Below are 113897 nucleotides of genomic sequence, written 5' to 3' on the forward strand. Positions count from 1 at the left end.
CATTGATCTCGGCGCGGCGATGGGTGGCGTCGACCCAGCCGCGCTCGGCGAACGCCGCCCGCAGATCCCGCCACGGCAACGGGATGGAGGAGTGCTTCTTCCGGCCGATCCCGATGTAGGGCAGCGGATTCTTGGGCACCGGCGCGTAGTAGTCGTTGGAGCCGAACACGAACGCCCCGGGCCGGCCGAGCAGCGGGCCGAGCGCCTGGACGACCGACGGCACCGCCCGCTCGCTCGACAGGTTGTCGCCGGTGTTGATCACCAGATCCGGCTCGAGCGCGGCCAGCGAGGTGAGGAACTGCTGCTTGCGCCTCTGGCCCGGCATCATGTGAAGGTCCGAGATGTGCAGGATCGTCAGCGGCTCGGACCCGGGGGCCAGCAGGGGCAGGGACTGGCGGCGCAGAGCGAAATTGTTGCGCTCCCAGCCGCTCGCGTAGGCGGTCCCGGCGACGACGGCCCCGGCGACCAGGGCCGCCGCACGGGTGGCCGACTGAGTGGAACTGCGGGTCTTGCGAGTGGGGCGCTGCATCCGTCCAGACTACCGGCGAAACGCGGGCCTATCTCGGCGGCGAGATGGTGATCGGGGCCAATCCGGGCACCTCGAGCACCACGGGCTCGTCGCCGATCGGGGCGTTCGGTCCACTGGCTCCCTGACCGCCGGAAGCGCCGCCGCCCGCTCCGCCGCCGGAGCCGTCGGATACCCGCAACGTGACCTGGGATCCCGGGATGCCGGTGCCGCCGTCGACGCCCACGACCGTCCCGTAGGGGCGCCCGGCGCCGGAGACGAACTGGGTGTTGACGATGAAGCCGGCGTTGGTGAGCAGTGATGTCGCGGCGGACTGGCTCATCCCCTCGACGTCCGGCATGCCGGATCGGCTGGTGCCCCGCTGGTAGGCGGGATCCGGGGACGGCAGGGACACCGGTCCGTAGATGTCCGAGATCGGGGAGAACGCCGAGTACCAGGTCTGCGCGGGCTCATTTCCGCCGAACAGGTTGCCGTACGAGCACTGCCGGAGCGGGCTGGTGCACAGCTCGGTGGTGGTGGTGCCGTCGTTGAAGGCGTAGACGGCCGCCGCGTAGTTGTTGGTGAAGCCGAGGAACGCCGACGAGCGGTTGGCCTCGGTGGTCCCCGTCTTGCCGGACATCGGCAGGTTCCACCCGGCGCTCCCGGCCGCCCCGGCCGCCGTGCCCGCGCCCACCGCGTCCTTGGACATCGCGACGGCGAGGGTGTTCGCGAGGCCCTCGTCGACAACCTGCTCGCAGCCCGGCTCGTTCAGTTCGACGCGCTTGCCGGTGCGATCGGTGATCGACTCGATGGGGCTCGGGGGGCACCAGACGCCGCCGGAGGAGATGGTGGCACCGACGTTGGACAACTCGAGCGCGTTCACGGCCGACGGGCCCAGGGTGAAGGAGCCGAGGTTGTTCTTCTTGATGAACCCGCTGATCGAGTCGCCGTCGGCCGCGGTGCCCTTGCGCTCGTAGGAGCGCATGCCCAGGCGCGTGGCCATGTCCACGGTGGGGGCCACCCCGACGTCCTTGATGAGGTTGACGAACGTGGTGTTGGGCGACTGGGCGAGGGCGTCGGTCACGGACAGGGAGCCCGGGTACGAGCCCGCGTTCTCCACGCAGTACTGCCCGGGGGGACAGCCGCGGGCGCCGCCCGCACCGAGCCCGGACACCTGGACGCGGTTCGGCACGGACAGGGTCGTGTCGGCACCCATCCCCTTCTCCAGGGCCGCCGCGACCGTGAAGATCTTGAACACCGAGCCGGCACCGTCACCGACCAGGGAGAACGGCTGCGGTTGGACGGTCTGGCTGTCGCCCAACTCGAGCCCGTACTGGCGGCTCGAGGCGATCGCGACGACCTTGTGGGACTCCTTGCCCGGGCGCACGACGCTCATCACCTCGGCCACGCCTTCGGTGGCGGGGTTGCCGTAGGTGTCGAGCGCGCGCTGGACGTTGGCCTGGACGGTCTCGTCGAGGGTCGTGCGGATGGTGTAGCCGCCCTCCTCGACCATCGACCGGCTCAGGCCGTTCTCGTCGAGGTACTGGAGCACGTAATCGCAGAAGAACCCGCGATCACCCGCGGTGATGCAGCCGCGGGGATGGGAGTTGGGCCGCTCGAGAACGCCGAGGGGCTCGTTGACGAACTGCGCGCCCTCGGACGGGGTGATGGCGCCGGTGTCGACCATCGTCCTGATGACGGTGTCGCGGCGCTGCTTGGTGTCCTCGGGGTTGGCGTACGGGTTGAACTGGCTGGTCGACTGCACCATTCCGGCGAGCATCGCCGCCTGGGGGACCGTGAGGTCGGCGGCGTCGACACCGAAGTACGTCTGCGCGGCGGTCTGGATGCCGAACGAGCCGTTGCCGAACGAGATGAGGTTGAGGTACTTGGTGAGGATGTCGTCCTTGCTCATCTCGCCGTCGAGGGTGAGCGCCATACGGATCTCTTTGATCTTGCGCGCGGGGGTCGTCTCCACCGCGGCCCGGCGCTCCGCGTCGTTCTCCGCGGAGACCAGGAACTGGTAGTTCTTCACCAACTGCTGGTCGATCGTCGACGCGCCCTGCTCGACCTCGCCGGACGTGGCGTTGGTCAGCGCGGCGCGGACCGTGCCGCGCCAGTCCACCCCGTTGTGGTCGGCGAATCGCCGGTCCTCGATCGCGATGATCGCGAGTTTCATGTTCTGCGAGATCTCTTCGCTGGGGACGAGTACCCGCTGCTGGTCGTAGAGCCAGGCGATGGGCTCGCCGTTCGCGTCGGTGACCGTGGAGATGGACGGCAGGTCACCCTTGATCAGGTCGGCCGACGTTCCGGCTAAGGAATCGGCCATCTTGTTGGACGCGAGTCCGGCCGCTCCGGCCAGCGGGAACAGCGCCCCGGCAGCCACCACCCCGGCAGCGACGCAGGTCGCGACCAGCTTCCCCAGCGAACTCATACCTGACACGTGCACAGAGTACGTGACCACCCCCGCTACACCACCCTCTGCGGCCCGACCTGGACACGACTCTTTACTTCTGTTGTGTGACTGCGGTAACAATATGAGGGAACGCGAGGCGTTTCGAAATGAATGAGACCTTCATCACAGGTCTCAGCCCATGCGAGGCCTTCGCGGACACGGTGAGTACGCCGCGCCGGGTGTATTCAGAAGGCCGGAACAGCGTGCGACTGGCGCCCGTTGTTCCTTGCAGACAGGGGTTCTTCGATGACGGCTACCCTTCCCGGGACTTCCCGCTCCTCCGACGTCGGGGTCCGCCCCGGTTCAAGCAATCCTCTCGGCTCCGAGGAGACCATTATCGGGGAGGGCCGCCAGGAATGGGTGGCCCAGGCCCGCTGCAAGGACATCGATCCGGATGAACTCTTCGTCCGCGGAGCCGCCCAGCGTAAGGCGGCCTCCATCTGCCGTCACTGCCCGGTGCTGCTCCAGTGCCGTGCCGACGCGCTGGACAACCGGGTCGAGTTCGGCGTCTGGGGCGGCATGACCGAGCGTCAGCGCCGCGCACTGCTCAAGCAGCACCCCGAGGTCCGGTCCTGGGCGGACTTCTTCGCCCAGCAGATCGAGCGACACTCCGCCGTCTACTGACCCCTCGCGCCGGGAGGTTCGTCGACGGACTTCCCGGCCGCTCGGCGGTCACGCCGGGCAGAGGCGGGCGGCCAGCCCTACCCGCAGAGCTGATCGCCCACCGCGCGCAGCGCCTCGATGTTGGAGATGTCGAACGGCAGCGAGGGCACGCCCACGATCCGCACGTCGGGGTGGGTGTCGGTGAACGACTCCAACAGGCGTAGTTCCTGCCGGGCGGTCCGGGCGCGGTCGGCGTGGATACGCAGCACGGCTTCGGCCTCGGGATTCTCGCCGACGAGTCGGTCAGCGGCGGCCCCGGCCTGCTCGGCGCTGATGTCGGTCAGCCGCGGGTGCGTCCGGTTGATCACCACCCCCGACAGCGGCATGTTCTCCTCGGACAGTCGTTCGGCGAAGAACGCCGCCTCGCGCAGCGCCGGCCGCTCGGCCGAGGAGACCACCAGGAACTCGGTGCCCTTGCGCCGCAGGATCTCCTGCGTGCGTGCGGCGCGTGCGGTGAACCCGCCGAAGGTCGTGTCGAGCGCCACCACCACCTCGGACGCGTCCTTGAGCATCGATGAGCCGACCACCGCGGACACCCCACGCATGGCCGTGCTCATCGCGCCGGTCACCAGCCGCCCCACGCCGCGGCCGGGCGCGGACAGCAACCGCATGAGCCGACTGTCGAGGAACGAGCCGAGCCGGCTCGGGGCGTCGAGGAAGTCGAGTGCGTTGCGGGAGGGAGGAGTGTCGACGACGACGAGATCCCACGTCGAATCCTCGAGCAGTTGCCCGAGCTTCTCCATGGCCATGTATTCCTGCGTGCCCGCGAACGAGGTGACCATCGTCTGGTAGAAGCGGTTGTCGAGGATCGACCGGGCCTTCTCGGGCGTGGTGTTGGCGGTGACCAGTTCGTCGAACGTGCGACGCATGTCGAGCATCATCGCGTGCAACGACCCGCCCGCCTCGCCCTGCTCCGCGGTGAGTTCCACGGGGGAGGGCTCGTTGGAGAGCTCGTCGATCCCGAGGGCCTGGGCGAGCCGGCGGGCAGGGTCGATGGTCAGCACCACGGTGTCGCGGCCGAGCTCGGCGGCCCGCAACGCGACGGCCGCGGCGGTGGTGGTCTTACCCACGCCGCCGGCCCCGGTGCAGACCACCACGCGGGTCTGGAGGTCGGTGAGCAGTGCGGTGATGTCGAGATGACTGGCCATGTCAGCGGACTCCCTGGTCGACGAGGGCGGAGGCGAGGTCGTAGAGATCGGTGACCTCGACCCCGTGCGGGAGGGCGGGCAGGACGAGGGTGGGGCATCCGGCCGACGTCAGCGTTTCGCCGGCCCGCAGCTGACCGCGTGCGACGCGCGCGTGTTCGATGGCCTCCACCAGGAGCCCCTGAAGCCCTTCGTCGTCGACCTCGACACCGGTGGCCTCGAGGCCGGTGAGCACGGCCGCGGCGTCGATCTCCTCCTCGGCGACGCGCTCGAGCGCGGCGTCGTCCAGATGCCGGGACTCGGCGCGGTTGATGACCACCTGTCCCATCCGCAGGCCGTGGCCCTTGAGCTCGGTGATCGCCTCGAGGGTCTCCTGCACCGGCAGGGACTCGAGCAGCGTCACCAGGTGGACGACGGTGCGCTCGGAGTGGACCAGCTCGGCCACCGCCTCCGCCTGGCGACGGATGGGACCGCCGCCGCCGGCGAGGTCGGCCATCGCGGTGGTCACGTCGAGGAACTTGCCGATCCGGCCCGTGGGCGGGGCGTCCACCACCACGGCGTCGTAGACGACCTCCTTCTTGGCGCGCTCGCGCGTGACGACCTCGTAGATCTTGCCGGTGAGCAGCACGTCCTTGAGCCCGGGCGCGATGGTGGTGGCGAACTCGATCGCGCCGACCGACTTCATGACCCTGCCCACCACTCCCAGGCGGTAGAACGTGTCGAGATAGTCGAGCATCGCGGCCTCGATGTCGATCGCCAGTCCGTACACCTTGCCGCCGCCGTCGACCCGCGCGACCAGTTCCTCGCGGTAGGGCAGCGGGGACCGGTCGAAGATCCGGGCGATGCCCTGACGTTCCTCGACCTCCACCAGCAGGACCTTCTTGCCGGTCGAGGCCAGCGCGAGCGCGAGGGAGGCGGCGACCGTGGTCTTGCCGGTGCCACCCTTTCCGGACACGTAGTGCAGATCGGCGCGCTTCGAGTCGTCGGACCAGCCGGTCGACAACTCGTCGGCGATGGTCGGCCGCGGTGGCGCCTGGGGGCCCGAACTCTCAGTGGACGGCATGTGCTCCAGACTAAGCCCAGTGACCATCCCGCGCGGGTCGCTCCCGACTTCCCTAGAGTGGGGGCATGAGCGAAGCCACCAGTGCCCCCCGGTTCGAGTACGTGACGGTTCCCCTGCTGACGCACGCCACCAAGCAGATCCTCGATCAGTGGGGAGGCGACGGCTGGGAGCTGGTCTCCGTGCTGCCCGGCCCCACGGGCGAACAGCATGTCGCCTACATGAAGCGTCAGCTCTGATGCCCGAGACCGAGTCCGCCGGTTACTGGACCCGCAAGCTGGAGCAGATGGGGCTGGAGCTGCCGACGGTCGTGCCGCCGGTCGCCAACTACGTCCCCGCCACGCGGGTCGGCAACTTCGTCTACACCTCCGGCCAGCTGCCGATGGTCGACGGCGCGCTCGCCGCGACCGGCAAGGTCGATGCCGCGGTGTCGCCCGAGCAGGCCACGGACCTGGCTCGCACCTGCGCGCTCAACGCGCTCGCCGCGGTCGACGGTCTCGTCGGCATCGACTGCGTGGTGCGGATCGTCAAGGTCGTTGGATTTGTCGCCTCCGCGCCGGGCTTCAACGGCCAGCCGGCCGTGCTCAACGGCGCCTCGGACGTGCTGGGCGAGATCTTCGGCGACTCGGGCGTCCACGCCCGTTCGGCCGTCGGCGTCTCGGAGCTCCCGCTCGACGCGCCGGTCGAGGTCGAGCTCATCATCGAGGTCGAGGGATAGATCAGATGTCTGCAGGACTGGCCCCCATCAGTTTTCCGGCGTACGAGACGCTGCGCCCCGTCACGGAGCTGTCCGGGGTCATCCTCTGCGACAACCCCTCCGAGATGACGTTCGAGGGGACCAACACGGTCGTCCTGCGGGCGCCCGGATCGCCGACCTGTGTGGTGGTGGACCCGGGGCCCGACGACCGCGCGCACGCCGAGCGGATCGCGGCGATCGTGGGGGAGATCGAGCTCGTCGTCGTCACCCATCGCCACGGCGACCACACCGACGGCATCGACCACCTTCGCGCGTTCACCGACGCCCCCGTGCGGGCCGTGCAGGAGCGCTTCTGCCGCGATGCGGCACCGTTGGTGCCGGGTGGTGGGGACGACGACGAGGTGATTCACGCCGCCGGCCTGGACATCATCGTGCTGGCGACCCCGGGCCACACCGCGGACTCGGTGAGTCTCGAAGTCCGGGCCGCAGGTACCGGGTTCACCGCGCCGGCCGACTGCGTGGTCCTCGGCGACACGATCCTGGGCCGGGATTCGACGGTGCTCGACTCGACCGACGGCGACCTCGGCGACTACCTGGGCAGCATGGACCTGCTGGCCGGGCGGGCCGCCGGGGTGACCGGAATCCCCGGGCACGGACCGGACGTCGAGGACACCGGCCGCGCCGCCCAGGTGCTCGGGCAGCACAGGCGGGATCGGCTCGAGCAGATCATCGCCGCCCGCGCCGAGCTGGGCCGCGATGCCGACGCCACCGCGATCACGCAGCACATCTACCGCGACGTGACGCCCTTCCTGCTCAAGGTGGCCGAGCAGTCGACCAAGGTGGCGCTGCGCTACCTCGACCGCCTCGACTCCGACGCCGGCGCCTGACCCCCGCGCCACCCCGCCGAGTGGTCGCATCGCTTCACGTTTTCCCTGGACGCGGCGCGGCGTGAGCGAGATCTGCGCCATTCGACGGCGAGCTGTTGATAGCGCGACTGAAGTGCGCGAGTGGCCGTCCGACTCAACGAGAAGAGCGTTCCGCGCACCTGCCTCTCGGGCGATGTGTGCGGAACCCTCTTCTCGACGGGTCGACGGGTTGGTGGCGGCGCGGAGGCCGGGGCCCGTGGGCTGCGGCGGCCAAGGCCCCGGCGGGCGGGGTGCGGGTCAGCGGGCGCGGCGGGCCAGACGCTCGGTGTCCGAGATGATGACGCTCTTGCCCTCGAGCCGCAGCCAGCCGCGGTGTGCGAACTCGGCCAGGGCCTTGTTCACGGTCTCGCGCGAGGCGCCGACCAGCTGGGCGATCTCCTCCTGCGTGAGGTCGTGCGTCACGCGGATGTTGCCGCCCTCCTGCGTGCCGAACCGCTGGGCGAGCTGCAGCAGCGCCTTGGCCACGCGGCCGGGGACGTCGGTGAAGATCAGGTCCGCCAGGTTGTTGTTCGTGCGGCGCAGACGACGTGCGAGCACCCGCAGCAGCTGGTCGGAGATCTCGGGCCGCTCGGCGATCCAGCGCTTGAGCGCGGACCGGTCCATGGCCTGCACGGTCACGTCGGTGACACACACGGCCGACGAGGTGCGCGGGCCCGGGTCGAAGATGGAGAGCTCGCCGAACATGTCGGACGGGCCCAGGATGGACAGCAGGTTCTCGCGGCCGTCCGGCGCCTTGCGGGAGAGTTTCACCTTGCCGGAGGTGACGATGTACAGGCTGTCGCCCTGCTCGCCCTCGCGGATGATCACGTCACCCTTCGAGTATTCCTCGCGCGTCAGGTCGTCACGTAGGGCGGACACCGCTGCGGGTTCGACACCTTGGAAAATACCTGCCCGGGTGAGGACGTCGTCGGCAGACTGGTCCGTGCGGCGATCAATCGTCACAGTCTGTGACCCTCCGTTCGGGCGCGGACATGCTGATCCGCGCCATGGCGTGCGTGTGGCGAAAGCCACTGTAGTCGTTCATACCCCGCTGGTGTGACCAACGCGCGGTCGAACTGCGGCAGTCAGGCCTCGATCTGTTCGGGTTCGGCGAGGATCGCTGACTCGAACCTGTCCATGAGGAGCGCGAAGCCGGCCAGGAGGACCGGAACCAGAACGACGAGGATTCCCTGCATGGGTCTGATTATCCACCCCCGGCCCCACCTCCGCTGCCCGGGTGCGCCGAATCATCAGCACTTCGGCCGTCCGGCCTGACGGGGAGGTCTCATCACAGCGGCGCGCGGCTCGGTGGACGAACTCGTCGGAGCGGCTGCTCGCCGGGGACCTGACTAGCCGTAATGTGGACTCATGCCCGACCCCGCTCCCGCTTCCCCGAAGCGTCGCAGGCGAGGGGTTGCCGCGAGGGGGGTGGAAACCGACCTCGGGCGCACCCGCCGCGCCAGACGCATGCTCCGCACACTCGAGACCGCGTTCCCGCACGTGTACTGCGAGCTCGATTTCACGGACCCGCTCGAGCTGAGCGTGGCCACCATCCTGTCGGCCCAGTGCACTGACAAGAGGGTCAACGAGGTCACCCCGGCGCTGTTCAAGCGCTACCGGACCGCCGCCGACTACGCGGGCTCGGACCGGGAGGAGCTCGAGTCACTCATCCGCCCCACGGGCTTCTACCGGAACAAGGCGCGGAGCATCCAGGGCCTCGGCGCGGCCCTGGTGGAGAAGTACGACGGCGAGGTGCCGCAGCGGCTCGAGGACCTGGTCACCCTCCCGGGTTTCGGCCGGAAGACCGCCAACGTGGTGCTCGGCAACGCCTTCGGCGTCCCGGGGATCACCGTCGACACGCACTTCATGCGACTGGTGGCCCGGTGGAAGTGGACGGAGGCGACCGACCCGGTGCGCATCGAGCGGGAGGTGGCCACGCTGCTGCTCCGTCCGACCTGGACTGATGCCAGTCACCGGATCATCTTCCACGGCCGCCGCGTGTGCCACGCCCGTACCGCCGCGTGCGGGGCGTGCGTCCTGGCCGACGACTGCCCGTCCGCGGGCGAGGCCGGCCCGCTCGATCCGGTGGCCGCAGCCCGCCTCGTGGCCGGGCCCGAACGAGACCACCTTCTGGAGTTGGTCGGACTGGGAGATCAGGTATGACCGCCTCGATTCGGTGGACGATCGTCGCGTTCGTGGTGCTGGTCGGCGTCGTCGTCGCCCTTCTCACCACCCTGGGTGGCTCCGAGGACGACACCACCGACCGGGCCGGGAACGACACCCCCGCACTGTCTCCCCAGGCCGCGCCGCCCGTCGGCGGGCCCTCGCCGGATGAGCCCGTCACGGTCGTGGACCCCGAGGCCCGCGCCGCCGTCGACCTCCCCGAGTGCCGCGACAGCGCTGCCGCGGCCACCACGGAGGGCCCCGTCGCGGGCCTCATGGTGCGCTGCATGGACGACGGTTCCACCACCACGCTGGGCAAGATCCAGGCCGGCACGCCGATGGTGGTCAACATGTGGGCCTACTGGTGCGAGCCGTGCCGCCGCGAGCTGCCCGCCATCCAGGAGGCCGCCGACACGCTCGGCGACCGGGTGCGGGTGGTCGTCTCCCACACCGACCCGTCCGAGACCAAGGGCTTCGACACGCTGGGCGCGCTCGGGATCGATCGGATGATCTCCGTCTCCGACCAGGAGGAGGAGCTGCCCGGGATCCTCGGTGCGCCGCCCGTGCTCCCGCTGACCGTCTTCGTGCGCGCCGACGGCACCGTGGCGCACGTGCTCATCCAGCCGATGTACAGCGAGCAGGACGTGCTGGACGCCGTCTCCGAGCACCTCGGGGTGACGGTGTGACCACCGATCCCCGGGCCGGGTCCGCGCCTGCCGAGAACATCGGCTCCACGCCCCGTATCGACGCTCCCGCTGTGTGGACGCCCCGCACCACCGACGGCCCCGTGCCCCGGCCCGGGGACATCACCGGCGTCCCGCACCCCGGGTGGATGGACCCGCTGCTGTCGGCGTGCACCGACGGCAGCTTCGACGGGCTGCTTCCCAAGCGGCGCCCGCCCCAGGACCGCGGCCCCAACGAGGTCGGGCGACCGCACCGCGACGCGGCCGTGCTCGTGCTGTTCTCCGGTTCGCCGGACGCGACCGGCCCCCGCCCGCCCGCGGATGCCCGCGTCCTGCTCACACACCGCGCGCCCACGCTGCGCAGTCACTCCGGGCAGGTGTCGTTCCCCGGAGGGGGCGTCGACGACACCGACAGCGGGCCCGTCGAGGCGGCCCTGCGCGAGTCCTGGGAGGAGACCGGCCTCGACCCGGACGGCGTGGACGTGCTCGCGGTGCTGCCGGAGCTCTACATTCCGGTCTCCAACTACTCGGTCGCGCCCGTGATCGGCTACTGGCGGGAGCCGATGGAGGTCGACGTGGTGGACCCGGGGGAGACGTCGCGGGTGATGACCGTGCCCGTCGACGAGCTGCTCGACCCCGCCAACCGGTTCCTCCTGCGGCACACCACCGGCTGGACCGGCCCGGCGTTCGGACACGACGACCTGGTGGTGTGGGGCTTCACCGCCGGCATCCTCGCCGCCATGTTCCACTCGGCCGGCTGGGATCTGGACTGGGACACCAGCGACATCCGCGACCTCGAGAAGACCCTCGAGGCGTCCGGAAACGGGGAGCGGCACCGCATGTCGGCCGAGGAGGCCCGCCGCGAGCACGCCGATCCGTTGGCCGACCGCACCGTCGCCGGAGTGCCCGGCGTGCGCTCGGGGCATGACGACGACGCGGTCGCCGGCGCCACGGACACCGGTGCGGCTGCTGACGCCGATCCCTCTGGTACCGACGGCTCCGCCCCCGGCACCTCTGACTCCGAGGCCCCCGGCCCCGGCGGCTCCGCCGCGGGGGCTTCCCCCGGCGAGGAGCCGCTGGACCTGCCCGCCGACAACCCGCGCCGGGGGTACCGGTGACGGGGTCCCAGTGGCTCGATCTGGCCCTGTTCGCGCTCGCCGCGGCGGCGGCCATCTCGGGCTGGATCAACGGCGCCGCGGCCTCGGGTTTCGCGCTGCTGGGCGTGGGCATCGGCGCCACGTCCGGACTGCTGGTCGCGCCCCATCTCGTCCGTGAGATCGACTCGCCACTCGGCAGGCTGTCGGCCGGGCTGGCGGTCATCGCGGCGATGGTGATCATCGGCCAGATCGCCGGCGTCACCATCGGGCGCGCGGCCAGGAGATACCTCTCGGGCACCGGGGCCAGACTCATCGACTCGACGGTGGGCGCGGTGTTCCAGGCCGCCGCGATGCTGCTGGTGGCGTGGCTCGTCGCCGTGCCCGTCGCCGCGCAGGAGGGCACCTCGCTGGGCAAGGCCGTCCGAGGGTCGTCGGTGCTGGCGAAGGTCGACGACATCGCGCCCGAGCAGTTGCAGCGGATCCCGGCGGAGTTCACCTCGGTTCTCGGCACCACCGGCCTGCCGGACATCCTCGGGCCGTTCGGGACGACCCCGTTGCAGGAGGTGGAGCCGCCGGACCCGGTGCTCTCGTCCTCCGAGGTCGTCAACCGGGTCGAGCCGTCGGTGCTGAAGATCCTCGGGCGCGCCGAATCGTGCAGCCGCGCGCTGGAGGGCTCGGGCTTCGTGGCGGCGCCGGGCCTGGTCATGACCAACGCGCACGTCGTGGCGGGCACGGACCGGGTGACCGTGCAGTCTGATGGGCGCGACCTGCCCGCCGAGGTCGTGGTCTTCGACCCCGGCGTGGACGTGGCCGTGCTGAGGGTTCCCGAGCTGTCGGCGCCGGTGCTGCCGTTCGCCGCGGAGCGCGCCCGGACCGGGGACAACGCGATCGTGCTGGGCTATCCCGGAAACGGTCCGTACCGCCCCGACGCCGCGCGTATCCGCGAGCGCGTGACCCTGCGCGGGCCGGACATCTACCGCCAGCAGACCGTCGAGCGCGAGGTGTACATCCTGCGGGGCACCGTGCGCGAGGGCAACTCCGGCGGCCCGCTGGTCACGCCGGAGGGCGAGGTCGCGGGCGTGGTGTTCGGCGCGGCGATGGATGCCGACGACACCGGCTACGCGCTCACCGTCGAGCAGGTGTTGCCGCAGCTCATGGAGGCGCTGGAGGCCCCGGGTCCCGTGCCGACCGGCTCCTGCGTGGGCGCGGCCTGACGGTTGGCGTGGCGGTTGGCCTGACGGTTGGCCCGGCGCGCACGCCAGGCCCCCGATGGCACCCAGTGGTGCCCTGTGGTGCGCAGCCGCCGGTGACGTCCAACATCCAGTTGCACCCAGCACCCAGTGGCTCTAAGCGGCAGTTGCACGACATCCCTTCGCGGTTGCAAGACTTCTGGTGCGGTTCGACGGGGGTTTTTCGCACGTTCTGTCAGGCAATCGCGAAGGGATGTCGTGCAACTGCGGGGATCGGGCGGTTGTGGGTTGGACGGTCGTGGATTGGGCGGCTGTGGGTTGGTGCGGGCGCCCGTGGAGCCGGCCGGCCGGACGGTCAGGGGTCGGTGACGCTGCGGGCGAAGTCCACGATCAGGCGCGACGTCTCCGCGGGGGCCTCCATCGCCGGGTAGTGGCCGGCGCCGGGCACCTCGGCGGACCGGAAATCGCGGGCCCACGGCCCCGACGCCCGGACGGTCTCCGGCAGGACGAACCTGTCCTCCGCGCCGCTGATCCCCAACACCGGCTGGTCGAGCACGCCCGCGACGGTGTGGCGGAAATCGCGGCCGTCGGGACGGAACTGGCTTCGCACCATCCAGCGCCGGCTCTCCAGCGACAGGTGGGCCACCTTGGGGATGAGCATCGCGCGCCGCAGCAGGTCCGCGGACTCGCGGAAGTCCTCGGTCTCGGGCCAGTCGGGCCCCGAGCGGCTGCGCAGCATCTCCTCGACGGCGGCCGCCCCGTCACGCGTCAGCCGCCGCTCGGGCAACCGCGGCGCCTGGTCGGACAGCAGGCGGGGCACGAGTGCGCGCCGTTGCCCGTGATCGCGTAGCGCCGCGGTGCGCATGGCCAGTGGGTGGGGAGATCCGACGACGACGAGGCCCCTCACCGCGCGTGGCCGTCGATAGGCGGCGGTCCACGCCACGAATCCACCCTCGCCCTGGCCGACGATGACTGCGGAGGAATGGCCGAGCGCACGCACGAGGTTCGTGATGTCGGACGCCAGGGTCCAGGCGTCGTAGCCGCGGGGCGGTTTGTCGGAGTCGCCGTGGCCCCGGAGATCTACGGCGACGGCGTGAAAACCGGCCTCGGCCAGGGCGAGCAGGGGCGAACGCATGGTCCACCAGATACCGCTGAGCCCGTGGATCAGTAGTGCCAGGGGCGGGAGCTCGCCCGGCGGGGTGTTCTCCGGGAACGCCTCGGCGAGGTGCAGGCGGATGCCGTTGGCCGAGACATCACGATGCCGCCACGACCCGTCGATCCTGACGATCGACGGGTCGGGCGGCCTGTGCGCGGGGGGTTTCAGAGTCGTGCCGGATTCAGCGTGTCAGCTACTACTGAGTTCAGCGACGCGCGGACGGCTCGGGCGTCTCGGTGACCCGCACGGTGCCGGGCTTGGGGTCGCCGCCGGTGGGCATCGCCAGCTTGAGGTCGTTGACCGAGTCGATCGTGCGCTGCGGCTTACGGATCTTCTTGATCTTGAGGTAGCCGAGGAACGCGAAGAGGCCGGCCAGGAGCAGCAGGACCACGAACACGATGAGGAAGCCCATCCAGTCCCAGGTCTTGGTGCCGAACCACATCGAGATGAGCTTGGCCCACATGAACACGAACGGGAAGAACGAGGTGAGCAGAAGCACCAGCGCGGCCACGAAGAAGCCGGAGCCGGTCGCGGCCTTCTTGACCTGCTCGGTGACCTCCGTCTTGGCGAGCTCGATCTCGGCGCGCATCAGCGTGGACACGTGCGTCGAAGCGTTCTTGACCAAGGTGCCGATGCTGGCGTCGCCACGGCCGATCGAGTCGGCGTCGTGCAGGGGGATCGAGGCCTCGGTCGGCTTGTGGGTTCCCTGGGCGTGGCTCACGGTTGTTCCTCCATTGTCCGGCGACGGATACACCGTCTTCTCAGTCGGCCGGTGTACCGCCGTCCATCGTGCCACGACATGTGGCTGCCTTCACGCGCTACCCGTCAGCCGCGCGTGCCCTTCGTCCGGATCTGCTCCATGATCGTGGGATCAGAGAGAGTGGACGTGTCGCCGCCGTCGCGTCCCTCGGCCATGTCCTTGAGCAGACGACGCATGATCTTGCCCGACCGGGTCTTGGGCAGCTCGGGCACGATCGTGATGTCCCGGGGCTTGGCGATCGGGGAGATCTCGGTGGAGACCCGGGCGCGCAGCTCGTCGATCAGTGCGCGGTGCTGGTCGTGGTTGTCCACGGCGCTCTCGCGCAGGATCACGTACGCGACGATCGCCTGGCCGGTGGTCTCGTCGTCGGCGCCGACGACAGCGGCCTCGGCGACGGAGTCGTGGCCGACGAGAGCCGACTCGACCTCGGAGGTCGAGATCCGGTGGCCGGAGATGTTCATGACGTCGTCGACACGACCCAGGACCCACAGCGCGCCGTCGGCATCCCACTTGGCGCCGTCACCGGCGAAGTAGTAACCCTCCTCGGCGAAGCGGGACCAGTAGGTGTCGCGGTACCGCTCCATGTCGCCCCAGATGCCGCGCAGCATGGCCGGCCACGGCTCGGTGATCACGAGGAACCCCTGCTCCTCGGCCGGCACCTCCTGGGCGTCACCGTTGACGACGGAGACGTCGATCCCGGGCAGTGCCCGCATAGCGGAGCCCGGCTTGGTCTCGGTGACGCCCGGCAGCGGGGAGATCATGATGGCGCCGGTCTCGGTCTGCCACCAGGTGTCCACGATCGGGACGGCGTTGCCGCCGATGTGCTCGCGGTACCAACGCCACGCCTCCGGGTTGATGGGCTCGCCCACCGAGCCGAGGAGGCGGATCGAGCTCAGGTCGTGCGACTGGGGGATCTCTCGACCCCACTTCATGAACGTCCGGATGAGGGTCGGTGCCGAGTAGTAGATAGTCACGCCGTACTTCTCGATGATCTCGAAGTGCCGGTGCTCGTTCGGGGAGTTGGGCGTGCCCTCGTAGACGATGCAGGTCGCGCCGTTGGAGAGCGGGCCGTAGACGCCGTAGGTGTGGCCGGTGACCCAGCCGACGTCGGCGGTGCACCAGTAGACGTCCTTGCCCGGCTTGTGGTCGAACACCACGTCATGGGTGTACGAGGCCTGGGTGAGGTAGCCGCCCGTGGTGTGCACGATGCCCTTGGGCTTGCCGGTGGTGCCGGAGGTGTACAGCAGGAACAGCGGGTGCTCGGAGTCGAAGGCCTCCGGCGTGTGCTCTGTGGACTGGCCGGGGACGACCTCGTCCCACCACACGTCCCGCTCGTCCTGCCAGTCCACGTCGATGCCGGTGCGGCGGACCACGAGAACCTTCTGCACGGACTCGGCCGGGCCGTCGACGCTGGGCAGTGAGTCGCCCAGGGCCTCGTCCACGCCCGCCTTCAGCGGGGCGGGCTTGCCTCGGCGGAACTGCCCGTCCGCGGTGATGACCACCTTCGCCGACGCGTCATCGACACGCGAGCGCAGAGCCGCGGACGAGAATCCAGCGAACACCACTGAGTGGGTCAGGCCGAGACGAGCGCAGGCGAGCATCGCCACGTAGGTCTCCGGCAGTAGCGGCATGTAGATCGCGACGCGGTCGCCGGCCACCAGACCGAGAGAGCTGAGGTAGTTGGAGGCGCGGCTCACCTCGTCCTTGAGTTCGGCGTAGGTGATGTCTCGGGAGTCCTCGGTGGGCTCGCCCACCCAGTGGATGGCGACGCGGTCGCCGTTGCCGGCCTCCACGTGGCGGTCCACACAGTTGTAGGAGGCGTTCAGGGTGCCGTCGACGAACCACTTGGCCACCGGGGCGTCGGTCCAGTCAAGGACCTCGTTCCACTCGGAAGCCCAGTCCAGTCGACGCGCCTGCTCGTCCCAGAATGCCAGACGATCGGCGGACGCGCGCTCGTACTCGTCGGCGCCGACGTTGGCCTGCGCAGCGAACGCGGGATCAGGCGCGAAGGTCTCATTGGGGTCGTGATCGGTCATCAGAGGCTCTCTCTCGGGGACGGATTTCACGGCGGCCGGAGTCGACACGGCGGTAACGACCGGACCGATGGCTGTGAGCGTAGTCACATCTACGCCAGCACGTTCGGTAACCCACCCGACGGGGGGAAGGGAAGGGGGAGCCCCGCCCCCTGCGTTCAGTCGCGCTCTGCGGAGCCGTCCTTCTCGCTGTTCTGCGAGGTAGGCGCGGAATCGGAGGCTGCGGATCCGGGGCGGGGGCCCGTCGCGCGGTCCGGGGAACCGGGGGTCTTCACGGGGGAGGGGGAGGCCGGCGGCGTTGTCGTCGTCCCCTTCTCTTCTCGCGCGGTGGCGGGCCCGTCTTTCTCGGCGGTCTTCGCGTCGGGCCGGGCGGCGGCGTTGCTGGCGTCACCACGCTCGGAGACACCGTTGCGACGGCCGGCGGGCCCGGGGGTCGTCGTCTTGCCGGCGGGCCTGGGGGCGGCGGCCGCGCTCGCGGGCGACTTCGACTCCGGCTTCGGCTTCTCGGCGCCGGACTTCGGCTCGGGGACGTCGGCCTTGCCCGCGCCGGCCCCGGCTTCGGCCTTGGCCGCGCTGACCTTGGCGTCGGTCTTGCCAGCGTCGGCCCCGGCTTCGGCCTTGGCCGCGCTGTTGGCGTCGACAGTGGCATCGGTCTTGGCGTCGGTCCTGCCTCCAGCGTCGGCACCGGCCTTGACTCCGGGCTTGCCGCCGGGCTTCGGCTCGGACTCGCGACGGCCCCCGCGCGGCGCCTCGATGCCGTAGTACTCGAGGAGCTTGAGCTCCTGCTCGGGGGTGAGAGCGTCCTCCGTGTTGTCAGGGCGCGGTGAATCCCGGATGACGCTGCGGGTGTGATCGAGGTGCAGTTCGTCGTCGAGGAGGCGGGCGCCGTGGAGCGGTACGATCGCGTCGGCGGAGAAGATGCCGGTGGAGACGGTCGCGAAGGTGATCTTCCCGCTGGCATCGTCCACATAGACCTGGCGCACTGCGCCTACCTTGGTCCCGGTGGAATCGAAGGCGGTCGCGTCGAGCAGGGCGTCGAGCTGTTCCTTGAGGTTCACGGGGCCTCCGTGGGTCGGGGGATGGGCGCCGGGGTCCCGGCGGGGCCGGCGTCGTAGCCGTGATTACACCAGCTCGACAGCGGTTGAGGCAGCTGATAATCGGCTGTGTCGTGCGATTGGCCTGCGCGATACCCCCATGTCGCGGGTGGTGGCGGGTCGGTAACCTCGATGCCGTGAACACCTCTGCCGACGATCCGCTCGCCCCGCTGGTGGCGTTGCCCGGCGTGGCCGAGGCCGCAGACGCCGCCCGCTCGGCACTGGCCACGGTGCACCGCCACCCCGCGAACCGACGCGGGTGGCCCACCACCGCCGCCGAGTCCGTGCTGCGCGGGGCCCGCGCCTCGGCGGGCGTCGAGGGAGCCTCCGTGCGGTTGGATGCCGACTCCGAAACTGACGAGGTGCTGGCCGGCGCCCTGCGCGTCGCCGGCGAGCTCACCGGGGAGTCTCTGGACCGGGCGGTGGGGGTGTGGACGCGGTCACCGCTGCAGGAGCTCGCGCACCTCCATCTTCTCGCCGCGTCCGGGACCGGGGTGGTCCCCGAGAGCCTCGGACGCCCGCGTTCGGACGCCGGGGTCGCCGAGCGGCTGCAGGGGCTGGCCGAGCTCGTCACCGGAGGGACCCGCGTGCCCGCCCCGGTCCTGGCCGCCGTCGTGTTCGGTGAGCTGTCGGGGCTGCGGCCGTTCGGGTCCGCCGACGGGATCGTGGCCCGCGCCGCATTCCGGCTGGTCGTGGTGTCGACGGGCCTGGACCCGCACTGCCTCGGCGTTCCCGAGGTGACCTTCTACCGGGACCCGCAGGCCCACCGCCAGGCGCTGGAGGGATTCGTCGGCGGCACCGAGGACGGCGTCGCGAACTGGATCCTCCACTGTTGTAGTGCCCTGGAGAACGGAGCCCGCGAGGCCACCTCGATCGCCGACGCCGCAGGCGCCTGACACGCGAATGGCGGGCCGGCCCGGAGGCCAGCCCGCCAACTCACTGCGGTTCCATCGAGAGATCCGGGTACCAAGCGTCCTGTGGTCCGCCGTGTGGCCGGTCCGGGACAACCGTCGGTGACGACTGGCGCGGACCCACGGCCGGGGTTGCCTCTCGGGCGTCATCCGTCGCGTGGGTTCCGGAATATCGATGACGGTAGATCGAGCGGGGGGCCGTGACTTCTCTTCCGTCGCGGTCCTGGCGTTCTCACCACCGTGCCTTGAGCATGCCGGTCCGGCCGGGCCCGTAGCGATGGTAGGAACCCACAACAATCCGGCGGGCTCGTAGGCCGTTCCGGCCATCGCCACGAGGCGGTTCGGCGGCGGACGATGGCGGTTTGGTGCTTTGGCGAAATGCGGGCGTCGGGTCAGTTCCGGGTGGCGCGGGCGAAGGCCACCGCCGCCGCTCCCACCGCCACCGCGATCGCTCCGGCGCCGATGATCGGGCCGGTCGCGCGCTCAAGGGTGGGCAGCAGCGGGGTGGGGTTGGAGAACGTCAGGATCGGCCAGCCGCGCTCCAGCGCCTCGCGCCGCAGCACGCGGTCGGGATTGATCGCCGTCGGGTGGCCGACCTCCTCCAGCATCGGCAGGTCGGTGGAGGAGTCCGAGTAGGCGTAGCAGGCGTCGAGGTCGTACCCGTAGCGCTCGGCGAAGGCGCGGATCGCCACCGCCTTGCCCGGCCCCTGGCAGTAGAACTCGATCTCGCCGCCGTACCGGCCGTTCTCATCGCGGGACATCCGCGTGCCCGCGTAGTGGTCCGCGCCGAGCATCCGGGCTATCGGGGCGATGAGTTCCTCGCCGGAGGCCGACACGATCACCAGGTCATGCCCCAGCGCGCGGTGCTCGGCGAGCAATTCCTGGGCCTCGGCGTAGACGGTCGGCGAGACGGTGTCGGTGAGCCCTTCGGTGACGATCCGCTCGACGGTCGCCGGTTCCCAGCCCTTGGTGGCGGTAGCCATCGCCTGGCGCACCTTCTTCATCTGTTCGTCGTCCGCATCCGACAGGCTGAACGCCAGCTGCGTGTACGCCAGGTCGATCACGGACCGCCGCGACAGCATCCCCTCGTCGAGAAACGACTTGTTGAAGGCGAACACCGACGACGTGGCGATGATCGTCTTGTCGAGGTCGAAGAAGGCGGCGACCCTGCGGCGACGATGCGGTGGCCTGGGGCCGGGACGGCGGGGGGCGGACACGGTCCAACCATACTGACCTTGCGCCCCGTTCGGCTGTAAGTGATAATGGTCACGCCCATGAAACATGGGCATCCCCCCAAGGTGCTCAGTTCCCTCCCCCCGAGAACTGAGACTTTGAGAAACCGCGACATCCCCCTGTCGCGGTTTCTCGCATTTCGGCCATCAGTCCCCATCGGCCCCCGTTGACCCTGTCGGCCACGGCTGGTCCGTGCGGGGCCGCCAGCGCCGATGTGGGCGTCGGCCCGGGCCGCCTGCCCGCGGCATTCCACAGGCACGTCCCCCTCCACAGGCGGCGGCGAAATGGCCGGTCGGGCGGGGTCCACGGCCGTGGTCGTGGGACACGCTGAGCCCCGTGAACACGACTGCGAGTACCACCCGCCGCGCCGCCGACGTCGGCCGTCCCGGATGGAACGCCGACGGCGGGCACCCTCAGGACGCCGGTGCTGCGAGGGCCCGCCGGGTCGGGGTGGCCGTGGACGACCCGGACCTGGACGCCGACGTCCGGGCGATCCTGGCGGCTCTCGCCGTGGACGCCGCACCCGGCGAGGACCCGTCCGTGGATCTGGTGGTGACCGATCGTGGCGGAGGCGGCGACCGGGCCGCCGGAGCCGACCCGGCCGGGCCGGGGGAGGGTGGGGTGCGCCGCGTGCGGGTCGCACCGGACCGAGCCGGGGTCGACGACGACGAGACCGGCCACGAGGTGATCCGGCTCCCGTCCGGGACCGGCGATCTGGTCGCGCTCCTCATGACGCCGGTAACGGGCCGGGCTGGGAGTCGGTTGGTCGTACTCGGCGCGGTCGGAGGCTGTGGGACCAGCACCGTGGCGGCAGCGCTCGCGATCCGGGCATCGCCGAGGCGGCGCACGCTGCTGGTCGAGACGGACCCGTGCGGCACCGGGCTCGACCTGCTGCTGGGCGTCGAGGACGAGCCAGGCCTGCGCCTGCAGGACGTGCGGGCGGACCTCGGCGGCCCCGACCCGGAAGCCCTGTGGGCCGCCGTCCCCAAAGCGCGACCCGGGCTCGGCTTGCTCGCGCGATCCCGCCCGGCCGACGCGATGGCCGTCACAGCTCTTGCCCCCGATGGCGGAGCCGGGGCGATGCGCTCCCACCGGGACGCCGGTGGGCTGGTCGTGAGCGATGCGGGCGGGCTGGGCGATGGCACGCCTGTGGGGGTTGGTGACGATGTCGTCGTCGTCACCAGGGCCGATCTCCCGGGCGCGGTGGCGGCCGGCAGGGCGGTGCGCAGGGCGTCCGACGCTGTCGTGGTCGTGCGCACCGGCCGCGGCGACCCGCTGCACGCGGCGGACGTGGCGGGCTTCGCGGGCGCGGCGCGGTGGCATGTGCTGCCGGAGATCCGCGGGGTTAGACGGGCGGCGGGGTCGGGCGGGCTGATCGCCGCGCTGGACCGGGGCCGGGCCGGCGGGGTCCGGCGACTCGGGGCACTCGCGGACACGCTACTCGACGAGGTGGGCCCGGATGCGCACCGATGACGTCGAGGCCGCGGGGGTGCCGGTCGATCTCGTGGACCGGGTGCGGGCGCGGCTGGCGGGACGGGGGGTGGAGCCTGAGCCGGACGAGGTGGTGCGTGCCGTCCGCGCCGAATCCGGGGTGTTGCACGGGCACCTCGACCTGCTGCGGACCGCGCGACTTGTGCGCGAACACCTCGCCGGTGCGGGACCGCTCGAGGCGCTGCTGGCGCAGCCGGGCGTCACGGACGTGGTGGTCGACGGGCCCGGCCCCGCGCTGGTGGACCGCGGACGGGGGCTCGAGGAGACCGACGTGGTGGTCCCGACGGAGGCGGAGCTGCGGGCGCTCGCGGTGCGGTTGGCCGGGCGGGCGGGGCAGCGGCTCGACGACGCCCGGCCCTGGGCCGACGGGGTGGTGCGCTCGCGGGACGGGATCGCGTGGCGTCTACACGCGGTGCTGCCGCCGGTGGCCGTCGACGGCACCTGTCTTTCTTTACGGGTGTCGCGACCGGCGGAGGCGACGTTCGACCGGCTCGTGTCGTCCGGGACCGTGCCCGCCGAGGCGGACGCGCTGCTGCGAGGGCTCGTCGCCGCGCGCGTCGGTTACCTGGTGGTGGGCGGCACCGGCTCGGGGAAGACGACGATGCTGGCCGCCCTGCTCGGGCTGGTCCCGGCGGGCGAGCGTCTGCTGTGCGTGGAGGACTCCCCGGAGCTGCGGCCCGCGCACCCACATGTGGTGAGGCTGGTCGTCCGGCACGGCAATGTCGAGGGCGCGGGCGAGGTGGCGATGTCGGACCTGGTCCGGCAGGCGCTGCGGATGCGCCCCGACCGGATCGCGGTGGGGGAGGTGCGCGGCGGCGAGGTAGCGGACCTGCTGGCCGCGCTCAACACCGGGCACGACGGCAGTGCGGGCACCGTCCACGCCAACTCGCCCACTGAGCTGCCGGCGCGCCTCGAGGCGCTGGGGGCGCTCGGCGGGCTGGACCGCGCCGCGTTGTCCGCCCAGGTCGCGGCATCGTTGCGGGTCGTGGTGGGGATGCGGCGGCGGCCCGACGGGCGGCGGGGTGTCGACTCGATCGGGGTGGTGCGTCGCGAGTCGCACGGAATCGTGGTGGACCCGGCCTGGCGCGCCGACGGCGGCGACGTCCCGGGCCGCGAGGTGCTCGCCGCCCTGCTCGGGGAGCACGGCCGGTGATCGGCGGCGCGCTCCTGCTGGCGGCGGCGTTGCTCGTCTGGCCGGCCGGCGCGGCGACGATGCGACTGCGAGGGATTGCTGCTGATCCGGACCCGGTGGCGGCGCCGGACGCGCCGGAGCTGTGGCGCGTTGTCGAGCGCCTGCCGGTGGCGGTGGTGGTCCCCGCCGCGGTGGCGATCGTGCCCCTGCTCATCGGTGGGCCACTGCACGCGTGCGCTGCTGCGATCCTCGCGGCCACGGGAGTCGACCTCCGGCGGCGGGCCGGGCAGCGACGAGGAGAGCTCGCCGCGTTCGCGGGCTGGGAGCGGGCCCTGGACGAGGCGTCCTCCGCGCTGCGGGCGGGAGCCGCACCGGGGACCGCGCTGCGCCGGGCCGCAGAGGCCGCTGTCTCTGCGCATGTGGAGGTCGCAGCTGTGCTCACCGCGGCGTCCGCGCACGCCGATCTGGGCGGGGAGGTGTCGGCGGCGTTCCGGGTCGGGGGAGCCGACGGTGCCGGTGGTTCGAAAGAAGTGAACCCCGCGCCCGCCGGCTGTGACCAGCGGTCGATAGCCGAGCGGATCGCGGCGGAGCTGGCCGGGGCCTGGCTGCTGGCGACCCGCCACGGGGTCGTGCTGGCGGACGTCGTGGACGGTCTGCGGGCTGATGTCGCATCACGGCGAGAGAGGGCTCTCAGGGTCGACGCCACGCTCGCCGGCCCCCGGGCCACCGCGGTCATCCTCACCTGCCTGCCGCTGTTCGGGGTATTACTCGGTTCCGGGTTCGGCGCCGACCCACTCGGCGTGCTGGTTGACGGACTGCTCGGCGGGGCCCTCTGCCTGGCCGGCGCGATGTTCCTGTCCGCGGGCCTGCTGTGGACCGACCGGATCGCGGGAGGTGCGGCCCGATGACGCTCGCGCTCCTGCTGCTCGCCACAGCGGTGTGCGTGGCGCCATGGTGCGGGGCAGCCGTCGGCAGACTCGACAGGCTGCGCCCGCCGGACGGACGCCCTGGAGCGCCCTCGGTGGATCACCGAGCCGGTGATCGGCCCGGCCGAAGGGAGGAAGCGCCGGGGGACGACCCGGGCTCTGTCCTGCCGCACGCCCTGCTGAGGCTGCGGGCCGCCCGGTTCCTGCGCGGGCGCGCCGGCCCCGACCCGGACGTGCTCGCCCAGGTCGTGGACCTCCTCCGCGCCGCCCTGACCGCCGGGCTCCCCGCTCCCGACGCGCTGGCCGCCGTGGCCGACGCCGTCGGCGATACCCGGCCGAACGTGGCGGCGCCGCTGCGCACCGCTGGCGCCCGGTTGCGGCTCGGCGCCACTCCGGAGGAGGCCTGGCTCGACGTGCCGGGCGTCGAGCACCTCTCTCCGCTCCAGTCCGTACTGGTCCGCGCCACCGACGGAGGCGGATCGGTGAAAGCCGCCCTGGAGCACACCGCCGTCCGCATGCGAGCCGAGGCCGACGCCGCCGCCACGGCCCGGGCCGAGCGCGCCTCCGTTCTGGTGGCCGGCCCGCTCGGACTGTGCTTCCTGCCCGCCTTCGTCTGCCTGGGAGTCCTGCCCGTCGTGGTGGGACTGGCGGACGGGATGTTGCCGGGGATCGGGTTATGACCCCGACCCGGCCCCACGGATTCCGGGGCGGAGACGCCGCCCCGGTCACGAAAGAAGGAGAACGCTGATGACCATCAACTGCACCACCGGAATCGCTGACCGGCCCGCCACCGGGGCCGCCTCGCCCGTCGAACCCCCGGCCGAAGCCCAACCCGCGGCTATGGGCGAGCCGACAGATGCGTCGCTCGACCCCGGGCCCGACACCGAGCCCGATCCCGAGCCCGCCCCTCAGAATCCCGTGATCACCGGCTCGCGACTGGCCCGGGCCCGCGTGATGCTCCGACGACGGTTCGCCGGCGCCACCTGCGCCGAGGCGGGCATGAGCACGGTGGAGTACGCGGTGGGGACGATCGCCGCCGCGGCGTTCGGCGCGGTGCTCTACACGGTGGTCAGCGGCGACTCGATCCCCGACGCTCTCGGCGGGATCATCGAGCAGGCTCTCAACACCTCGGTGTGACCGTGTCGCGTCGGCTCCGCGTGGCGGCCGGGAGTTCTGCGGCGCCGAGTGGTCGAAGATCCGGCTCCTTCGCCGAACCTTCCTGGGGAAACGTGAGCGGGTCTGACCCCGCGATGCGCCGCGCGGGTGCGGACTCCGGGTCGGTGACGGTCGAGGCGGCACTGGGTATCGCGTCTCTGATCACGGTGCTGGCGGTCGCCGCCGCGGGGGCCGGCGCGGCGGCGACCCAGCTCCGGGTGGTCGATGCCGCCCGCGAGGCCGCGCGGGTCGCCGCGACCTCCGGCACGGGGCCGGGCCGGTCGGCCGGTCGGGCCGCCGCTCCGGAGGCCGACGTCACCGTGGAAGCCGGCGGCACCCACGTCACCGCCGTTGTGGTGGCACCGGCGCGGGGACTGCCGGGTGTGGAACTCCGCGCCCGGGCGGTCGCGCGCGTCGAGCCCGGAGCGACGGGGTGACGGCCCGCCTGCGTCCGGGACCGCGCCCGTCGGGATGGGGGAGGGCCGACGACGACACGGGCGCCATGACCGTCGCCACCGCGTTCGCCGTGGCGGCGATCCTGGCTCTGGCCGTGGCGGTGCTGCTGATCGGGCGGGCTGCGGTGGCCGCGCATTCCGCCCGGTCGGCCGCGGACCTGGCCGCGCTCGCCGCAGCACATGCCCTTCGAGAGGGCGAGGACGCGTGTGGGGTGGCCTCCGGAATTGCTGTCGCCAACGGGGCGGGACTGGCGGTGTGCACGATCGACGGTGATGACGTGGTAACGCGCGTGGAAGTGCCGGTCGACCTCGGGCTGTTGGGAACACGGACGGCGTCGGCGGTGGCCCGCGCCGGGCCGGTCTGATTCCCGGCTGATTCACCGACGTCGCGGGTTGCCGGCAGGCCCGGGGGGGTCTCAGCTTTCGGAAGACGCCGGAGGGAAGGAGATGCGAGCGGCGAGCATCCGCTCGCGGAGGAGGTCGTAGACCGGACGCGAGCCGAGCAACTGTGGAACGATCACCGCGGTCACGCTGGCGGCGAGCAGCGGAACCGCGACCGCGGTCGAGGCACACATCTCCATCACCAGGATCGCGCCGGTCAACGGCGCACGCACGACAGAGGTGAACATCGTGGCCATGCCGACGAGCATGAGAGCCGGCGCGAGTTCGGTTCCCACCCCGGGGGAGATCAGGTCGACGATGTGTCCTGCGACCAGTCCGAACAGCGCACCGAGTGCGAGCATCGGCGCGAACAATCCGCCCGGAGTACCGGCGGCATAGGAGAGCGGGCCGGCGATGAAGCGAACCACCACGATCACGGCAACGCCGACAAAGGTCAACTGCTGGCCGGTCAACAGTGCCTGGGTCAGGTCGTCGCCACCGCCGACGAGGGTGGCGTCGACAGTCAGGGCCACACCGATCAGTGCTCCGATCACACCGATCTTGAGCAGCGGCGGAATGCGGTGCAGGTCGTCGAACCAGGCCAGGAGCACGAGGATGAGACGGTTGTATAGCACTCCGAAGAGTGCGACGACCACGCCGAAGATCGCGAAGATCGGAAGCTTCGAGAAGGCGGGCTCCGCGATCGCCGGTACGTGGAAGTCCGCGCGGTCGCCGAGGATAAGTCGGCTGGTCATCACCGCGACCGCCACCGACGCCATGGTCCACACAACGTATCGAACTCTGATCTTGTGGGTGATCTCCTCCAGACAGAACAGGGTCCCGGCGATCGGGGCGTTGAACGCGACGGCGAGTCCGGCGCCCGCCAGCGCCGACTGCATGGTCTGGATCTCGTCGACGGTGGCCCGGGCGGTCCTTCCGCACCACGCGCCGATAGTGGCGCCCATGTGCACGGTCGGACCTTCTCTGCCGAGCACCATGCCACCGAGCCCTATGGAGAGGAGCCCGCCGACAAAGCGCGCGGGCAGGACACTGAGCGGCGCGGCCTCGGCCTCGCCCCTCTGGACGGCCTCGACATGCTGGATGCCACTGCCCGCAGCGAGCGGGACTTTCGTGGCGATGAGTCCGGCCACCACCGCAGCGGCCGCCGACATCGCTACCGGGATGAGCCATCCGGCCCCGCCGAGGTCGTGCGACCAGGTCACGACGTCTAATCGGAACTGGTTGGCCTGAACGAGTAGCCAACGGAAAGAACCACCAGCAGCCCCTGCGAGGACACCCGCGAGCACGGCGAGCAGGGTCATCCATACAAGGATGCGGGTGCTGTTCTCGCGGGTCTCGTCTCCACGGGCGTCCCCGCTGCCGGTGCCAATATGGGTCGGGGACACAGCTTGACCATAGGCCTGGCGACGGGAGTCCGCGGCGAGACGCGCAGTTGACCTTCAGCGAACTCCGGTCGTCTTTCCTGGTGGGTCGCCGCAGATCGTTGCGCTGCCGTGCCACTAGCGTTGTGCGCGGACGGGATTCGGCCGCACGGATCGGTAGATGAGCCCGCCACCACCGTTGTCGTCGTCGCACAATCCGGCACCACCGACTACGCGGCGCCGACCTCAGTCAACTGCCCCACCACCTCCGCCAGGAGCGCGATCGCACCCGGCTTGGAGAGCGGATCGTTGCCGTTGCCGCACTTAGGGGACTGGATGCACGACGGGCACCCCGACTCGCATTCACAGGACCGGATGGCCTCCAGCGTCGCCCGCAGCCACGCCTCGGCGCGCCGGAACCCGCGCGCGGCGAAGCCGGCCCCGCCCGCGTAGCCGTCATAGACGAAGACCGTTGGCAGGCCGGTGTCCGGGTGCAGGGCCGTCGACACCCCGCCGATATCCCAGCGGTCACAGGTCGCGACCAGTGGCAGCAGCCCGATCGCCGCGTGCTCGGCGGCGTGCAGCGCGCCCGGCCAGTCCGCTTCCTCCAGCCCCGCGACCCGGAGCAGCTGTGGGGTGACGGTGTAGACCACCGCGCGCGTGGCCAGCGTCGTCTCGGGCAGGTCGAGAGGGGTCACGTCGAGGATCTCCCCACCACGCAACCGTCGCTGGTAACCGGTCACGCGGGTGGTCACCTCCACGTCGGCGAAGGATAGGGTCACCGGCCCGGCCGGAACCGACTCGAGCGTGGAGATCAGGTCGATGGTCACCTGCTCCCGCGCCGACGTGGTCCACTCCGGCTCCTCGGGACGGCACAGGGCCAGCCCGTCGTCGAGATCCAGTTCGTCCACCACGAACGACTCGCCCTGGTGCAGGTACAGCGCCCCCGGGTGGACCTGAGAGCGGGCCCGGACCGAGTCGATGGTGCCGAGCATCCGCCCGTCCAGGGTGTCCACGATCATGACCTCCGCCCCGCCGGTCCCGCGGATATCGACCTCGGCATGCGGAGCGTGGTCGTCGGCGGAGGGATACCACCCCGCCGGCCGGCGTCTGACCAGGTTGTCGTCGGCGAGCGCCTCCAGTACCTCCGTCGCGCCCCACGCGGCGGCCTCGGCGTGCGACATCGGTCGCTCACTCACCGCGCACCGCAACTGGCCCGCCAACAGCACCGGGTTACGCGGATCGGTGACCGTCGCCTCCACGGGGCGCCCGAGCAGCGCCTCGGGATGGTGCACGAGGTAGGTGTCGAGCGGGTCGTCGCGCGCCACGAGCAGCACCAGCGCGCCCTGGCCACGGCGTCCCGCACGGCCGGCCTGCTGCCAGAACGAGGCGATCGTGCCGGGGAATCCGGCACTGACCACGGCGTCGAGCCCGGAGATGTCCACGCCCAGCTCGAGCGCCGACGTCGACGCCACCCCCACCAGCGCGCCCTCCGCCAGGTCTCGTTCGAGCCGGCGGCGGTCGTCGGCCAGGTACCCGGCGCGATAGGCGGCGATCCGCCCGGCGAGCTCGCGTCCGCGCGCGCCGTGGTCCGTGGCGAGCTTCTCGCGGGCACGCAGGGCGGTGGACTCGGCGCCCGCCCGGGAGCGCACGAACGTCAGTGTCCGCGCGCCCTCCGCGACGAGTGAGGCCATGAGCGTCGACGACTCCACCGGCGCCGGCCGCCGCACCGGGGCGCCGTTCTCCCCGGTGAGCCCCTCCATCAGGGGTGGTTCCCACAGTGCGACGGTGCGGCCGCCCTGCGGCGAGGCGTCGTCGGTGACCTCGACGCAGTCGCGGCCGGTGAGGGTGCTCGCCGCGGCCGCGGCGTCGGAGGTGGTGGCCGAGGCCAGGACGAAGGTGGGATCGGCGCCCAGGGCACGGGCGAGGCGGTCGAGCCGGCGCAGGACGAGGGCCACGTTGGAGCCGAACACGCCGCGGTAGGAGTGACATTCGTCGACGACGACGAAGCGCAGCCCCCGCAGGATGCGCGTCCACTGGCGGGCGCGGCCGAGCACCGAGAGATGCAGCATGTCCGGGTTGGTGACGATCCACCGCGAGTTCTCGCGGATCCACGGCCGGGCATCGGTCGGGGTGTCGCCGTCGTAGGAGGCGGGGGCGACGTGGGCGAGGTCGGGGACCGCGTCGACCAGCGAGATCACGGACGACAGCTGGTCCTGGCCCAGCGCCTTGGTGGGGGACAGGTACAGCACGCACGCGTTGCGGTCCGCCGCCAGTGCGCTGAGCGCGGGCAGTTGGTAGCCCAGCGACTTGCCGGACGCCGTGCCGGTGGCCACCACCACGTCGCGGCCGGCGTGGGCGTGGTCGGCGGTGGCGACCTGGTGGGCCCACGGGCGGTCCACTCCGCGGCCGGTCAACTCGTCGACCAGCCCCGGGTGCGCCCACCGCGGCCAGTCGGCGTGGCGGGCCTCGCGGGCGGGCAGGTCCACGGCGTGGGTGAGCGGGGACGAGTCGGCGGGCAGCTGGTCGAGCAGATGCCCCAGGAGTTCACGTCCGTACGTCGTCACCCCTCGACCGTAGAGGGAAGCGGGGGCGCGTCGGGCGGTGGCGTGGGCGTGAACCGGCGACGAACTTCCCTTATCCACGAGCGACCTGCAGAGATCGGTTCTCCCGCGGACGCTCTCGTGATCTACTGGACGCGGCCGTCTCATCCACCTCGGATTCCGGGGTGGGGGCGCCGGCCCGACGCGCGTGGCCATCCCGCGAGTCGCATCTGGCAGTACGGAAAAGGAATGCAGTAAACATGGCACAGGGCACCGTCAAGTGGTTCAACGCGGAGAAGGGCTACGGGTTCATCGCCCCCGAGGACGGTTCCGCCGACCTCTTCGTCCACTACTCCTCCATCGAAGGCAGCGGCTTCAAGTCGCTCGAGGAGAACCAGCAGGTCGAGTTCGAGGTCGGTGAGGGCCAGAAGGGTCCTCAGGCGCAGGCGGTCCGCGCGCTCTGACCATCCCGGTCGATCTGGTCGAGGCCCCCACCGCATCCGCGGTGGGGGCCTCGCATCGTGTCGGAGGGCGGCCGTAGGCTCAGGCGCGTGACGCAGCTGTCGTTCTTCGCCGCGGACTCCCACGTCCCGGAGCCCGCGGATCTGGAGGGTGCGCTGGCCGCCCGGGGCCAGTCGACGCTCACCGACGCCCTGGCACAGGTGTCGGTGGCTCTCGACGCGCCGTGGCGGGCGGATGCGCTGATGTCGCTGCTCGCCGAGGCCGGCCTCAATCCTGTGCGCGCGGAGGCGGACCGGGACGGGCGGTGCACGGTCTCCACGGGGCGATCGGCGGCGCTGGTCCCGGTCGTGCGGCGGTGGCGGCGGGGCGCGGTCTCGGCGGTCCCGGCGGGGTGGACCCCTTCAGCGGGTGCGCTGCGCGTGTGGTTTCTGACCGCGGGACGGATCACCCCGGGTGGTGTCATCGAGCTGGGGATCGACGCCGGCCCGGAACAGCACGCCCCGCGGCGGGCCGCCCTGGGGGAGTCGCTGGACCGCGTCGGTATCCGGTCGACCTACATCGGTTCGAAGGGCGGTGGGCCGATGCTCAGGCTGGGGACCGCGCGGGCTCGTGCGCGGCTGGCCCAGAACCTCGGGGCGGCGCCTGCCGAGGTCCCCGAGGGGTGCTGGCCCGGGTAGCGTCTGTTCGTATGTGCATGCTCGTCGTGGCGCGTCGGGTGCATCCCCGATATCCCCTCATCGTCGTGGCCAACCGCGACGAGGTACTCGACCGGCCCACCGAGCCGCTGCACGAGTGGACCGCCGAGCGCGAGGGGACCGCAGGCATCGTGGCCGGGCGGGATGTCACGGCCGGCGGGACCTGGCTGTCTCTGGCCCCCGGCGGGCATTTCTCGGCGGTGACCAACTTCCGCGAGCCGGGCACGCCGCCGCCGTCCGATGCCTCACGCGGCGAACTCCCCGTTGACGCTCTCGCCGGGCCGGTGCCGACGACCGACTATGTGCGCCACATCGCCCCGGACCTCGACCGGTACGCGGGGGTCAACCTGTTGGCCGGGGATCCCGACGAGCTGTGGTGGGCGTCCAACCGGTCCCGTCGCGGACCCGAGCGGCTGGGGGAGCAGGTGCACGGCCTGTCCAACGCCGCGCTGGACACGCCGTGGCCGAAGGTCACCGGGGCGGCAATCGACGTGCAGCGCTACGTCGACGACGACGCCGTCTCCCACCCCGACTGGTCCACCCCGCTCCTCGACCTGCTCGCCGACCGCCGCAGAGCCCCGCTCCACCGTCTTCCGCGAACCGGCGTGCCCCTGACCCAGGAGTGGCGACTTTCCTCGCGGTTCGTCCGCGTGGGTAGGTGGTACGGCACCCGGTCGACCACCGCGATCCGGATCGACGAGCACGGCACCACCGATGTGGTCGAGCGCACTTGGGACGCCCGCGGGCGGATCGCAGGGACGGCGACGGCCCGGGTCTGAGACGCGGGGCCGCCCGCCCCGTCCCGTCCCGCCCCGCGCCTCGCCGCCTCGTGCCTCGGCGGGTTGCAAGACACCGCCCCACAGTTGCAAGACCTCCGGTGCGCAATACACGGCCAGGTTCGCACGAGATGCCTTGCAACTGGAGGGCGTTGTCTTGCAGCCGGGGAGGGCCGCCCGGCCGGGGTTCAGGTCAGGCGACGGTCCAGGTGTTGGGGCCGTCCAGGAGTGCCTGGAGGTCGCCGGGGGCGGTCTCCTTGGCGGTGGCGACCTGGGCGCGGGCCTGGTCGTCGTAGGTCGGGCGGTGGATCTGGCGGATGATCCCCATGACCGTGTACTGCAGATCCTGGCTGGACAGGTTGGCCAGTGCGTGCGCATAGGCGGGGTCGTCGGTGTGGGCGTCGTGGACGATGATGTCCGCCTCGTCCACGTCCGCGGTGGCCGCAACCTTCAGCGAGAATCCGTTGCGCACGACGCAGTGCTGTCCCTCGTCGCCGAAGACGATCTTCTCGCCGTGACGCACAGGGATGAGGTGGTCGGCAGCGTTCTCCTTGCGGAGGATGTCGAAGGAGCCGTCATTGAAGATCGGGCAGTCCTGCATGATCTCCACAAAGCTGGTGCCGCGGTGCACGGCGGCGGCTTCGAGGACCTCGGTCAGCCCCTTACGGTCCGAGTCGAGCGCGCGGGCCACGAAGGAGCCCTCGGCCCCCAGAGCCAGCGACAGGGTGTTGAACGGGTGGTCCAACGAGCCCATGGGGCTGGATTTGGTGACCTTGCCCGTCTCGGAGGTCGGCGAGTACTGGCCCTTGGTCAACCCGTAGATCCGGTTGTTGAACAGCAGGATGTTGAGGTTGACGTTGCGACGCAGCGTGTGGATGAGGTGGTTGCCGCCGATCGACATGGCGTCGCCGTCCCCGGTGACGACCCACACCGACTGATCCTCGCGCGTGGTGGCCAGGCCGGTGGCAATCGCCGGGGCGCGGCCGTGGATCGAGTGCATGCCGTACGTCTCGAGGTAGTACGGGAAGCGGCTCGAGCAGCCGATGCCGGAGATGAAGGTGATGTTCTCCCGCTTGAGGCCCAGCTTGGGCAGCAGGGAACGGATGGTGGCCAGGATGACGTAGTCACCACAACCGGGGCACCAGCGCACCTCCTGGTCAGAGGTGTAGTCCTTGGGCTTCTGCGGAGCATCCGTCTTGGGAACATGCGCCAGCGCGTCCAGCGGCAAATTGGTGCCGACGAGTCCGGAATCGGTACTTGTCATGGGTATCCTCTCCTCGCTCGTGATGTCAGCGGCGGTTGGCGGTGGTGGTGCCGGTGGCGGTAGTCCCCAGGCGGCGGTTACTGGCGGCGGGCTTACCGGTGGTGGTGGCCACGCCGTTGAGCGCCAGGCGGTACTTGTCGTGCTCGGCGTGCGTGAGACGGCCGGCGAACTCGGCCTCGATGGCCTCCTGCAGCTCCTCGGCGGAGAATGCCATGCCCTGCACCTTGGTGATGGGCTGGATCTCTGCCGGGAAGCGGGCCTTGAGCAGCATGGACAGCTGGCCGAGGTTCATCTCCGGAACCAGGACGCGGCGGTACTGGCCCAGGACCTCGCCGATGTTGGCGGGCAGCGGGTTGAGGTGTCGCACATGGGTGCGGGCGACGCGATGTCCGTTGGCGCGGGCGCGGCGCACAGCCTCGCCGATGGGGCCGTAGGACGAGCCCCAGCCGATGACCAGCACGTCCGCCTCGCCCGAGGGGTCGTCGACCTCGAGGTCAGGAACCTCGATCAGCGCGATCTTCAGTGCGCGGATACGGGTCATCAGGGCGTGATTGTCGCCGGTGTAGGAGATATTGCCGGTGCCGTTGGCCTTCTCCAGGCCGCCGACGCGGTGTTCCAATCCCGGGGTGCCGGGGATGGCCCAGTCGCGAGCCAGAGTCTCCGGGTCACGGGCGTAGGGCAGGTACTCAATAGCATCCTCGCCCTCGGGCACGCTGGCCAGGTTCTTGTCGATCCTGGGCAGGGCCTCCACCTCGGGCAGCAGCCACGGCTCGGAGCCGTTGGCGATCGCGCCATCCGAGAGCAGGATGACCGGCGTGCGGTAGGTGACAGCGATTCGGGCGGCCTCGCGGGCGGCGTCAAAGCAGTCGGCGGGCGACTGCGGCGCCACCACGGCGACCGGCGATTCGCCGTTACGGCCGAACAGGGCCTGTAGCAGGTCGGACTGCTCGGTCTTGGTGGGCAGACCCGTCGACGGGCCGCCGCGCTGGACGTCGATGATCACCAGCGGCAGCTCGGTCATCACCGCCAGGCCGATGGCCTCGGACTTGAGGGCCAGGCCGGGGCCGGAGGTCGAGGTGACCCCCAGGGCGCCGCCGTAGGAGGCACCGAGAGCGGCGGCGACGCCGGCGATCTCGTCCTCGGCCTGGAAAGTGGTCACGTCGAACTGCTTGAGCTTGCTCAGCTCATGCAGGATGTCCGAGGCCGGGGTGATGGGGTAGGTACCCAGGAAAACCGGCATCTCGGCGGAAACACCTGCAGTGACAAGGCCGTACGCCAGAGCGGTGTTGCCCGTGACCTGGCGGTAGCGGCCCGACGGCAGCTTGGCGGGCTGGATCTCGTACTCCGAGGCGAAGGCCTCGGTGGTCTCGCCGTAGTTCCAGCCGGCGCGCAACGCGAGGATGTTGGCCTCGAGGATGGTCGGCTTCTTGCCGAACTTGTCCTGCAGGAACGTCTCGATGGACTCAACCGTGCGGCCGTACATCCACATGAGCAGACCCAGCGCGAACATGTTCTTGCAGCGCTCGGCGTCCTTCTTGCCGATGTCGACCGATTCGACGGCGCCGATGGTGATCGTGCCCATCGCGACCTCATGGACCTGGTAGGCCTCGAACGCGGGCGATCCGAGCGGATTGGACTCGTAGCCGACCTTGGTGAGGTTGCGCTTGGTGAACTCGTCCGAGTTGACGATGAGGATCCCGCCCGACGGCAGGTCGGCGATGTTCGCCTTGAGCGCGGCCGGGTTCATGGCCACCAGGACGTCGGGACGGTCACCGGCGGTGAGGATGTCGTAGTCCGCGATCTGGATCTGGAAGCTGGAGACACCATGGATCGTGCCCTGCGGGGCACGGATCTCGGCCGGGTAATTCGGCTGGGTCGCCAGGTCATTGCCGAAGGCTGCTGCTTCGGAGGTGAATTGGTCACCAGCGAGCTGCATGCCGTCACCAGAGTCACCCGCGATACGGATGACCACCTTGTCCAGCCTGGTCTTGGACACATTGCCCACCGCTGCTGACCTCCGTTGAGTCGTGATGATCGGGCTGAACGGGTGTGTCCGTTCAACCACCGACGGTACGCCGGTTCCGGCGTGCCTTCCGGCCACGTCAGATTCCGCAGAACTGTAACAGGTTACAGTTCGCATCCGTGGCTGCTCCTCACAAGTGTAGACCGGTCTGTCTATGTGAAGCCATTCCGCGGGCTGGTCCGATGAATTCGCCGTCGCGGCGCAGCGACGATGAAAGACTTATCACTATGTCCCCAGTTCGTGAGAGAGCGTCAGCCGGCCTCGTTGTCGCCGTCGCCACCACCTCTATCGCCACTGTCCTCCTGCCACTTGCGGTTCCCGCCGCGGGGGCGACCCCGACCGCGGCGGTCGCCCCCGTGGCTGCAACCGCGGCGACCGGCGTCGACACCCTCACCTGGGCTGCGTGCCCGGCCAGTTCGCCGGAGGACGAGTTCTACGGGATGCCCCGCGCCGACGTCCTCTGCGCCACAGTCCCGATCCCCCTCGATCACTCTGACCCCGGCGGCCGCAAGGTCGACGTGGAAATCCGCCGGATCACCGCCGCCGGGGACCGGACCGGAACCGTCTTCGGGAACCCCGGCGGGCCGGGCGCCGATGCGCGGACGCTCTGGTACTCCGCTATAGACGCGGCCCAGGACTCGCCGATGGACACCATCCGGCGGGACCACGATCTGGTGGTGGTGCAGCCACGCGGGCTCGAGGGGGCCGGCTCGCTCGAGTGTGCGCCCGACCGGGCGGGGGAGCTCAGCGCGGTCGCGGCGGCAAAGGCGTGCATGGACGCCGACTCCGAGCTCGTCTCGTCGATCACCACAGAGAATCTCGTCCGGGACCACGAGTACGTGCGTCAGGCCATGGGTCTGGGTCGCATCACTTACTTCGGATACTCGTACGGCACCGCGATCGGGATGATGTACCAGACGCTGTTCCCGGAGAGTATCGAGCGGATGCTTCTCGACTCCTCGGTCGGCCCCACCGAGACGTGGTGGTACGACTTCCACCGCCACCAGGCCGAGAACCGCCACCAGGCTCGCGACTACGTTCTCGGGTGGATCGCACAGAACGATGCCACGTACGACCTCGGCGATACTCCGCTGAAGGTCTACCGCCGTATCCACGAGCTGGATCTGACGGAGGGACGGGCGGCCGCACGGTTCCTGCCCCCGCCGGCACGGCCCGGGGACGAGATCGTGGGGTCGCTGTCCGGCGGATCGGCGGGAGCCTCGGCTGAACCCTTCACTGCCGGATCGGCCGATGCGTTGACCACCGGGTCGGCCCGGCTCGACAATGCGGCGGCGGCGTCCTCCGGGGCGTACAACCGGGACGTGGAAGGGGCGAAGGGATACTTCACCGTGCTGGACGCGAACAGTAGGAACCCGTCGGTGTGGTCCGATATCGCGTGGATCATCTCGGCCAAGATCCACGGCACAGTGACCGACCCGCCGACCCCGGACGAGTTGGAGGAGCAGGTCGCCGAGGGCCTTCCGGTCCCGGTGATGACCTCTGACACCCAGACCTACTTGACGATCCTCAACTGCAACGAGACCGCGCCTCCGTCGGGGACCCCGCTGGCAGGGGTGTTGCTGGGGAGCAGCGACTCCGTGGGCAGTACGCGAGAGGACTCGTGGGCGCTGGAGGAGCAGACCCCGTACTGCCTGTACCCGCCGTCGACCGTGCCGCCCCGTATCGTCGCCAACGAGATGGCCGCGCCGCCACTGATACTGCAGTCTGACCACGATCCCAACACCCCCGGCATGTTCGGACCGTCCACCGCTGCGGCCACCGGAGGCACGCTGGTCCGGATCAGGGGTACGGTGCACTGTCACTTCGATACCGGAAACCTCCGGGTCGATGCAGTGGTCTTGGACTATCTGCACACCGGGGAGGTCCCGGAGGGGCTCTACCTGGACACACCGGTGCCGGCGCCGGAGCCGGCACCGTGGGTCTGAACCCCGACGGGTGTGAGGCCGCGGGAGCGGCGATGGTGGGTCGGACCGTAACGACGACGACGCCAACCGCGGCGTCGCCGTCGCCGTCGCGGAGAGTTCGAGATGAGGCCCATATATAAGGCACCTGGGCAAGGGTCCGGCTCACATCGGCGGACCGGGACGAAACCCGCCGAACGGGGGCAGGCGCTCCCGACGGGCAGGTTCGGGTTTCTCGCCGGGCGTCGATAGCCTGGTATGAATTTCTATAAGAAGGCCCCGGCGCGCGTACCGTGACCGGGACCGGCGGTCGGTGGCGCGCGTCGTCGATGAATCAGCGCAGGTTGGGAGCAGTTCAGTGGCGAGCAAGCAGGCAACATCGGGCGGCAAGCGGAGCCTGGTGATCGTCGAGTCCGCCACCAAGGCCCGGAAGATCCAGCCGTACCTGGGGTCCGACTACGTGGTCGAGGCCTCCGTCGGTCACATCCGCGACCTGCCCAAGGGCGCCGCGGACATTCCCGCCAAGTACAAGAAGGAGCCGTGGGCGCGGCTGGGCGTGAACCCGGACCACGACTTCGAGCCCATCTACGTGGTCAGCGCCGACAAGAAGAAGAAGGTTGCCGAGCTCAAGAAGGAGCTCGCCGGGGTCGACCAGCTGCTGCTCGCGACAGACCCCGACCGTGAGGGCGAGGCGATCGCCTGGCACCTGCTCGAGGTCCTCAAGCCCAAGGTCCCGGTCAAGCGGATGGTCTTCCACGAGATCACCAAGCCCGCGATCCTCGCCGCCGCCGAGAACACCCGCGAGCTCGACACCGACCTGGTCGACGCCCAGGAGACCCGCCGCATCCTCGACCGCCTCTACGGCTACGAGGTCTCGCCGGTGCTGTGGAAGAAGGTCATGCCGCGTCTGTCCGCCGGCCGCGTGCAGTCGGTGGCGACCCGCGTGATCGTCGAGCGCGAGCGGGAACGCATGGCGTTCATCGCCGCCGACTACTGGGACATCACCGCCACGCTCGCCACGCAGGGATCGGGCGGTGGAGACGCCGGCGAGCCGCGCAGCTTCACCGCCCGCCTCTCCGCCGTCGACGGAGCTCGGGTGGCGCAGGGCCGCGACTTCGGCCAGGACGGCCGGCTCAAGGCGACCGGCGCGGCCAAGGACTCGGTCGTGCTCGGCGAGAAGGCCGCGCGGGCGTTGGCCGGGGCGCTCGAGGGTGCCGACTTCGTCGTCGACTCCGTGGAGTCCAAGCCCTACACACGACGCCCCTACGCGCCGTTCATGACCTCCACGCTGCAGCAGGAGGCGGGCCGCAAGCTCCGCTACACCTCCGAGCGGACGATGCGCATCGCGCAGCGGCTGTACGAGAACGGCTACATCACCTACATGCGAACCGACTCCACCACCCTGTCCGAGGGCGGCATCGCCGCCGCTCGCGCGCAGGCGACGGAGCTCTACGGGAGCGAGTACGTCTCCCCCACACCGCGCCAGTACACGCGCAAGGTCAAGAACTCGCAGGAGGCGCACGAGGCCATCCGCCCCGCTGGCGAGTCGTTCGCCACGCCCGGTCAGCTGCACAGCGTCCTCGACGCCGAGGAGTACCGCCTCTACGAGCTGATCTGGCAGCGCACCGTCGCCTCCCAGATGGCCGACGCGCGCGGCACGACCGTCAGCATCCGGATCACCGGGCGGGCCGGCACCAACGATTCCGGCTACAGCGACGCCACCTTCGCCGCGTCGGGCCGCACCATCACGTTCCCCGGTTTCCTCAAGGCCTACGTCGAGTCCACCGACGAGACCGCTTCGGACAAGCAGATGGCCGACGACGCCGAGCGGCGCCTGCCCCGCCTCGACGAGGGGCAGCACCTCACCGGCTCCGAGCTGGTCGCCGACGGCCACACCACCAGCCCGCCGTCGCGCTACAACGAGGCCAGCCTCGTCAAGGCGATGGAGGAGATGGGCATCGGACGCCCGTCGACCTACGCCAGCATCATCCGCACCATCCAGGACCGCGGCTACGTGTACTCGCGCGGTAACGCGCTCGTGCCCAGCTGGGTCGCGTTCGCGGTGGTCGGCCTGCTCGAGCAGAACTTCGGTCGGCTCGTGGACTACGACTTCACCTCGCTGATGGAGGACGAGCTGGACGCGATCGCCGAGGGTCGTGAGAACCGCGACGACTGGCTGCGGCGCTTCTACTTCGGCGTCGGCGAGGGCTCCGGCGCGGGTGCGGGCGGCGGCGACGACGCGAACTACGCGGTGGGCCTCAAGAACCTGGTCGACGTGAACCTCGAGGCCATCGACGCCCGCAGCATCAACTCGATCCGCGTCTTCGACGACTCGGAGGGGCGGCCCGTCCACGTGCGGGTCGGCCGCTACGGTCCGTACCTCGAGCGCATGGTCGCCGGCGAGGGCGGCGCCGAGGAGTCACAACGCGCGAACCTGCCCGAGGGAATGAGCCCCGACGAGCTCACCCTCGAGGTGGCAGAGAAACTCTTCGCCACCCCGCAGGACGGTCGTCCGCTGGGCGTCGACCCGGCGACCGGGCACGAGATCGTGGTCAAGGACGGGCGCTACGGCCCGTACGTGACCGAGAAGCTCCCCGAGGCCACCGATGCGGAGAAGGCCGAGTGGGCCAAGAAGGTGCTCGCCGAGGCCGATGCCGAGAAGAAGCGGATCGACGCCGAGCGCGAGGCCGCCATCGCCGCCGCGAAGAACGACGACGAGATCGCCGAGATCAAGAAAGCGGCCACCAAGTCCAAGTCCGCGGTCACCCGCAAGGCCAAGAAGGACGCGGAGAGCCCGACCGGGCCCAAGCCGCGCACTGGCTCGCTCATGCAGTCCATGGAGCCGGCAACGGTCACGCTGGAGGACGCGCTCAAGTTGCTGTCACTGCCGCGCGTCGTGGGCGTGGACCCGGACAGCGGCGAAGAGATCACGGCGCAGCTCGGCCGCTACGGCCCCTACCTGAAGAAGGGCACCGACTCGCGCACGCTCGAGTCGGAGGAGGCCGTTTTCTCGGTGACGCTCGAGGAGGCCCTGAAGATCTATTCCGAGCCCAAGCGTCGTGGTCGCCAGGCCGCGCCCAAGGCACTGCGTGAGATGGGGGTCGACGAGGTCTCCGGGAAGCAGATGCTGGTCAAGGACGGCCGCTTCGGACCGTATGTGACCGACGGCGAGTCCAACGCCTCCCTGCGCAAGGGTGACACCGTGGAGACGCTCACCGACGCGCGGGCCTCCGAGCTGCTGTCCGAGCGGCGGGCCAAGGCCCCGGCCAAGAAGACCCCCGCGAAGAAGGCCCCGGCCAAGAAGAAGGCCGCGGCGAAGTAGGCCCCGGCGATGTAGGCGTCGGCGATGTAGGCCTCGGCGAAGTAGCGGCCGCGCGCCGCTGGCCCCGGGCTCCCGCGTCCTGGGCCGTTGGCCCTCGACACCTCGGCCTGCGCCAGGTCGTGGGCCCCTGCGCCGGTTGCCGGACATCGCCCCGCAGTTGCCGGACATCCGGTGCGTTCGGGGGGCGATTTTTCGCACATTCTGTCCGGCAACTCGTCTGTCATGTCCGGCAACCGCTGCCCGGCAACCGCCGGGCCGGCAGGGCGTTGCCGTCGGGCCGGCACGGTCAACCGGGGCGGCCCTCGGGCGGGCAAGGCTGGTCAGTCTGTGGCGTTGTCCGCAGGCGCCGGGCGCAATGCGACGTTCCCCGCCTGCCAGCGGTCGGCGAGAGTCGGGCGAAGGGGCCGTGCGAGCTGGGTCATGACCCCGCGTCCGCGCAGCTCCACGCTGCTGCCGAGCACCCAGCGGGCCACCTCGGGTGCGTCGGCGTGGCGGATCGCCGCGGCCGAGGCCAAGACGTGGCCCTGCTCCATCTTGGCCAGGGTGGTCAGGCGGGCGGCTTCGTTGACCGGGTCGCCGATCACCGTGTACTCGAACCGCTTGGCGTGGCCGATGTGGCCGGCGATGACAGTGCCGTACGACACCCCGATGCCGGCGGTCAGTGGGGCCAGCTCGGAGAGGCGGGACTGGAGCGCGCGGGCCGCCCGGAGGGCGCGTCCGGCCTCGTTGTCGACCTCGATCGGAGCCCCGAACACCGCGAGCAGGGCATCGCCCTGGAACTTGTTGATGTACCCGTCGTTGGCGTCGACGGCCTCGACGGCGATCCGGAAGAACTCGTTGAGCACGGCCACGACCTCGGCGGGCTCGTGGGCGGCGGCGAACTCGGTGGACCCCGTGAGATCGACGAACAGGACCGCGACCTCCCTTTCTTGTCCGCCCAGCTCCGTGCCCCGCTCGAGCGCGTTGCGGGCCACGTCCTCGCCGACGTAGCGGCCGAACAGGTCCTGGATGGCCTCGCGCTCCTGCAGGCCGGTGACCATCTCGTTGAAGCCCTGGGCCAGGCGGCCGACCTCGGAGCTGTCGTAGATCGTCAGACGGGTCTCCAGATCGCCCTTCTTCACGCGCTGGACGCCGTCCTGCATCTCGCGGACGGGGTCCGCGATGGAGTCGGAGACCAGCCCCATCCCGATGGCACCGGCGATCACGGCGACGCTGGCCAGGACCGCCAAGGCCACCAGGATGTGGTTGGGATCCCTGCCGAACAGGCCGAACCAGTGGCCGATGAGGATGAGGATCACACCGGCGATAGGGATCACCGTGGTCAGCGCCCAGCCGAGGAAGATGCGCCGGCGCACGCCGGGGACGTGCTTGCTCGCCGGGACGCCCCGGGCCAGCGCCCGGACGGTGATCGGCCGCATGATCCGCTCGGCCTGAAGGTAGGAGATCAGGCACGTGGTGGAGCCGCCGAGGAGGCTGGTCACCGCGACGATCAGGGCCAGACGGGGGGAGTGGCCGACATTGACGGCGACGAAAAGCAGCGTGCCGATGACCCACATCGCGCCCGAGATGAGCGCCTGATGGAACGGCAGACGCAGGGTCCGGGAGCGGATCTCATCGCCGAAGTCCTGGCCCGAGCGGTCGGCTCGCAGCACGGGGAGCAGCAGCAGCGTGGAGGCGATCACCCCACCGATGAACGCCAGCACCAGATAGCCGATGAACAGGTACTGGTTGAGGAATCGGAACTCCTCCAGGTCCAGGAAACGATCCATGGGGATGACGAAGCGCAGGAACGCGAACACGAAGACCGCGCCGATGATGTTGGCCTGCACCATCGTCAGCGCGTAGACGGGCCAGGGAGTGGCCCACAGCCACCTGAACAACCTGACCCAGCGCTCCATTGCACCCAGAGTAGTTCGCGCCGGTCATCCCGGGAACGTAGGTGTGTCGGAGGACGGCGATAAGGTGGGGCCATGTCCGGGGTGTTCGATCGTCTGGCCGGTCAGGCCGAGGCCGTGGCGGAACTAACCGCAGCGGCCACCGCCGCACGTCTGCGTGTCCCCGGCCAGGGGTGGGACGAGTCGGATGCGCGCATGGTCCACGCGTGGTTGTTCACCGGCCCGCCCGGCAGCGGCCGGAGCGTGGCGGCGATGGCCTTCGCGGCGGCGCTGCAATGCGAGCACCCGGAGATCGTCGGCTGTGGCGAGTGCCGGGCTTGCCACACCGTCCTGGCCGGGACGCACGCGGACGTGCACCTGCTGGCCCCGCAGGGTGTCAACATCTTGCTCAAGGACGTCAAGGAGACCATCCACCGGGCCGCGAGCCGTCCCGGGACCGGTCGGTGGCAGATCGTGGTGGTCGAGGAGGCGGACCGGCTCACCGAGCAGTCGGGAAACGCCCTGCTCAAGGTGGTCGAGGAGCCGCCGAATCGCACGGTGTTCCTGCTGTGCTCGCCCACCACGGACCCGATGGACATCATGGTGACCCTGCGGTCGCGGTCGCGGAACGTCGCGCTGCGGCAACCGGATGCCGAGGCGGTGGAGCGTGCGCTGCTCGCCGACGGCTCGATCGACCCGGAACGGGCAAGGTGGGCGGCCTCGGTCTCGTCGGGACATGTCGGTCGCGCCCGGTGGCTGGCGACGGATGAGGCGACCCGCGAACGCCGTGAGGTCGTGCTGCAGCTGCCGATGGTCATGCACAACCCCGGACGCGCGTTCCCGCTCGCGGACCAGCTGGTCAAGACCGCCGAGCAGGAGGCGATCGCGCGGAACACCGAGTCGGACGAGCGGGAGGTCGAGGAGTTGCGCACCGCGCTCGGCGCCGGCGGCACGGGCAAGGGCACGGCGTCCGCGGGGCGCGGTGCGTCAGGGGCGGTCAAGGAACTCGAGCGCGCGCAGAAATCGCGCCGGACGCGCTCCACCCGGGATTCGCTGGATCTCGCGCTGGTCGACCTGGCGGGGTTCTATCGGGACGCATTGACGGCCGCCATCGGGGCGCGCGATGTCGCGCCGGTCCACGCGGACAAAGCGGACGAGGCGGCCCGCCTCGGTGGCCACTATCCGGCGGCGTCGATCCTCAAGGCGATCGAGGCTGTCCAGGACTGCCGGGCGGCGATCGAGGTCAACGTCAAGCCCAAGTTCGCGGTCTCGGCCATGGTCGGCGCCATCCGTGCGGCCCTGACCTGATCGCGGCCTCGCGCGGTCGCCTGGGGTGCTGGCGGGCAGCGTGCGTTGTGGCTGGCCCGGCATCGGGCGGTGCCCTCGTTTTTTCGGTCACGGGCCCCGTCGGATATAGTTGCCTCGCCCCACAAGGGCTCGCCGCGTTAGCTCAGTCGGTAGAGCATTTCACTCGTAATGAAAAGGTCGTCGGTTCGATTCCGACACGCGGCTCCACACCACACCCGATCCCTCGGCCCGCCGGCCGGGGGATCGGTGCTTTCTCCGGGATGATGGCCGTTCCTTCCCGCCCGGGAGCGACCGCCATCGCATGACGACAAGCGCCCGCGAACCACTCGGGCCGGTCGTCCCGGATGGCGCGTTCCGGACCCGCCCTCGGGCGCAGCGGCTCTGACGCCGGAGCGGAGGCGCACGCGATGTCCTGTCGTCGGCGATCTCGGTACGCTCGGTCAGTAGTACCGAGAAAGGTCGCTCCCGTGGAATTCCTCCTCATCGCCGCCGTGATCGCGGTGGCCGTCGCCGTGATCTCCCGCAGTCAGAACAAGGGGCAGACCCAGCTGCAGGCGCATCACAACCGCCACCTGGAGGACTACCGCGCGGAGGCGACCCGGTGGGTCGAGCGGCTCGGTGGCCAGGTGTTCAACATCGACGGCATCGACGACGCCTCCAAGCAGGCCATGGCGGACGCCTCCGAGCGCTATACGGCCGCCGTCACCGAGCTCGAGCGGGCCACAACTCCGGTCCAGGCGCAGCTGGCCAAGGACACCGCGCTGGAGGGGCTGTACTACGTGCGCGCCGCCCGCGAGGCGATGGGCATGGATCCCGGCCCCGAGCTGCCCGCCACCCCCGGCCAGGACCGCGCCGGAAAGGTGACCGAGGACCGCACGGTCGAGGTCGACGGTCGGACCATGAGCGCGGCCACCGGGCCGAGCGACCAGACCCCGCACTACTACCCGGGCGGCGTCGTGGCGGGCCGGCCCGTCCCGGCCGGCTGGTACTCGGAGCCCTGGTGGGCGTCCGCGCTGGTCAGCGGCATGTGGATGATGAGCTCGATGATGATGTTCAACATGATGTTCGCCGGCATGTCGGGCGTCGGATACTCCGGTGAGGAATTCGCCTCCGGCATCGGCGAGGGCGGCGCCGACGTCGGTGACATGGGTGGCGACATGGGCGGCGACGGCGGCGGGTTCTTCGACGGCGGCCTGTTCGGTGGCGACGGCGGTGATGCCGGCGGCGACGCCGGGGGAGACGGCGGCGGGTTCTTTGACGGCGGCCTGTTCGGCGGTGACGGTGGTGGCGACGGCGGCGGGTTCTTCGACGGCGGCCTGTTCGGCGGCGACGGCGGAGGCCTGTTCGACTTCTGATCCCGCGCGGGTCCGGCTCAACAGCCGGAGAGGACCCGGTCCATCGCATCGCGCTCCGCCTGCGTGACCCACAGCCCGTAGCGCTCCTTGACCAACACCTGACGCGAGACGTACGAGCACCAGAACTCGCGCCGCGGCGGCAGCCAGGTCGCCGTGTCGCCGTCCCCCTTCTGCTGGTTGGCCCGACCGGACACCGCCAACAGGTTGAGCGGGTCGTTGGCGAGATCGCGCCGTTGCTCCACGGTGAGCTGCTGCGCCCCCTTCTGCCAGCTGTCCGACAGCGCCACGACGTGATCGATCTGCACCAGCGACGACGTGTCCTGCCCGCGCTGGAACTCGATCCGTTCCCCGGTGTACGGCCCGTTCAGGACGCCGGTGAGCACCACGCAGTCCCGCGTCCCGGGCCGGAACGTGTGCTCCTGCAAGTCTCGCTTGAGGATGTCGTTGCGCGTGTCGCAGCCGTTGCGCCCGAACTCCACGCCCACATCGTCTGACCAGGCCTGACCGAAAAGATCACGGTCGTACCCCGTCTTGGGCGCGCGCCCCTTGACCTCGAGCTGCCCCAGCGCCGCACGGGCCGGCGGGACGAGCGGATCGCCGCCGGGCGCGGGCGCCTCCGGCACCGCTGGGCCCCCGGGCTCACCGGGGGCCGGCTCAGGAGCGGGCGCAGGCGCGGGGTCGGAATCCGGTGACCCCTCCGGCGGAGCGGGCACCGACGTGATGGCCTGCGATGAATCGTCTCCTCCGGTCGCGCTCGGGAAGTCCGTCCCCTCCTCGGCCTCGGCGCACCAGCCGACGCCCGCCAGCACGGCCACGCCGAGGACGACAGCGATGACCGGGCGAGAGGACCGTGAACTCATGCGGGGCACCATAGCCATGCCCTCCGACATCCCCGCCCGCGGCCTGCCGGGGCTGCGCTCGCGCGCGGCAGCGTGGTGCGGCGCGGGTGCGTCTCGGAGACCGTGTCGGAGGGTGCGGCTACCCTGACCCGCGATGTCGCCCACCATCGAGAACCCGCCGCCCCGCCAGTCCTCGCGCGCCGCCGTGTCCCCGCGCGCGTTGGTCGGTCTGTGCGCGGCGATCGTGGTGGTGGCCGCGGTGGTGCGCCTCTGGGTGGCGGCCGCGGGCTGGTTCTACTGGGACGATCTGATTCTGCACAGCCTGGCCGCCGGCTATTCGTGGCCGACCCCGGAGTTCCTGCTCACCGACCATGACGGGCACCTCATGCCCGGTGGGATGGCGCTGGTCTGGATCGCCGCCCACTTCGCGCCGCTGGATTTCCGGCTCCCGCTCGCGCAGATCGTCGTGCTCCAACTGCTCGCCGGCGCCGCGTATGCCCGCATGCTCTGGGTGCTGCTCCGCGGACGGCCTGTATTGCTGGTGCCGCTCATCGCGGGCCTGGCCATCCCGCTCGGCCTGCCCGCGGCCACCTGGTGGGCGGCCGCCCTCAACGTGCTCCCGCTCAGCGCCGCGCTGGCCTGGGCGGTGTCCTCGATGGTCCTGCTCGCCCGGACTGGCCACCGCAGGCATGCCGTGGAGGCCACGCTGGCCACGGTCCTCGGCCTGCTGTTCGTGGAGAAGGCCCTCATCATTCCCGTGGTCGCGGCGATGGTGCTGCTGGCCGGATGGTGGACCGCCGGGGGAGGGCGGGCGGAAATCCTCGATCTCTGGCGGCGCACCCGTGTCGCGTGGGCCGCACAGGCGGTGATCGTGGTGGTGTGGGCGGGGGTCTTCTTCGTCGTCGTCGGACGTCTCGGGGGCCGGGGATCGTTCGGCGAGGCGGAGGGCACACGCCCCGGGTTCGTCGACCTCGTGGCCCACACCTACCGCCTGGCCGTGGTTCCCGCGCTGGGCGGCGGACCGTGGCGGTGGGACCGCTGGCATCCCGGCCCGCCCATGGCCGATCCGCCGGTCGCCGCGGTGGTGATCGGGGTGCTGGCGTGCGCGGCGGTCCTGACGTGGTCGCTGCTCACGCGGCGCCGGACCGGTGCGATCTGGCTGGTCGCCGCGCTGTACCCCCTGATCTCGGTGGTCCTGGTCGCGGCCGGGCGCGCCGGCCCGGACACCGCCGCCGAGATCGTCCAGACCCTCCGCTATCACGCGGAGCTGCCGGTGATCCTCGGTGCGGCCGCCGCGCTCGCCCTGGCCGCACCACGGCGCACGGCGGCGCCGACGCACACGGTCGTAGGCGTGCTCGCGCTCGTCGCGCTGCTCGCGTCGTCGGTGGTGTCGACCGTGACGTTCCGGCAGGTGTGGTCCGAGCAGCCGTCGCGCGACTACGTGCAGCCGCTGTTGGAGACGCTGCGCGACCGGCCGGAACCGATGCTCGACCAGGACGTGCCGTTCGAGGTTCTCCACCCGGTCACGGCGCCCGCACACCGGCTGTCGACACTGATCACCGGCGTGCCCGGGATGCCGGAGGTGGGTACGTGGACCCCCGAGCCGGTCCTCATCGATGCCCTGGGCGCGCTCCACCCGGCCGAGGTGGCGTTCGGCCGGACGCTCCCGCAGGGGCCCGAGCCGGCCTGTGGCCATCGCGTGGGGCCGGACGGGGCCCGGCTCGCGTTGGACGGCCCGCTGCTCGAGAGGGACTGGGTGGTGCAGCTCAACGTGTTCGCCGACGCCGACGGTCAGGTGGCCCTGGAGTTCGATCAGGGTGAGGAGACCGTCGCCCCGGTGCGGGCCGGTCTGGGCACGGTGTTCGTGCGGGTCGAGGGCGGGGGCACGGGCCTCACCGTTTCCCCACGTGAGGGCGTCACCGAAATGTGCGTCGGCAGCGGACCTGTCGGAGTCCTCGTGCCGCGGTGAAGAGATGGCGCAGGGGTGGCCCATAATGGGCTGAACAGTAAGTCGGCGAGGAACGGAGGCGGGTCATCGACATCGCGATGGTCATGGTGACCCTGACCGCGCTCCTGGTGCTGCCCGGGGCGATCGTCGGAATAGCGGCCCAGTTGCCGCTGCGCCTGGCCGTGGCCACGTCGATCCCGGTGTCGTTCGGAATCGCCGCCATCGCGAGCTACGTCTACGGCCGCATCGACGTGCCCTGGACGCTCGCCGGCTACGCGGTGGCCACGGCCGTGACCACCGCGGTGGTCGGTGTCGTGGGCCTGCTCATCACCGGCGTCGGTTGGATCCGACGACGACGGCGACGACGAGCGGCCCGTCCGGCAACGTCCCGCAGCAGACGCAGGAAGCGCACTCGCGGTCGTTCGCGGGCGGCACGCGCCAACGCGGGACGGCCTGCCGCCCCAGCGGGACGGGCCGCGGCACGGGCGGGTCGCCGGTCGTGGTGGTGGCTGCTGCCCGGCACGGCGGTCCTGGTGAGCGCCTGGCTGATCGGCCAGATGATCATCACGGAACTGTCGGCGATGCCCGGCGGCACGGCGAATGTGTTCCAGGGCTGGGACGCGCACTGGCACGCCAACTACATCCGGTTCATCCACGACGAGGGCCTGGCCTCGCCGGACCACGCGGGCGCGCTGCGCTATCCGGAGAACTCGGCGACCCTCTACTACCCCAGTACGTGGCATGCGATCGCCGCGCTCGTCATGGCGCTGCGCGGCATCGGGGCCGTGGAGACGTACAACCTCGTGCAGATCGGCTCCGTTGCTCTGGTGTTCCCGCTCGGCGTGGCAGCGCTGGCGTGGCTGATCACGCACCGGCGGTTCTCGCGCCCGGTGGTGGCCACCTCCGCGGCGGTCGCGGCAATGGCGACCGCGCTGTTCCCGGGACTGCCGTTCATGGAGGTCATGGTGGCCGCGACCCCGTCCGCGGTGGCCAACGGGCTGGCCGGACTGGGTGCCGCGGTCGTGGTGGCGGCGGTGGCCGACCGGCGGCTCATCCCCGCGGCGGCGCTGGGCCTGGTCGGCATCGGTGGCGTCCACCCGTCGGGCATGGTCACCGCCGCGGTGATCGTGCTGTTCTGGTGGCTGTTCGAGGCCCTGTGGCGACCGGTGCGGGGACGCCTGCGCGACTTCCTCGTCCTGGCCGGTGTCGGGCTGGCCGGGGTGCTCACCCTGCTGCCGCAGATTCTCACCGTCTCCGCCGAGGCGGATGACATCTCGGCGTTCGAGTTCGAGATCAACGCCGACAGGGCCGCCACCTGGGGCAAGGCGGCGGCCCTACAAGTGCGCCACGTCGAGGACTTCGGTGTGCGCTGGGTGCTGCTGTCCCTCGCCGCGCTCGGCGTGATCGTGATGCTGCGCCGCCTGGTCCTCTGGCCGATCCTGCTGTGGGGCGGGCTGCTGGTGGTGTGCGTCAACGCGATGGACCACTTCGGCAACTGGACCGGCGGCACGTTGCGTGCCCTCGGCAGTGTCTTCTACAACGACCCGCGCCGGATCGGGGTCGTGATGGCCGTCGTCGTGGCCGCCGCGGTGGGAGTGGGCGTGGGCGCGTTCGTGCAGATGCTCGCGGGCTGGCTGGGCCGGCTCATCGACCCGATCACCGACCCGGACGGGCGTGGGGTAACGGGCCTGCGGGTGGCGGTGGCGCTGGCTGCACTGGTGGGCACCGGCTCGTGGGTCATCCAGACCTCGCCCGAGTACGCGGTCGCGGCCGGGTCGAACCAACGCTGGGGACGGCTCGTCGACGGCCACGACCTGGCGGCTTTCCGGTGGTTGTCCGAGCAACCCCGCGCCTACAGCGGGCAGATCTACACCAATCCGGATGAGGGCTCCGGCTGGATGTACGCCACCGATGGCCTGCCCTCGACCTCGCGGCATTACCTGGCACCCGGGGACACCGCACCACTGACCAGCAGCCTGTTCATGACGCTGGATCAGGCCGGCGTGAACCCCGCGGTGGATGCGGCCCTGGCCGAACTCGGGGTCACCTACGTCTACATCAGCCCGCCCAACTACTGGGGCTTCCAGAAACCCAACCCGCACCTGCTCGAGCTCGACGCGACGCCCGGACTGGTGAAGGTGTACAACGACTCGCAGGTCCGGATCTTCGCGGTACGTGCCGCGTTCTCCGACGCCGAGCTCGCGCAGATCCTCGCCGATTCACCGTTCCCGCCGCACGCCAGGGCCCCGCTCACCCTGGAATCCGAGATCCCGGAGTGACCGCAGCCCCCGTCGGTCGTATCCTGTGCTTCAGGCGTCCAGACGGTCGGCCGCGGCGGATCCGCCGCACACCGGGAGGGGAACACTTGCGTGCACTCGTGACGGGCGGAGCCGGGTTCATCGGCTCGACCCTCGTGGACAGACTGCTGGCAGAGGGGCACGAGGTGACGGTCATCGACGACCTGTCCCGCGGGCGACTCGAGAACCTCGCCGCCGCCCGTGAGGTCGGCGAGCGGTTCGCATTCCACCAGATGGGGCTCACCGATCCCGCGATCGAGGGTGTGGTGGCCGAGGCCCGGCCGGAGGTGATCTTCCACCTGGCCGCGCAGATCGATGTGCGGCTGTCCGTCGAGGACCCGGTGCACGACGCCGAGGTCAACGTCGTGGGCACCGTGCGCCTTGCCGAGGCCGCCCGTCGGGCCGGGGTGCGCAGGATCGTGTTCACCTCCTCCGGCGGCTCGATCTACGGTCCCGTCACCGAGCTGCCGGTGGCCGAGACCCGGGCGGTGGATCCGCTCAGCCCGTACGCGGCCGGCAAGGTCGCCGGGGAGATCTACCTCGAGATGTTCTCCCGCCTGTACGGCATCGAGTGGGCGGGCGTCGCTCCGGCGAACGTGTACGGCCCGCGCCAGGATCCGCACGGCGAGGCCGGCGTGGTCGCGATCTTCTCGCAGCGCCTGCTCGCCGGGCAGCCCACCCGCGTCTTCGGCGACGGCGGCAACACCCGCGACTACGTGTTCGTCGACGACGTGGTGGACGGCTTCGTCCGCGCGTCGCAGGTCGAGGCCGCGGCCGGGCTGCGCTTCAACATCGGCACCGGCGTCGAGACCTCCGACCGGGAACTGCACACCCTGGTCGCCGAGGCCGCCGGCGCCACCGACGATCCCGAGTACGCGCCCGCCCGCCTCGGCGACGTCGCACGCTCGGCGCTGGACGCCCGCCGCGCGGGCGAGGTGCTCGGTTGGAACCCGCAGGTGCCGATCCGCGAGGGAGTGGCCCGCACGGTCGCCTACTTCCGCGACTGACCGGCCCCGCCGCTGCTAACGCCGCACCGACCCGGCAGCGGGGATGTCGATGACCTGCCCGGGTGCCGCCCACACGACTGCGGGTTCGCCGTAGGGATCGTCGTCCCGCCGCAGCCACAGCCCGACCGCGTGGCGGCGGATCATCGGCAGCAGCCGTCCCTGCTCGCCCCTACGCACGCGAGTGTGGCGGGCGTGGATCTCGCGGTCGCACCAGAGCGGTACCCGCGCGCCGAGCATCACTGCCAGCATGGCCCGGAACGCGCCACAGTCCCGATCGAACAACCCGCCATGACCGCGGGTCCCGTAGACGGGCACGTCGTCGTCGAAAAAACCCGCGTCGAGGCGGACCACCCCGTCCGGCAGGTTACGGGTCATCCAGCGGCGGCGCAGCGCGAACCGGGCCTGGAGCAGCTCCACCGGATCGGCCGGCGCGGTGATCGAATAGCGGTGAACCGGTCCGGGGGAGCGCCAGTCCTCGGGGCCGTTGACCCCCACGCCGAGGTCGGGGGAGGCGGCGTAGACGACCCGGTCGGCGCGCAGCCCCATCCGCTCGGCCGTACCCACGATCCGGCCGCCGTACGAATGGCCGAGGACCGTGACCGCGGCGCCGGGACAGTCGATCTCCACCACGCGGCCCACCTCGCGGCAGAAGCGGACCAGACGCGGAGCCATCTCCTCGGCGAAGTCCGGGCGGCCGGCGTCGGCCATGATGTCCTGCGGGAACTCGCCGTCGAGGTAGGCCACGGCGACCAGGCGGCCGGCGGCGGCGTCGACGAGGTCATCGACCACATCCGTGTTGACGTGCGACATGTCCAGGTTGGTGCCCGTGCCCGGCACGTAGACCGCGATCGCCTCGGTGGCGGGGCCGGGCTCACCCACGACCTCGATCATCCGGCCGCCCCGTCGTGCCGAGAAGCCGACGAACGAACGACGCCGGCGACCCGCCCGGCGGGCCATGGTCTCCAGCCGGCCGATGCGCGGGCTCCATGGTGTGCCCGCCACCTGCTCGCGATGCAGCGCCCGACGAACCGACACCGTATTGGCACGGGCGCGTACAGCCCACGGCACGCCGTACGTGCTGCCGACCGCCACGGGCTCGGCCAGCGCCAGCAGGCGGCGGTCGGCGGTGCTCAGGTGCTCGACGGTCGAGTACACCGCGTCAGGCTCGGCCCGGGCCCACGACGCGACCGTGGCGCGGGTGTCGAGGCCGGCGGCGTCGATCGCCTGGCCCCCGGCGGGCCGGATGCCGGTCAGGCGGGCCAGATCGACGAACGCGTTGTCCACGGCACGGTCCAGCGACCGCAGGAGGCGGCCGCGCTCAGGCTCGGGGAGTGGGTGCGGGCCGACGAGATCGTCCCAGCTGTCCTCCGCCAGTTCGACCAGCCGGTACACGCCGGCCAGGAACTCGTCGAGACCGCGGGCCTCGCCGTCGATCGCCTCGGCGAGCGCGGTCAGCGCGGGGGAGTGCACGGGCGCCGAGAGCAGGGCGTCGCGCGCCGTGGCGAGGGCATCCCGGGCCGAGAGCACCTCGGTCGCCAGCCCGAGTAGTCGTGTGACCCGCAGCGGAGGTGGGTTCTCCGGAATCGCACCGCTCACCGCGGCCGCCGATGGGGTTGTTCCGCCGCGATCGCCCGGGCGGCCCGCGTTGCGGACTCCTCGGTCAGCGTGCCGTCCGCGACCGACCCCGCCAGCTCGAGTAGGCGGGAGACCCGAGCGGCGGCGGGGGCAAGGAGTGATCGGAGCCCTGAGTTGACGGTGTCGTCGTCGAACCTGGCAACACCCCCGCGCGGCGCGGCTCCTTCCCCCGGCGCGGCCGGATCTTCCGGGGGCAGTAGGGCTTCGAGGCGGGCGCTCGCCACGCCGAGCCGATCCCGCAGCCGGGCGGCCTCATCGACTTCGGCGGCGGTGCGGGAGGCCTCGGTGTTCTCGCAGGTCCCGGCTGTCTGCGCGGAATCCGCGTCCGGACCCTTCGCGGGATCCACGACGTGGCTCAGGACTGCAGTGGATCGTCGTCGGACACGGGCTTCATGACCCGCACATCGACGTGATCCTCGGGCCGCACCGCGTCGGCCAGCGCGATGGTGCGGGCCAGTCGCGCGTACCGCAGCTCCTGTTCGCGGAAGCGCACCCACGTCGACACCGTCACGAACGCGAAGCCCATGACCAGCGCGTACAGCACGAGGTCGGTGCCGCGCTGCACACCCAGGCGGTTGGCGACCCACGTCAGATCGTCCGGGCGGATCACGGCGTAGACCATGAACACCACGAACAGCACGAAGCCGATCTTCACGCCGGCCTTGGCCCGGGCCTTGCGACGGTTGGCCACGAAGAACGCGACCAGCACCGCACCGGCGAGGAGCAGCAGAACCTTGATCATCTAGGGCAGCCTCCGTCCCACGATCCCGTCGGACAGGATGTTGATCCCGTTGAGCAGCGACTGCCCCTTGGACATGGAGTACTCGGTGTACAGGATGTCGACCGGCTCCTCCGCGACGCGCCAGCCGTTCGAGTCCATGAGCTCCACGAACTCGCTCGCGTGGCTCATCCCGTTCATGCGCAGATTGAGGCCCTCGGCCACGCGGCGGTTGAACACGCGCAGGCCGTTGTGGGCGTCCGTCAGCCCGAGGCGGCGCGTGCGCGGGCTGAGCATCACCACGGTGCGGAGCACGAGGCGCTTGATCAGCGGCACCTGGTCGTCCTCCGCGCGCGGGCGGCCGAAACGGGTGCCCACCACGATGTCCACGGGCTCGCTGCGGAGCCGCCCGACCATCGTCAGCACGTCCTTGACCTGGTGCTGACCGTCCGCGTCGAACGTGACGAAGTAGCGGGCGCCCGGCTGGTTCCGCGCGTACTCGACACCCGTCTGGATGGCCGCGCCCTGGCCCAGGTTCACCGGATGCCGCACCAGGTGGGCCCCGGCGCGGTGGATCGCCGCCGCCGAGTCGTCCGCCGAACCGTCGTCCACCGCGACGATGTTGGGGAACGTCTCGCCGGCGTTGCGCAGCACGTCCTCGATCACCGTGCCCTCGTTGAAGCAGGGCACGATGAGCCAGACATCGCGGTTGCGGACGGGGTCGCCCCCGGCCTCCTCATCTGGCCCCGTGGGCCGCACACTGTCTCCGGTCATCGAGGGTCGATACTATGCGATCGGACGGACAATCCGGAGACGACAAGGACGGCGGTTCACCAATGGCCATTGATGTGATGCTCCCCTACTACGGGGATGTCGACCATTTCAAGAAGGCCGTGGACAGTGTCCTGGCGCAGAGCTACAAGGATTTCCGGCTGGTCGTGGTGGACGATGGCTACCCGGACCCGGAGCCCGCCCGCTACATGGGCGAGATCACCGCGGTCGACAGCCGGGTGACCTACGAGAAGAACGAGACCAACCTCGGCGCCAACGGCAACTACCGGAAGTGCATCGGCATGGTCACCGCGCCGATCGTGGTGATCATGGGCGCCGACGACATCATGCTGCCCAACTACCTGCAGGTCGTGGCCGACGGATTCGCCGCCGTGCCCGACGCCGCGGTGATGGAGGTCGGCGTCAACGTCATCGACGAGCACGGCTCCGCCGTCCGCGGCCTCGGCGACAGCGTGAAGTCGCTGACCACCCCCAAGGCCGACGGCCGCACGGTGCTGCACGGCGAGAAGCTCATGACCTCGCTCATGCACGGCAACTGGACCTACTTCCCGTCGCTGGCGTGGAACTCCGAGTGGGTCAAGCGCATCGGCTTCCGTGAGGGCCTGGACGTGGTGCAGGACCTGGCGCTGCTCGTGGATGTGATCACCGGCGGCGGGCACATGATCTACGACCCGACGCTCGCGTTCCTCTACCGGCGCCACTCGGCCTCCGACTCGTCGGTGCGAGCGCTCGACGGCCGCCGCTTCGACGAGGAGGCCCGCTTCTTCTCCGGCGAGGCCGACGCGTTCGGCGCCCGCGGTTGGAAGAACGCCGAACGGGCCGCGCGCCTGCATGTGACCTCGCGGCTCAACGCGCTCTCGCTGCTGCCCACCGCAGCCAAGGCAGGGAAGCTGGCCGAGGGCGGAAAGAAGCTGCTGGGGCACACCTTCCGGAAGTTCTGACGGTGGAGCCCGCGCCCGGCCGCCCGGGCTCGGATCCGGGTCCAGGTTCGAGCGCGGGCTCCGGGCCGGCCCCGGTCTCCTGGGTGATCGGGGCGGGGCTCTACGGCGCCGAGGTCGTTGTCCTGGCACTGCTGAGCCTGCTGTTCGGCGGTTTGTCGGCGATGCTCTCGGACACCTGCTTCCGCGAGAGCACCGAGCTGATCTGCGAGCCGCGCTGGCAGACCATCATGGCGCTCACGCCGATCACTGCGCTGGTGGCGACCGTCGTCGTGATGGGCGCGCTCGTGCTGTGGCGCCGCCGGTTGTGGGCGCTCGTGACGGCGATAGTGGTCACGCCGCTGGTGCCGTTAATGGCGTTCCTGATCATGCAGGCGGTCGTCACGGCGTGAGCCCCGGCCGGATGGTCGTCACCAGTGCGACGCCGCCGAGCGCGTCGCGCCATAGCGGCGACCATTTCCGCAGGGATGACGACCGACTCACCAACGCACGGGCAGACTTGTCTGATGATCCCCGAAACCTGGATTCCGCACCGCCGCGATGACGGCGAGCTGGTCGGCTGGATCGACATGACCGTCGCCGAGCCGCGCCTGGTCCCTATTGATCGCCTCGGCCGCCCGCTGGAGCCCGTCGACGACTGGTTCGAGGCGGAGGAAGCACTCGACGCGATCGGCCTGCGCTTCCTGGCCGAACGGTTCGTGTACAGCGAGCCCGGGTCGTCGGATGCGGGCCCTCTCACGGTTCGGATCGCCCACGTCTACGACGACCGCATCGTGCTCACCACCGCGTTGACCGACGCGATCGAGGACGTGGGCCGCGAGATCGTCCTGCCGTTCCCGGCGCCGGTCGACCTCCGCAGCGCCTGACCTCGATGAGCACTCGATAGCGCGAGCACTGCGTCTAGCTCCGCGCCTAGTCCCGCTCGTCGCCGCTGCCCGTGTAGCTGCGGCCGAGCACCCGCCCCGGCGAGCGGACGACGCCTGCGGAACCATCCGAATCCGCAACGTCGGCCTTGCCCACAGCCGCGTCGGTTGTCGTACTTCCGGGCTCAGCGTGGCGACCGAGTACGGCGGGCGCGACTTTGACGGGGTCGCCGATGATGTCGGTGGTGTTGGTGGCGTTGGTCAGATAGCCGGCTGGCGTGTGTCCACGTCTGTCGGAGCTCTGCCCGGCCCCGCCGGCGCCCATCATGCCCATCGGCACCGCGCCTGGTCGCCCTGCGGTGGGACCACCAGTCGACGACGACGTCGGCCCCATCCCACCAGCACCGGTGGTTGCTCCGGTGGCGTTTCCTGCGCCTGCCCCCGGGGCTCCGGCAGATGGGCCGCCGACACCCGGTCCGGCCGAGTGGCTGAGACCTGCCAGGGTCCCGGCCCCGCCCATGCGAGTCGCTGCTGCGCCGGCGGCTGCGGCCCCGCCGCCCCCGACCAGCCCGGCTGCGCTGCCGAAGCCGCGATCACGGTCCCGGCCGCCCGCCGCGCCGCCGCGGGCTCCGGCATTGCCGCGTAGTCCGCGGATGCCGGACGTTCCCGTGCCACCGGCCTGCTGTCCCGGGGCTCCGTTCATCGGGGCCAGAGGCGCCCCCGCCGCGGTGGTGGCCGCGTTCACCGGACCTGCCCCGGCCGGGCCTGCGCCCGCATTCGGAGCGGCTGCGCCCAGTCCCGATGCGTCGCCTCCGCCGGCGCGTGAGGCCAGTAGTGCCTGTTCGGTGGCGGCATCGGTAGCCGCGATTGGCGCGCTTGCGCCCGCAGCGTCGGCCCCTGGCCCGCTGACCCCGCTCGCGCTGACCCCGCTGGCGCCGGGCCCGCCGGCACCGGCAGCGGCCAAGGCAGCTGGGCCGGGGGCGGCTGCGCCGGCGGTCTGCGGAATACCTCCGGTGTTCCAGGCAGAGACGGGGTCGATGCCGGTGGCGCCACCAAGTGCGGCGCCGGAGACGACTCGAAAGGCGGTGGGGAACTGGAGGTCGTCGAGGTTGGCCTTCATCACTGCTGGGCTGTACTCGGTGTTGACCACAGCTCGCGCCTGTTCTTCCGCTGCCGCCCGAGCAGCGGATGCAGCTTGGGGCGCGCCTGGTGAGGCGGGACCCAGTGTCGCGCCGGGACCGGATCCGAGCCCCGGGGTGCGGGCCTGCGCCAGCTCCAGCTTCAGCGACTCGGAGGAGATGTTGCTGCGGGTGGTGTGGAACCCGACCTGTGCTCCGTCGGCTCGGGTGGCTACTTCTTCCAGCACACCCACCAAGTCGAACGCGGACCCGGTCAACGCGTGGACCGCCCTCGCGCCCTCCTGGGCGAACTCGCCCTGCCAGGCGCCGCCAAGTACGTCGTCCAATTCGCGTTGCAGGGTGGAAGCCGCCGAGTCCAGCGTGCCCGCAGCGGTCGTGACCTGCTTCTGTACCTGTTCGAACTGGCTCGGATCCAACGCCTCGGCGGCGGTGACGATCCGCTCCAATGGGGTCGAGGACACGTCCTCCGGCCCTACTCGGTTGTAGCCGCCCACGTTCTCGGGGTCCTCCGCGGCCGAAACGGATGCCGAGACGGCGACAGTCGCTGCCGGGCCATGCATCGACGCCAGCATGCTCATCAGTCCGATGCTCTTCAGCCCGGCTGGCTCCTCGGCCGCCTTCCCGAGTGCGGCAGCAGCTGCTTCGTCCTGGGCATCGATCATCCCGCCGGCTGCGGCAAACAGCACCGACATTGCCTTTGCTTGAGTGACGAATCCATCAAGAAGAGTCCGCAGATCCTCGCCCGCAAAAAGCGAATAGACGGCACCAATCTGACGGGCTGTGTCAAAAGCCGCAGAATTATGGAACTGTTCCTTAAGGAACTGGCCATCGGTGCTCTCGTTCAATTTATCGATAAAGGCGTCACACGCCTTGGTGCAGCTGCTTGCAGCTTCTGGATCTAGGTGGACACGCATTAGAAGTCCCCCTGCGGAAGCCTTGAAATTACCGGTTTTATCGCCTGATCAAGAGCATCGCAAGAATCGACAAATCGCTCGCCCTTAAACTGTTCAAGCGAAGTCACCAAGCTCATTTTGTACATAACCGTGCCCACTTCGGTGAAGAAGAGGTGGAGGCACCCCATGTTGGTGCTATCGGCCGCTTCTTGCATTCGAAGAGACGGTCTGCCGGTGGCGTTTGAATCTGCGTCAATTACTGAGACGGTGCTATCGGCGAGGAACTCTTCACGGCTCTTCCACGTCGACAGCAGGCTGACGTGCACCTCGTCGGTTTTCCAGCCGCAGGAGATGAGCTCGCCTGGCTTATAGTTCTGAAACTGTTCGACAACCTCGAGGGGCGATCCCGCACCCTCTTCAATCGCCTCCACCGGGATTTCGGCGCACGGGTCGAAGAGGTCGGGCCGTTCCTCGAGGGGCAGGTCCCACGGATTGACGGGCGTCTCGGGTGACGGGCTCGTCGTCGTCACATCCTCGGCGTCAGACACGCACCCGGACAGCACCATGACGGCGGCGACCAGCACCGCGCCTACACCTCTACTCATTCCCACAACCAGTACGACGGCCCGGCTCGGCGGACGGTTCCCGCGATCACAAGAAAGTTCCGGCGTACCCCGCCGACGCCGACGCCGACGCCGACGGCCGAAGCCAGCGCCGACACCGACGCCGGCCCGACGTGCGACCTATCGCCGCACAATCACGACCCGCGCCCCCACCTCGCGTACGTCGAACAGGTCGGGGTCATCGAACTGGCCCGGACCGAACACGATCTCCTCGCGGGAGTTGTTGTGCTGGAGCGGCATCTGGTTGATCACCGCGGGGAACACCCACCGCTCGGGGGTTTCGCGATCCAGGACCAACACATCGGGGGCGCGGAATTCGCTCGCGTCGAGCTCGGCGGCCAGGTCCGCGGCCGATGGGGTCGCCGCCCAGTCGCGGATCTCGTCGGTGCGCTCCTCGTAGCGTCCGGCGGGGGTCGCATACGCCTGAGCGGGGGCCTGGAACGTGAAGAACGGCCGGTACGAGTACAGCGTGGGGTCAGAGGTCAGTAGCACCAGGTCGGAGGGCTCGCGGTCGGACGTCATGTCGTCGATCGCCGTCAGGACGTGCGTGGGCACGCCGGGGGTGTTGCGCGCGACCTCCGCGAACTCGGCGTCCTCCTCGGACACGTGCTGCACCATCTGGACGGCGGCGAGCCCCGCCACCACGACCACGGCCGCGAGCACCTTGCTGTGAGGCAACCCCGGGACCACCGCGACGGCCCACCGGGTCAGCGCGAGCGCCCCCACCACACCGGCGAGGGCCAGGACCAGCGTGAGGGCGGGGATCATGCGGAAGGGCAACAGCGTGCTGCCGGCGACGGCCCGGAGCCCGGAGAGCAGGAACCAGCCGAACACGGCCACCGTGATCACGGCCAGGCTGCGCGCGAGCACGAGCGCCCGACCCGGTGAGGGCAGCGGCCATGCGGAGGGAGCGGGGTCGTTGTCGTCGTCGGGGCGGGGCTCGTCATGGGCACCGACGCTGACCCGCGCGTGCAGCGCGGCGGCGGACCGATCGGCGCCGGTGGGCCACACGGTGACCACGATCCACACCAACCCGATCAGGCACAGGACACCCGTGACCGACATCTCGAACATCGGCAGTGGCAGGTGCGCACCGGACTCGGGCGCGAAATCGTTGGCGACGGACGACTCGGTCTCCGCCCCGGTGATCACCGCGAACAGGTAGCGGTGCCAGAACAGGAGCGCGATCGCGGCGGAGATCCCGGCCATCGCGGCGAGCCGGCCGAGAAGGGCGCGGACCACGGCGCGCTCGGAGCGGTGCCACCAGGTGTGGAGGATAACCACCAGGCCCACGACCAGCGCCGCGAAGCCGGCGATCAGGGTGTATCCCAACGCCGCGATGCCGAGGTAGACGCCGATCGTCACGACGAGCGGCCACGTCGGCCGGCTGTCCGTCGGCGAGCCCGCGGCCACGGCGATGCGCGCGCTGAGCACGTAGGTTGCCACCACGACCTGCGGGAACAGGCAGATCAGGATCCACGAATACGGCTCATAGGCGTTGGTGTGGACGCCCACGACGGCGGTCACCAGGCCGAACAGGACCGCCAGTCGGGCCGGGAGCAGCCACCGCCAGGCCACGAACGCGAGCGCCCCGGCCACCGCCATCGTGATGATCGCGTACGGCTTGTAGAACTCCCACCCGTCCACGCCGAGCATGGCGGCCAGCCGACCACCCACCCAGAACCACTGGGGCGGATAGAACGGCGCGGCGTCGGCGTAGAACGGGTCGGCCAGCCCCGCGGAATCGGCGAAGCGGGTCACGTAGGCGACGCGGTTGATCTGGTCGCCACCCAGGCCGAACAGGTAGTGCGGGGTCCCGTTGAGCAGCAGACCCAGATGGGACGAGGCCAGGAACGACGGGCCCGCCGTGCCGAGCAGCCACAGGGTGCGCCGGCCGGTCGCGCGGCGCAGCAGCAGCCAGCCGGCCAGAACGACGAACCCGGCGGAGAGGGCCGCCCGGAACGACTCCGGCAGCCAGCTGGGCTGGGCGAACGGCGGCGCGTTCACCACCAGCAGGGTGAGAACACCCACGGCGGCGGCCACCAACAGCGCGGCGAGCAGCTCGGCCGCACCGCGGCCGAGGGGACGGAGGTGGGTCACGAGCGGGCCCCCGGGCGCAAGGAGGTGGCGACGACGACGAGTCCGACCACATGCACCAGTACGCCCACGCCGGGCCCGGCGAGCAGCGCGATCGCGGCGCGCACGTCGAGCGCGCCGGGCACGGCGACGAGCAGCGCTGCGGCCGCGATGACCGCCACCCACCAGCCCACGTTGTAGAGCAGGTGGCGGTCGAAGGCCAGGGCGGCGTTGCCGGTCACCATGAGCGCGGCGGTTCCCACCGAGGCGGCGGTCAGGGCGGCCAGCACGGCGCCCGACAGCTCGAACTCGGCGCCGAACAGCACGCGGATCAGCCAGGGACCGACCAGCCACGCGGCCCCGGCGCCGATGACGCCGACGGCGGTCACCGCGGCGACCGGTAGCGCGAGGGCTCGCGGTCCCCGGGAACGGCGTTCGACGAAGTAGACGATGATCGCGCTCTGGAAGCTGGTCAGCGGCACGAGCAGGGGAGCGCGGGTGAGGGTGATGGCCAGGATCACCGCACCGAGGAGCGGGGCCGGGTCGGTGGGGCGGGCGGTCGCGGTGACGAACAGCGGGAACCCGGTGACCAGTGCCGACGTGCCGGCGGAGGCGAGCATCGCGGTGCCGGTGTTGCGCCAGAAGCGGCCTCGGCCCACATCCACGGCGGAGGCGAGTGCGGAGCGCGTGGCGGGGGAGAGCGCGACGAGAAGGGCCCACGTGATGGCGCCGGCGACGGTGGCGATCGCGAAGCCCAGCCCGGCATCACCGAGCCACCAGGCGATACCGGCCACGGCCAGGCGCAGCGCCGCGTCCACGGTGAGCAGGACCGCGTACAGCCCCCACCTCTCGGAGCCGGACAGGGCGCCGGCGGTGGCCGCCTGGAGACTGAATCCGAGGATGCCGAACGCCATGATCGTCACACCGGCCCCGGAGAACGTCGGCAGCCCGACCGGGGCCCACGCCGGGGTGCTCACCACGACCGCGGCGGCCAGCGCCAGGCCGAGTACGAGGCCGGCGGTCAGGAGCCGGACGCGGGGGCCGGTCGGCGGGGAGGCGGGAGGCGGGTCGCCGATGCTGCCGACGTCGTCGTCGTCGACACCAGGAGCCCCGACGCCGCCGGCGAGCTGTCGCGCCGACCGCACGGCGCGCGTGGCCTCCTGCATGAGCCCGTTGGCGACACCGCCGAGGGCGAAGAACGCGCCCCAGTAGGTGGCGAACAGCGGATAGTCGGCCGGCCCCAGGGCGCGGCCGGCGATGAGCATCACCAGGTACCCAGACGCCGCGGCGAACAGGGTGGCCAGCGTCAGCGCCCGCATCCCGCCCGTGGCCCCCCGAGCGGTCGTGGGCGCCGCCTCAGCGGGATCCGGGGAGGCCATCGGGCATGCCGAGGGTGGGCGGCACGGGCTCGGAGAACAACCAGGCGTTCCACAGGGGGCGCAGGTCCACGGGCGAATGATCGGCGGCCATGTGCAGGAAGTCGTCGGTCGTGACGTTCTTGCCCGAGTACTTGGCCACCCAGGCCCGCAGGAGGTCGAAGAAACGCTCGTCGCCGATCGTCAGCCGCAGCGCGTGCAGGGTCAGGGCGCCGCGCTTGTAGACGCGGTCGTCGAACATGTCCTTCGGGCCGGGGTCGGCGAGGAGGATGTCCTGCGGCGAGTTCTGCAGTTTGGCGTAGTAGCGCAGCGCGTGGCTGCCGGCGTCGGCGCCGCCGGAGAACTCGGTCCACAGCCACTCGGCGTAGCAGGCGAAACCCTCGTGCAGCCAGATGTGCTTCCACTCGGCGGCGGTGACCGCGTTGCCGAACCACTGGTGGGCGAGCTCGTGGGCGATGAGCCGCTCGTCGGCGCCGCCGGACTCGATCGTGTTGCGACCGAACGTCGACATACCCATGGCCTCGAGCGGGATCTCCAGCTCGTCGTCGGTCACCACGACCTTGTACTCCTCGAAGGGGTACGGCCCGAACAGATCGGTGAACACGTCGATCATCTCGAGCTGCCGGTCGAACGCCACCCGGAAACCGCGCTTGAGGTCGGCGGGCAGGTAGGCGCGGAACGGCACGCGGCCGCCGCTGACCTCCACGTGCTCGTACTGGCCGAGGTTGACGGTGACGAGGTACGTGGAGGTGGGGTGGGGGAGGTCGAACTCCCAGGTGGTCATGCTGCCGCTGCGCTTCTTGCCCACGAGTGAGCCGGTCACCACCGCGCGGTACGGCGAGTCGGCCGTGAGCCTGATCCGGAAGGGGGCCTTGGAGGAGGGGTGGTCGTCGCAGGGGAACCAGCTGGCGGCCCCGTTGGGCTGGTTGGCCACCAGGACGCCGTCGGTCAGTTCCTCCCAGCCGACCTCGCCCCAGGCGCCGCGGATGGGGCGCGGATTGCCGGCGTAGCGGATGGTCAGCGTGAACGCCGATCCCACCGCGAGCGGCTCGGCGGGGGTGACGGCGAGCTTGCCGCGGGGCCGGCTGTAGCGGGCGACCCGGCCGCGGTCGAGCGTCACCTTGGAGACGGTGAGGTGCGGCGACAGGTCGAGCAGGAGGGAATCGAGTGGCTCGGTGGCGGTGGCGGTGATGACGGCCTCGCCGCGCAGGTTGTTGGAGCTCATCTTGTAGGTGAGGTCCAGTTCGTAGCGGGTGACCCCGTACCCGTGGTTGCCGGCGGACGGTAGGTAGGGGTCGACCGGGTCCGCCCGCGACGGGTTGCGGGGCGCGGCGATCTTGGCGACGAGGTCCTTCTTGACTGCCCTGAGTTCCATGACCTGCGCGAGTCTAGTGGACCCCGCGGCCGGGCCCCCGTCGCCGTTTCTGAGCCCTCAGCCCCGCCACGGTGAGATGGGGTTTCCCTGCCAGCGGGTGCCTGCGGGGATGCGGTCGCCGCGCATCACCAGCGAGGCCGGGCCCACGGTGGAGCCGGCCCCGATGGAGGAGGCGGGCAGGGTCACGCAGTGGGTCCCGAGGGTGGCGCCGGCCTCCAGGTCGACGGTGTCGATCTGCATGATCCGGTCGTGGAACAGGTGGGTCTGGACCACGCAGCCGCGGTTGACGGTGGCGCCGTCACCGAGGGTGATCAGGTCGGCCTCGGGAAGCCAGTACGACTCACACCAGACGCCGCGGCCGAGGCGCGAGCCGAGGAGACGCAGCATCACGCCCAGCACCGGCGTGCCGGAGGCGGGGCGCGCCATCCAGGGGGCCGCGAGTAGTTCGACGAAGGAATCGGCGACCTCGTTGCGCCAGACGAACGACGACCACAACGGTTGCTCACCGGCGCGGATACGGCCCACGAACAGCCACTTGGCGAGCACCGCGAGCAGCATCGCGACCAGGCCCGCGTAGGCGAGCACGAGCCCGGAGGTCACCGCGGCCACGGCGAAGCCCCACTGCTGGTGCGCGGCCTGCATCAGGACGAGGACACTGCACAGCAGCAGGAACGAGATCCAGACGGGGATCAGGCGCAGCGTCTCCCACGCCCCGCGGGCGGCCTTGAGGCGGCGCGGCGGCTGGTAGGTGCGGGCGTCGTCGGTATCGGTGACGGCACGGGGCAATTTCTGCGGGGGCGAGCCCAGCCACGACGTGCCCTTCTTCGCCTTCTGCGGGGCGGATGAGAGGACGGCGACCAGGCCGCGGGCGGGTACCTTGCGGCCGGCGGAGGCGATGCCGGAGTTGCCCAGGAACGCCCGTTTGCCGACCTGCGCGTGCTCGAGGCGCATCCAGCCGGACCCGAGCTCGTAGGGGGCGACCATGGTGTCGTCGGCGAGGAACGCCCCGTCGCGCACCGTGGTCAGTGACGGGATGAGCAACACCGTGGACGCCTCGACGTCCTTGCCGATCTTCGCGCCCAGCATCCGCAACCAGATCGGGGTGAGCATGGATGCGTACAGCGGGTACAGCCAGTTGCGGGCGGCGTCCATGATCCGCTCGCTGCACCAGGCCTGCCATGCGGTGCGCGAGTGCACGGGGTGAAAGCCCGGCCTGAGCCGGATCGACAGGAGACGGATCGACACGATCGTGAACGCGGTGAGGACCGCGAACGCGAGCAGTGCTCCGGGGATCGACCAGAGCGTCGTCTGCAGCGCCAGCCGGGCGAGGCCCTCGGCGTCGCGCGCTCCCCACGCCACCAGGGCCAGCCCGGCGGTCAGCGCGACGAGCGGCATCCCGCCCAGCACCAGTGCGGAGACCTGGTAGATCAGGCTCCACCCACGACTGTGCGGGGCGGGCTCGGACGGCCAGCTGGAGCCGCGCTTGCCGCGCTTGAGGGCGGGGGATCCGGCGTAGCGTTTGCCGGCCTTGACGGCGCCGACGACGGCGGACCCGATCTCCACGTGGGCACCGCGGCCGATCGTCGCGCCCGGCAGCAGGGTCGAACGGGCGCCCACCACGGCGTTCTCGCCGATCTCGATCGCGCCGATGTGCACCACGTCGCCGTCGACCCAGTGACCGGCGAGATCGACCTCGGGCTCGATCGAGGCGCCGTCGCCCACGGTGAGCAGGCCCGTGACCGGCGGCAGGGTGTGCATGTCGACGCCGCGGCCGATCGTCGCACCGAGCAGGCGGGCGAAGGTGGTCAGCCAGCCGGCGCCGGCGAGCGAGGCCGCGCCCGAGGCCTCCACGAGCCGCTCGGCCGCCCACAGTCGGATGTGTACCGAGCCGCCGCGCGGGTGCGCCCCCGGTCGGACCCCGGCCATGAGCACCCGGCACAGGCCGGCGGTCACGACCATCCGGCCGACGGGCAACAGCAGGAGCACAGCCATGACCGCCAGCACCCACCACGACACGGGGCGCGCCCAGCTCGCGCCGAGTTCCGCTCCGATGTTGTTCGCCACGCCGAGCCAGGTCAGCCACTGCAGGCCGGTCACGGTGAGCAGTGGGATGGTTGCGAGGACCTGCACGAGCTGCGCCCCACGGCCGACCGGCCGGACGTCGCGGGGCTCGACCTCGGCCTCCGGTTCGAGGCAGTCGAGGAACTCGGCGAAGTCGCCCAGTCGCGAGCGGTCGTAGATGTCACCGACGGTGACGGCCGGGAAGCGCTCACGGACCTTCACCACCACGTGCGCTGCGGCCAGCGAGCCGCCCCCGAGGGCGAAGAAGTCCTCGTCGACGCCGGAGACGTCGGCCCCCAGGGCGGACGACCACAGCTCGGCGACCCACGCCTCGGTGCCGTCGAGCTCCGATTCGGCGGCGGAGGTCGCCGCCAGCGGCCAGGGCAGGGCAACGCGATCGACCTTGCCGGAGGTGCGGGTCGGCAGTTCGTCGACCAGGGTCAGTCGCGGCACCACGCCGGCCGGCAGGTGCTCGCGCAGGATGCCGGCGGCCTCGGCCAGATCGAAACCCGCCGGGTCCCGGGCCACGAGGTAGGCCACGAGCACGGGCTGGCCGGCGTCGGTCTTCTTCACCGCCGCGGCGCCGGCGCTCACCCCGGGAAGCGCCGAGACGGCGGTATCCACCTCGCCCAACTCCAGTCGACGCCCGCCGATCTTCACCTGGTCGTCGACCCGCCCGTTGAAGTACAGGCCGTCCTCCTCGAGCCGGACCACGTCACCCGAGCGGTAGGCGCGCTCCCAGCCCAGGGTCTCCATGGGCGCGTACTTCTCGGCGTCCTTCTCGGGGTCGAGGTAGCGTGCGAGCCCCACTCCGCCGATCACCAGTTCGCCGGACTCGCCGAAGCCCACCGGGTGGCCGTCGTCGTCGACTACGGCCAGGTCCCAGCCGTCCAGCGGCAGGCCGATCGACACCTCGCCGAGCCCGTCCAGCGGCGCGGCGCACGCCACGACGGTGGCCTCGGTCGGCCCGTACGTGTTCCACACCTCGCGTCCGTCGCCGGACAGTCGCGCCGCCAGTTCGGGAGGGCAGGCCTCGCCGCCGAGGATGACCATGCGGATGTCGGCGAGCATCGAGTTCGGCCACATCGACGCGAGCGTCGGAACGGTGGAGATGACGGTGATGCCGCGGTCGCGGAGCCACGGGCCCAGGTCGAGTCCGGACTTGACGATCGACCGCGGCGCCGGCACCAGACAGGCGCCGTGGGCCCAGGCCAGCCACATCTCCTCGCACGAGGCGTCGAACGCCACGGACAACCCCGCCAGGACGCGGTCCCCGGGCCCCAGCGGGGCGTCCTGCAGGAAGATCCGGGACTCGGCGTCGACGAACGCGGCGGCGCTGCGGTGCGTCACGGCCACGCCCTTGGGCAGGCCGGTGGTGCCGGAGGTGAAGATGATCCAGCAGTCGTCGTCCCCTTTCGGCGCCCGGCGCAGCGACGGGTCGACGCGACGACCCGGGTCGGTGACGGACATGCCCTCGGCCCGGTAGATGGCCGCCACCTGCGCCTGGCCGAACACGAGCTCGGCGCGCTCCGGCGGATCCTCCACGTCCACGGGCACGTACGCGGCCCCGGCGGCGAGCGTCGACAGGATCGCCAGATACAGCTCGGCGGTGCCGGACGGCATGTGGATGCCGACCCGGTCCCCGGCCCCCACGCCCTGCTCGTGCATCCATCGCGCGGAGGCGTGGATCTGCTCCCACACCTGCCCGTAGCTCAGGATCCGGTCGCCGTCGTCGAGGCACGGCGCGTCGGGATGCCGCTCGGCGGCGGCACCGAGGACGTCCAGTAACGTCCGCGGGCTCGGGGCATGGGGGCCGCGGAGATACTGCTCGGGGATCGATCGCACCGGTGGATGGTATCCCGGGTAAGTGAACGCCGAGAGTCCACCGACACCCGTGGAGGGGAGGCCGTTGAATCCGCACCGAACCGTCCCCTATGCGGCCGCCCGGCTGGTTTGATGGCCTGCATGACAGGGCTATTCGCGGACAAGGTCATCGTGATCATCGGCGCCGGCCCCGGCTTCGGCCGGACGCTGGCGCTCGAGGCCGCGCGCGAGGGCGCGACGGTCGTGGTGGCAGCGCGGACGCAGGAGCGTCTGGACCAGCTGGCCGATGAGATCACGCAGGTGGGTGGCCGGGCGATCGCGGCCGCGGTCGACGCCACCGATCCGGACTCGGTGCGCGCCCTGCGAGAGACGGTCGAGCAGCACACCGACGCGGTGCACGGCCTGGTCAACAGCGCCTTCGCGGTGCCCAGCATGAAGCCGCTGGCGGAGACCGAGCACGATCAGATCACCCGCGGCATCGACCTGTCCGTGATGGGCGCCCTGCGCGCCACGCAGGAGTTCACCCCGCTCCTCGAGGCCGGGGACGGCTCCGTGGTGATGATGGCCTCGGCCGTCATCCACCACTCCCGCGAGCGCTACGCGGGCTACAAGATCGCCAAGACCGCGCTGGTCGCGCTGGGTCACTCGCTGGCCACGGAACTAGGCCCACGCGGCATCCGCGTCAACACGGTCGCGCCGGGCTACATCTACGGCGACACCCTCAAGGCCTATTTCGAGCACCTGGCCGGCAAGTACGGTGGCTCGGTCGAGGACGTCTACCAGCACACGGCCGCCAAGATGGACCTGCGCCGCCTGCCGACCGAGCGCGAGATCGTGGACCCAGTCCTGTTCCTGCTCTCCGGCCGGGCCTCGGCGGTCACCGGCCAGACCCTCACCGTCGACTGCGGCGAGTTCCACACCTGACGAACTCCGGGCCGGGAACCGGGCGACCCCGAGCCGGGATCAGGGTCGGAAATCGGGGTTCGTCCCCGATGTGGTGCGGGCGCGACGGGAGGACAGTGGGAGTCACCGGGGGAGAGATCCCCGGCCCACCATCCCCACGAGGACGACGACGACACCGCCGTCCACAAGGAGTTCCAGTCATGACCAGCTTTCCCACCTCCCAGCCGAAGCGTCTGGCCCGGTCCGAGGACCGTTGGATCGGCGGTGTGGCCGGCGGCCTGGCGAACTACTTCGGGCTCGATCCGGCACTGGTCCGCGTCCTGTTCGTGGCATCGCTGCTGCTTCCCGGGCCGCAGGTGCTCATTTACGTGATCCTCTGGTTCGTCATGCCGAATTCCGGAGCCTGATCCGGTACTGCCGGGGGCCGGGGCGGCAGGGGCATGGCAGTCTCTAGGCCATGAGCGATTCCGACACCACCACCCCCTGCGAGTACGCCTCGGTCCGCATCGAAAAGGGTACCCGGCACCCGCACGTCGCCCAGGTCACCCTGATCGGCCCGGGACGCAACAACGGCATGGGCCCGGACTTCTGGGCCGAGATGCCCCGCGTGATGGCCGAGCTCGACGCGGACCCGGAGATCCGTGCCGCCGTCATCGCGGGCGACGGCCGGAACTTCTCCTACGGCCTCGACCTCATGGCGATGATGCCGCAGTTCATGGAGTTCCTGCCCCGGGACAAGGCCCCGGACGCTTCGCGCAACGAGCGGATCCTCGACTTCGTGGAGACGATGCGTCAGGCCATCGACTCGGTGGCCGCGGCCCGGACGCCGACCATCGCGGCGGTCCAGGGTCGCTGCATCGGCGGCGCGATGGACCTCATCTCGGCGTGCGATGTGCGGCACGGCTCGGCGGACTCGTCGTACTCGGTTCGCGAGGTCAAGGTCGGCATCGTCGCCGACATGGGTTCGCTCGGCCGCCTGCCCTACATCATCGGTTCGGGCCTGACCCGTGAGCTGGCGTTGACCGGCCGCGACATCGACGGCGAGACCGCACTGCGCTACGGACTCATCACCAACCTGGTCGACGACGCCGCGGGCGTGCTCGACTCCGCCCACGCGACCGCCGCCGAGATCGCGGACAACCCGCCGCTGGTCGTGCGCGGAACCCGCGAGGTGTTGAACCGCGCGACCGAGGGCCCGATCCGCGAGTCCAACCGCTACGTCGCCACCTGGAATGCGGGCTTCCTGGCCTCCGCGGACATGATGGAGGCCGTCAGCGCCGCGCTCGAGAAGCGCGACGCCAGCTACACAGGCCGCTGAGCCGCCCGCCCCGTCCGCCCACCGCGCCCCTGCCCGCCCGGGCATCGCGAAGAGCGTTCCGCACACGTTTCCCGAGGGCGGGATGTGCGGAACGCTCTTCTCGTTGGAGGGGGGCCGGTGTGAGCCGGGTCCGGCCGCGGCGGGCGGGGCCCACCCCGGCCGGCGCGGTCAGCCGACGCTGACCTTCTCCCGCTCGTCCGCGGCGGCTGGGGTGGCCCCCGGCGCCTCGACGGCGAGGTTCTCGCCCTCAATGTCCACCTTCGGCAGGATCTTCTCCAGCCAGCCGGGCAGCCACCAGGCCTTGTCGCCGATGAGGTACATCAGCGACGGCATGATCACCATGCGCACCACGAAGGCGTCGAAGAACACGGCCGCGGCGAGCGCGAAGCCCATGGTCTTGATGAAGGCCATGTCCATGAGGATGAACCCGCCGAACACGCTGATCATGATCACCGCGGCGGCACTGACCACGCGGGCACCGTACTTGTAGCCGTGCACCACGGCGTCGCTGGCGGATTCGCCGTGGGTGTACGACTCGCGCATCCGGGAGACCAGGAACACCTGGTAGTCCATGGCCAGGCCGAAGACCAGGCCGATGAGGATGATCGGCAGGAAGCTGATGATCGGGGTGCCCTCGACCAGTCCGAGCCAACCCCACTGGAAGATCGCGACGGTCGCGCCGAGGGTGGCCAGGACGGACAGCAGGAAGCCCAGCGCGGCGGTCAACGGCACGACGATCGAGCGGAACACCACCATGAGCAGCAAGAACGCCAGGGTCACGACGATCGCGAGATAGGGGATGAGCGCGTCGAACAGCCGCTCGGACACGTCCGCCTGGATGGCGGTGATGCCGGTGATGCCGTAGTTCGCTCCCGTCTCGGCCGTGTAGGCGTCGGCGTGGTCGCGCATGGCGTGGAGGAGGTTCTCGGTGGCCTCGTCGGTGGGGCCGGTCGAGGGGGTCACCAGGAGCTGCGCGGTGTCGGCGCTCAGCGGGTCGGCGGGGTCGCCGTTGGTCATGACGACCTGGGCGTTGACCACACCCTCCATGTCGCGGAAGTCGGCGGCGGCCGTCTGGAACGCGGGCATCCGCTCCTCGGCGGGGATGTCGGTGGCGTCGACGATCGCGAGCAGCGGCGCGTTGGCGCCGGGGCCGAAGCCGCGCTCGAGGAGGTCGGAGGCGTCGCGGGCAGGGGTGCCCTGCTCCATGGTGGTGTCCGACGGCAACGCCAGACGCATGGAGCCGACCGGGATGGCGAGCAGCGCGAGGATCACCACGCCACCGGCCAGGCCGATCCACGGCTTGCCGCGCATGGCCTTGGCGAAGCGCTCACCGGTGGTGTTGACGCCCTCGTCCTCCGGATCCGGCGCGGTGATCCTCGGCAGGCGTCCGGCGAAGACCTTGCCCTGGAGCGCGCCGAACAGCGCGGGCAGGAGGGTCAGGGCGATCAGGACGGAGACGACGACGGCGCCGGCAGCGGCCAGGGCCATCACGGACAGGAAGGGGATGCCCACCACCGTGAGGGCGACGAGCGCGATGAACACGGTGAGTCCGGCGAACACGACCGCGGAGCCAGCGGTGCCGACCGCGCGGCCGGCGGCGTGTGCTCGGTCGTCGGTGAGTCGGATCTCGTGCTTGTACCGGCTGGCGATGAACAGGGAGTAGTCGATCGCCACGGCCAGGCCGAGCATGGTGGCCAGGATCGGCGTCATGTCGTTGACCTCGACCGTGCCCGACAGGGCGTGGACCGAGAGCACGGCGATTCCGACGCCGACGATCGCGGTGACGATGGGCAGGCCGGCGGCGACGATCGAGCCGAAGGTGATGGCCAGGACGATGAGGGCGACGACGATGCCGATGATCTCGGAGGTGAACCCGATGGCGCCCATGTCCTGGGCGGCGGGGCCGTTGTAGGCGACCTCGAGGCCGAGCGCTTCACCGGCGTCGGTGACGTCGGCCAGCGACTGGCGCTGCTCGTCGGTCATGTCGACGGCGCTGGGGGTGATCTCGGTGTCGAAGCCGGCCTGGACCTTGTAGACGGACTCGTCCGCGGACAGGGGCGAAACCGTGGCGGCGTCCGTCTCGGCCTGCGCCGGGTCGCCACCGGCGGCGGTGGTCTGCTCGATCAGGCCCGCGGACTGCGCCTGCACGGCGGTGAGCCATGGCTGGTCGCCGGGCGCGCCGGCCTCGAGCGCCCCGGAGGGCAGGCCCAGGGTGCCGACGGCGTCGGGTGCGGCGAGCCCCGGGATGTCGCGGATGGAGTCGAGGACCTCCGCGACCTTCTCCTGGTTCTCCGGGGTGGTCAGCGGGCTCGAGTCCGCCGTCGCGATGACCATGGTGAAGGTCGGCGCCGTCTGCGGGTCCTCGCCGGAGTCGCTGGCGAAGCGTTCGGTGAGCAGCGTCTGCGCCCGCTCGGACGGGATGCCGGGGATGGTGAACGAGCTGGATGCGGGGGCGGAGAACGCCGCCGCGAGCCCGCCGACCACGGCGAGGAGGCCGATCCAGGAGGCCAGGACGATGTACCAGCGCCGGTACGAGGCCCGCCCGATGCGGTAGAGGAAGGAAGCCATGTGTTCTGGTTTCTCCTAGTCGGTGTGGTGTGGGTCGGTGGGGACTGCGACGAGTAGGGGCAGCGCCGAGAACACCTCGTCGAGAAGGTCGTCCTGGGTGCGTCCGGCGAAGTCGGGGGAGGCGTGCATCCGGATCACCGTGACGGCCAGCGTGAAGGTGATCTCGGCGACGACGTGCGGGACAGCCGAGACGGCGGGGTCCAGACCGAGCCGCCGGGCCACCTCCTCGACGCCGGTGACCAGCACCTCGGGATGGTTGTCCTGCAGGTGTCTGCGCAGGTCCGGGTTGGATTCGACCGCGTCGATAAGCACGCTGAGAACCGCCACATCGGCGCGATACCTGTCCAGCATCTCGCGCCACGCATCGCGGAGGGCGTCCGCGCAGCTCACCTCGTCGGGCTGGGCCCGGAGCTCGGCGTGGTACTCCCCGACCAGGTTCGCCGCCAGGTTCGCCAGCGCCGCGGCCTTGCCGGGGAAGTAGTTGTGGAACGTCCGCACCGAGACGCCTGCGGCCTGCGCGATCGCCTCGACGGTCGTGGCCTCGTATCCCCTGGTGCTGACGAGGTTGAGGGCGGCGGCGGACAGTGCGGAACGCGTCTGTGCCTTCTTCGCTTCACGCAGCCCGCGGGGCTTGAGACAGTCGGGGGTCACCCGGCCCACCGTACGGATCCTGCATGGCCATGCAAAGTTGCAGGCGGCTGAAAGTTACGTGATTATCATCACCGTGATCGAGGGCACGCCGTCGCGCCCACGACCCGCCGGATACGGGTCAGGCCCGGCACCACGTGGGTGCCGGGCCTGACGAGAGGCGCCTGGATCAGCCGCGGAAGGGCTCGGACTTCTCCTCGGGGTGCTTCTTGAAGTTCTCGACGCCCTCCACGACGAGCTTCTCGCCCCAGGCCTTGTCCTTCCACTCGCCGGGCGTGACGTGCTTGCCGGGCTCGAGGTCCTTGTAATGGAGGAAGAAGTGCTCGATGGCCTTGAGTTCGAAATCCGGCACGTCGTCGACGTCCTGGATGTGCTCCCAGCGCGGGTCCAGCGCGGGGACGCAGAGCAGCTTGTCGTCGCCACCGGCCTCGTCCGACATGGTGTAGACGGCCACCACGCGGGAGTTGACGATCACGCCGGGGAAGACGGACTCGTCGAGCAGCACCAGGGCGTCGCACGGGTCACCGTCGTCGGCGAGGGTCTCGTCGATGTAGCCGTAGTCGGCCGGGTATCCCATCGAGGTGAACAGGAAGCGATCGAGGTAGATCTTCCCGGTCTCGTGGTGGATCTCGTACTTGTTGCGCGAGCCCTTGGGGATCTCGATGGTCACTTCGACGGTCACTGTCGTACCTCGCTGAATCGGCGTTCGTTACCTTCCGGGACCGGCGCCCGGGGAATCCGGGGTGATTCTAGTAGGCGGCCCGGCGCCGGGGGTGGTCGGCGTCACGAGGGCCGCTAGCGTAGGTGGTTGCAGACGACGCCGCGGTCGACGGCGTCGCTGACGGAAACAATTCGTCCTGGGGGTGGTCCGTGACCGAGCGGGGTGTGTGGCGCGGGCGCTCGACCGCGTGGCGGATCGGTGTATCCGTGCTGGTTCTGGCGGTTCTCGTGGCCACCGTGGTGGTCGCGGCACTGTTGACGGAGGTCGACGACGGCGACGCCGCGGCCCACGAACCGGCGGCCTCTGCCGCCGGACCGTCCCCGGGCCTGCTCCCGGCGGGCGACTCGGCCCCGATGCCCGATCCGGCGGTGCTCGCCCGGGTGCTGGCCCCGTTGGCGGACTCCCCGGCCGTGGGCGACCTCACGGGCAGTGTCGTCGACGACGTGACCGGGCAGGTGCTGTGGGAGCGCGACCCGGACGCGCCCAGGGTCCCGGCCTCCACGACCAAGCTGCTCACCGCCCTGGCCGCCCTCACGCAGCTGCCCGCCGACGCGCGCGTGGACACCGTGCTGGCGAGCGGGACCGAGCCGGGCACGCTCGTGGTGATCCCCGGTGGCGACCCGACGATGTCCCGGGGCGCCGAAGCGGGCCCGCTGTTCCCGGGTTCGGCCACGGTCACCCAGGCCGCGGACATCGTGCGGGCCTCGGATCTCGCTCCCGCCCGCATCATCGTGGCGCCCGGGCCGTACACCGGGCCCGCGCTGGGGCCGGGCTGGTCGCCGGGCGAGATCGCGGCCGGCAACCTGGCCCCGATCGAGCCGTGGATGCTCGACGGCGGTCGTATGGACCCGGCCGACGACTACTCGCCGCGCTACGCGCAACCTGCGCTCGCGGCGGGCCGGATTCTGGCTCGGCAGCTGGGGGTGGATCCGGAGACGGTGCGGGTGTCCGCGGAGCCGGTCGAGACCACGGGGGAGATCGGGCGCGTCTCGTCGGCCGAGCTGGTCGAGCGGGTGCGCTCGATGCTCGTCCACTCGGACAACGTGCTGGCCGAGGCGGTCTGCCGCGAGGTGGCGCTGGCCCGCAACCCGGACAAGCCGGCCGACTTCGCCGCCGGGACCTCCGCCGTGATCGACACCCTGGCCGAGCACGGCCTGGACATGACGGGCGTGAAGCTGGACGACTGCTCCGGCATGAGCTCCGGCAACCGCATCCCGGCGGCCGTGCTGACGGACGTGCTGCGTACCGCCTCGAGCCCGGACGCGACCCGCGAGATGCGCGACCTGCTCGACGCCCTGCCGGTGGCCGCGGGCTCGGGCACCCTGGCCGACCGCTTCTCCGGCCCCTCGGGCGCGGGCGCCGGCTGGGTCCGCGCCAAGACGGGCACCCTCAGCGGCACCAGCGCGCTGGCCGGCACGGTCACCGACGTCGACGGCCGCTCGATGAGCTTCGCGCTGCTGTCCTCGGGCACCGACCCCGCCGACGCGCGCCCGATGCTGGACCGGATCGCCGCGGAGCTACGGAACTGTGGCTGCCGCTGACGGACGCCGGACCGACGCCGCGCGGGCCGACGCTTCAAGGGCCGACGCGGCGCGGACCGGTGCTGCCTGGACCGGCGCCGCCTGGACCGTGCGCGCGGCCGTACGGGCGTTCCGCCGCGACCCCCCCGAGATCGGCGACGCGGTGTGTGTGGGCCTGTCCGGCGGCGCCGACTCGCTGGCCCTGCTCGCCGCCGCCGTCGCCGAGTTCGACGAGGTCACGGCTCTGATCGTCGACCACGGTCTGCAGCCGGGATCGGCGCAGGTCGCCCGCGATGCAGCCGACACCGCGCGGGTGATCGGGGCCGGGGTGGAGGTGCTCGTCGTCGTCGTCGACCCCGACGGCTCCGGCCCCGAGGCCGCCGCCCGCGCCGCCCGCTACTCCGCGCTCGACGCCGCGCGCGACGGCCGCGCCGTCCTGCTGGCCCACACGCTCGACGACCAGGCGGAGACCGTCCTGCTCGGCCTCGGGCGGGGCTCCGGCGCGCGCTCGCTGCGCGGCATGGCCGCCTGGGACGCGCCGTGGGCCCGCCCGCTGCTCGGCGTGCGCGCCGCCGACACCCGCGCCGCCTGCCGCGACCTCGGCCTGACCTGGTGGGACGACCCGCACAACACCGACCCCTCGTACACGCGCGTCCGCCTGCGCCACGAGGTCCTCCCGCTGCTCGAGGACGTGCTGTCCGGCGGCGCCGCGGAGGGACTGGCGCGCACCGCCGAGCTGTTGGGGGTCGACGACGACGAGCTCGACCGCCTCGCCGCCGCCGTACCCGTCGACCCGGACGGTGGACTGGACGTCAGCCGGCTCGAGCGGTTGCCGGCCGCGGTGCTGACCCGGGTGATCCGGCGCTGGCTGATCGCCGGGGGAGTGGGGTCGCCGACGTACGCGCACGTGACGGGCGTGGCGGCGCTGGTGACCGACTGGCGCGGGCAGGGCGGCGTGGCCGTCGGCGGGGCTGACGCGCGCGGGCGTGACGGTGTGGACATCCACGGCGGTGCGGCCGGCCGTGGCAGTGGCTCCGGCGAGAGCCGGGTGACCAGGTTGGTCGCCCGGCGTCGGCATGGAAAGGTGGTCCTGGAGATCGACCGGGCGAGCGGAGCGGGGAGCTAGATGACGATGGACAAGTACGCGGACGAGATCGAATCCGTCCTGCTGAGCGAGGAAGCCATCCAGGCGCGGATCGCCGAGATGGCCGCCGCGGTCGGGGAGAAGTACGCGGACGTCGAGAAGGAGGTCGTGCTGATCGCCGTGCTCAAGGGCGCCGCGATCTTCGTCTCGGACTTCGCCCGCGCGCTGCCGATCCCGTCCGAGATGGAGTTCATGGCCGTCAGCTCGTACGGTTCGTCGACCAGTTCCTCCGGCGTGGTGCGGATCCTCAAGGACCTCGACCGCGACATCGCCGACCGCGACGTGATCATCGTCGAGGACATCATCGATTCCGGCCTGACCCTGTCGTGGCTGATGCGCAACCTCCGGACCCGGAACCCGCGCTCGATCGAGATCGTCACCCTGCTGCGCAAGCCCGACGCGGTGAAGGCCGACCTGGACATCCTGGAGATCGGCTTCGACATTCCCAACGAGTTCGTCGTGGGCTACGGCCTCGACTTCGCCGAGCGGTACCGCGATCTGCCGTACATCGGCCGGCTGCACCCGCGCATGTACTCCTGAGGCGCGGGCCGGCCGCCCCCGCCCGGCCCGCCTGCCCGCCGGTTGCAAGACATCCGCGGCCAGTTGCAAGACATCAAGTGCGGAAAACCGGCCCTGAAGCGCACCTGGTGTCTTGCAGATTGAAGTCCGTGTCTTGCAACCGGGCACCTGCCGCCTGGGCCCGGGACTGACGCTGCGCTCGTGGCTCCACTGGGCATCCCGCTGCGGCTGAGCACAGCGCTTCTCGCTTCTACTTGGACCACGGTCCGAAAACGGTGATCCGGATCACATGCCGGATATATGCTGGCGACATGTTCCCCGGAGCCTTCGCCGCCACCACTGCCGACAAGCCCGCCGTGATCCGCCCCGCGACGGGCGAGCAGATCACCTATGGGCAGCTCGAGGCCCGATCGGCCCAGCTCGCCCACCTGCTGGTCGACGACTGGGGCCTGCGGCCCGGGGACACGATCGCGGTGGTCTCGGACAACACGCTCGAGATGGTGGAGATCTACTGGGGTGCGTTGCGGTCCGGGCTCTACATCGCGGCCATCAACCACCACCTCACGCCGGATGAGTCGTCCTACATCATCGGCGACTGCGGGGCACGGGCGCTGTTCGTCTCCGCCCAGGTGGCCGACCACGTGGACCTGTCCGCGGATGCGAATCCGATCCTTGAGCACCGGGTGGTGTTCGGGGGCGCACTGGAAGGCTTCGAGGACTACCGCACGCTGCTCGAGGGCAGGTCCACCGAGGCGCCCGCCGACCAGCCCCGCGGTCACGACTTCCTCTACTCCTCCGGCACCACCGGCCGACCCAAGGGCGTGCGCGTCGACCCGCCGGAGGGGCAGATCGACGAGGTGCCGGACTACTACACGCCGATCTTCAGCTTCCTCTACGCCTTCGACGCGGACAGTGTCTACCTGTGCCCGGCGCCGCTCTACCACGCCGCACCGCTGCGCTTCTGCGGCGTCGTCAACTCGGTCGGCGGCACCGTGATCCTCATGGACCGCTTCGACGCCGAGGACGCGCTGCGGCTCATCGAGGAGTACCGGGTCACGCATTCGCAGTGGGTGCCCACGATGTTCGTGCGGATGCTCAAGCTGCCCGAGGAGGTGCGCTCCCGCCACGACCTGTCGAGCCTGACGCACGCCATCCACGCCGCCGCACCGTGCCCGCCCGAGGTCAAGCGGCGCATGATCGAGTGGTGGGGCCCGGTGATCCACGAGTACTACTCGGCCACCGAGGGGATGGGCATCACGTTCATCAACTCCGAGGAGGCGCTCGAGCGGCCGGGGTCGGTGGGTAAGGACGGGCTCAAGGGGATCGCCCATATCTGCGACGACGACGGCAACGAGCTCCCGACCGGCGAGATCGGCACCATCTACTGGCAGAACGACGAGAACTCCTTCTCGTACCACGGCGATGAGGAGAAGACGGCGTCCGTCCGGCACCCGGACCACTCCACCTGGGCGACGTTCGGCGACGTGGGCTACCTCGACGAGGACCGCTTCCTCTACCTGACCGACCGCAAGGCGTTCACCATCATCTCGGGCGGCGTGAACATCTACCCGCAGGAGATCGAGAACGCGCTCGTCCTGCACCCGGCGGTGGACGACGTCGCGGTGATCGGCCTGCCCGACGAGGAGATGGGTGAGCGGGTCCACGCGGTGGTGGTCGCGGCCGAGGGGCAGGAGCCCGGCCCGGCGCTGGCCGAGGAGATCCTCGGCGCGCTGCGCGGCACGATCTCCGATTTCAAGCTGCCCCGCGGCCTGGACTTCGTCGACGAACTGCCGCGCACGCCCACGGGCAAGCTGGTCAAGCGGCGGATCGTGCAGCAGTACGCGTAGAACGTGATGCGCTGATCGCCGTCCCAGCACCCGGTCGGTCTTCTAGGATCACCGGGGTGGACCGGGATCGGGTACTGGAGTTCTTCACCGCCGACCGGCCGCGGCTGGTCCGGCTCGCGGCCCGGATCCTCGCCGATCCCGCCGAGGCCGAGGACATCGTCCAGCAGGCGTGGCTCCGGCTCGATCGTGCCGACACCTCGGCCATCGATTCGCCGGGCGCGTGGCTGACCACCGTCGTCACGAGGCTCTGCCTGGACCGGCTCAAGGCCCGGGTCCCGATGCCGGTCGCGGACGACACCGGCGACGGCCGCGCCGCCGTCTCGTCGGTCGACCCGGTCGACGACGTGGTGCTCGTCGACTCCGTGGGTGCCGCGTTGCATGTCGTGGTGGATCGTCTGTCCCCGACGGAGCGGGTGGCGTTCGTGCTCCACGATTCGTTCGGGGTCGAGTTCGCCGCGATCGCCGAGATCCTCGACTGCACCCCGGCGGCCGCCCGCAAGCTGGCCTCCCGGGCGCGCGCCCGGGTCGGCGGGGGACGGGGCCCGGGCGCCGACACGACGGACGGGACGGAGGGGTCGGCGGACGCCGCGGTGGTCGACGCCTTCCTCGCCGCCGCGCGCCACGGCGAGTTCGCCCGGCTGGTGAGCCTGCTCGCGCCGGACGTCGTGGTGGTCGGCGACCCCGTCGCGGTGGGGATCGGCACCCCGGAGCGCATCGAGGGTCGGGACGCCGTCGCGGAGTTCTTCAACGGGGCCGCCGCGGCGGCGCTGCCGGTGCACGTCGACGATCGCCCCGGTGCCGCGTGGTTCGACCGCGGCGCCGCCCGGGTGGCGTTCGACTTCCTGGTCGCGGACGGGGTCGTGCGCCGGATCGATTTCCGGGCCGAGGAGCGCGTCCTGCAGGGAGTGCGTCGGCGTCGACGCGCCGGCCCGGTCACATCCGGGGCGCCGGAGTCGTCAGAGGAATAGGGCGCGCGGACGGTCCGCGGCCACGACCCGAGAGGGATGATTCATCGTGAAGACCATGACCTGCACGGACCTGGGCGGACCCTGCGACCTCGCCCACCACGGCGAGACGGCCGACGACGTGATCAACGCCCAGGACGCCCACCTCAGGGAACGCGTCAAGGCCGGCGACGAGGCCCACGTGGCCGCGCGCAAGGAGATGAAGGGGCGCTGGCTGCGGCCCCGCCAGTCGCTGGGTTGGTACAACGGCGTCAAGGCGCGCTTCGCCGAGCTGCCGGAGGACTGAACCGCGCCGGTCGATGCCCGCGTCCCCGTGTGGTGCTAGCGGGTGTCGACGGTGTCGTCGTCGTTCCGCTCGATCACGGCGGCCAACGCCAACAGTGTCGCCTCCGACCCGGGGCGGCCCATCAATTGCACGGACGTGGGTAGGCGCCGCCCGAGCGGGGTGTGGGTGACACCGCACGGCACGGTGGCGGCGGGCCAGCCGAGCACGTTGGCCAGCGGCGTGAACGGCGAGAACTGCATCGACGCCCACATGGAGCGCCCCCACGACCGGCGATGCCAGTCGGTGGCCTCGGGCGGGACGTTCGCGAGCGCCGGGGTGAGCCACACGTCCACGCCGGCCGTCTCCATGACGGCGACGATGTCGGCGCGTAACACTTCGGCCGCGCGGTTCCAGCGGGTGTCACCGTCCCCGGCCCCGCCGCGCCGGAACACGGTGCGCCCGAGCAGTGCGTGGTGGCGGGTGCGGCGCTCCATCGCGGACAGCGGCAGGTTCTCCTCCTCGGCGGCGCGGGCCACCGCGGAGGTCCACCGCGCGAGGTAGAGGAACGGGTCGCGCGGGGCGGGGAGGGGGGTGTCGACGACGACGAGGCCGTCCCCACGCAGACGGTCGGCGGCCTCCCGGGCCGCGCGCTTCCACGGCTCGTGGACGCGGACCAGATCGCGGCCGAGGCGGATCGGGCTGTCGGTGGACACGCCGATCCGGGTCCCGTCGGGCACCTCGTCGACGTCTGCCAGCTCGGGCAGGGAGGCCATCAGCGACAGCGCGAGCGCGACATCCGCGACGGTCCTGGCCAGGGGGCCCGACTCGGCGAGGTACCCCCAGTTGTCCCGCCCGAGCCGGGTGGGCACGACGCCGCGCCCGGGCTTGATCGTGGCGAGCCCGCAGGCCGCGGCGGGGATCCGCAGGGAACCCATGCCGTCGTCACCCACCGCGAGCGGCACCATCCCGGAGGCGACCGCGGCGGCCGATCCGCCCGAGGAGCCGCCGGGGGTCAGGGACACGTCCAGCGGGTTGCGGGTGATGCCGTGCGCGTCCGAGTCGGTCATCCCCCACGTGCACAGTTGGGGGGCCGCGGTGATCCCCACGGGGACGGCGCCGGCGGCCACCAGCGGCGCGACGACCGGGTTCTCGAGCGTGACGGTGCTCTTGATGGCCAGCGGGACCCCGGCCAGGGGCAGGCCCGCGCGCTCCTCCACGGGCCCGGCGTCGACGACGGCGCCGGCCGAGCGGCCGTCCGCGCGCAGCAGGGTGGTGAAGGCGTGCAGGGCCGGGTCGAGATCGTCGATCCGGTCGAACGCGGCGTCGAGGGTGTCCAGGGCGCCGCGCGCGCCCGTACGCACGGCCTCGGCGGTCTCGATGGCGGAGAGGGGATCGGTGGTCACGGCCCTGATCGTACGACGACGAGGTGGGCGGCCGTCCGGGCTCGCCCGTCACCGCTGTCCGCCCTGGGCGATCACCCCGGTCGGCTGTCGGTGTTCGCGGGTAGCCTGGGGCGATACCGACTTCGTCGGTCGCATCATCGGGTCCGCCGTCCGGTCGGGCCGTTCTTCCCACATGAGGGCCGAATGGATCGAAAGAGCAATACCGTCTTCCGCAACGTGGCGATCGCCGGCGTCATCATCCTGTTGATCGTCGGGTTCTCGTTCTTCGCCAACGACGAACGCGGTTACACCGAGGTCGACACCTCGGTGGCGCTGGCGCAGGTGGATGCGGACAACGTCAAGGAAGCGCTGATCGAGGACCGGGAGCAGCAGCTGCGCCTCGAGCTCTCCTCGCCGATCACCCCGGCCGAGGGTGAGGACGAGACTGACAAGATCCTCGCCAAGTACCCGGAGCGGGCGGCCGATCAGATCTTCGACCGGGTGGCCGCGGCCGGCCCGGAGACGTACAACACGACGGTCACGCAGCAGAGCTTCCTCATGCAGATGGCCTCGTTCCTGCTGCCGATGCTCATCCTGTTCGGTCTGCTCTTCTACTTCATGACCCGCATGCAGGGCGGCAAGGGCGGCCTGTTCGGGGTGGGCAAGTCGCGCGCGGTGGAGTTCAACAAGGACATGCCCCAGACCACGTTCGCCGACGTGGCGGGCGAAGACGAGGCGGTCGAGGAACTCAACGAGATCAAGGACTTCCTCCAGAACCCGGCCCGCTACGAGCGGCTGGGCGCCAAGATCCCGCGTGGCGTGCTGCTCTACGGCCCGCCGGGCACCGGCAAGACGCTGCTGGCCCGCGCCGTCGCCGGTGAGGCCGGGGTGCCGTTCTACTCGATCTCCGGGTCGGACTTCGTCGAGATGTTCGTCGGTGTGGGCGCCTCGCGCGTCCGCGATCTGTTCGAGAAGGCCAAGCAGAACTCGCCGTGCATCGTGTTCGTGGACGAGATCGACGCGGTCGGTCGTCACCGCGGCTCCGGCATGGGCGGCGGTCACGACGAGCGTGAGCAGACCCTCAACCAGCTCCTGGTGGAGATGGACGGCTTCGACGACCGCTCGACGGTCATCCTCATCGCCGCCACCAACCGCCCGGACGTGCTCGATCCCGCGCTGCTGCGGCCGGGCCGTTTCGACCGTCAGGTCCCGGTCACCAACCCGGACCTCCGCGGCCGTGAGTCGATCCTCGCCGTGCACTCGGTCGGCAAGCCGCTGGCCGCGGACGTGGACATGGAGGCGCTCGCACGCCGGACGATCGGCATGTCGGGTGCGGACCTGGCCAACGTGCTCAACGAGGGCGCGCTGCTCGCGGCCCGCATGGGGCATGACGAGATCTCGATCGACGTCCTCGAGGAGGCCACCGACCGCGTGGTGGGCGGCCCGCGCCGCAAGCACCGCGTGATCAGTGAGCACGAGAAGAAGGTCACCGCCTACCACGAGTCCGGGCACGCCCTGGCCGCGTGGGCGATGGAGGACCTGGAGCCCGTCCACAAGGTCACCATCCTGGCCCGCGGGCGCACCGGCGGTCACGCACTCGTGGTCCCGGAGGACGACAAGAGCTTGATGACCCGGGCGGACATGATCGCGCGCATCGTCATGGCGATGGGAGGGCGTGCGGCCGAGGAGTACATCTTCGGTGAGCCCACCTCCGGCGCCAGCTCGGATATCGAGCAGGCCACCCGGATCGCCCGGACGATGGTCGCCGAGCTGGGCATGAGCGCCAAGCTCGGTGCGGTCAAGTACGGCGGCGAGGGCGGGGACCCGTTCCTCGGCCGCGGTGGCGGCTCGAGCGTGGAGTACTCACCCGAGATCGCCAAGGTCATCGACGACGAGGTGCGTCGGATCATCGACGCCGCCCACACCGAGGCGTGGCAGGTCCTGGAGGCCAACCGCGAGATCCTCGACGCGGTGGCCGGCGAACTCCTGGAGAAGGAGACGCTGCGGCAGGACGACCTGGTGCGGCTGTTCGCCGACGTCGTCAAGCGGCCGCGCATCACCGAGTTCGACGACTTCGGTGGGCGCATCCCCTCCACCCACCCGCCCATCAAGACCCCGGGTGAGCTGGCCAAGGAGCGCGGCGAGCCGTGGCCCCCGCCGATCACCGATCCCTTCGCGATGCCCGTGCTGCCGCCCTCGCGTGCAGGCCAGAACGAGGCGGGCCCGGAGAACGGCCGCGAGACGGTGAACGGCACCGGCCCGGGTCGACCTGACACGGACCGGCCCGACACGGACCGGCCCGACACGGACCGGCCCGGCTCCGACCGGCCCGGCGCGAACGGACCCGGCTCGGCGCAGCCCGGCCCCGACCGGCCCGGCCCGTGGCAGGCACCGGGAGGCGGTCCCCGTGAGTTCGCCGGCTCCAAACAGCCGACCACCGCGATCCCGGCCTACGGCACGCCGCCGCCTCCCGGTTGGTCGGCGCCCGGCTGGCCCCCGAGTTCGTCGGGCCGGTACGGCGAGCAGGGCCCGAGCGGTGCGGAGACCACCCGTCTCCCGGCGATGCCCCGTGACGAGGCCCCGGCCGCCCCGCCGGCTCCCCGTCCCGCCGAGCCGGCTTCCGCTCCCGAGTCCGCATACCCGGTTCCCGAGCGTGATCGGGAACGCCCGGCCCCGGAGCAGACCCGGGCGCCGGACCCGGAGCCGTTCCCGGATACTGATTCGGGCCGCGGCACCGAGCCCACCAATCGGGGCTCACACCGCCGCGAGGACAAGGCTCCCGGGTGGCGTGCGCCGTGGGAACGTGACGACTGACCTCCGAGAGGTCGGATTCGTGCGAGAAGAGGATTGATGACGAGCACTGACCAGATGCCTTCCGTCGAACTGCGGTCGGTCACCACGGGTCGCGGGTTCGACGCCGAGCGCGCCGAAGCCGCTGTCCGTGAGTTGTTGATCGCGGTGGGGGAGGACCCGGACCGCGAGGGGCTGCGCGACACCCCGGCCCGGGTCGCGCGCGCCTACCGTGAGGTCTTCTCCGGGATGTTCACCGACCCGGCGGATGTGCTGGCCAAGACCTTCGACGAGGACCACCGTGAACTGGTGCTCGTGCGGGACATACCCATCTATTCGACGTGCGAGCACCACCTGGTGCCGTTCCACGGGGTGGCCCACATCGGCTACATCCCCGGCAAGTCCGGTGCGGTCACGGGACTGAGCAAGCTGGCCCGCCTGGCGGACCTGTACGCCAAGCGCCCCCAGGTCCAGGAGCGGCTGACCAGCCAGGTCGCCGACGCGCTGGTCGACCGGCTCGACCCGGCGGGCGTGCTCGTGGTGATCGAGTGCGAGCACCTGTGCATGTCCATGCGGGGTATCCGGAAGGCGGGTTCGGTCACCACCACCTCGGCGGTCCGGGGCATCATGCGGACCAACGCCTCGACCAGGGCGGAGGCAATGGGCCTCCTGCGCGGGACGTGAGCTCGGCGCCTCCGCTTCCTCGCCCCGGCCGCTGTGCGGTCATGGGCGTCCTCAACGTCACCGCGGACTCGTTCTCCGACGGTGGACGTCACCTCGCGTACGCCGATGCCGTGGCGCATGCCCGCCGGATGGTCGCCTATGGCGCCGATCTCATCGACGTCGGTGGTGAATCCACCCGTCCGGGCTCCATTCGCGTCGACGAGGCCGACGAGCAGCGGCGGGTGCTCCCGCTGGTCCGCGAGCTCCGGTCCGAGGGGGTCGCCGTCTCGGTCGACACGATGCGCGCCCGGGTCGCCCGGAGCGCACTGGCGGACGGCGCGACGATCATCAACGACGTCTCAGGCGGCCTCGCCGACCCGGACATGCTGCGCGTCGTGGCCGATCACGGGGCGCCCGTGATCCTCATGCACTGGGTCTCACCCGACGACTACCGGGCCGGGGCCGGCGGCCGGGTCGACTACGGCGGCGACGTCGTGGGATCGGTCCGTGACCACCTGGCCCGACGGGCTGACGCCGCGATCGCCGCAGGAATCGACGCCTCCGACATCGTGCTGGACCCGGGTCTGGGGTTCGCCAAGAACTCCGACGACAACTGGGCGCTGCTGTGCGGCCTGGACCAGCTGATCGACCTGGGCTTCCCGGTCCTGGTCGCGGCCTCACGGAAGCGGTTCATCGGGTCGCTGCTGCACGGAGGGGACGGCGTGCCGCGGGAGGTCTCTGGCCGCGACGCGGCGACCGCGGCGATCACGGCGATCTCCGCCGCGGCCGGCGCATGGGGGGTGCGCGTGCACGACGTGGCACCCAGTGCGGATGCCGTGCGAGTCGCCTCCGCGTGGACAGCAGGAAAGGCGGGAACCAGCTGATGGCTGACCGGATCGAACTGACGGGGCTCCGGGTCCGCGGCAACCACGGGGTCTTCGAACACGAGAAGCGGGACGGCCAGGACTTCCTGGTGGACCTGGTGCTGTGGACCGACTTCACGGCGGCCGCCGCCTCCGACGACCTCGCCGACACGGTCGACTACGGCGCTCTGGCGCAGTTCGCGCACGACGTCGTGTCCGGCCCGGCCTGCGACCTCATCGAGACGGTGGCCTCACGCATCGCGGACGGAATCATGGACATGGCCCCGACGGCCCACGCCGTGGAGGTCACCCTCCACAAGCCGCAGGCGCCGATCCCCGCCGAGTTCGCCGACGTGGCGGTGGTCGCCCGGCGTTCCCGCAAGGACGGCCGCGACCGGGTGGCGGTCCCGCGATGAGCTGCCGCGCGGTGCTGTCGATCGGCGGCAACCAGGGCGACGCCCTGGCCCTGCTCAGATCGGTGGCCGAGGCGGCCGCCGCCGACGGGATCCTGCGCGCGGCGTCGTCGGTCTACGCCACCCCGCCGTGGGGCGGCGTCGAGCAGGACGACTTCCTCAACGCGGTCCTCATCGTGGAGCACCCCGGCTCGCCCGCCGATGTCCTCGAGTGGGGCTTCGAGCGCGAGCGTGCGGCCGGCCGCACCCGGGACGTGCGCTGGGGCCCGCGCACCCTGGACGTCGACGTGATCGCGGCGGACGTGGACGGCAGCCCCGTGGCCTCGGACGATCCGACCCTCACGCTCCCGCATCCCCGCGCCGTCGACCGGGCGTTCGTCCTGGTCCCGTGGCTGGAGGCGGAGCCCGGGGCGACACTCGCCGGATCCCCGCTCCGAGACCTGCTCGGCGCCCTCGACCCCGCGGACGTCAGTGCGGTCCGCCGCCTGGAGGACTCGCTGTCCCCGGACGGGTGGGCGGGCTGAGGTGACCAGGATCTCGACGCTCACGCTCGCGTTGGTCGCACTCGTGGCCGCCGTCGCCGCGTACGTGCTCACCGGGACGTTCCTCGGTTCGTTCCCCCCGATCGGTTTCGGCTGGGTGACGTTGATCGTGGTCGCGGCGGTCGACATCCTGTTGGCCCTGCGGATCCGGGGAGCGATCTCGGACAATTCGGTCGGTCAGGACCGCAGCCAGATGCACCCGCTGACCATCGCGCGCAGCGCGGCACTCGGCCAGGCCTCCGCGGTCCTCGGCGCGGCCGCGGCCGGTGTGGGAGCCGGCCTGACCCTGTTCTTCCTGCTCCGGCTCGGGGAGCTCGCCGTGGCGGGCGAGGAGTGGCCGGCGGCCGTGGCGGTCCTGGTCTCCGGCACGGTCCTGGTCGGGGCGGGACTGTTCCTGGAGGCCTCGTGCCAGACCCCGCCTGACGACGACGACAACGCGGGCCTCGCCCAGCCGACCTGACTCCTCCCGCGGACCGCGCTAGACGACCTGACTCCTCCCGCGGACCTCGACGCGGTGGCTCCCGGGCCCCCGCTATACCCGATTGACCGGCCCGCCGGGGGAGAGTTCGGACCAACACACCTCGGTTACCTGTGTGACCAATGATCCTGGGGCTATCATGCGGGACATGAGTTCCGACGGCTCGACTGACAAGCCCAGGCCGGCTCGCGCCGGCCGCGGCGACGACCGCGGTCTGGCCAGCATCGCTCTGGGCGTGCTGCTGATCCTCGCGGTGGTGGCCACCGTGGTGATGGTGTTCACCGACAACCCGGTCTGGATGCGTGTCGGCACGCTGGCCGCGCTGTGGGCCGCCTTCATCGGCGCGTTCCTCGTCGCCCGGTACCGCCGTCAGGCCGCTGCCGAGGCCGCCCGCGTCCGCGACCTCCACACCGTCTACGAGCTCCAGCTCGAGCGTGAGATCTCGGCGCGCCGCGAGCACGAGCTGGTCGTGGAGAAGGAGCTGCGCGACTCGGTCCGCACCGAGACCTCCGAATCCGTCCTCGGCCTCCGCCAGGAGATCGCGGCCCTGCGCGAACAGCTCAGCGCGATGGGCGTGTCCCTGCCCGAGGACCGGTTCGCGGTCGGTGGCCACGCGCCCGCCGGCCAGCTCGGTGCCGGCTCGCTGCCGTCGGTGCCGTCCGAGCGGGTCGAGCCCCGTCGCCGTGCGGCCGAGTCGGGCGGCCAGCCGTGGAGTTCGACGTCGCGTCCGTATTCCGCGGCGGCGGGCACGTCGTCGTCTTCCTCATCGTCTTCTTCGGCTCCGGTCAGCGGCTTCGGTGCCCCGGCGGCGCCGACCTCGCCGGGTGTATCGCCGAGCTCCTCGCCGAGCACGTCGGATGCCGCAGCCGAGTCGTCCGGCGTGCCGGCGGCGGGCGTGGGCCCGGACGCCACCCCGAGCACCGAGCGCACCGAGAAGTTCTCTCCTGTCCAGGGGCGCCGCGCCCGCTCCGAGGCTCCGGAGTCCTCGCCGCGTCGGCCGGCGGTCCGGCCCGTGAGCGAGACGTCGCGGTCGTCGTGGCGTTCGGCGGAGACCGTGGCCCCGAGCCGCGAGTCGACTCCAGCGCCGCGGACGCAGACCCCGCCCGCCGCGGAACGTGCCGAGTCGGCCCAGACCGCCGCGCCCGCGACTCCGCCCGCCACACCTGCCACTCCGTCGGCCCAGACTCCGGAGCGTGCCGAGTCGGCTCCGGCCCCGGAGGGCCCCAGGGCCACGCCGTCGCAGGACGAGCAGACCGCGCCCGCGAGCCGCCACGGTTCCGGCTCCGGGCTCTCGGTCGCCGAACTCATGGCGCGGCTGGGTGGGGGAGACTCCGCACAGGGTGAGGACGACGCGTCGGCCGGTGGGCGCCGTCGTCGTCGCGCTGAGGACTGATCCTCGGCTGATGCGCGGCTAATTGCTCGCTTATGCCCGGCCGGCCCCCGGCCGAGATGCGAAAACCTGGCGAGGCCATGCGCCGCCAGTGTGAAGCCCCGGCGGCGCCAGCTTGAAAACGGTGCGTGTGAGGTGCACCACTGAATGGTGTCCAGTGCCCCGTGCGCGACTATTCTCGCCAGCGAGATGTCCGGGACCCGCCGCTGCGTGGGCCTGGAACGGATCGAGCAATGGAGCACTAGAGCGATGTCCGACTTCGGCGTCACCGGAACACCCCCTGCCCGCCTGTCCATCGGCCTCATCTCCGCAGGTCGCGTGGGCACTGCCGTCGGCGCCGCCCTCGAGCGTCGCGGCCATGTCGTCTCCACCGTCGTCGCACGGTCGGGGCGTTCGCGGGAACTCGCGGCCCGCCGCCTTCCCGAGGCCGTCGTCGCCGACCCCGCGACAGTCGCCGAGCACGGCGAACTCCTCATCCTCGCGGTCCCCGATTCCGCGCTGCCCGGTGTGGTGGCCGAACTCGCCGAGGCCGGCGCGTTCCGCCCGGGTCACATCGTCGTGCACGTCACCGGAGCGGTGGGCGCCGACGTCCTGCGCCCGGCCGCCGAGGCGGGCGCCGTGGTGGTGGCCGCGCACCCGGCCATGACCTTCACCGGCGGCGAGGCCGACGTCGACCGCATGGAGGGCTGCTCGTGGGCCCTGACCTCCCCGGATGAGGTCGGCCTGGTCGTGGGGCAGATGCTGGTCATGGAGACGGGCGGCCTGCCGGTCACCGTCGCCGAATCGAACCGGGCGCTCTACCACGCGGCGCTAGCGCACGGCGCCAATCACCTGGTCAGCCTCGTGGGCGACGCAGCCGAGGCGCTCGCCGCATCGTTCTCCGTCCTGCCGGGCGGCGGGGTCGAGGGCGATCCCGACGGGATGCTCGGCCAGGATTCCCAGGCGCTGGCGCGCCGGACGCTCGAGCCGCTACTGCGCGCCGCTCTCGACAACGTGCTGGCCTCCGGCGACGCAGCCCTGACCGGCCCCGTGATGCGCGGTGACGCCGTGACCGTCTCCCGGCACCTCGACGCGCTCGAGGACGTGGACTCCGGCATCGCCGCCGGCTACCGCGCCCTCGCTCTGCGCACCGCCGACCGGTGTGGCGCGGGCCGCGACGTCACCGACCTTCTCGCCCCCGATCTGACGGAGCAGTTCCGATGACCACCACCTTCCCGGTCCGCACCGCGGTCCCCGGACGCGCGAACACCGGCTACAGCCGGGGCGAGCTGACGATCCACCACGAGCCGGATTCGATCCGCGCGGTCACCGAGTCCCTGCGCAAGGTCGGCAAGCAGATCACGTTCGTGCCCACGATGGGTGCGCTGCACGAGGGGCACCTGGCGCTGGTGGAGGCCGCCCGCCGTACGCCCGGCTCGGTCGTGGTGGTGTCGATCTTCGTCAACCCGCTCCAGTTCGGGCCCGGTGAGGATCTCGACGCCTACCCGCGCACCCTCGACGAGGACGTCGCCCGCCTGGCCGAGGCCGGGGTCGAGCTGGTCTTCGCGCCCAGCGCGGCCACCATGTACCCGGACGGGCCGCGCACCACCGTGCTGCCGGGCGCGACGGGCGACATCCTCGACGGCGCCGCCCGCCCCGGCCACTTCGCGGGCATGCTCACCGTGGTGGCGAAGCTGCTGCACATCGTCGCCCCGCACCAGGCGTTCTTCGGTGAGAAGGACTACCAGCAGCTGGTGCTGATCCGGCAGATGGTGGCGGACCTGAACATGGACGTCCGCGTGGTGGGCGTGCCCACCGTCCGTGAGCCCGACGGCCTGGCCATGAGTTCGCGCAACCGCTACCTGTCGGACGACGAGCGCGAGCTGGCCACCACCATCAACGCCGCGCTCGTCGCGGGCACATTCGCCGCCAAGGGCGGGCGCCGGGCGGTCGTCGACGCCGCCGCGGCGGTCCTGGCCGAGCGTCCACAGATCTCGATCGACTACCTCGAGCTCCGCGCCGGCGATCTCGGCGATCCGCCCGAGGAGGGCCCCGGCCGGCTCCTCGTGGCCGCCCGCATCGGATCCACCCGCCTCATCGACAACGTCGGGGTGGCCATCGGCACGGGTTTCCTCGCCGCCGCCGAGGCCACCGTCGCCGCCCAGCAGGCCGACATGGCCCACGACCTCGCCGCGGACATCGATCCCGCCGCGGACTCCCAGGAAGGCTGACCCATGCAGCGCACCATGCTCCACTCCAAGATCCACCGGGCCACGGTGACCCAGGCGGATCTGCACTACGTCGGCTCCTGCACCATCGACGCCGACCTCATGGACGCCGCCGACCTGCTCGAGGGACAGCAGATCGACATCGTCGACATCGACAACGGCGCCCGCCTGACCACCTACGCCATCACCGGCGAGCGCGGTTCCGGCGTGATCAGCATCAACGGCGCCGCCGCCCACCTGGTGCACCCGGGCGACCTGGTGATCATCATCGCCTACGCGCAGATGGACGACGCCGAGGCGCGGGCCTACAAGCCCCGCGTCGTGTTTGTCGACGACGACAACCGCATGCTCACCGAGGGCACCGACCCGGCGGATGTTCCCGAGGGCTCGGGCCTGAAGAACCCGCGCGTGCCGGAGCCCGCGGCCGTCTAGGCGCGGGACGAATCCATGCTTCTCACCGTCGACGTCGGCAACACGCACATCCGGCTCGGGGTCTTCCCCGTCGACGGCGGCTCGCTCGAACGCACATGGAGCATGCGGACCTCGCCGTCGGTGACCTCCGACGAACTCGCCCTGACGATCCGTGGGCTGCTGGGGGAGTGCGCGCAGCGGCTCAGCGGCATCGCCGCGATGTCCGTGGTGCCGTCGGTGACCGGGGAACTGCGCCGGATGGCTGCCGACTATTGGCCGGGCCTGCGGTCCGTCGTGGTGGCGCCCGGGGTGAAGACCGGGGTGCCGCTGCTCGTCGACAATCCGCGTGAGGTGGGCTCGGACCGGGTCGTCAACGCGTTGGCCGCCCACACCCTGTTCGAGGGGCCCGTCGTCGTCGTCGACGTCGACACGGCGACCACCGTCGACGCCATCTCCGCCCGCGGCGAGTTGCTCGGCGGGGCGATCGCGCCCGGCATCGACATCTCCGTGGACGCACTGGCCGAGCGCGCTGCGGCCCTCCGCAAGATCGAGGTCGTGCGGCCGCGCGGCGCGTTGGGCAAGAACACCGTGGCGGCGCTGCAGGCCGGCATCGTGATCGGCTTCGCCGGACAGATCGACGCCCTGGTCGACCGGCTCCGCGCCGACGTCGCCGAGCTCTCCGACGCCTCCGTGGTGCTCACGGGAATGCGCGCCGACGTGGTGTCCGAGGAGTCCCGGACCGTCACGGACGTCGAGCCGGAGCTCGCGCTCGAGGGTCTGCGGTTGGTGTACGAGCGCAACTGCTGACCTGCGGGATGTCCTGCGCCCGGCGGTGGCCGTCGGGCATGCTTGGTGGATGAGCGGTGCGAACGCCGGACGGTCGGGCGGGCCCGGCCGCGGTGGGAGCGACGACTCCGCCGACGACGATGACGCGTACGACGACACGACCAGCGACGTGCTCCGCCGTGACTCGTCGGAGTTCGATCGCGGGCTGTCCTTCTTCGACGCCATCTACGGGTTCGCCGTCACGCTGCTGATCGCGAACGTGGACCTGCCGGAGCCGCAGGAGTGGCAGAACCTGCCGTCGCTGGCGGATTCCGGGCTGGGACAGCAGCTGTTCGGGGTGGTGCTGAGCTTCGTGGTGATCTGCGTGCTTTGGCGCGTCAACGTGCGGCTGATCAAGCACATGCGGGGGCTCGACGGTCCGATGATGGTCGCCAATCTCGTGGCGACCGGCCTGGTGATCCTCGTGCCGTTCACGACCGATGCCCTCAGTAATCCCGCGACGGCGGACCTGGCGTTGCCGACGGTGCTGTACGCGGTGAACATCGCGGGCGTGTCGCTGGCGCAGTCGGCCGTCTACCAGCTGGGCCGGCGGGGTGGTCTGGAGCGGAGCCCGACGTCGGCCCGGCAGAACCGGGCCGCCCTGGGCGATGCCCTGGTGACCCCGGCGGTGTTCCTGGTCTCGGTGCCGATCGCGTTGACGCTCGGGGCGTTCGCGGCGCAGCTGACCTGGCTGTCGCTGGTGGTGCTGCTGCCGGTGGCCGGCCACCTGTCCTCCCGGGCGGCCGCCCGCGCCCGCGTGGCCGGGCCGGGGGCGGGTCGGGTGAAACCGGACGCCGGGGGTCAGGCAGCCGAGCGGTAGCTGGTCATGGAGACCGAGCCCCAGGCGTAGCCCTTGCTGAAGGCCTCGAGCTTCTCGCCGGAGCCTGCCGCCATGCCGGCGGTGTAGAGCAGCGGCAGGTAGTGGTCGGCGGTGGGGATCGACATGCCGGCGTCGGGGTGCTCGGTCAGGGCGAGGGCGTCCTCGGGACGCTCGGTGAGCACGTTCTGGACGTGGTCGTCGAAGCGGTGGGCCCAGTCGGTGCCCGTGTCGCCGCGCGAGGGGTCGACGGCCCGCAGGTTGTGCACGACGTTGCCGCTGGCCAGGACGAGCACGCCCGAGTCTCGCAGTGCGGAGAGCTTGGTGCCCAGGTCGAAGTGGTAGCTCGCCGGCTTGGACGCGTCGACGGACAACTGGGCCACGGGCACGTCGGCGTCGGGAAAGACGTGGGCGAGAACGGACCAGGTGCCGTGGTCCAGCCCCCACGAGTCGCGGTCGGCCCCCACCCAGGGCGGCTTGACGACCTCGGCCACTTCGGCCGCCAACTCGGGCGCGCCGGCGGCGGGGTACTCGAACTCGTTGAGTTCCCGGGGGAAGCCGTAGAAGTCGTGGATCGTGCGCGGCGAGGACATGGCGGTCACGGCGGTGGCGTTGATGTACCAGTGCGCGGACACGGCCAGGACGGCGCGGGGGCGCTCGGGCAGGGAGTCGCCGAGGGCGGCCCACTCGCGGGTCCAGGCGTTGTCCTCGAGTGCGTTGAGGGGGACGCCGTGTCCGATGAAGGCTGCGGGCTGGCGGGCGTACGAGGCGGTCATCACTTCTCCTTGGATCGCTATGTATATGATGCATCAACTAAATTCGAAATGCCAGCCCTTGGTCGACGGGCCTTGAAGTGGGTAGACCGGTCTGTCTATTATTGCGGTCATGAACGCGCGACGAATGCCCTCGGCCGGTCCGGCGGCATCGACGCGCGCGCAGCTTCGGTGTCCCGGCCCGGCAACGCCCCGATCGACCACCAGAGCTGCAATCCACCGGGAGAACCACATGACCGCCGCCTTCACCACCACGACCCTCTCGACCACCGTCACCGCCGCGGACTACGCGGTGGCCGTCCGGGCCGGCGCCCTCGTGGTGGACATCCGCTCCCGTGCGCAGCGTGAGCGGCAGGGGGTGCTGGCCGGGGCCATTGCAGTGGAGGCCCGCCCGGTGGTGGACCTGCTCGATCCGTCCTCGGCCGCGCCGCTGGCCGCCGTCGCCGACGGCCGCCGGGTGGTGCTGGTGAGTGACGACGGACTGGACGCGGAACTGTTCGCCCTCGAGCTGGCGTCCCGCGGGGTCCGCGGTGTCCGTGCCGTCGACGGCGGCCACGAGGCGCTGCGGTCCGCCCGCGCACTCGGGCTGCTCACCGACGCGGACCACCTGATCCGCGAGCGGTCCGCGATCTCCGCGCACTGACGTCGCGGCTGAAGCCCCGGCCACGGGTTCGGTCCCGCCGCACAGGGAGGACTATCCTCGGGAATCGTGACTGACTCGACTTCCTCCGCTCCCGGGGCCGTCCAGGACGAGCCCGCCGACGACACCCCCGAGCAGCTGCGCATCCGCCGCGACAAGCGACAGCGCCTGCTCGAGTCCGGAGTGGAGGCGTACCCGGTCGACGTCCCCCGTACCCACGGGCTGGCCGAGATCACCTCGGACCCGCGCTTCGCCGCACTCGAGCCGGGAGAGGAGACCGACGTCGTGGTCTCCGTGACCGGCCGCGTGCTCTTCGTGCGCAATACCGGCAAGCTCTGCTTCGTGCGCCTGCAGGACGGAATCGACCCGGCCGCGGACCTGTCCGCCCCGGCGGTCGACGGTGAGGCGGACGGGTTCACCCCGCAGCTGCAGGCCATGCTCTCGCTGGCCAACGTCGGCCAGGAGCGGCTCGACGCCTGGAAGCAGGACGTGGACCTCGGTGACTTCGTCTCGGTGACGGGGCGGGTCGTGCGCTCCAAGCGTGGCGAGCTGTCGGTCATGGCCGATTCGTGGGTGCTCGCCGCCAAGTCGCTGCGCCCGTTGCCTGTCGCGCACAAGGAGATGAGCGAGGACACCCGCATCCGCCAGCGCTACACCGACCTCATCATGCGTGAGCAGGCCCGGCGGAACGCCCTGCTGCGCATCAAGGTCGTGCGGGCACTGCGCCACGCGCTCGAGCGCCGGGACTTCCTCGAGGTCGAGACGCCCATGCTGCAGACCCTGCACGGCGGCGCGGCGGCCCGGCCGTTCGTCACCCACTCCAACGCGCTGGACCTGGACCTGTACCTGCGCATCGCCCCGGAGCTCTACCTCAAGCGCTGCGTCGTGGGCGGCATCGAGCGGGTCTTCGAGATCAACCGCAACTTCCGCAACGAGGGTGTCGACTCCTCGCACAGCCCCGAGTTCGCGATGCTCGAGACCTATCAAGCGTACGGCGACTACGACACGGCCGCCACGATGATCCGCGAGGTCATCCAGGAGGTGGCCACCGAGGTGTTCGGGTCGACCACGGTCACTCTCGTGGACGGCACCACCTATGACCTGGGTGGGCAGTGGCGCGAGGTGAAGATGTACCCGTCGCTCAACGAGGCACTGCAGCGCAAGCACCCGGAACTGGCCACCGCGGGCGCCGAGACGGTGACCGTCGATTCCGGCGTCGCCGAGCTGACCGCACTGGCCGGCAAGATCGGACTCGAGGTCCCCTCGGGCAAGGGCTGGCTGCACGGCAAGCTCGTCGAGGAGCTGTGGGAGCACCTGTGCGCCGACCAGCTGGACGGCCCGGTGTTCGTCCGCGACTTCCCGGTGGAGACCTCGCCGCTGACCCGCGACCACCGCACGGACCGCGGCGTCACCGAGAAGTGGGACCTGTACGTCCGCGGCTTCGAACTCGCGACCGCCTACTCCGAGCTCGTCGACCCGGTCATCCAGCGCCAGCGCTTCGAGGACCAGGCCAGGCTGGCCGCGGCCGGTGACGACGAGGCGATGGTCCTCGACGAGGACTTCCTCGCCGCGATGGAGCAGGGCATGCCGCCGTCGGCCGGCCTGGGCATGGGCATCGACCGCCTGCTCATGGCGCTGACCGGTCTCGGGATCCGCGAGACGATCCTGTTCCCGATGGTCAAGCCGCTTCCGCGCGACTGACCTGACAGTCGCCCGGGGACAGCACGCGCGCTGGTTCTCGGGCTGGTTTCCGGTGTGTTGCTCACCGTGACCCATCGATTGCTGCCCGATCAGTGGGCGGTCCTGGCCGGGACGAGCGCGCTCTGGGGCGTGGTCTCCCTCGTCGCCGGCCGTCGGCTCGGTGAGCGAACCGTCCACGGGGCGGCCGCGGGTCTGACCGCGATGGTCGGCGTGCTGATTCCCTGGCTCGCGATCCATGCGGCCTCCACGCCCCCGGCCGAACTCGCGCTGTGGATGATCGTGGGCCCGGTCGCCGGAGCGATCTGCGGCGCGGCCGGTGCGATGTCCCGGATGCCCGGTCGGAGAGGAGCGCTCGCGGCCGGGGTGGTGCCAGGGATCGTCTGAGGCGAGGCGGTCTACGGTCTGCTGCTGATCGGTGGGCCTGCCTGGGGGCTCGAGTCGGTCCTGGCCGCAGGGCTCCTGGTGGTGGTGTCCCGTCGGGGCGGCCGGTTGTGCGCGTTCGGGTCGGCGGCGGTCCTGGTCGCCCTGGCCGCCGCGGCGTGCTTGGTCTACGACTCGATCCTGTGAGGAAGGGGACGCCTCAGAATGCGACGACCTCGTCCCCGACCTTCAGGTGCTCGAAGAAGTGGGCGGCGGCGTGGTGCCCCAGGTGGATGCAGCCGTGTGACGGCTCGTCGAGTCGGCCCTCATGGAACGCGATGCCGCTGACCGTGAAGTACGTCGAGAACGGCATCGGGGAGTCGAACGGGATGCTGTGGTCGTGACGGACGTGCCGCAGGACGTGGTGCGAGCCGCGGACCGTCTCGTGGCCGGGCCGGCCCGTGGTGATGGGAACCGGGCCGTAGGTGACGCGGCCGCCGTCGACCATCCACGCCTGTTTGCCGTCGACATCGATGCAGGCCCGGGCGGTCGGCGGGCACTGCGGCGGGGCGATCGCCGGCTCGGTCTCCGGGGAGCTCGCGACGGGGGCGCCCGGGCCGTAGCCGAGCATCGTCTCCCGGGTCATCCGCTCTGCCTCCGCCGGGTCGGCGGGCGACTGCGAGAGCACGTCACGCGCGATGAGATCGACGTTCGTGAGGTGCTCGGGCTGCTCCTGCTCGAGGAGGACCTGCCGGGCCACCGAGCGGATCAGCAGGGGATCCACGGAGACGGGCTGCGGGGACTCCTCGAGGACGGCAGGGGCGGCGGAGCCCGCCGCAGAGGCAGGGGATGCGGCGGTGGTCGCTGCGGCCGAGGCGACCGCGGTGGTGTCGTCGGGATCCGTGTTCCCTGCCCCCACTGCGGCCCCGGCGACGGCCGCCCCGACGACCGTCGCGGCGCCGAGCGCGGCGAGGTGGTTGCGGCGGACGGGCCGGTGCTCGGAAGGCATGTGGCCACCCTATCGCTGACGCGTCCACGCGTGGCCCCGCGCGGAGCCGCGCCGGCCCCGGGTCATTCCACTCCGCCGCGAGCCCACCCGGCCGCGATCATCTCCCGCAGCACCAGCTCGTCGATGCGTGCGAGCCGCGTGAGGTAGAGGCACCCCTTGCCGGTTCTGTGCGGGCCCAACCGTCCGAGGACAGCCGGGTCGTCGGGCAGGATCCCGTACAACGAGAGCGCCGATGCCCGGGGACTGAACCCCACCCGGAAGGAGTCACCCTCGCGACCGGAGTCGTAGACGTAGTGGTGGTGCCCGTACCCGACCATCGACGGGCCCCACAGGACGGGTTCCTCGCCGGTCTCCTCGCCGAACAACTCCAGCAGCCGCAGCCCGTCCTCGACACGCCGGGCGGTCGGCAGACCCTCGATCCAGGCGCGCGGGGAGCCGCCCGACGCCGCGAGCGTGGTGTTGTCGTTGCGGCCGGTGGGGCGTGGCCTCGCGACCGGGTCGGTGAACGCCAGCTCGGCACCGGTGAGCGCGTCGCGGAGCACCCCCAACTGGGCCGGGCCGAGCCCGTGGAGGGCCAGCACCTCCCCTTCGGCCCGGCCGTCGAGTTGCCGGAGGTCGGTGATCCCGGCCGCGGCGAGAGCCCGAGCCGCGGGGGCGGACAGGCGGGGCAGGGGTAGTGGCGTGTCGGACATGGGGAGACGCTAGCCCACCATCGGCCGGCCGGCTCGGCCCTGAGGGCGTGCTGAGATCGGACTGTGACTCCGCGATGCGCGGCCGGGTGATCCGCGCCGGGCATAATCAGCGCACATGACACGCTTCGTCCCGCGCGCGGCGCTCGCGGTCGCCGCCGCCGTCGCACTGGCGGTATCCGCGGCTCCCGCCGCCTCCGCCCAGCTGCCGCTGCCGGTCCCACCGGAGATCGAGCAGGCGATCACGCAGGCGCAAGCCGGCTCGGCGCAGGCCGACTACGATGCGCGCACCTCGATCGGCGGGGCCCTGGAATCCGCCGGGATCACCCCGCCGCCGGGATTCGTCCCGCCGCCGCCCGCGGCACCCACGCCGTCGGCCCCGCCGGACGAGACCCCGCAGAGCCCGTGTCCGCGCACGGCCGACGCATGTGTGGATCTGGGCGGCGAACGCACGTGGCTGCAGGCCGACGGTCGGCTGAGCTACGGGCCGGTACGGATGTCCCACGGAAAGGCCGGCTGGGAGACGCCGACCGGCACCTACCAGGTCACCCGCAAGGTTCGCCACGAGGTGAGCCGCCTGTTCGACAACGCGCCGATGCCGTACTCCGTCTACTTCGTGGGCGGGATCGCCTTCCACGAGGGCGACCCGGCGATCGACTCCCACGGCTGCATCCGCATGGACCAGCCGGCGGCGGCCACCTACTTCGAGCACCTCGAGGTGGGCGACACCGTGGTGGTGTTCTGACGGCCCCGCGCCCGGGCCACTGTCACCGATCGTGATGGTGGGGGCGGGCCGACTCCACGTCCGGAAAGATGTACTCGGCCGACCGCGCGGCCCATGCGGACCCGCCGGTCACCAGCAGGAACCCGAGTGCTGCGACGAACGGCCCGTAGGACATGGCCGCGCCGGAGGGCAGCCCGGACAGCAACGGCTCGCCCGCGCCAGTGGACGACACCAGCGTCCACATGAACGCCAGGTGGGCGAGCAGGATGATCCCGCCGACCAGCGCCCCGGCCATCGCGAACGCACCGAGTCGGGTGGCCGCGGTGACGGCCACGAGGAACAGCAGCACCACCAGGCCCAGGAAGAGGACGGGTGCCACGCTGCGCACGTCGATGATCTCGGTGATGCCCAGCGCGGTGATCTGTGAGCCGCCGCCGGTGGTCAGCCACGGGAGGTAGAGGCTGAGCAGCGCCAGCGCGAGCCCGACCGCCGCGGCCAGCGCGCCGATCCGGTTGGTGACGTGGGGGACGATCCGCGTCCGCGCCGGAGCTCTGGTGGGAAGCGCCGCGCGATGGGGTGCGGGGTGCGTGTATGCGGTCATCGTGATCACCCTTCCGGCAGAATTCGCCTGCAGTGGTATGCCTCACATCCTACGACCGATTCCGGCCCGAATCTACCGCTGGGTCTCCCGTTATGGTATTGGGACCGCCTCGGCGGGGGCGGTCAGCGCTTCCGGTTGGTGTGCCGTGTCGGTTCGGCGGTCATCGGATCCTCGGGCCACGGGTGCTTCGGGTACCGCCCGCGCATCTCCGCCCGCACCCCGGGATAGGCCTCGCGCCAGAAGAAACCCAGATCGCGGGTCACCGCGAGGGGGCGCCCGGCGGGGGAGAGGAGGTGCACCGTGACGGGGACGCGGCCGCCGCAGATCCGCGGGGAGGTGGTCCAGCCGAAGCATTCTTGCAGCTTGGCGGCCAGGACGGGGGCGTCGTCCGACCCGGGCTCGGGATAGTCCACGCGGTACGACGACGACGAGGGCACCTGCAGCCGCTCCGGCACCAGCTCGTCGAACGACCCGGCCTCCGGCCAGGGCAACAGTCGCTTCAGCGCCGGGCCGAGGGCCCGGCCCGCGATCGTCGAGCCCTGCGCGAGGGCGGCGATCTCCGGCCCGAGCCATTCGTCCAGACGCTCGGCGAGGCCGGCCGCGGACACGTCGGGCCAGGGCTCACCGAGTTCCCGGCGGGCCAGCGCGAGGCGACGCCACAGGGCGAGGGCGTCGTCGTCGGGGCCCAGGGCCGGGAACCCGCCGGCCCGGACCGCGGCCGAGACCGCCTCGACGGCCGCCGCGTGTGAGGGCCGCACAGGTGTAGAGGAGAGTTCGATCGCGCCGAGACGCCGGACACGGCGGCCGGTCAGTGAACGGCCGGCGAAGTGGGCGGTCTCGTCGTCGTCGACAAGAGGGGACGCGGCGTCGAGCGCGTCGTCCCGACTGATCGCGGCGGCCCCGCGGATCACCGCCCCGGCCTCTCCCGCAGCGCGCCCGGCGGCGCGGCCGACCTCCGCCACGGCCAGCCATTCCCGGCCGACCAGCGCCGAGCCGGGCGGCAACACCGCGCCGGTCCCGGAGGCGAAGGTGTACTGGTCACGTCGGCGGCGTGCGACCCGGTCCGGGTGAGCGAGCGCGATCACCAGCCCCGTCGCGTCCTCCCGTCCGTCGCGCCCGCCCGCGGGGCTGCCCGCGGCGCGACCCTCGCGCGCGATCCGCTCCATCCGGCGCGCCTGCTGCTGCCAGGCCCGCGCGTCCGGCGCCCGACCCGACCGCAACGCCCGCAGGTCCGCGGCCAGGTCACCGCCCGGGGAACGCCGGTCCGAGGCCAGCAGCGCCACCACCTCGGCGGCGGCCCGCGGGCCGACCAGTGACGCCCCGTCGAGCAGGGCCCGGGCGTGACGCGGATCGGCCGGCACCCGTGCCAGGTCCCGGCCCCGGTCGGTGGCCCGGCCGTCGGCATCGAGTGCGCCGAGGCCGCGCAGCACCGACTCCGCGCGGGCCAGCTCCCCGACCGGCGGGGCGTCCGGCAGGGCCAGCCCCGCGCCGCGCGGCGCACCCCAACACGCCACGTCGAGGGTGAAGGTCGTGAGATCGGACGTGGCGATGGCCGGGGAGCGATGCGACGGCAGGTGCGTGTATTCCTGCTCGCTCAGGCACCGCACCGCCAGGCCCGGGCCCAGGCGTGCGGCGCGGCCGGCGCGCTGGACGCACGAATCCCGCGACGCCGACACGGTCACCAGGCCGGTCATATCGCGGGCGGTGTCGCGGCGCGGCTCGCGGCTCAGACAGGCGTCCACCACCACCTGCACGCCCGGGACCGTCAGCGAGGACTCGGCGAGATCCGTGGAGACGACCACGCGCGGACGCGACCCGCCGCCGGTGCGGCCCGAGCCCGACACCGCGCGGTCCTGCGCCGCCGGGTCGAGCCCGCCGTGCAGCGGAAGGATCTCGGCGGCCTCACCGAGCCGAGCGGACAGCAGGCGCACCACCCGCTCGATCTCGCGCACCCCCGGCAGGAACACCAGGGAGTCGTGGCCGCTCGCGCGAACCTCGTCGGCGGTCACCGTCGCGACGTGCTCGAGGAACCCGTCGGTCACCCCGCGCGCGTCGAGCCTGGGCGCGGACGGCGGTGCGTAGCGGACCTCCAGGGGGTGCAGGACGGCCGGGACGTCGACGACCGGGGCGGGGGTGTGCCCGTCACCGGTGCTCCCGCCGAGCAGGCGGGCGAAGCGGTCCGCCTCGACCGTCGCGGACATCGCCACCACCGGCAGGTCTTCGCGCAGCTGGCGCAACTCGCACAGCAGGGCGAAGGCGAGGTCGGACTCCACATCGCGTTCATGGACCTCATCGAGCACCACCGCGCCCACGCCCGGCAGGTCGGGATCGGAGATCAGTCGGCGTACCAGCACGCCCGGTGTCACGAACTCCACCCGCGTGTCACGGCCGACCGTCGAGTCCCCGCGAACCGAATAGCCCACCGGCCCGCCGGGCTCCGTACCGGTCAGGCGTGCCAGGCGGCGGGCCGCGGACCGGGCGGCCACGCGGCGGGGCTGCGTCACCACCACCCTGCCGGCCACGCCGTCGGCCACCGCGACGGCCGGCGGCACCAGCGTCGTCTTGCCCGTACCCGGGGGCGCCTGGACGACCGCGGTGCCGGTCGCGGCGAGGGCCTCGCGTAGCGCCGGTAGGGCGTCGGCGAACGGCAGCCCGCTGCCGATCCGCTCCGGGTCGAACCGGCTCACCCGGGCTCCGGGCGGTTCTCGCGCTGCGTCGGGCCCGGCTCGGGGGCGTCCGGATAGATGCTGCGGGTCTCCGCGCGCGTGTAGCGGCGCGGGAACAGGTCGTACGGATGGACCTTGGGCAACGTCTTGGCCACCGCGAGCGTCACGTACATGACGGTGTTGATCGCCACGAACGCCGCGAGCACCGCGAACCACTCGGAGGCCAGCACCGACTCGGGCAGCAGGATCCCCGCGTGGATCGTCTCGATCTGCATCGTGTGAGTCGTCATGTCCCCTCCACCCTGGTCGTCCCGTCCTCGCCGACCACCACGTGGCCCCAGTTGGCCTGGCGGGCCAGGAGGATGTCGAACACGCCCTTGAGGAAGACGATGTTGAGGAACGTCGCGTACGCCAGCTCCGGGATCAGCACCACCGCGACGAGCTTGGCCCGCAGGTCCGCCTTCCACACCCCGACCAGCCGTTCGAGCATGAACAGCAGGCCGAGCCCGCCCCAGAAGGGATACCAGACCCACTCGTCGAGGGCGAGCGCGGTGATGGTGATGAGCAGCAGGTAGCTCAACAGCGCGATCGCCCCGTACCCGATCCCGAGCTGCTGGAACCAGTACCGGGTGGTCTGCGGCGTGATCCCGTAGGCGCCGAGGTTCTCCAGCGCGCCGCGCTGCCAACGCAGTCGCTGGTGCCACAGCGCCCGCCAGGTGGGCATGACCTCGGTGACCACCGTGCACTCCGGAGGGGACACCATGAGTCCGCCGAGGGATTTGAGGGCCAGCGTCAGCTCGTTGTCCTCCGTCAGCGCCGCCGTGTCGTAGACGTCCCCGTGCCTGCCCGGGATCCGGGTGCCGCGCGAGTCGGCCACCGTCCGCAGCGCGCGCGAGCGGAACACCGAGGCGGTGCCGGTGAGGACGAACACCCGGCCCCGGCGTCGGCGGATGTCGCGGCTGTAGCGGGTGTACTCGTTGCGCTGGTACTGCCCGAGGAGTCCGGCACCGTCCTCCCCGTAGAACAGGCCGCCGACGGACATGAGGGCGCGGTCGTCGGTGAAGCGTCGGCGGGCGGAGGTCAGGTAGCCCTGGTCGAGCACCGTGTCGGCGTCCATGACCATCACGCAGTCGTTCTCGCCCAGGTCCGGCAGGAGGACCGCGAGCGCCTGGTTGAGCGCGCCGCCCTTCTTGTGGGCGTTGTCGACGGAGGCGAACACCTCCACGCCCGCCGCGCGCGCCAGGTCGGGTGTCGAGTCGGTGCAGTTGTCGGCCACCACGATGATCCGCTCCGGCGGGTCGATCTGGTCCTGCAGCGAGGTGATGGTCGCGGAGATCCGATCCTCCTCGTTGTGCGCCGGGATGAGGACCGTGATGGTGACCGGCCCGTGGAACACGCCGCGGGTCTCGGCCATGACGACCTTGGGGGCGAGCGGGATCCCCTGCTCGTCGAGGGAGCGTCGGTAGCGGTTGGCGACGGTGGTCTCCACCGACGTCGCCACGGCGACGAAGATCAGGGCGACGACGAACGCCGCGACGATCACCGCCACCGGTGGGGCGTACGCATCGTAGAGGAACCGCAGGTTTCCCAGCCGGCCCTCCCGGGCCTGCTGGACGCGGTTGTCGGACAGCGTGAGCGCCAGCCAGAGCATGAGACCGGCCATGGCGGCCAATCCGACGACGGCCACTCCGACCGTCCGTCCCATGGTGAAGGACGGTTTCTCCAACGCTGGTTCCTCCTCGGTGTGGTGTGCGGGTCGCCGGGGACCCGGACTCGTCGCGGGGCGCAACCGCCGCGGCGTCAGGCAACAGTGTTCCGGCGTTCGCTGACGGCGTACACGATTCGGCAATGATCACCCCACCTGCGGCGTTGAACACACATGACAGGTCGACTGCCACTCCTGTGGCTCCGGTCGACGGACCGGGCCACTAGAGTGGTGCAAACCCGAGGAATGTGAGGTAGCACGATGTTCGAACGGTTTACCGACCGCGCGCGTCGCGTCGTCGTCCTGGCCCAGGAAGAGGCCAGGATGCTCAACCACAACTACATCGGTACCGAGCACATTCTGCTCGGGCTCATCCATGAGGGCGAGGGTGTAGCGGCCAAGGCCCTCGAGTCCCTCGGGATCTCGCTGGAGGCCGTGCGTAGCCAGGTCGAGGAGATCATCGGTCAGGGCCAGCAGGCGCCCAGCGGGCACATCCCGTTCACGCCGCGTGCCAAGAAGGTGCTCGAGCTGAGCCTGCGGGAGGCCCTGCAGCTCGGCCACAACTACATCGGTACCGAGCACATCCTGCTCGGCCTCATCCGCGAGGGCGAGGGCGTGGCCGCCCAGGTGCTGGTCAAGCTCGGCGCCGACCTCACGCGGGTGCGCCAGCAGGTCATCCAGCTGCTCTCCGGTTACCAGGGCAAGGAGGCCGAGGCCACGGGCGCTCCGGCTGGAACCGGTGGACGTGAGTCCGGTACGCCGTCGTCGTCGACGGTCCTGGACCAGTTCGGCCGCAACCTCACCCAGGCCGCCATGGAGGGCAAGCTCGACCCGGTCGTCGGTCGCGCCAAGGAGGTGGAGCGCATCATGCAGGTGCTCTCCCGGCGCACCAAGAACAACCCGGTCCTCATCGGCGAGCCCGGTGTGGGTAAGACCGCCGTGGTCGAGGGCCTGGCCCAGGCGATCGTCAACAACGAGGTCCCCGAGACCCTCAAGGACAAGCAGCTCTACTCGCTGGACCTGGGTTCGCTCGTAGCCGGCTCCCGCTACCGCGGCGACTTCGAGGAGCGCCTGAAGAAGGTGCTCAAGGAGATCAACCAGCGCGGCGACATCATCCTGTTCATCGACGAGATCCACACGCTCGTCGGGGCGGGCGCCGCCGAGGGCGCGATCGACGCCGCGTCGATCCTCAAGCCCAAGCTGGCCCGCGGTGAGCTGCAGACCATCGGTGCCACCACGCTGGACGAGTACCGCAAGCACATCGAGAAGGACGCGGCGCTCGAGCGTCGTTTCCAGCCCGTGCAGGTGCCCGAGCCGAGCGTCGAGCTGTCCATCGAGATCCTCAAGGGTCTGCGGGACCGCTACGAGGCGCACCACCGGGTCACCATCACGGACGCCGCACTGGCCGCGTCCGCTCAGCTGGCGGACCGGTACATCAACGACCGCTTCCTGCCGGACAAGGCGATCGACCTCATCGACGAGGCCGGTGCCCGTATGCGCATCAAGCGGATGACGGCGCCGCCGGACCTCCGCGAGTTCGACGAGAAGATCGCGGAGGCCCGCCGCGAGAAGGAGTCCGCGATCGACGCGCAGGACTTCGAGAAGGCCGCCGGCCTGCGGGACACAGAGAAGAAGCTCATCGCCGAGCGCTCCGAGCGTGAGAAGCAGTGGCGTGCGGGCGACATGGACGTGGCCGCCGTGGTGGACGAGGAGCAGATCGCCGAGGTCCTGGGTAACTGGACCGGCATCCCCGTCTTCAAGCTCACCGAGGAGGAGACCACCCGTCTGCTCCGCATGGAGGACGAGCTGCACAAGCGGATCATCGGCCAGGAGGACGCCATCAAGGCGGTCTCGCGGGCCATCCGCCGTACGCGCGCCGGGCTCAAGGATCCCAAGCGCCCGTCGGGTTCGTTCATCTTCGCCGGCCCCTCGGGTGTCGGTAAGACGGAGCTGTCCAAGGCGCTGGCGAACTTCCTGTTCGGTGAGGATGACGCGCTCATCCAGATCGACATGGGCGAGTTCCACGACCGCTTCACGGCCTCTCGGCTCTTCGGCGCGCCCCCCGGGTACGTCGGCTACGAGGAAGGTGGCCAGCTCACCGAGAAGGTGAGGCGCAAGCCGTTCTCGGTGGTCCTGTTCGACGAGATCGAGAAGGCCCACTCGGAGATCTACAACACCCTCCTCCAGGTGCTGGAGGACGGCCGTCTCACCGACGGTCAGGGTCGCATGGTGGACTTCAAGAACACCGTGCTGATCTTCACCTCGAACCTGGGCACCAAGGACATCTCCAAGGCCGTGGGCATGGGCTTCTCCGGTATCGGGGAGCAGGATGCCGAGGGTCAGTACGAGCGGATGAAGCAGAAGGTCAACGACGAGCTGAAGAAGCACTTCCGCCCGGAGTTCCTCAACCGCATCGACGAGATCGTGGTGTTCCACCAGCTCACGCAGGACCAGATCGTCCAGATGGTCGAGCTCATGATCGGCCGCGTCCGTTCGGCCCTCAAGGCCAAGGACATGGACATCGAGGTCACCAACCGTGCGGAGCGGCTCCTGGCCAAGCGCGGATTCGACCCGGTGCTGGGCGCGCGTCCGCTGCGTCGCACGATCCAGCGCGAGATCGAGGACACGCTGTCGGAGAAGATCCTCTTCGGCGAGGTCGCTGCCGGCGATCTGGTGACCGTGGACGTCGAGGGCTGGGACGGCGAGTCCGAGCGCACCGAGGATGCCAAGTTCACGTTTACTGGCTCCCCGCGCCCGGACGCGCCCGAGGACCGCGAGGGCGACGAGGTCACCGCCAGCGTCGCCCCCACGGGTGAGGCCGGGCCGGGCGACTCCTTGCCGCCGAGCTCGGGTGGCTTCGGTGGCGGCGCCCCGGGCGGCCCCGCCGGCAGCGGCGGGGCGGCTCCCGCCACGAGCTGACCGCTCCCGAGATAGTCGCAACGGACGACCCCCGCCCTCACCGGCGGGGGTCGTCCCCATTTCGGCGTCGCTCCCGGAACGCCACATCCGACTCGCGCCGCCAGTCAGCCTCCAGCCCCGCCTGCCCGCCGCCGCGATCCCGGCCCCCTCCGCCCCCGCCGGCCGCCGCTGCCCGTCGAGTGGTCGAAGATCCCGAAAGTCGGCGATGCCCACCTGGGAAAACGTGATTGGGATCGACCACGCGGCGAATTGTGAGCGGCTGGCCAGCGTTGTGTGAGGCACCTATGGCCTCGCTGGAGGACCTATCCTCGGCGAGGCTCGCGAGCGGACGAGCGGCGACGACGGGGGAGTTACGGATGACGTACGGGGGCGGGCCATCGCAGGCGCCGGGGCACGGGCAGGCGCCGGGCGAGGGACGGCGCTCCGGGGCGTGGACAGCCCCCGGCCAGGAGAACGAGAACTCGAACGCGATCTGGTGGATCCTGGGGATCGTCTGCGCTGTCGGGTTGATCATCGTGGCGGCGGGGGCCATCGCGCTCGCCGGCGTGGTGGAGCAATTCATGAAGTCAGGACTGGGGCCGAACTCGGCGCCGGCGACGTCGTCGTCCTTCACCCCTGCAGCCCGCCCGACGTCGTCCGCACCCGCCGCGCGTCCCCACTCCGCGGAGGGTCCTGCCAGCCCGTCGATTCGGGTATCACCCCGCTTTCCGCAGGTTCAGCCGGCGGCGGAGATGCCACGGGAAGATGCTGCGGAGTTGGGTGTGGAGGTGGACATCCAGACGTCCGAGCTGCGGTACGTGGTGATGGACATGTTCGACGAGCCGATCTACAACTGCATCTTCTCGGCCGACTTCCAGAACCTCACGGACCAGCCGCTGGTGGTGACGGTGGCGTTCCGCACGACCGGCGATCCTCAGATGGAATGGGCGGGTGGTTCACCCAAGAGGCTCGAACCGAACGATTCCACGAAGCTGGCGCTGGGCTGGGACGGCCTGAGCCCGGCGGAGGTGGGACTGAGCGAGAATGAGTGCACCGGCGGGGTCGAGCTCACCGAGTTGGTGGTGGCGCCCGGCTAGTGGGCGGAGCTCGATACCGAACGGAAGCCGCCGTCGAGGATCACCAGGGGATCGGCGGGCTCGTCGTCGAACCAGGCGTCGAGCAGACGCGCGATCACCAGGACGTGATCGCCAGCGGGCACGAGACGGTCCAGGACCACGCGGAGTCGGACCCGCCCGCCGTGGAGCAGTGGCTCGCCGGTCTCGGCGCGGGTCCACAGCGCCGTGTCGGCGAACCGCAGATGCGACGGCCCGGCAAAGCGGAGCGCCAGGTGCTCGTCCCCTTCGCCGAGCAGATGCACGACGGCGGTGCGGGCCTCGAGAACGGCCGCCAGGCTCGACGAGGATACTCCCACGTTGAAACTGATCAGGGCGGGCTCGGCAGACAGGCTCGAGGGGGACGACGCGGTGAAGCCGACGGGACCGTCCGAACCGTCCAGGGTGACGATGGTGACGCCGGCGGGATGCGTCCTCATCGCGCGCCGGTGGACCTCCCGGGAGACGGGCGGGACGGTAGTGGACAACGACTGGTGTTCAGGCATGTCGGAAGTCTGCGGCCCGCCCGCTACGGATGTCGAGACTTCCGTTCGCGGTGATGCAAAGTGCGGCGGCGGAAGCAGGCCGCCACGGCGGTGAAGGCGCGGCCGGGCCGGGCCCTACGACGCAGAGAGCGCCCGGGCCGCGAGCACTGCCGTGGGGTCCGCGGAGATCGCGTCGAGTGCGACCGCCATCGCGGCGAACTGCTGGATGCGGCCTCCTGCCGTCGAGACCCGCAGATCCGGCGCCCCGCCCACGAGACGGGTCTCCCGGGTCGCCTTGATCAGCGCCGACAGGTACCGCCGATGGTCGGTGAAGGCCTGACCGCACAGGACGACGGCATCGGGCCGGGTGATGGAGGACAACAGGCCCACCAGCCGGCCCAGGACCGTGGCGCGCTCGACGAGGATCGCTTCCGCCACCGCGTCCCGGCGGGCGCGCACGGCGAGTTCGGCCACCGATCCCACCTCTATTCCGTGGCGACCCGCAGCCCGGACCAGCCCGGAGTCGCCGACCACGTCCAGCAGGCCGCCGCCGCGGTCGTCGAGCAGCTCGGTGGCTCCGACGGGCAGGTGCGTCAGATCGGGGGAGCCCGCCCGCGGCTGGTGGACGACGCCATCGATCACGAGCGCGGAACCCAGGCTCTCGCGTGCATAGACCACCAGCGTGGTGCCCTCGTGGGTCTCGTGCCCCACCAGCAGCTCGGTCGCGGCCATGGCCTCGACGTGCGGCGCCACCGAGAACGGCACCCCGATCCGGTCGGCGAACAGGTCGGTGACGGGCACGTCCTTCCATCCGAGCAGGTCGTGGTCGATCCGGCCCGCCCCGGTGATCCGGGCGGCGGTGGCGATCCCACCCCGGACCAGCCGGCGGTCGCGGTAACCGTCCAGAAGTCGGAACGCGACCGCGGTCAGATCGTCGGCGATCCGCGCCGGTTCACGGCCGGGCGTGCCGATCGCGTACTCGGACAGGATGCGGCACGCGAGGTCGCACACCGCCACCACGCTGCGATGTAAGCCGATGTGCACGGCGACGGTCACCGGACCGGACGGGTCGATCTCCACCGGGATGCTCGGGCGTCCGACCGATCCGTCGTGCATGAGTTCGGGACGCTCTTGGATGACACCCGCGGCCATCAGCGCGGAGGTCGCGCGTCCGACGGTCGCCACGGACAGCCCGGTCGTCGCTGCGATCTCGGGCCGGGAGACGGGCCCCCGGAACCGGATCGCCCGCATGACCCGCGCCGAGCTGATGTCGGAGAGGCGCAGGTCGGCCACGGGGGACTGGGTGGGCATGGCGGTGACAGTAACACAGGCAATAGACAGATCGGTCTGGTGCAGTTAAGGGTTTCGGACTTGGGATCCTGCTGGTCACGCACGACATCGACGAGGCGATCGCGCTGGCCGACAGCGTGCTCGTGCTGGACCACGGCGCCGTTGGGCACACCGAGACCATCGACCGGCCCCGCGAGGGCGGGCAGGTCGGTCACCACCGACGATCACTTCTCGACGCCCTGGGCGTCGACGACTCAGACGAGGACTATTCGATATGACCACCACCGTTTCCGATATCCGCAGGCGACACTCGATACTGATCGCACTCCTCGCCCTGGTGGTGGTCGTGATGATCGCCGGTGCGGGGTGCGCCAGTCGGGAATCGCAGGCCCAGGCGCCCGTCCCGGACAGGGTGGACCCGGCGGAGCTGTCCGACCTCGTGCTGCGGGTGGGGGACCAGAAGGGTGGCACAGAGGCGCTACTGACCGCGTCAGGGCAGCTCGACGACCTGCCGTACCGGGTGGAGTTCTCCACCTTCACCTCCGGACCGCCGCAGATCGAGGCGCTCAACGCCGGGCAGATCGACGTGGCCGTGACAGGCAACACCTCGCCCGTGTTCGGGGCCGCGGCCGGGGCGCGCGCGTCCGTCGTGTCCGCCTACGCCAACGACGGGGAGGGCGACCAGATCCTCGTCCCGGCCGACTCGGACGTGCAGTCCGTGGCGGACCTGGTCGGCCGGAAGGTGTTGGTGGCCAAGGGCACCTCCGCCCACGGCCACCTGCTGCTGCAGCTCCGTAAGGCCGGGGTCGACCCGGACGACGTGGAGCTGGTGTATCTCCAGCCCGCCGAAGCGGGGTCGGCGTTCTCCCGCGGCGACGCTGACGCGTGGGCCATCTGGGACCCGTACACTGCCATCACCCAGACCACCTCCGATGCCCGCACCCTCACCGCCGCGGCCGGGACGACCAACGGGTTCGGGTTCGGCGTGGCGTCTGACGAGGCCCTGGCGGACCCGCGCCGGCAGACCGCGATCGCCGACCTGCTGGTCCGGATCGCCGAGGCGGGGAAGTGGGCGGCAGAGGACCCGACCGGGTGGGCGGACTACTACGGAGCGGCGGTGGGCATCTCACCGGAGGCCGCCGAGCTCTCGCAGGGCCGTAGCAGCCGGGTGCCGGTCGCGCTGGCGGACACGATCGCCAGCGAACAGGAATTCGCCGACGTGTTCACCGAGGACGGTCAGATCGATGCTGTCGACGTGAATGCACTGGCGGACGAGCGGTTCGCTGACGACCTGGCGCCCGTGGTGGGCCCGCTGCCCTGAACTGAGCCGGGCTGCCCCGAGTTGTGCTCGCCTCGGGCCCGAGCTGGCCAGGTCAGGCGGCGATCCGGTCCCAGAGGGTCGCGATCGCCGCCCAGCCGACCATGCCGACGGTGGAGTAGAGCAGCGCCCAGAGCACGCACCCCACGGTCACGGCCGGCAGGTAGCGGCGTAGCGGCATGACGGTGAAGCCGGCGCTGAAGTTGATCGCCGTCTGGATGCCGACCGTCAGGAACGACAGTGGCACCGCGACCACGCCGTAGCGGGCGGAGAGCCGCTGGGCGCGCTTCATGGTCGGCCCGTCGAGGCGACGGGCGAGCCTGTCGCTGAGCCGACCCCCGCTCAGCGCGCCCCGGCCCAACCAATAGGTGGCGTTGGCCCGCAACATCACGATCAAGAACAGGGTACCGAAGGCCAGGGCGAACGGCAGTTCGGCGATCCGGTCCATGGGCGGGCAGCGATGCGGGGTGCGGTCAGGTCGGGTCTGGTCAGCCGGCGGGCTTGACGTCCATTACGACGTCGAACTCCAGCAGGTTCGCGCCCTCTGCGACCGGCTTGCCGTGCTGACCTGCGTGGGCCGCGCGGGCGTCGCCGTCGCGCCACGCCTCGAACGAAGCGTCGTCCTCCCAGGTCGTCACCACGAAGTAGCGGGTCTCCCCGCCGGTCGGGCGCAGCAGCTGGAACCCGAGGAAGCCCGGGGAGTTCTCGACGGTGTGCGCGCGCTCGGAGAACCGGCGCTCGAGCTCGGCGCCGGCCTGCGGCGGGACGTTGAGGGCATTGATCTTCACGACGGCCATGTAGGACAGCCTACGCTTACCGGCCGACGAGGCGGGTCGCTGACCTGACTCGGGGCGAAGCCCACGGGCGCCGGACTCGCGGGAGACCGGTCCTACCCGAACTTCGACGAGCCCCCGAGGTCGATCGCGATCTCCGCGCCCGTGATCCCCGCTCCCGCGGGACTGCACAGATGGACGACCATCGCCGAGATCTCCGTCGGTTCGACCCACGGCCGGGGCAGCACGTTGAGCGCGCCGAACCCTGCGGCCGCGCCGTCGAGATCGCTGGCCTCGCCCCCGGACATCAGCGAGATCATCGCGGAGTTGTCGATCATCGGGGTGCGCACGTTGCCGGGATGGATCGAGTTGACGCGGATCCCCATGGGGCCGACCTCGCCCGACAGTGATTTGGCCAGACCCCGAACCGCCCACTTGGACGCCATGTAGCTGGTGGTGTTGGCGGCTCCGGTCAGTCCGACCATCGAGCTGATAATGACGATGGAGCCGCCGCGGCCCGTGTCCAGGATGTGGGGAACCGCGACCTTCGTGGTGATCCAGGTGCCCTTGAAATTGGTGTCGACCGTGGCGTCCCACTCCGCCTCACTGCGCTCCCAGGACCGGGTGACAGGGGCGGACACCCCCGCATTGCACACGGCGAAATCGAGTCCTCCGAGCGCGGCCACGCCGGTGTCGACGGCCGCCGCCATTGCCACCAGATCCCGGACGTCAGCGACAGCCGTATGGCACCGGCGCCCGGACGCTCGCACCGCCTCGGCGGTGGCATCGAGGTCCTCGGGTCGGGCCAACGGGTACTCGATGGTGGGGATGTCGGAGCAGATGTCCGTGGCGATGATGTCACAGCCGGCCGCGGCGAGCGCCTCGCAGTGTGCCCTGCCCTGGCCACGCGCGGCGCCGGTCACCAGGGCGACCCTTCCGGTCAGCGGCGCTCCGATAGTCGGGTCGTTAGTCATCCGTTGCTGTTACCTTTCGTGGGTTCCGGGGATCGGGGTGCTACGTCGAGCGCATGTGCTTCGACAGGTCACCGAACCCGTCGGGGAGCACTCGGCGTTCAGCGAACCTCCAGTCGCCGCTGTGGGAGGAGAAGGAGTCCGCGTATCGCCCCTGGAAGATGATGGTGGGCTGGGCCCGGGAGATCGATTGGTAGACGATCACGTACGACTGCGCGGTTGCCGACGTGCCCTGCTCGTCGAAGTCAATGCAGATGTTGCCCATGACGTGGCGCGTACCCGTCGAGCCGTCGTCGTACAGGATGATGTTCGAGTGCAGGAACTCCGCTACCGCGTCACGTCCTGTGAAGGCGAGAGCTGGCCCGGGTCGCCACACCCCGTCTGCGAACAGGTCCGCGGTCTCGTCGAGTCGTCCGGAGTCGAGTGTCGTGCAGTACGCGTAGATCAGGCGGGTGATGGCCTCCCTGGCCTCGATCCGCTCCACGGCATCCATGTCAGTCCTCTCGGTGCGCCGGGTTGAACAAGGCCGGGTGACTCACTCTTCGATGAAGGCGCCGTCGAAGAGCATGGTGGAGGAAATCGTGGGCTGGACGCCCCTGACCTCCTCGGAAATGAGTACGTATTCCTCGGCGTTGCCGACGACGGTGAACGGCATGACCCGGTTGTGGACTTCCTGCAGGCGCGCGAAGCCCTCCTTCTGCGCTTGCAGGTCGGTCGCGGCCATGAGTTCGGTGACCGTCGCGACGAGTTCCGGGTCATCGATGCCGGTGAGGTTGGTGGCGCCGCCGGGGGTCAGGGCGCTGTAGAAGGTGGAGGCCGGATCGGCGTCGGACGTATCCAGGCCGCCGATGACGATCTCGTAGTCGCCCGTGAACTGTCGCGCGGTGACCTGGGACACCGGTGCGTTCTCGATGGACACGTCAAACCCGGCGGCGTCGAGCAGCGCCTTCGTGACCACTCCTGCCTCGACATTCTCGGGACCGTCGGAGATCAGAAGGGTCAGTGAGCCGTTCCAGTCCGGATTGTCGGCCTTGATCTCCTCGACGAGCGCCGTGGCCGCGGCGTTGTCGTATTCCGGTCCGTCATGGCCGTCGTAGAAGCGCGAGGACTCGGCCAGCAGGGCGGAGGTCGGCTGCCCGGTGCCGGCGCGGAGCCGTTGATCCATGAGGTCTCGGTCGAGAGCGTGGGCCACGGCCCGGCGGGCCCGTTCGTCGGTGAGGATGCCGTCGTAGCCGGCCGCGCCGGAGTTCATGTTGATGACGGACCCGGCGCTGATTATCGTGTGGAATCCCTGTAGGCCGGAGTCCTGTGCGTCGGAGATGAACTTGGATCCACGCAGGAACCCGGCCTGGATCTCCCCGGTCCGGAAGGCGTCGAGGGTGCCCTGGGACCCGGGGATCCGGATGAAGCGCAGGCTGGGGCAGACGACGCCGCCGTGGTAGTCCGGGTTGGGCTCGAGCACGACCTCTTGGTCGGGGGTGTAGCTGGCGAGCGTGAACGCGCCGGCCCCGATCGGGTTGCGCGCCCACTCCTCGGCATCGGACGCCTCGAAGGCGGCCTTGGGGATGACCTCGCCGACGGTCCCGGCCAGGACCGACGGGAACCCTGCCCACGGCTGGGTCAGGGTGAATTCGACGGTATGCGGGTCCACGACCCGGGCCCGCTCGACCTGCATGGCCTGCGTCATGGCCATCGAGGTCGTCGCCGGGTCCTTGTGGAGTTCGACAGTGAAGGCGACGTCCTCGGCGGTGAGCGGGTCACCGTTGGAGAAGTTGACGCCCTCGGGCAGCACGAGGGTCCAGACCGAGTTGTCTTCGTTGGGTTCGAGCGACTCGGCGAGTTTGGGCTCGAACTCCTCGGCCTCCGGGTTCCAGCGCATCAGTCGGTCGTAGATCGCAGCCGACTCGGCGCCGCCGCGGACACCGGACTGGCCCTGGCCGGGCATGAACGTGGGCAGCATGACGTACTCGCCCATGGTGATGGTGCCGCCGACGTTCTCCTCGGTGCACCGGTCTGACTGCGCGGGGGTCAGCGAATCGTCTCCGCCGGCGGCGGTGGACGATCCGCCGCCCCCGCCACCGCAGGCCGCCAGGGTGATCGTGGCAGTGGATAGCGCGAGGATCGCACGTGTCGTCCGGGTCATGGGTCCTCCTAGGGGGCGGGGCCGGGACCGGCTTGGCTGTTTAAGTCGGTCCCTTAAAGCGGTGCTCTGTGATGAGTATCACGACTAGGGGCGCCGCTGACAACAGAATTAAGAAATTGCCTCAGTCGGCGCATTAAACCGCCTCGCCCCGCGGGTTGCGTATCGGACCGAGTGGTCGGCCCGTAGTTCAGGTCGGCAGTGAGTAGCGGCCCTCGACCTGCAC

At 71.1% G+C, this 113897-nt stretch carries 103 protein-coding genes, 1 tRNA gene and 1 pseudogene (2 of these 105 cut by a window edge); 60 read left to right on the plus strand and 45 right to left on the minus strand.

All coding sequences use genetic code 11. The annotated features are described in order from the left end of the window. Together ACWIFB_RS00250 and ACWIFB_RS00255 are read right to left on the minus strand one after the other, a co-directional pair. On the minus strand, positions 1-529 hold the 5' portion of the coding sequence (locus tag ACWIFB_RS00250; RefSeq protein WP_454056933.1) for a metallophosphoesterase. Its footprint begins 455 nt before the window's first position; the window shows 529 of its 984 coding nt (coding positions 1-529); it begins with the start codon at positions 527-529; its stop codon lies beyond the left edge, outside the window. A 28-nt stretch (positions 530-557) separates the two neighbouring features. After that, positions 558-2936 (minus strand): transglycosylase domain-containing protein, encoded by a 2379-nt coding sequence (locus ACWIFB_RS00255; protein ID WP_454057037.1) that lies wholly within the window; start codon positions 2934-2936, stop codon positions 558-560. Positions 2937-3203: 267 nt separating this feature from the next. On the opposite strand from ACWIFB_RS00255, the gene ACWIFB_RS00260 reads away from it, so the two are divergent. Beyond that, positions 3204-3581, plus strand: a complete 378-nt coding sequence (locus ACWIFB_RS00260; RefSeq protein WP_230929843.1) for a WhiB family transcriptional regulator — start codon at positions 3204-3206, stop codon at positions 3579-3581. Between the two features lie 77 nt (positions 3582-3658). Here ACWIFB_RS00260 and ACWIFB_RS00265 read toward each other — a convergent pair whose 3' ends face one another. Next, entirely contained in the window at positions 3659-4768 is a 1110-nt protein-coding gene (locus ACWIFB_RS00265; RefSeq protein WP_452100392.1) for an ArsA family ATPase, read from the minus strand. A 1-nt stretch (position 4769) separates the two neighbouring features. Beyond that, positions 4770-5828: an ArsA-related P-loop ATPase gene (locus ACWIFB_RS00270; RefSeq protein WP_452100391.1), complete on the minus strand. Its 1059-nt coding sequence runs from the start codon at positions 5826-5828 to the stop codon at positions 4770-4772. A 65-nt stretch (positions 5829-5893) separates the two neighbouring features. On the opposite strand from ACWIFB_RS00270, the gene ACWIFB_RS00275 reads away from it, so the two are divergent. From ACWIFB_RS00275 to ACWIFB_RS00285, 3 genes are read left to right on the plus strand one after another with little or no spacing between them, the layout of a single operon-like run. Next, positions 5894-6064, plus strand: coding sequence for a DUF4177 domain-containing protein (locus ACWIFB_RS00275; RefSeq protein WP_230929846.1), 171 nt, complete (start codon positions 5894-5896; stop codon positions 6062-6064). Continuing rightward, positions 6064-6543, plus strand: coding sequence for a RidA family protein (locus ACWIFB_RS00280; protein ID WP_454056934.1), 480 nt, complete (start codon positions 6064-6066; stop codon positions 6541-6543). Before ACWIFB_RS00275 ends, ACWIFB_RS00280 begins: the two co-directional genes overlap by 1 nt. 5 nt (positions 6544-6548) lie before the next feature. Then, positions 6549-7409 (plus strand): MBL fold metallo-hydrolase, encoded by an 861-nt coding sequence (locus tag ACWIFB_RS00285; RefSeq protein ID WP_452100389.1) that lies wholly within the window; start codon positions 6549-6551, stop codon positions 7407-7409. A 276-nt stretch (positions 7410-7685) separates the two neighbouring features. On the opposite strand, the gene ACWIFB_RS00290 is transcribed toward ACWIFB_RS00285, so the two are convergent. Next, positions 7686-8390 (minus strand): Crp/Fnr family transcriptional regulator, encoded by a 705-nt coding sequence (locus ACWIFB_RS00290; protein ID WP_295653576.1) that lies wholly within the window; start codon positions 8388-8390, stop codon positions 7686-7688. Positions 8391-8894: 504 nt separating this feature from the next. Here ACWIFB_RS00290 and nth point away from each other — a divergent pair. From nth to ACWIFB_RS00310, 4 genes are read left to right on the plus strand one after another with little or no spacing between them, the layout of a single operon-like run. Continuing rightward, positions 8895-9590, plus strand: a complete 696-nt coding sequence (gene nth, locus ACWIFB_RS00295) for an endonuclease III (RefSeq protein ID WP_454057038.1) — start codon at positions 8895-8897, stop codon at positions 9588-9590. Beyond that, entirely contained in the window at positions 9587-10276 is a 690-nt protein-coding gene (locus tag ACWIFB_RS00300; RefSeq protein WP_454056935.1) for a TlpA family protein disulfide reductase, read from the plus strand. Before nth ends, ACWIFB_RS00300 begins: the two co-directional genes overlap by 4 nt. Continuing rightward, a complete protein-coding gene (locus ACWIFB_RS00305; RefSeq protein WP_454056936.1) occupies positions 10273-11391 on the plus strand; it encodes an NUDIX hydrolase in 1119 nt (372 codons plus the stop codon). The genes ACWIFB_RS00300 and ACWIFB_RS00305 overlap by 4 nt, the downstream gene beginning before the upstream one ends. After that, complete coding sequence (locus ACWIFB_RS00310) at positions 11388-12584, plus strand: MarP family serine protease (RefSeq protein WP_454056937.1); 1197 nt, start codon at positions 11388-11390, stop codon at positions 12582-12584. The genes ACWIFB_RS00305 and ACWIFB_RS00310 overlap by 4 nt, the downstream gene beginning before the upstream one ends. Before the next feature lie 331 nt (positions 12585-12915). Here the strand turns inward: ACWIFB_RS00310 and ACWIFB_RS00315 are convergent, their stop codons facing one another. From ACWIFB_RS00315 to ACWIFB_RS00330, 4 genes are all read right to left on the minus strand, one after another. Further along, on the minus strand, positions 12916-13884 hold the full coding sequence (locus ACWIFB_RS00315) for an alpha/beta fold hydrolase (RefSeq protein WP_454057039.1): 969 nt from the start codon (positions 13882-13884) through the stop codon (positions 12916-12918). 37 nt (positions 13885-13921) lie between these two features. Next, complete coding sequence (locus ACWIFB_RS00320) at positions 13922-14437, minus strand: phage holin family protein (RefSeq protein WP_452100385.1); 516 nt, start codon at positions 14435-14437, stop codon at positions 13922-13924. A gap of 104 nt (positions 14438-14541) precedes the next feature. After that, positions 14542-16512, minus strand: a complete 1971-nt coding sequence (gene acs / locus ACWIFB_RS00325; RefSeq protein ID WP_454056938.1) for an acetate--CoA ligase — start codon at positions 16510-16512, stop codon at positions 14542-14544. Positions 16513-16667: 155 nt separating this feature from the next. After that, a complete protein-coding gene (locus tag ACWIFB_RS00330; RefSeq protein ID WP_454056939.1) occupies positions 16668-17567 on the minus strand; it encodes a PRC-barrel domain-containing protein in 900 nt (299 codons plus the stop codon). Positions 17568-17740: 173 nt separating this feature from the next. Between ACWIFB_RS00330 and ACWIFB_RS00335 the strand changes: the two genes are divergently transcribed. Then, entirely contained in the window at positions 17741-18499 is a 759-nt protein-coding gene (locus ACWIFB_RS00335) for an oxidoreductase (protein ID WP_454056940.1), read from the plus strand. Between the two features lie 407 nt (positions 18500-18906). Here ACWIFB_RS00335 and ACWIFB_RS00340 read toward each other — a convergent pair whose 3' ends face one another. Further along, on the minus strand, positions 18907-19731 hold the full coding sequence (locus ACWIFB_RS00340) for an HAD family hydrolase (protein WP_452100381.1): 825 nt from the start codon (positions 19729-19731) through the stop codon (positions 18907-18909). A 352-nt stretch (positions 19732-20083) separates the two neighbouring features. Between ACWIFB_RS00340 and ACWIFB_RS00345 the strand changes: the two genes are divergently transcribed. From ACWIFB_RS00345 to ACWIFB_RS00375, 7 genes are all read left to right on the plus strand, one after another. After that, the gene (locus ACWIFB_RS00345) at positions 20084-21220 is read left to right on the plus strand and encodes a chromosome partitioning protein (RefSeq protein WP_454056941.1); all 1137 of its coding nucleotides are present in this window, start codon (positions 20084-20086) and stop codon (positions 21218-21220) included. Continuing rightward, the gene (locus ACWIFB_RS00350; RefSeq protein WP_454056942.1) at positions 21207-22391 is read left to right on the plus strand and encodes a TadA family conjugal transfer-associated ATPase; all 1185 of its coding nucleotides are present in this window, start codon (positions 21207-21209) and stop codon (positions 22389-22391) included. Before ACWIFB_RS00345 ends, ACWIFB_RS00350 begins: the two co-directional genes overlap by 14 nt. After that, entirely contained in the window at positions 22388-23278 is an 891-nt protein-coding gene (locus tag ACWIFB_RS00355; protein ID WP_454056943.1) for a type II secretion system F family protein, read from the plus strand. Before ACWIFB_RS00350 ends, ACWIFB_RS00355 begins: the two co-directional genes overlap by 4 nt. Next, the gene (locus ACWIFB_RS00360) at positions 23275-23976 is read left to right on the plus strand and encodes a type II secretion system F family protein (RefSeq protein WP_454056944.1); all 702 of its coding nucleotides are present in this window, start codon (positions 23275-23277) and stop codon (positions 23974-23976) included. Before ACWIFB_RS00355 ends, ACWIFB_RS00360 begins: the two co-directional genes overlap by 4 nt. Before the next feature lie 274 nt (positions 23977-24250). Beyond that, a complete protein-coding gene (locus tag ACWIFB_RS00365; RefSeq protein WP_452100408.1) occupies positions 24251-24433 on the plus strand; it encodes a DUF4244 domain-containing protein in 183 nt (60 codons plus the stop codon). Between the two features lie 92 nt (positions 24434-24525). Further along, positions 24526-24888 carry a TadE family type IV pilus minor pilin gene (locus ACWIFB_RS00370; RefSeq protein WP_344995125.1) on the plus strand — a complete coding sequence of 121 codons (363 nt, stop codon included), beginning with the start codon at positions 24526-24528 and terminating at the stop codon, positions 24886-24888. 65 nt (positions 24889-24953) lie between these two features. Further along, positions 24954-25271, plus strand: a complete 318-nt coding sequence (locus ACWIFB_RS00375) for an Rv3654c family TadE-like protein (RefSeq protein ID WP_230929945.1) — start codon at positions 24954-24956, stop codon at positions 25269-25271. A 51-nt stretch (positions 25272-25322) separates the two neighbouring features. Here the strand turns inward: ACWIFB_RS00375 and ACWIFB_RS00380 are convergent, their stop codons facing one another. Both ACWIFB_RS00380 and ACWIFB_RS00385 read right to left on the minus strand, forming a co-directional pair. Continuing rightward, positions 25323-26609 carry a chloride channel protein gene (locus tag ACWIFB_RS00380; protein ID WP_452100407.1) on the minus strand — a complete coding sequence of 429 codons (1287 nt, stop codon included), beginning with the start codon at positions 26607-26609 and terminating at the stop codon, positions 25323-25325. A gap of 290 nt (positions 26610-26899) precedes the next feature. Next, a complete protein-coding gene (locus tag ACWIFB_RS00385) occupies positions 26900-29236 on the minus strand; it encodes a DEAD/DEAH box helicase (protein ID WP_452100376.1) in 2337 nt (778 codons plus the stop codon). 236 nt (positions 29237-29472) lie between these two features. On the opposite strand from ACWIFB_RS00385, the gene ACWIFB_RS00390 reads away from it, so the two are divergent. The 3 genes from ACWIFB_RS00390 to ACWIFB_RS00400 all read left to right on the plus strand — a co-directional run bounded on the left by ACWIFB_RS00390 (position 29473) and on the right by ACWIFB_RS00400 (position 31148). Beyond that, positions 29473-29676: a cold-shock protein gene (locus tag ACWIFB_RS00390; RefSeq protein WP_230929865.1), complete on the plus strand. Its 204-nt coding sequence runs from the start codon at positions 29473-29475 to the stop codon at positions 29674-29676. 87 nt (positions 29677-29763) lie between these two features. After that, positions 29764-30351, plus strand: coding sequence for a hypothetical protein (locus ACWIFB_RS00395; RefSeq protein ID WP_452100375.1), 588 nt, complete (start codon positions 29764-29766; stop codon positions 30349-30351). A gap of 11 nt (positions 30352-30362) precedes the next feature. Further along, on the plus strand, positions 30363-31148 hold the full coding sequence (locus ACWIFB_RS00400) for an NRDE family protein (RefSeq protein ID WP_454056945.1): 786 nt from the start codon (positions 30363-30365) through the stop codon (positions 31146-31148). A 190-nt stretch (positions 31149-31338) separates the two neighbouring features. Here ACWIFB_RS00400 and ACWIFB_RS00405 read toward each other — a convergent pair whose 3' ends face one another. Continuing rightward, positions 31339-32409, minus strand: a complete 1071-nt coding sequence (locus tag ACWIFB_RS00405) for a 2-oxoacid:ferredoxin oxidoreductase subunit beta (RefSeq protein WP_452100373.1) — start codon at positions 32407-32409, stop codon at positions 31339-31341. A 25-nt stretch (positions 32410-32434) separates the two neighbouring features. Beyond that, complete coding sequence (locus ACWIFB_RS00410; protein WP_454056946.1) at positions 32435-34414, minus strand: 2-oxoacid:acceptor oxidoreductase subunit alpha; 1980 nt, start codon at positions 34412-34414, stop codon at positions 32435-32437. A 245-nt stretch (positions 34415-34659) separates the two neighbouring features. Here ACWIFB_RS00410 and ACWIFB_RS00415 point away from each other — a divergent pair, with 245 nt between their 5' ends. Together ACWIFB_RS00415 and topA are read left to right on the plus strand one after the other, a co-directional pair. Continuing rightward, on the plus strand, positions 34660-36378 hold the full coding sequence (locus ACWIFB_RS00415) for an alpha/beta fold hydrolase (protein WP_454056947.1): 1719 nt from the start codon (positions 34660-34662) through the stop codon (positions 36376-36378). Between the two features lie 334 nt (positions 36379-36712). Then, positions 36713-39676 carry a type I DNA topoisomerase gene (gene topA / locus ACWIFB_RS00420; RefSeq protein ID WP_454056948.1) on the plus strand — a complete coding sequence of 988 codons (2964 nt, stop codon included), beginning with the start codon at positions 36713-36715 and terminating at the stop codon, positions 39674-39676. 320 nt (positions 39677-39996) lie between these two features. Here topA and ACWIFB_RS00425 read toward each other — a convergent pair whose 3' ends face one another. Then, positions 39997-41574 carry an adenylate/guanylate cyclase domain-containing protein gene (locus tag ACWIFB_RS00425; RefSeq protein ID WP_452100370.1) on the minus strand — a complete coding sequence of 526 codons (1578 nt, stop codon included), beginning with the start codon at positions 41572-41574 and terminating at the stop codon, positions 39997-39999. 72 nt (positions 41575-41646) lie between these two features. Between ACWIFB_RS00425 and ACWIFB_RS00430 the strand changes: the two genes are divergently transcribed. The 3 genes from ACWIFB_RS00430 to ACWIFB_RS00440 all read left to right on the plus strand — a co-directional run bounded on the left by ACWIFB_RS00430 (position 41647) and on the right by ACWIFB_RS00440 (position 44213). Continuing rightward, positions 41647-42858 carry a DNA polymerase III subunit delta' gene (locus tag ACWIFB_RS00430; RefSeq protein ID WP_454056949.1) on the plus strand — a complete coding sequence of 404 codons (1212 nt, stop codon included), beginning with the start codon at positions 41647-41649 and terminating at the stop codon, positions 42856-42858. Positions 42859-42989: 131 nt separating this feature from the next. Next, a tRNA-Thr gene (locus ACWIFB_RS00435) sits at positions 42990-43065 on the plus strand. Positions 43066-43325: 260 nt separating this feature from the next. After that, positions 43326-44213, plus strand: a complete 888-nt coding sequence (locus ACWIFB_RS00440) for a DUF1542 domain-containing protein (RefSeq protein WP_452100368.1) — start codon at positions 43326-43328, stop codon at positions 44211-44213. Positions 44214-44230: 17 nt separating this feature from the next. Here ACWIFB_RS00440 and ACWIFB_RS00445 read toward each other — a convergent pair whose 3' ends face one another. Then, on the minus strand, positions 44231-45073 hold the full coding sequence (locus ACWIFB_RS00445) for an HNH endonuclease family protein (RefSeq protein ID WP_452100367.1): 843 nt from the start codon (positions 45071-45073) through the stop codon (positions 44231-44233). A gap of 133 nt (positions 45074-45206) precedes the next feature. Between ACWIFB_RS00445 and ACWIFB_RS00450 the strand changes: the two genes are divergently transcribed. The 3 genes from ACWIFB_RS00450 to ACWIFB_RS00460 all read left to right on the plus strand — a co-directional run bounded on the left by ACWIFB_RS00450 (position 45207) and on the right by ACWIFB_RS00460 (position 50304). Beyond that, on the plus strand, positions 45207-47021 hold the full coding sequence (locus tag ACWIFB_RS00450; RefSeq protein ID WP_454056950.1) for a hypothetical protein: 1815 nt from the start codon (positions 45207-45209) through the stop codon (positions 47019-47021). A gap of 83 nt (positions 47022-47104) precedes the next feature. Then, positions 47105-49279: a DUF6541 family protein gene (locus ACWIFB_RS00455; RefSeq protein ID WP_452100365.1), complete on the plus strand. Its 2175-nt coding sequence runs from the start codon at positions 47105-47107 to the stop codon at positions 49277-49279. An 86-nt stretch (positions 49280-49365) separates the two neighbouring features. Beyond that, positions 49366-50304, plus strand: a complete 939-nt coding sequence (locus ACWIFB_RS00460) for an NAD-dependent epimerase/dehydratase family protein (RefSeq protein ID WP_454056951.1) — start codon at positions 49366-49368, stop codon at positions 50302-50304. 15 nt (positions 50305-50319) lie between these two features. Here ACWIFB_RS00460 and ACWIFB_RS00465 read toward each other — a convergent pair whose 3' ends face one another. Genes ACWIFB_RS00465 through ACWIFB_RS00480 form a run of 4 tightly spaced genes read right to left on the minus strand, consistent with a single transcriptional unit; the run spans position 50320 to position 53431 of the window. After that, on the minus strand, positions 50320-51900 hold the full coding sequence (locus tag ACWIFB_RS00465) for an alpha/beta hydrolase (protein WP_454056952.1): 1581 nt from the start codon (positions 51898-51900) through the stop codon (positions 50320-50322). Further along, positions 51897-52286, minus strand: a complete 390-nt coding sequence (locus ACWIFB_RS00470) for a hypothetical protein (protein ID WP_454056953.1) — start codon at positions 52284-52286, stop codon at positions 51897-51899. Before ACWIFB_RS00470 ends, ACWIFB_RS00465 begins: the two co-directional genes overlap by 4 nt. An 8-nt stretch (positions 52287-52294) precedes the next feature. Beyond that, positions 52295-52681, minus strand: coding sequence for a DUF2304 domain-containing protein (locus ACWIFB_RS00475; RefSeq protein WP_230929880.1), 387 nt, complete (start codon positions 52679-52681; stop codon positions 52295-52297). Then, positions 52682-53431 carry a glycosyltransferase family 2 protein gene (locus tag ACWIFB_RS00480; protein ID WP_230929881.1) on the minus strand — a complete coding sequence of 250 codons (750 nt, stop codon included), beginning with the start codon at positions 53429-53431 and terminating at the stop codon, positions 52682-52684. A 62-nt stretch (positions 53432-53493) separates the two neighbouring features. On the opposite strand from ACWIFB_RS00480, the gene ACWIFB_RS00485 reads away from it, so the two are divergent. The 3 genes from ACWIFB_RS00485 (at position 53494) to ACWIFB_RS00495 (ending at position 55253) form a co-directional block, all read left to right on the plus strand. Further along, on the plus strand, positions 53494-54390 hold the full coding sequence (locus ACWIFB_RS00485) for a glycosyltransferase family 2 protein (protein ID WP_230929882.1): 897 nt from the start codon (positions 53494-53496) through the stop codon (positions 54388-54390). Positions 54391-54392: 2 nt separating this feature from the next. Next, a complete protein-coding gene (locus ACWIFB_RS00490) occupies positions 54393-54779 on the plus strand; it encodes a hypothetical protein (protein ID WP_454056954.1) in 387 nt (128 codons plus the stop codon). Positions 54780-54893: 114 nt separating this feature from the next. Next, positions 54894-55253 (plus strand): hypothetical protein, encoded by a 360-nt coding sequence (locus ACWIFB_RS00495; protein WP_344988899.1) that lies wholly within the window; start codon positions 54894-54896, stop codon positions 55251-55253. Positions 55254-55299: 46 nt separating this feature from the next. Here ACWIFB_RS00495 and ACWIFB_RS00500 read toward each other — a convergent pair whose 3' ends face one another. After that, positions 55300-57081, minus strand: coding sequence for a WXG100 family type VII secretion target (locus tag ACWIFB_RS00500; protein ID WP_454056955.1), 1782 nt, complete (start codon positions 57079-57081; stop codon positions 55300-55302). 9 nt (positions 57082-57090) lie between these two features. Between ACWIFB_RS00500 and ACWIFB_RS00505 the strand changes: the two genes are divergently transcribed. Further along, on the plus strand, positions 57091-57291 hold the full coding sequence (locus ACWIFB_RS00505; RefSeq protein ID WP_454056956.1) for a hypothetical protein: 201 nt from the start codon (positions 57091-57093) through the stop codon (positions 57289-57291). A gap of 11 nt (positions 57292-57302) precedes the next feature. On the opposite strand, the gene ACWIFB_RS00510 is transcribed toward ACWIFB_RS00505, so the two are convergent. From ACWIFB_RS00510 to ACWIFB_RS00530, 5 genes are all read right to left on the minus strand, one after another. Beyond that, positions 57303-57866, minus strand: a complete 564-nt coding sequence (locus ACWIFB_RS00510) for a DUF3558 family protein (protein WP_454056957.1) — start codon at positions 57864-57866, stop codon at positions 57303-57305. Between the two features lie 159 nt (positions 57867-58025). Next, positions 58026-60005, minus strand: a complete 1980-nt coding sequence (locus ACWIFB_RS00515) for an arabinofuranosyltransferase (RefSeq protein ID WP_454056958.1) — start codon at positions 60003-60005, stop codon at positions 58026-58028. Beyond that, a complete protein-coding gene (locus ACWIFB_RS00520) occupies positions 60002-61360 on the minus strand; it encodes a polysaccharide biosynthesis protein (RefSeq protein ID WP_454056959.1) in 1359 nt (452 codons plus the stop codon). Before ACWIFB_RS00520 ends, ACWIFB_RS00515 begins: the two co-directional genes overlap by 4 nt. Then, positions 61338-62732 (minus strand): M1 family metallopeptidase, encoded by a 1395-nt coding sequence (locus tag ACWIFB_RS00525; RefSeq protein ID WP_454056960.1) that lies wholly within the window; start codon positions 62730-62732, stop codon positions 61338-61340. Before ACWIFB_RS00525 ends, ACWIFB_RS00520 begins: the two co-directional genes overlap by 23 nt. A 57-nt stretch (positions 62733-62789) precedes the next feature. Continuing rightward, the gene (locus tag ACWIFB_RS00530) at positions 62790-66638 is read right to left on the minus strand and encodes a Pls/PosA family non-ribosomal peptide synthetase (protein WP_454056961.1); all 3849 of its coding nucleotides are present in this window, start codon (positions 66636-66638) and stop codon (positions 62790-62792) included. 120 nt (positions 66639-66758) lie between these two features. Here ACWIFB_RS00530 and ACWIFB_RS00535 point away from each other — a divergent pair, with 120 nt between their 5' ends. The 3 genes from ACWIFB_RS00535 (at position 66759) to ACWIFB_RS00545 (ending at position 68838) form a co-directional block, all read left to right on the plus strand. After that, the gene (locus ACWIFB_RS00535) at positions 66759-67541 is read left to right on the plus strand and encodes an SDR family oxidoreductase (RefSeq protein ID WP_452100350.1); all 783 of its coding nucleotides are present in this window, start codon (positions 66759-66761) and stop codon (positions 67539-67541) included. 179 nt (positions 67542-67720) lie between these two features. Further along, positions 67721-67927, plus strand: a complete 207-nt coding sequence (locus ACWIFB_RS00540; protein WP_230929895.1) for a PspC domain-containing protein — start codon at positions 67721-67723, stop codon at positions 67925-67927. Between the two features lie 50 nt (positions 67928-67977). Next, positions 67978-68838: a crotonase/enoyl-CoA hydratase family protein gene (locus ACWIFB_RS00545; protein WP_454056962.1), complete on the plus strand. Its 861-nt coding sequence runs from the start codon at positions 67978-67980 to the stop codon at positions 68836-68838. A 168-nt stretch (positions 68839-69006) separates the two neighbouring features. Here ACWIFB_RS00545 and ACWIFB_RS00550 read toward each other — a convergent pair whose 3' ends face one another. The 3 genes from ACWIFB_RS00550 to ACWIFB_RS00560 all read right to left on the minus strand — a co-directional run bounded on the left by ACWIFB_RS00550 (position 69007) and on the right by ACWIFB_RS00560 (position 72736). Next, the gene (locus ACWIFB_RS00550) at positions 69007-71406 is read right to left on the minus strand and encodes an MMPL family transporter (protein ID WP_454056963.1); all 2400 of its coding nucleotides are present in this window, start codon (positions 71404-71406) and stop codon (positions 69007-69009) included. Between the two features lie 15 nt (positions 71407-71421). Then, the gene (locus ACWIFB_RS00555) at positions 71422-72057 is read right to left on the minus strand and encodes a TetR/AcrR family transcriptional regulator (RefSeq protein WP_454056964.1); all 636 of its coding nucleotides are present in this window, start codon (positions 72055-72057) and stop codon (positions 71422-71424) included. Positions 72058-72223: 166 nt separating this feature from the next. Next, positions 72224-72736, minus strand: coding sequence for an inorganic diphosphatase (locus ACWIFB_RS00560; protein ID WP_454056965.1), 513 nt, complete (start codon positions 72734-72736; stop codon positions 72224-72226). Between the two features lie 188 nt (positions 72737-72924). On the opposite strand from ACWIFB_RS00560, the gene dacB reads away from it, so the two are divergent. The 6 genes from dacB (at position 72925) to ACWIFB_RS00590 (ending at position 79056) form a co-directional block, all read left to right on the plus strand. Continuing rightward, positions 72925-74316, plus strand: a complete 1392-nt coding sequence (gene dacB / locus ACWIFB_RS00565; protein ID WP_452099702.1) for a D-alanyl-D-alanine carboxypeptidase/D-alanyl-D-alanine endopeptidase — start codon at positions 72925-72927, stop codon at positions 74314-74316. A gap of 88 nt (positions 74317-74404) precedes the next feature. Continuing rightward, positions 74405-75421 carry a tRNA lysidine(34) synthetase TilS gene (gene tilS, locus ACWIFB_RS00570; RefSeq protein WP_454057040.1) on the plus strand — a complete coding sequence of 339 codons (1017 nt, stop codon included), beginning with the start codon at positions 74405-74407 and terminating at the stop codon, positions 75419-75421. Further along, on the plus strand, positions 75422-75979 hold the full coding sequence (gene hpt, locus ACWIFB_RS00575) for a hypoxanthine phosphoribosyltransferase (RefSeq protein ID WP_452099700.1): 558 nt from the start codon (positions 75422-75424) through the stop codon (positions 75977-75979). Positions 75980-76269: 290 nt separating this feature from the next. Then, positions 76270-77805, plus strand: a complete 1536-nt coding sequence (locus ACWIFB_RS00580) for an acyl-CoA synthetase (protein ID WP_454056966.1) — start codon at positions 76270-76272, stop codon at positions 77803-77805. A 56-nt stretch (positions 77806-77861) separates the two neighbouring features. Continuing rightward, positions 77862-78773, plus strand: a complete 912-nt coding sequence (locus ACWIFB_RS00585) for a sigma-70 family RNA polymerase sigma factor (protein ID WP_452099697.1) — start codon at positions 77862-77864, stop codon at positions 78771-78773. A 55-nt stretch (positions 78774-78828) separates the two neighbouring features. Continuing rightward, entirely contained in the window at positions 78829-79056 is a 228-nt protein-coding gene (locus ACWIFB_RS00590) for a hypothetical protein (protein ID WP_454056967.1), read from the plus strand. Positions 79057-79091: 35 nt separating this feature from the next. On the opposite strand, the gene ACWIFB_RS00595 is transcribed toward ACWIFB_RS00590, so the two are convergent. Next, complete coding sequence (locus tag ACWIFB_RS00595; protein WP_454056968.1) at positions 79092-80438, minus strand: amidase; 1347 nt, start codon at positions 80436-80438, stop codon at positions 79092-79094. Positions 80439-80621: 183 nt separating this feature from the next. Between ACWIFB_RS00595 and ftsH the strand changes: the two genes are divergently transcribed. From ftsH to ACWIFB_RS00655, 12 genes are all read left to right on the plus strand, one after another. Further along, positions 80622-83231, plus strand: coding sequence for an ATP-dependent zinc metalloprotease FtsH (gene ftsH / locus ACWIFB_RS00600; RefSeq protein ID WP_454056969.1), 2610 nt, complete (start codon positions 80622-80624; stop codon positions 83229-83231). A 36-nt stretch (positions 83232-83267) separates the two neighbouring features. Next, entirely contained in the window at positions 83268-83891 is a 624-nt protein-coding gene (folE, locus tag ACWIFB_RS00605) for a GTP cyclohydrolase I FolE (protein WP_452099692.1), read from the plus strand. A gap of 41 nt (positions 83892-83932) precedes the next feature. After that, positions 83933-84754 carry a dihydropteroate synthase gene (gene folP, locus ACWIFB_RS00610; protein ID WP_454056970.1) on the plus strand — a complete coding sequence of 274 codons (822 nt, stop codon included), beginning with the start codon at positions 83933-83935 and terminating at the stop codon, positions 84752-84754. After that, the gene (gene folB, locus ACWIFB_RS00615) at positions 84754-85149 is read left to right on the plus strand and encodes a dihydroneopterin aldolase (RefSeq protein ID WP_452099690.1); all 396 of its coding nucleotides are present in this window, start codon (positions 84754-84756) and stop codon (positions 85147-85149) included. Before folP ends, folB begins: the two co-directional genes overlap by 1 nt. Further along, positions 85146-85670: a 2-amino-4-hydroxy-6-hydroxymethyldihydropteridine diphosphokinase gene (gene folK / locus ACWIFB_RS00620; RefSeq protein ID WP_454056971.1), complete on the plus strand. Its 525-nt coding sequence runs from the start codon at positions 85146-85148 to the stop codon at positions 85668-85670. Before folB ends, folK begins: the two co-directional genes overlap by 4 nt. A 1-nt stretch (position 85671) precedes the next feature. Then, positions 85672-86148 carry a DUF3180 domain-containing protein gene (locus tag ACWIFB_RS00625; protein WP_454056972.1) on the plus strand — a complete coding sequence of 159 codons (477 nt, stop codon included), beginning with the start codon at positions 85672-85674 and terminating at the stop codon, positions 86146-86148. A 166-nt stretch (positions 86149-86314) separates the two neighbouring features. Next, positions 86315-87559: a DUF6779 domain-containing protein gene (locus tag ACWIFB_RS00630; protein ID WP_454056973.1), complete on the plus strand. Its 1245-nt coding sequence runs from the start codon at positions 86315-86317 to the stop codon at positions 87557-87559. 246 nt (positions 87560-87805) lie between these two features. Next, positions 87806-88759, plus strand: coding sequence for a Rossmann-like and DUF2520 domain-containing protein (locus tag ACWIFB_RS00635; RefSeq protein WP_452099715.1), 954 nt, complete (start codon positions 87806-87808; stop codon positions 88757-88759). Next, complete coding sequence (gene panC, locus ACWIFB_RS00640; RefSeq protein ID WP_452099684.1) at positions 88756-89766, plus strand: pantoate--beta-alanine ligase; 1011 nt, start codon at positions 88756-88758, stop codon at positions 89764-89766. The genes ACWIFB_RS00635 and panC overlap by 4 nt, the downstream gene beginning before the upstream one ends. Positions 89767-89769: 3 nt before the next feature. After that, the gene (panD, locus tag ACWIFB_RS00645; protein WP_230929913.1) at positions 89770-90195 is read left to right on the plus strand and encodes an aspartate 1-decarboxylase; all 426 of its coding nucleotides are present in this window, start codon (positions 89770-89772) and stop codon (positions 90193-90195) included. Between the two features lie 15 nt (positions 90196-90210). Then, entirely contained in the window at positions 90211-90981 is a 771-nt protein-coding gene (locus ACWIFB_RS00650; RefSeq protein ID WP_452099682.1) for a type III pantothenate kinase, read from the plus strand. A gap of 49 nt (positions 90982-91030) precedes the next feature. Further along, positions 91031-91819 (plus strand): TMEM175 family protein, encoded by a 789-nt coding sequence (locus tag ACWIFB_RS00655; RefSeq protein WP_452099681.1) that lies wholly within the window; start codon positions 91031-91033, stop codon positions 91817-91819. Here the strand turns inward: ACWIFB_RS00655 and ygiD are convergent. Beyond that, positions 91801-92592: a 4,5-DOPA-extradiol-dioxygenase gene (ygiD, locus tag ACWIFB_RS00660; protein ID WP_454056974.1), complete on the minus strand. Its 792-nt coding sequence runs from the start codon at positions 92590-92592 to the stop codon at positions 91801-91803. The two genes, ACWIFB_RS00655 and ygiD, sit on opposite strands and share 19 nt — an antisense overlap. Positions 92593-92821: 229 nt before the next feature. Between ygiD and ACWIFB_RS00665 the strand changes: the two genes are divergently transcribed. From ACWIFB_RS00665 to ACWIFB_RS00675, 3 genes are all read left to right on the plus strand, one after another. After that, positions 92822-93232 (plus strand): rhodanese-like domain-containing protein, encoded by a 411-nt coding sequence (locus tag ACWIFB_RS00665; protein ID WP_452099679.1) that lies wholly within the window; start codon positions 92822-92824, stop codon positions 93230-93232. Between the two features lie 66 nt (positions 93233-93298). Further along, entirely contained in the window at positions 93299-94930 is a 1632-nt protein-coding gene (gene lysS, locus ACWIFB_RS00670; protein ID WP_454056975.1) for a lysine--tRNA ligase, read from the plus strand. 30 nt (positions 94931-94960) lie between these two features. Continuing rightward, complete coding sequence (locus tag ACWIFB_RS00675; protein WP_452099714.1) at positions 94961-95314, plus strand: DUF6518 family protein; 354 nt, start codon at positions 94961-94963, stop codon at positions 95312-95314. A 196-nt stretch (positions 95315-95510) separates the two neighbouring features. On the opposite strand, the gene ACWIFB_RS00680 is transcribed toward ACWIFB_RS00675, so the two are convergent. Both ACWIFB_RS00680 and ACWIFB_RS00685 read right to left on the minus strand, forming a co-directional pair. Next, positions 95511-96299, minus strand: coding sequence for a L,D-transpeptidase (locus ACWIFB_RS00680; RefSeq protein ID WP_452099675.1), 789 nt, complete (start codon positions 96297-96299; stop codon positions 95511-95513). Between the two features lie 62 nt (positions 96300-96361). Next, a complete protein-coding gene (locus ACWIFB_RS00685; RefSeq protein ID WP_454056976.1) occupies positions 96362-96991 on the minus strand; it encodes a DUF1801 domain-containing protein in 630 nt (209 codons plus the stop codon). 115 nt (positions 96992-97106) lie between these two features. On the opposite strand from ACWIFB_RS00685, the gene ACWIFB_RS00690 reads away from it, so the two are divergent. Beyond that, the gene (locus ACWIFB_RS00690; protein ID WP_454056977.1) at positions 97107-97733 is read left to right on the plus strand and encodes a L,D-transpeptidase; all 627 of its coding nucleotides are present in this window, start codon (positions 97107-97109) and stop codon (positions 97731-97733) included. Between the two features lie 22 nt (positions 97734-97755). Here ACWIFB_RS00690 and ACWIFB_RS00695 read toward each other — a convergent pair whose 3' ends face one another. The 4 genes from ACWIFB_RS00695 to ACWIFB_RS00710 all read right to left on the minus strand — a co-directional run bounded on the left by ACWIFB_RS00695 (position 97756) and on the right by ACWIFB_RS00710 (position 102684). Next, entirely contained in the window at positions 97756-98313 is a 558-nt protein-coding gene (locus tag ACWIFB_RS00695; RefSeq protein ID WP_230929922.1) for a hypothetical protein, read from the minus strand. A 122-nt stretch (positions 98314-98435) separates the two neighbouring features. Further along, positions 98436-101000 carry an ATP-dependent helicase HrpB gene (gene hrpB, locus ACWIFB_RS00700; RefSeq protein ID WP_454056978.1) on the minus strand — a complete coding sequence of 855 codons (2565 nt, stop codon included), beginning with the start codon at positions 100998-101000 and terminating at the stop codon, positions 98436-98438. Then, complete coding sequence (locus ACWIFB_RS00705; protein ID WP_452099671.1) at positions 100997-101269, minus strand: hypothetical protein; 273 nt, start codon at positions 101267-101269, stop codon at positions 100997-100999. Before ACWIFB_RS00705 ends, hrpB begins: the two co-directional genes overlap by 4 nt. Further along, positions 101266-102684 (minus strand): glycosyltransferase, encoded by a 1419-nt coding sequence (locus tag ACWIFB_RS00710; RefSeq protein ID WP_454056979.1) that lies wholly within the window; start codon positions 102682-102684, stop codon positions 101266-101268. Before ACWIFB_RS00710 ends, ACWIFB_RS00705 begins: the two co-directional genes overlap by 4 nt. Positions 102685-102945: 261 nt before the next feature. On the opposite strand from ACWIFB_RS00710, the gene ACWIFB_RS00715 reads away from it, so the two are divergent. Continuing rightward, positions 102946-105603, plus strand: a complete 2658-nt coding sequence (locus tag ACWIFB_RS00715; RefSeq protein WP_452099668.1) for an ATP-dependent Clp protease ATP-binding subunit — start codon at positions 102946-102948, stop codon at positions 105601-105603. Positions 105604-105959: 356 nt separating this feature from the next. Then, positions 105960-106679 carry a hypothetical protein gene (locus ACWIFB_RS00720; RefSeq protein ID WP_454056980.1) on the plus strand — a complete coding sequence of 240 codons (720 nt, stop codon included), beginning with the start codon at positions 105960-105962 and terminating at the stop codon, positions 106677-106679. Here ACWIFB_RS00720 and ACWIFB_RS00725 read toward each other — a convergent pair. Then, on the minus strand, positions 106676-107200 hold the full coding sequence (locus ACWIFB_RS00725; RefSeq protein WP_454056981.1) for a flavin reductase family protein: 525 nt from the start codon (positions 107198-107200) through the stop codon (positions 106676-106678). The genes ACWIFB_RS00720 and ACWIFB_RS00725 overlap by 4 nt on opposite strands. A 114-nt stretch (positions 107201-107314) precedes the next feature. Further along, a complete protein-coding gene (locus ACWIFB_RS00730; protein WP_454056982.1) occupies positions 107315-108490 on the minus strand; it encodes an ROK family transcriptional regulator in 1176 nt (391 codons plus the stop codon). Between the two features lie 56 nt (positions 108491-108546). On the opposite strand from ACWIFB_RS00730, the pseudogene ACWIFB_RS00735 reads away from it, so the two are divergent. Continuing rightward, positions 108547-108747 (plus strand): annotated as a pseudogene (locus ACWIFB_RS00735) (ABC transporter ATP-binding protein); the annotation flags it as partial. Next, positions 108744-109790: an ABC transporter substrate-binding protein gene (locus tag ACWIFB_RS00740; protein ID WP_454056983.1), complete on the plus strand. Its 1047-nt coding sequence runs from the start codon at positions 108744-108746 to the stop codon at positions 109788-109790. The pseudogene ACWIFB_RS00735 and the gene ACWIFB_RS00740, both read left to right, overlap by 4 nt. Positions 109791-109842: 52 nt before the next feature. On the opposite strand, the gene ACWIFB_RS00745 is transcribed toward ACWIFB_RS00740, so the two are convergent. From ACWIFB_RS00745 to ACWIFB_RS00770, 6 genes are all read right to left on the minus strand, one after another. Beyond that, positions 109843-110235, minus strand: coding sequence for a DedA family protein (locus ACWIFB_RS00745; RefSeq protein WP_454056984.1), 393 nt, complete (start codon positions 110233-110235; stop codon positions 109843-109845). A 40-nt stretch (positions 110236-110275) separates the two neighbouring features. Further along, entirely contained in the window at positions 110276-110584 is a 309-nt protein-coding gene (locus tag ACWIFB_RS00750; RefSeq protein ID WP_344988797.1) for an antibiotic biosynthesis monooxygenase family protein, read from the minus strand. A 92-nt stretch (positions 110585-110676) separates the two neighbouring features. Beyond that, complete coding sequence (locus ACWIFB_RS00755) at positions 110677-111534, minus strand: mycofactocin-coupled SDR family oxidoreductase (protein ID WP_454056985.1); 858 nt, start codon at positions 111532-111534, stop codon at positions 110677-110679. A gap of 40 nt (positions 111535-111574) precedes the next feature. After that, the gene (locus tag ACWIFB_RS00760; protein ID WP_454056986.1) at positions 111575-112024 is read right to left on the minus strand and encodes a nuclear transport factor 2 family protein; all 450 of its coding nucleotides are present in this window, start codon (positions 112022-112024) and stop codon (positions 111575-111577) included. Between the two features lie 42 nt (positions 112025-112066). Then, positions 112067-113674 carry an ABC transporter substrate-binding protein gene (locus ACWIFB_RS00765; protein ID WP_454056987.1) on the minus strand — a complete coding sequence of 536 codons (1608 nt, stop codon included), beginning with the start codon at positions 113672-113674 and terminating at the stop codon, positions 112067-112069. Positions 113675-113861: 187 nt separating this feature from the next. Next, on the minus strand, positions 113862-113897 hold the final stretch of the coding sequence (locus ACWIFB_RS00770; RefSeq protein ID WP_454056988.1) for an A/G-specific adenine glycosylase. It continues 849 nt past the right edge of the window; 36 of the gene's 885 nt are visible here — the last part of the coding sequence; the start codon falls outside the window, past its right edge — the gene reads right to left on this strand; the stop codon is at positions 113862-113864.

The organism is Dietzia sp. NPDC055340 (assembly GCF_053645335.1).

Coding starts and splice junctions, on each gene's coding strand:
- ACWIFB_RS00255 (WP_454057037.1), bottom strand. CDS start 2,936: ATGAGTTCGCTGGGGAAGCTGGTCGCGACCTGCGTCGCTGCCGGGGTG.
- ACWIFB_RS00260 (WP_230929843.1), top strand. CDS start 3,204: ATGACGGCTACCCTTCCCGGGACTTCCCGCTCCTCCGACGTCGGGGTC.
- ACWIFB_RS00265 (WP_452100392.1), bottom strand. CDS start 4,768: ATGGCCAGTCATCTCGACATCACCGCACTGCTCACCGACCTCCAGACC.
- ACWIFB_RS00270 (WP_452100391.1), bottom strand. CDS start 5,828: ATGCCGTCCACTGAGAGTTCGGGCCCCCAGGCGCCACCGCGGCCGACC.
- ACWIFB_RS00275 (WP_230929846.1), top strand. CDS start 5,894: ATGAGCGAAGCCACCAGTGCCCCCCGGTTCGAGTACGTGACGGTTCCC.
- ACWIFB_RS00280 (WP_454056934.1), top strand. CDS start 6,064: ATGCCCGAGACCGAGTCCGCCGGTTACTGGACCCGCAAGCTGGAGCAG.
- ACWIFB_RS00285 (WP_452100389.1), top strand. CDS start 6,549: ATGTCTGCAGGACTGGCCCCCATCAGTTTTCCGGCGTACGAGACGCTG.
- nth (WP_454057038.1), top strand. CDS start 8,895: ATGCTCCGCACACTCGAGACCGCGTTCCCGCACGTGTACTGCGAGCTC.
- ACWIFB_RS00300 (WP_454056935.1), top strand. CDS start 9,587: ATGACCGCCTCGATTCGGTGGACGATCGTCGCGTTCGTGGTGCTGGTC.
- acs (WP_454056938.1), bottom strand. CDS start 16,512: ATGACCGATCACGACCCCAATGAGACCTTCGCGCCTGATCCCGCGTTC.
- ACWIFB_RS00350 (WP_454056942.1), top strand. CDS start 21,207: ATGCGCACCGATGACGTCGAGGCCGCGGGGGTGCCGGTCGATCTCGTG.
- ACWIFB_RS00360 (WP_454056944.1), top strand. CDS start 23,275: ATGACGCTCGCGCTCCTGCTGCTCGCCACAGCGGTGTGCGTGGCGCCA.
- ACWIFB_RS00365 (WP_452100408.1), top strand. CDS start 24,251: ATGCTCCGACGACGGTTCGCCGGCGCCACCTGCGCCGAGGCGGGCATG.
- ACWIFB_RS00375 (WP_230929945.1), top strand. CDS start 24,954: ATGACCGTCGCCACCGCGTTCGCCGTGGCGGCGATCCTGGCTCTGGCC.
- ACWIFB_RS00380 (WP_452100407.1), bottom strand. CDS start 26,609: ATGACCCTGCTCGCCGTGCTCGCGGGTGTCCTCGCAGGGGCTGCTGGT.
- ACWIFB_RS00390 (WP_230929865.1), top strand. CDS start 29,473: ATGGCACAGGGCACCGTCAAGTGGTTCAACGCGGAGAAGGGCTACGGG.
- ACWIFB_RS00400 (WP_454056945.1), top strand. CDS start 30,363: ATGTGCATGCTCGTCGTGGCGCGTCGGGTGCATCCCCGATATCCCCTC.
- ACWIFB_RS00405 (WP_452100373.1), bottom strand. CDS start 32,409: ATGACAAGTACCGATTCCGGACTCGTCGGCACCAATTTGCCGCTGGAC.
- ACWIFB_RS00415 (WP_454056947.1), top strand. CDS start 34,660: ATGTCCCCAGTTCGTGAGAGAGCGTCAGCCGGCCTCGTTGTCGCCGTC.
- ACWIFB_RS00425 (WP_452100370.1), bottom strand. CDS start 41,574: ATGGAGCGCTGGGTCAGGTTGTTCAGGTGGCTGTGGGCCACTCCCTGG.
- ACWIFB_RS00430 (WP_454056949.1), top strand. CDS start 41,647: ATGTCCGGGGTGTTCGATCGTCTGGCCGGTCAGGCCGAGGCCGTGGCG.
- ACWIFB_RS00445 (WP_452100367.1), bottom strand. CDS start 45,073: ATGAGTTCACGGTCCTCTCGCCCGGTCATCGCTGTCGTCCTCGGCGTG.
- ACWIFB_RS00450 (WP_454056950.1), top strand. CDS start 45,207: ATGTCGCCCACCATCGAGAACCCGCCGCCCCGCCAGTCCTCGCGCGCC.
- ACWIFB_RS00455 (WP_452100365.1), top strand. CDS start 47,105: ATGGTGACCCTGACCGCGCTCCTGGTGCTGCCCGGGGCGATCGTCGGA.
- ACWIFB_RS00475 (WP_230929880.1), bottom strand. CDS start 52,681: ATGATCAAGGTTCTGCTGCTCCTCGCCGGTGCGGTGCTGGTCGCGTTC.
- ACWIFB_RS00480 (WP_230929881.1), bottom strand. CDS start 53,431: ATGACCGGAGACAGTGTGCGGCCCACGGGGCCAGATGAGGAGGCCGGG.
- ACWIFB_RS00485 (WP_230929882.1), top strand. CDS start 53,494: ATGGCCATTGATGTGATGCTCCCCTACTACGGGGATGTCGACCATTTC.
- ACWIFB_RS00495 (WP_344988899.1), top strand. CDS start 54,894: ATGATCCCCGAAACCTGGATTCCGCACCGCCGCGATGACGGCGAGCTG.
- ACWIFB_RS00500 (WP_454056955.1), bottom strand. CDS start 57,081: ATGTCGGTGCTGTTTGCCGCAGCCGGCGGGATGATCGATGCCCAGGAC.
- ACWIFB_RS00520 (WP_454056959.1), bottom strand. CDS start 61,360: ATGGCCTCCCCGGATCCCGCTGAGGCGGCGCCCACGACCGCTCGGGGG.
- ACWIFB_RS00525 (WP_454056960.1), bottom strand. CDS start 62,732: ATGGAACTCAGGGCAGTCAAGAAGGACCTCGTCGCCAAGATCGCCGCG.
- ACWIFB_RS00535 (WP_452100350.1), top strand. CDS start 66,759: ATGACAGGGCTATTCGCGGACAAGGTCATCGTGATCATCGGCGCCGGC.
- ACWIFB_RS00540 (WP_230929895.1), top strand. CDS start 67,721: ATGACCAGCTTTCCCACCTCCCAGCCGAAGCGTCTGGCCCGGTCCGAG.
- ACWIFB_RS00545 (WP_454056962.1), top strand. CDS start 67,978: ATGAGCGATTCCGACACCACCACCCCCTGCGAGTACGCCTCGGTCCGC.
- ACWIFB_RS00550 (WP_454056963.1), bottom strand. CDS start 71,406: ATGGCTTCCTTCCTCTACCGCATCGGGCGGGCCTCGTACCGGCGCTGG.
- hpt (WP_452099700.1), top strand. CDS start 75,422: ATGACGATGGACAAGTACGCGGACGAGATCGAATCCGTCCTGCTGAGC.
- ACWIFB_RS00580 (WP_454056966.1), top strand. CDS start 76,270: ATGTTCCCCGGAGCCTTCGCCGCCACCACTGCCGACAAGCCCGCCGTG.
- ACWIFB_RS00590 (WP_454056967.1), top strand. CDS start 78,829: ATGACCTGCACGGACCTGGGCGGACCCTGCGACCTCGCCCACCACGGC.
- ftsH (WP_454056969.1), top strand. CDS start 80,622: ATGGATCGAAAGAGCAATACCGTCTTCCGCAACGTGGCGATCGCCGGC.
- folE (WP_452099692.1), top strand. CDS start 83,268: ATGACGAGCACTGACCAGATGCCTTCCGTCGAACTGCGGTCGGTCACC.
- folP (WP_454056970.1), top strand. CDS start 83,933: ATGGGCGTCCTCAACGTCACCGCGGACTCGTTCTCCGACGGTGGACGT.
- folB (WP_452099690.1), top strand. CDS start 84,754: ATGGCTGACCGGATCGAACTGACGGGGCTCCGGGTCCGCGGCAACCAC.
- folK (WP_454056971.1), top strand. CDS start 85,146: ATGAGCTGCCGCGCGGTGCTGTCGATCGGCGGCAACCAGGGCGACGCC.
- ACWIFB_RS00630 (WP_454056973.1), top strand. CDS start 86,315: ATGAGTTCCGACGGCTCGACTGACAAGCCCAGGCCGGCTCGCGCCGGC.
- ACWIFB_RS00635 (WP_452099715.1), top strand. CDS start 87,806: ATGTCCGACTTCGGCGTCACCGGAACACCCCCTGCCCGCCTGTCCATC.
- panC (WP_452099684.1), top strand. CDS start 88,756: ATGACCACCACCTTCCCGGTCCGCACCGCGGTCCCCGGACGCGCGAAC.
- panD (WP_230929913.1), top strand. CDS start 89,770: ATGCAGCGCACCATGCTCCACTCCAAGATCCACCGGGCCACGGTGACC.
- ACWIFB_RS00650 (WP_452099682.1), top strand. CDS start 90,211: ATGCTTCTCACCGTCGACGTCGGCAACACGCACATCCGGCTCGGGGTC.
- ACWIFB_RS00655 (WP_452099681.1), top strand. CDS start 91,031: ATGAGCGGTGCGAACGCCGGACGGTCGGGCGGGCCCGGCCGCGGTGGG.
- ygiD (WP_454056974.1), bottom strand. CDS start 92,592: ATGACCGCCTCGTACGCCCGCCAGCCCGCAGCCTTCATCGGACACGGC.
- ACWIFB_RS00665 (WP_452099679.1), top strand. CDS start 92,822: ATGACCGCCGCCTTCACCACCACGACCCTCTCGACCACCGTCACCGCC.
- ACWIFB_RS00680 (WP_452099675.1), bottom strand. CDS start 96,299: ATGCCTTCCGAGCACCGGCCCGTCCGCCGCAACCACCTCGCCGCGCTC.
- ACWIFB_RS00685 (WP_454056976.1), bottom strand. CDS start 96,991: ATGTCCGACACGCCACTACCCCTGCCCCGCCTGTCCGCCCCCGCGGCT.
- ACWIFB_RS00690 (WP_454056977.1), top strand. CDS start 97,107: ATGACACGCTTCGTCCCGCGCGCGGCGCTCGCGGTCGCCGCCGCCGTC.
- ACWIFB_RS00695 (WP_230929922.1), bottom strand. CDS start 98,313: ATGACCGCATACACGCACCCCGCACCCCATCGCGCGGCGCTTCCCACC.
- ACWIFB_RS00705 (WP_452099671.1), bottom strand. CDS start 101,269: ATGACGACTCACACGATGCAGATCGAGACGATCCACGCGGGGATCCTG.
- ACWIFB_RS00710 (WP_454056979.1), bottom strand. CDS start 102,684: ATGGGACGGACGGTCGGAGTGGCCGTCGTCGGATTGGCCGCCATGGCC.
- ACWIFB_RS00715 (WP_452099668.1), top strand. CDS start 102,946: ATGTTCGAACGGTTTACCGACCGCGCGCGTCGCGTCGTCGTCCTGGCC.
- ACWIFB_RS00720 (WP_454056980.1), top strand. CDS start 105,960: ATGACGTACGGGGGCGGGCCATCGCAGGCGCCGGGGCACGGGCAGGCG.
- ACWIFB_RS00725 (WP_454056981.1), bottom strand. CDS start 107,200: ATGCCTGAACACCAGTCGTTGTCCACTACCGTCCCGCCCGTCTCCCGG.
- ACWIFB_RS00730 (WP_454056982.1), bottom strand. CDS start 108,490: ATGCCCACCCAGTCCCCCGTGGCCGACCTGCGCCTCTCCGACATCAGC.
- ACWIFB_RS00740 (WP_454056983.1), top strand. CDS start 108,744: ATGACCACCACCGTTTCCGATATCCGCAGGCGACACTCGATACTGATC.
- ACWIFB_RS00745 (WP_454056984.1), bottom strand. CDS start 110,235: ATGGACCGGATCGCCGAACTGCCGTTCGCCCTGGCCTTCGGTACCCTG.
- ACWIFB_RS00750 (WP_344988797.1), bottom strand. CDS start 110,584: ATGGCCGTCGTGAAGATCAATGCCCTCAACGTCCCGCCGCAGGCCGGC.
- ACWIFB_RS00755 (WP_454056985.1), bottom strand. CDS start 111,534: ATGACTAACGACCCGACTATCGGAGCGCCGCTGACCGGAAGGGTCGCC.
- ACWIFB_RS00760 (WP_454056986.1), bottom strand. CDS start 112,024: ATGGATGCCGTGGAGCGGATCGAGGCCAGGGAGGCCATCACCCGCCTG.
- ACWIFB_RS00765 (WP_454056987.1), bottom strand. CDS start 113,674: ATGACCCGGACGACACGTGCGATCCTCGCGCTATCCACTGCCACGATC.